The 115,343-nt window shown below is 47.4% G+C and carries 111 protein-coding genes, 1 tRNA gene, 3 pseudogenes and 1 riboswitch (2 of these 116 only partly in view); of the genes and pseudogenes, 61 read left to right on the top strand and 54 right to left on the bottom strand.

All coding sequences use genetic code 11. From position 1 onward, the window contains the following. Nucleotides 1-14, top strand: the 3' portion of a protein-coding gene (locus O3660_RS04360; RefSeq protein WP_049350968.1) for a MetQ/NlpA family ABC transporter substrate-binding protein. 898 nt of this gene lie to the left of the window's left edge; only the last 14 of its 912 coding nucleotides appear in the window; its start codon lies off the left edge, out of view; the stop codon is at nt 12-14. Nucleotides 15-607: 593 nt separating this feature from the next. Here O3660_RS04360 and O3660_RS04355 read toward each other — a convergent pair. The 10 genes from O3660_RS04355 to O3660_RS04310 all read right to left on the bottom strand — a co-directional run bounded on the left by O3660_RS04355 (nt 608) and on the right by O3660_RS04310 (nt 14,850). Next, on the bottom strand, nt 608-1,633 hold the full coding sequence (locus tag O3660_RS04355; protein ID WP_049329550.1) for an FAD:protein FMN transferase: 1,026 nt from the start codon (nt 1,631-1,633) through the stop codon (nt 608-610). Nucleotides 1,634-1,751: 118 nt separating this feature from the next. After that, a complete protein-coding gene (locus O3660_RS04350) occupies nt 1,752-2,246 on the bottom strand; it encodes a nitrous oxide reductase accessory protein NosL (protein WP_003684336.1) in 495 nt (164 codons plus the stop codon). Continuing rightward, on the bottom strand, nt 2,243-3,073 hold the full coding sequence (locus tag O3660_RS04345) for an ABC transporter permease (RefSeq protein WP_003684339.1): 831 nt from the start codon (nt 3,071-3,073) through the stop codon (nt 2,243-2,245). The genes O3660_RS04350 and O3660_RS04345 overlap by 4 nt, the downstream gene beginning before the upstream one ends. Continuing rightward, the gene (locus tag O3660_RS04340; protein ID WP_049329549.1) at nt 3,070-3,963 is read right to left on the bottom strand and encodes an ABC transporter ATP-binding protein; all 894 of its coding nucleotides are present in this window, start codon (nt 3,961-3,963) and stop codon (nt 3,070-3,072) included. The genes O3660_RS04345 and O3660_RS04340 overlap by 4 nt, the downstream gene beginning before the upstream one ends. Before the next feature lie 59 nt (nt 3,964-4,022). Beyond that, nucleotides 4,023-5,384: a nitrous oxide reductase family maturation protein NosD gene (locus O3660_RS04335; RefSeq protein WP_371464595.1), complete on the bottom strand. Its 1,362-nt coding sequence runs from the start codon at nt 5,382-5,384 to the stop codon at nt 4,023-4,025. Between the two features lie 198 nt (nt 5,385-5,582). Further along, the gene (gene nosZ, locus O3660_RS04330) at nt 5,583-7,550 is read right to left on the bottom strand and encodes a TAT-dependent nitrous-oxide reductase (protein ID WP_049350970.1); all 1,968 of its coding nucleotides are present in this window, start codon (nt 7,548-7,550) and stop codon (nt 5,583-5,585) included. Between the two features lie 106 nt (nt 7,551-7,656). Continuing rightward, a complete protein-coding gene (locus tag O3660_RS04325; RefSeq protein ID WP_318250456.1) occupies nt 7,657-10,005 on the bottom strand; it encodes a 4Fe-4S binding protein in 2,349 nt (782 codons plus the stop codon). Between the two features lie 415 nt (nt 10,006-10,420). Continuing rightward, a complete protein-coding gene (porB, locus tag O3660_RS04320) occupies nt 10,421-11,482 on the bottom strand; it encodes a trimeric porin PorB (RefSeq protein WP_049329546.1) in 1,062 nt (353 codons plus the stop codon). Nucleotides 11,483-11,793: 311 nt separating this feature from the next. Then, a complete protein-coding gene (truA, locus tag O3660_RS04315) occupies nt 11,794-12,639 on the bottom strand; it encodes a tRNA pseudouridine(38-40) synthase TruA (protein ID WP_049329545.1) in 846 nt (281 codons plus the stop codon). Between the two features lie 225 nt (nt 12,640-12,864). Continuing rightward, on the bottom strand, nt 12,865-14,850 hold the full coding sequence (locus tag O3660_RS04310; RefSeq protein ID WP_049350971.1) for a FimV/HubP family polar landmark protein: 1,986 nt from the start codon (nt 14,848-14,850) through the stop codon (nt 12,865-12,867). Nucleotides 14,851-15,203: 353 nt separating this feature from the next. Here O3660_RS04310 and O3660_RS04305 point away from each other — a divergent pair, with 353 nt between their 5' ends. The 6 genes from O3660_RS04305 (at nt 15,204) to dtd (ending at nt 18,587) form a co-directional block, all read left to right on the top strand. Further along, nucleotides 15,204-15,737: a septation protein A gene (locus O3660_RS04305; protein WP_049350972.1), complete on the top strand. Its 534-nt coding sequence runs from the start codon at nt 15,204-15,206 to the stop codon at nt 15,735-15,737. After that, nucleotides 15,737-16,027 carry a YciI family protein gene (locus O3660_RS04300; protein ID WP_004519663.1) on the top strand — a complete coding sequence of 97 codons (291 nt, stop codon included), beginning with the start codon at nt 15,737-15,739 and terminating at the stop codon, nt 16,025-16,027. The genes O3660_RS04305 and O3660_RS04300 overlap by 1 nt, the downstream gene beginning before the upstream one ends. After that, nucleotides 16,024-16,296 carry a BolA family transcriptional regulator gene (locus tag O3660_RS04295; protein ID WP_049329542.1) on the top strand — a complete coding sequence of 91 codons (273 nt, stop codon included), beginning with the start codon at nt 16,024-16,026 and terminating at the stop codon, nt 16,294-16,296. The genes O3660_RS04300 and O3660_RS04295 overlap by 4 nt, the downstream gene beginning before the upstream one ends. A gap of 51 nt (nt 16,297-16,347) precedes the next feature. Further along, a complete protein-coding gene (locus tag O3660_RS04290) occupies nt 16,348-17,220 on the top strand; it encodes a peptidyl-prolyl cis-trans isomerase (RefSeq protein ID WP_049350973.1) in 873 nt (290 codons plus the stop codon). A gap of 44 nt (nt 17,221-17,264) precedes the next feature. Further along, complete coding sequence (locus tag O3660_RS04285) at nt 17,265-18,029, top strand: peptidyl-prolyl cis-trans isomerase (RefSeq protein WP_049350974.1); 765 nt, start codon at nt 17,265-17,267, stop codon at nt 18,027-18,029. A 96-nt stretch (nt 18,030-18,125) separates the two neighbouring features. Continuing rightward, the gene (gene dtd / locus O3660_RS04280; RefSeq protein WP_049329571.1) at nt 18,126-18,587 is read left to right on the top strand and encodes a D-aminoacyl-tRNA deacylase; all 462 of its coding nucleotides are present in this window, start codon (nt 18,126-18,128) and stop codon (nt 18,585-18,587) included. 59 nt (nt 18,588-18,646) lie between these two features. On the opposite strand, the pseudogene O3660_RS04275 reads toward dtd, so the two are convergent. The 13 genes and pseudogenes from O3660_RS04275 to hisC all read right to left on the bottom strand — a co-directional run. Continuing rightward, a pseudogene (locus tag O3660_RS04275) lies at nt 18,647-18,994 on the bottom strand (gluconokinase, GntK/IdnK-type); the annotation flags it as partial. A gap of 145 nt (nt 18,995-19,139) precedes the next feature. Next, the gene (gene tatC, locus O3660_RS04270) at nt 19,140-19,916 is read right to left on the bottom strand and encodes a twin-arginine translocase subunit TatC (protein WP_049350975.1); all 777 of its coding nucleotides are present in this window, start codon (nt 19,914-19,916) and stop codon (nt 19,140-19,142) included. 15 nt (nt 19,917-19,931) lie between these two features. Beyond that, nucleotides 19,932-20,594: a Sec-independent protein translocase protein TatB gene (gene tatB / locus O3660_RS04265; protein WP_049350976.1), complete on the bottom strand. Its 663-nt coding sequence runs from the start codon at nt 20,592-20,594 to the stop codon at nt 19,932-19,934. 3 nt (nt 20,595-20,597) lie between these two features. Next, nucleotides 20,598-20,801: a Sec-independent protein translocase subunit TatA gene (gene tatA, locus O3660_RS04260; protein WP_049329537.1), complete on the bottom strand. Its 204-nt coding sequence runs from the start codon at nt 20,799-20,801 to the stop codon at nt 20,598-20,600. Between the two features lie 35 nt (nt 20,802-20,836). Beyond that, complete coding sequence (locus O3660_RS04255; RefSeq protein WP_049329536.1) at nt 20,837-21,160, bottom strand: histidine triad nucleotide-binding protein; 324 nt, start codon at nt 21,158-21,160, stop codon at nt 20,837-20,839. Between the two features lie 118 nt (nt 21,161-21,278). Next, nucleotides 21,279-21,602: a phosphoribosyl-ATP diphosphatase gene (locus O3660_RS04250; protein ID WP_003679440.1), complete on the bottom strand. Its 324-nt coding sequence runs from the start codon at nt 21,600-21,602 to the stop codon at nt 21,279-21,281. Nucleotides 21,603-21,634: 32 nt separating this feature from the next. Beyond that, entirely contained in the window at nt 21,635-22,042 is a 408-nt protein-coding gene (gene hisI / locus O3660_RS04245; protein ID WP_049350977.1) for a phosphoribosyl-AMP cyclohydrolase, read from the bottom strand. Between the two features lie 43 nt (nt 22,043-22,085). Continuing rightward, nucleotides 22,086-22,853 (bottom strand): imidazole glycerol phosphate synthase subunit HisF, encoded by a 768-nt coding sequence (gene hisF / locus O3660_RS04240; protein WP_049329534.1) that lies wholly within the window; start codon nt 22,851-22,853, stop codon nt 22,086-22,088. Between the two features lie 40 nt (nt 22,854-22,893). Beyond that, complete coding sequence (locus tag O3660_RS04235) at nt 22,894-23,211, bottom strand: hypothetical protein (protein ID WP_003684447.1); 318 nt, start codon at nt 23,209-23,211, stop codon at nt 22,894-22,896. Nucleotides 23,212-23,388: 177 nt separating this feature from the next. Then, nucleotides 23,389-24,126: a 1-(5-phosphoribosyl)-5-[(5-phosphoribosylamino)methylideneamino]imidazole-4-carboxamide isomerase gene (gene hisA, locus O3660_RS04230; RefSeq protein ID WP_049350978.1), complete on the bottom strand. Its 738-nt coding sequence runs from the start codon at nt 24,124-24,126 to the stop codon at nt 23,389-23,391. Between the two features lie 72 nt (nt 24,127-24,198). Beyond that, nucleotides 24,199-24,843 (bottom strand): imidazole glycerol phosphate synthase subunit HisH, encoded by a 645-nt coding sequence (gene hisH, locus O3660_RS04225; protein WP_049350979.1) that lies wholly within the window; start codon nt 24,841-24,843, stop codon nt 24,199-24,201. 169 nt (nt 24,844-25,012) lie between these two features. Further along, on the bottom strand, nt 25,013-25,969 hold the full coding sequence (hisB, locus tag O3660_RS04220) for an imidazoleglycerol-phosphate dehydratase HisB (RefSeq protein ID WP_049329531.1): 957 nt from the start codon (nt 25,967-25,969) through the stop codon (nt 25,013-25,015). Nucleotides 25,970-25,988: 19 nt separating this feature from the next. Further along, a complete protein-coding gene (gene hisC, locus O3660_RS04215) occupies nt 25,989-27,074 on the bottom strand; it encodes a histidinol-phosphate transaminase (RefSeq protein WP_049329530.1) in 1,086 nt (361 codons plus the stop codon). A gap of 218 nt (nt 27,075-27,292) precedes the next feature. On the opposite strand from hisC, the gene O3660_RS04210 reads away from it, so the two are divergent. The 9 genes from O3660_RS04210 to rplS all read left to right on the top strand — a co-directional run bounded on the left by O3660_RS04210 (nt 27,293) and on the right by rplS (nt 36,200). Continuing rightward, the gene (locus O3660_RS04210; RefSeq protein ID WP_049329529.1) at nt 27,293-27,649 is read left to right on the top strand and encodes a DUF2069 domain-containing protein; all 357 of its coding nucleotides are present in this window, start codon (nt 27,293-27,295) and stop codon (nt 27,647-27,649) included. Next, nucleotides 27,646-29,478 carry a PglL family O-oligosaccharyltransferase gene (locus tag O3660_RS04205; RefSeq protein ID WP_049329528.1) on the top strand — a complete coding sequence of 611 codons (1,833 nt, stop codon included), beginning with the start codon at nt 27,646-27,648 and terminating at the stop codon, nt 29,476-29,478. The genes O3660_RS04210 and O3660_RS04205 overlap by 4 nt, the downstream gene beginning before the upstream one ends. Nucleotides 29,479-29,685: 207 nt before the next feature. Further along, nucleotides 29,686-30,363: a two-component system response regulator MisR gene (gene misR / locus O3660_RS04200; protein WP_049329527.1), complete on the top strand. Its 678-nt coding sequence runs from the start codon at nt 29,686-29,688 to the stop codon at nt 30,361-30,363. A gap of 15 nt (nt 30,364-30,378) precedes the next feature. Next, a complete protein-coding gene (locus O3660_RS04195) occupies nt 30,379-31,776 on the top strand; it encodes a HAMP domain-containing histidine kinase (RefSeq protein ID WP_049329526.1) in 1,398 nt (465 codons plus the stop codon). A gap of 55 nt (nt 31,777-31,831) precedes the next feature. Beyond that, complete coding sequence (locus O3660_RS04190) at nt 31,832-34,222, top strand: bifunctional acetate--CoA ligase family protein/GNAT family N-acetyltransferase (protein WP_049329525.1); 2,391 nt, start codon at nt 31,832-31,834, stop codon at nt 34,220-34,222. Nucleotides 34,223-34,297: 75 nt separating this feature from the next. After that, entirely contained in the window at nt 34,298-34,546 is a 249-nt protein-coding gene (gene rpsP, locus O3660_RS04185) for a 30S ribosomal protein S16 (protein WP_003679465.1), read from the top strand. Nucleotides 34,547-34,561: 15 nt separating this feature from the next. Continuing rightward, nucleotides 34,562-35,071: a ribosome maturation factor RimM gene (gene rimM / locus O3660_RS04180; protein ID WP_049329569.1), complete on the top strand. Its 510-nt coding sequence runs from the start codon at nt 34,562-34,564 to the stop codon at nt 35,069-35,071. Further along, nucleotides 35,071-35,820 (top strand): tRNA (guanosine(37)-N1)-methyltransferase TrmD, encoded by a 750-nt coding sequence (gene trmD / locus O3660_RS04175; protein WP_049350980.1) that lies wholly within the window; start codon nt 35,071-35,073, stop codon nt 35,818-35,820. The genes rimM and trmD overlap by 1 nt, the downstream gene beginning before the upstream one ends. 14 nt (nt 35,821-35,834) lie before the next feature. After that, a complete protein-coding gene (gene rplS / locus O3660_RS04170) occupies nt 35,835-36,200 on the top strand; it encodes a 50S ribosomal protein L19 (protein WP_003679470.1) in 366 nt (121 codons plus the stop codon). 211 nt (nt 36,201-36,411) lie between these two features. Here the strand turns inward: rplS and O3660_RS04165 are convergent, their stop codons facing one another. Next, nucleotides 36,412-37,821 carry a PepSY domain-containing protein gene (locus O3660_RS04165; protein WP_070632549.1) on the bottom strand — a complete coding sequence of 470 codons (1,410 nt, stop codon included), beginning with the start codon at nt 37,819-37,821 and terminating at the stop codon, nt 36,412-36,414. Between the two features lie 343 nt (nt 37,822-38,164). Between O3660_RS04165 and greA the strand changes: the two genes are divergently transcribed. After that, nucleotides 38,165-38,641 (top strand): transcription elongation factor GreA, encoded by a 477-nt coding sequence (gene greA / locus O3660_RS04160; protein WP_003684304.1) that lies wholly within the window; start codon nt 38,165-38,167, stop codon nt 38,639-38,641. Between the two features lie 97 nt (nt 38,642-38,738). Beyond that, nucleotides 38,739-39,167: a DUF4149 domain-containing protein gene (locus tag O3660_RS04155; RefSeq protein ID WP_049350982.1), complete on the top strand. Its 429-nt coding sequence runs from the start codon at nt 38,739-38,741 to the stop codon at nt 39,165-39,167. Between the two features lie 135 nt (nt 39,168-39,302). On the opposite strand, the gene O3660_RS04150 is transcribed toward O3660_RS04155, so the two are convergent. Then, a complete protein-coding gene (locus O3660_RS04150) occupies nt 39,303-40,064 on the bottom strand; it encodes an OmpA family protein (RefSeq protein WP_049350983.1) in 762 nt (253 codons plus the stop codon). Nucleotides 40,065-40,507: 443 nt separating this feature from the next. Between O3660_RS04150 and O3660_RS04145 the strand changes: the two genes are divergently transcribed. Next, nucleotides 40,508-41,458 (top strand): CysB family HTH-type transcriptional regulator, encoded by a 951-nt coding sequence (locus O3660_RS04145; RefSeq protein ID WP_049350984.1) that lies wholly within the window; start codon nt 40,508-40,510, stop codon nt 41,456-41,458. 86 nt (nt 41,459-41,544) lie between these two features. On the opposite strand, the gene fnr is transcribed toward O3660_RS04145, so the two are convergent. Further along, nucleotides 41,545-42,279 (bottom strand): fumarate/nitrate reduction transcriptional regulator Fnr, encoded by a 735-nt coding sequence (fnr, locus tag O3660_RS04140; protein ID WP_039862092.1) that lies wholly within the window; start codon nt 42,277-42,279, stop codon nt 41,545-41,547. Between the two features lie 161 nt (nt 42,280-42,440). On the opposite strand from fnr, the gene hemN reads away from it, so the two are divergent. The 4 genes from hemN (at nt 42,441) to O3660_RS04120 (ending at nt 45,895) form a co-directional block, all read left to right on the top strand. After that, nucleotides 42,441-43,862 (top strand): oxygen-independent coproporphyrinogen III oxidase, encoded by a 1,422-nt coding sequence (gene hemN / locus O3660_RS04135; RefSeq protein ID WP_049350985.1) that lies wholly within the window; start codon nt 42,441-42,443, stop codon nt 43,860-43,862. Nucleotides 43,863-43,993: 131 nt separating this feature from the next. Then, a complete protein-coding gene (locus O3660_RS04130) occupies nt 43,994-44,326 on the top strand; it encodes a hypothetical protein (RefSeq protein ID WP_049329518.1) in 333 nt (110 codons plus the stop codon). Nucleotides 44,327-44,627: 301 nt separating this feature from the next. After that, nucleotides 44,628-44,873 (top strand): DUF1289 domain-containing protein, encoded by a 246-nt coding sequence (locus tag O3660_RS04125; RefSeq protein WP_049329517.1) that lies wholly within the window; start codon nt 44,628-44,630, stop codon nt 44,871-44,873. A 38-nt stretch (nt 44,874-44,911) separates the two neighbouring features. Next, on the top strand, nt 44,912-45,895 hold the full coding sequence (locus tag O3660_RS04120; RefSeq protein ID WP_049350986.1) for a TraB/GumN family protein: 984 nt from the start codon (nt 44,912-44,914) through the stop codon (nt 45,893-45,895). Nucleotides 45,896-45,997: 102 nt separating this feature from the next. Here the strand turns inward: O3660_RS04120 and argF are convergent, their stop codons facing one another. From argF to O3660_RS04085, 7 genes are all read right to left on the bottom strand, one after another. Beyond that, nucleotides 45,998-46,993: an ornithine carbamoyltransferase gene (argF, locus tag O3660_RS04115; RefSeq protein WP_049350987.1), complete on the bottom strand. Its 996-nt coding sequence runs from the start codon at nt 46,991-46,993 to the stop codon at nt 45,998-46,000. A gap of 143 nt (nt 46,994-47,136) precedes the next feature. After that, nucleotides 47,137-47,892, bottom strand: a complete 756-nt coding sequence (locus tag O3660_RS04110; RefSeq protein ID WP_049350988.1) for a methylated-DNA--[protein]-cysteine S-methyltransferase — start codon at nt 47,890-47,892, stop codon at nt 47,137-47,139. Nucleotides 47,893-47,983: 91 nt separating this feature from the next. Then, complete coding sequence (gene dapE / locus O3660_RS04105; protein WP_049350989.1) at nt 47,984-49,117, bottom strand: succinyl-diaminopimelate desuccinylase; 1,134 nt, start codon at nt 49,115-49,117, stop codon at nt 47,984-47,986. A 112-nt stretch (nt 49,118-49,229) separates the two neighbouring features. Beyond that, a complete protein-coding gene (locus O3660_RS04100) occupies nt 49,230-49,850 on the bottom strand; it encodes a glucose-6-phosphate 1-dehydrogenase family protein (protein ID WP_049350990.1) in 621 nt (206 codons plus the stop codon). A 34-nt stretch (nt 49,851-49,884) separates the two neighbouring features. Continuing rightward, the gene (locus O3660_RS04095) at nt 49,885-50,394 is read right to left on the bottom strand and encodes a hemerythrin domain-containing protein (RefSeq protein WP_049350991.1); all 510 of its coding nucleotides are present in this window, start codon (nt 50,392-50,394) and stop codon (nt 49,885-49,887) included. Between the two features lie 85 nt (nt 50,395-50,479). Beyond that, complete coding sequence (gene azu, locus O3660_RS04090) at nt 50,480-51,058, bottom strand: azurin (protein WP_003684449.1); 579 nt, start codon at nt 51,056-51,058, stop codon at nt 50,480-50,482. A gap of 291 nt (nt 51,059-51,349) precedes the next feature. Next, nucleotides 51,350-51,772: a DciA family protein gene (locus tag O3660_RS04085; RefSeq protein WP_049329568.1), complete on the bottom strand. Its 423-nt coding sequence runs from the start codon at nt 51,770-51,772 to the stop codon at nt 51,350-51,352. Nucleotides 51,773-51,926: 154 nt separating this feature from the next. On the opposite strand from O3660_RS04085, the gene secA reads away from it, so the two are divergent. The 3 genes from secA to O3660_RS04070 all read left to right on the top strand — a co-directional run bounded on the left by secA (nt 51,927) and on the right by O3660_RS04070 (nt 56,467). Continuing rightward, the gene (secA, locus tag O3660_RS04080) at nt 51,927-54,680 is read left to right on the top strand and encodes a preprotein translocase subunit SecA (protein ID WP_049350992.1); all 2,754 of its coding nucleotides are present in this window, start codon (nt 51,927-51,929) and stop codon (nt 54,678-54,680) included. 132 nt (nt 54,681-54,812) lie between these two features. Next, a complete protein-coding gene (aroC, locus tag O3660_RS04075) occupies nt 54,813-55,946 on the top strand; it encodes a chorismate synthase (RefSeq protein WP_049350993.1) in 1,134 nt (377 codons plus the stop codon). A gap of 83 nt (nt 55,947-56,029) precedes the next feature. After that, on the top strand, nt 56,030-56,467 hold the full coding sequence (locus O3660_RS04070; RefSeq protein ID WP_003679322.1) for a ProQ/FINO family protein: 438 nt from the start codon (nt 56,030-56,032) through the stop codon (nt 56,465-56,467). A 222-nt stretch (nt 56,468-56,689) separates the two neighbouring features. On the opposite strand, the gene O3660_RS04065 is transcribed toward O3660_RS04070, so the two are convergent. After that, the gene (locus O3660_RS04065; protein WP_049350994.1) at nt 56,690-58,264 is read right to left on the bottom strand and encodes an inorganic phosphate transporter; all 1,575 of its coding nucleotides are present in this window, start codon (nt 58,262-58,264) and stop codon (nt 56,690-56,692) included. Between the two features lie 153 nt (nt 58,265-58,417). Here O3660_RS04065 and O3660_RS04060 point away from each other — a divergent pair, with 153 nt between their 5' ends. The 3 genes from O3660_RS04060 (at nt 58,418) to O3660_RS04050 (ending at nt 60,764) form a co-directional block, all read left to right on the top strand. Next, nucleotides 58,418-59,521, top strand: coding sequence for an anhydro-N-acetylmuramic acid kinase (locus tag O3660_RS04060; RefSeq protein ID WP_049350995.1), 1,104 nt, complete (start codon nt 58,418-58,420; stop codon nt 59,519-59,521). A 92-nt stretch (nt 59,522-59,613) separates the two neighbouring features. Further along, on the top strand, nt 59,614-59,964 hold the full coding sequence (locus O3660_RS04055) for a helix-turn-helix domain-containing protein (protein ID WP_371464591.1): 351 nt from the start codon (nt 59,614-59,616) through the stop codon (nt 59,962-59,964). Then, nucleotides 59,868-60,764 (top strand): IS3 family transposase, encoded by an 897-nt coding sequence (locus O3660_RS04050; protein WP_371464590.1) that lies wholly within the window; start codon nt 59,868-59,870, stop codon nt 60,762-60,764. Before O3660_RS04055 ends, O3660_RS04050 begins: the two co-directional genes overlap by 97 nt. A 59-nt stretch (nt 60,765-60,823) precedes the next feature. On the opposite strand, the gene O3660_RS04045 is transcribed toward O3660_RS04050, so the two are convergent. The 10 genes and pseudogenes from O3660_RS04045 to rlmD all read right to left on the bottom strand — a co-directional run bounded on the left by O3660_RS04045 (nt 60,824) and on the right by rlmD (nt 70,176). Further along, nucleotides 60,824-62,383 (bottom strand): TerC family protein, encoded by a 1,560-nt coding sequence (locus O3660_RS04045; RefSeq protein ID WP_049350842.1) that lies wholly within the window; start codon nt 62,381-62,383, stop codon nt 60,824-60,826. Nucleotides 62,384-62,642: 259 nt separating this feature from the next. Beyond that, on the bottom strand, nt 62,643-63,434 hold the full coding sequence (locus tag O3660_RS04040; protein WP_049350843.1) for a hypothetical protein: 792 nt from the start codon (nt 63,432-63,434) through the stop codon (nt 62,643-62,645). A 197-nt stretch (nt 63,435-63,631) separates the two neighbouring features. Then, nucleotides 63,632-63,707 (bottom strand) — tRNA-Asn (locus O3660_RS04035). A gap of 50 nt (nt 63,708-63,757) precedes the next feature. Next, nucleotides 63,758-64,451: pseudogene (locus O3660_RS04030) on the bottom strand (IS1595 family transposase). 83 nt (nt 64,452-64,534) lie between these two features. Then, nucleotides 64,535-64,894, bottom strand: coding sequence for a roadblock/LC7 domain-containing protein (locus O3660_RS04025; protein ID WP_003684442.1), 360 nt, complete (start codon nt 64,892-64,894; stop codon nt 64,535-64,537). 39 nt (nt 64,895-64,933) lie between these two features. After that, entirely contained in the window at nt 64,934-65,575 is a 642-nt protein-coding gene (locus O3660_RS04020) for a hypothetical protein (protein WP_003679679.1), read from the bottom strand. Between the two features lies 1 nt (nt 65,576). After that, nucleotides 65,577-66,113, bottom strand: a complete 537-nt coding sequence (locus O3660_RS04015) for an ATP/GTP-binding protein (protein ID WP_049328997.1) — start codon at nt 66,111-66,113, stop codon at nt 65,577-65,579. Between the two features lie 10 nt (nt 66,114-66,123). Next, complete coding sequence (locus tag O3660_RS04010) at nt 66,124-67,227, bottom strand: response regulator transcription factor (RefSeq protein WP_003684312.1); 1,104 nt, start codon at nt 67,225-67,227, stop codon at nt 66,124-66,126. A 23-nt stretch (nt 67,228-67,250) separates the two neighbouring features. Next, nucleotides 67,251-68,726: a hypothetical protein gene (locus tag O3660_RS04005; protein WP_049352575.1), complete on the bottom strand. Its 1,476-nt coding sequence runs from the start codon at nt 68,724-68,726 to the stop codon at nt 67,251-67,253. A gap of 124 nt (nt 68,727-68,850) precedes the next feature. Further along, nucleotides 68,851-70,176: a 23S rRNA (uracil(1939)-C(5))-methyltransferase RlmD gene (gene rlmD, locus O3660_RS04000; protein WP_049352573.1), complete on the bottom strand. Its 1,326-nt coding sequence runs from the start codon at nt 70,174-70,176 to the stop codon at nt 68,851-68,853. A 139-nt stretch (nt 70,177-70,315) separates the two neighbouring features. Between rlmD and O3660_RS03995 the strand changes: the two genes are divergently transcribed. Then, nucleotides 70,316-71,419: a L,D-transpeptidase family protein gene (locus tag O3660_RS03995; protein ID WP_371464589.1), complete on the top strand. Its 1,104-nt coding sequence runs from the start codon at nt 70,316-70,318 to the stop codon at nt 71,417-71,419. Nucleotides 71,420-71,514: 95 nt separating this feature from the next. Here the strand turns inward: O3660_RS03995 and queC are convergent, their stop codons facing one another. Next, nucleotides 71,515-72,174 (bottom strand): 7-cyano-7-deazaguanine synthase QueC, encoded by a 660-nt coding sequence (gene queC / locus O3660_RS03990; protein ID WP_049352569.1) that lies wholly within the window; start codon nt 72,172-72,174, stop codon nt 71,515-71,517. A 3-nt stretch (nt 72,175-72,177) separates the two neighbouring features. Continuing rightward, a riboswitch (PreQ1 riboswitch) is annotated at nt 72,178-72,223 on the bottom strand. A gap of 71 nt (nt 72,224-72,294) precedes the next feature. On the opposite strand from queC, the gene O3660_RS03985 reads away from it, so the two are divergent. Beyond that, a complete protein-coding gene (locus O3660_RS03985) occupies nt 72,295-72,894 on the top strand; it encodes a CDP-alcohol phosphatidyltransferase family protein (protein ID WP_049352567.1) in 600 nt (199 codons plus the stop codon). 140 nt (nt 72,895-73,034) lie between these two features. Here O3660_RS03985 and O3660_RS03980 read toward each other — a convergent pair whose 3' ends face one another. Together O3660_RS03980 and O3660_RS03975 are read right to left on the bottom strand one after the other, a co-directional pair. Next, nucleotides 73,035-74,681, bottom strand: coding sequence for a Pycsar system effector family protein (locus tag O3660_RS03980; RefSeq protein ID WP_371464594.1), 1,647 nt, complete (start codon nt 74,679-74,681; stop codon nt 73,035-73,037). A 381-nt stretch (nt 74,682-75,062) separates the two neighbouring features. After that, nucleotides 75,063-75,347 (bottom strand): PepSY domain-containing protein, encoded by a 285-nt coding sequence (locus tag O3660_RS03975; RefSeq protein ID WP_049352562.1) that lies wholly within the window; start codon nt 75,345-75,347, stop codon nt 75,063-75,065. 231 nt (nt 75,348-75,578) lie between these two features. Between O3660_RS03975 and O3660_RS03970 the strand changes: the two genes are divergently transcribed. The 8 genes from O3660_RS03970 to O3660_RS03935 all read left to right on the top strand — a co-directional run bounded on the left by O3660_RS03970 (nt 75,579) and on the right by O3660_RS03935 (nt 83,661). After that, nucleotides 75,579-76,379, top strand: coding sequence for a protein phosphatase 2C domain-containing protein (locus O3660_RS03970; protein WP_049352560.1), 801 nt, complete (start codon nt 75,579-75,581; stop codon nt 76,377-76,379). Between the two features lie 98 nt (nt 76,380-76,477). Further along, on the top strand, nt 76,478-78,220 hold the full coding sequence (locus O3660_RS03965; protein WP_049352558.1) for a bifunctional alpha/beta hydrolase/class I SAM-dependent methyltransferase: 1,743 nt from the start codon (nt 76,478-76,480) through the stop codon (nt 78,218-78,220). 129 nt (nt 78,221-78,349) lie between these two features. Further along, on the top strand, nt 78,350-79,471 hold the full coding sequence (locus O3660_RS03960) for a PIN domain-containing protein (protein ID WP_049329005.1): 1,122 nt from the start codon (nt 78,350-78,352) through the stop codon (nt 79,469-79,471). A gap of 41 nt (nt 79,472-79,512) precedes the next feature. After that, nucleotides 79,513-80,799, top strand: a complete 1,287-nt coding sequence (locus tag O3660_RS03955) for a phosphatase PAP2/dual specificity phosphatase family protein (RefSeq protein ID WP_371464587.1) — start codon at nt 79,513-79,515, stop codon at nt 80,797-80,799. Nucleotides 80,800-80,801: 2 nt separating this feature from the next. Beyond that, nucleotides 80,802-81,176 (top strand): hypothetical protein, encoded by a 375-nt coding sequence (locus O3660_RS03950; protein ID WP_049352555.1) that lies wholly within the window; start codon nt 80,802-80,804, stop codon nt 81,174-81,176. Nucleotides 81,177-81,239: 63 nt separating this feature from the next. Next, nucleotides 81,240-81,947: a 1-acyl-sn-glycerol-3-phosphate acyltransferase gene (locus O3660_RS03945; RefSeq protein ID WP_049352553.1), complete on the top strand. Its 708-nt coding sequence runs from the start codon at nt 81,240-81,242 to the stop codon at nt 81,945-81,947. Further along, nucleotides 81,944-82,933, top strand: coding sequence for a phosphatidate cytidylyltransferase (locus O3660_RS03940; protein WP_049352551.1), 990 nt, complete (start codon nt 81,944-81,946; stop codon nt 82,931-82,933). Before O3660_RS03945 ends, O3660_RS03940 begins: the two co-directional genes overlap by 4 nt. Before the next feature lie 107 nt (nt 82,934-83,040). Further along, nucleotides 83,041-83,661, top strand: coding sequence for a DUF2238 domain-containing protein (locus O3660_RS03935; RefSeq protein ID WP_049352548.1), 621 nt, complete (start codon nt 83,041-83,043; stop codon nt 83,659-83,661). Between the two features lie 531 nt (nt 83,662-84,192). On the opposite strand, the gene ccoP is transcribed toward O3660_RS03935, so the two are convergent. From ccoP to ccoN, 4 genes are read right to left on the bottom strand one after another with little or no spacing between them, the layout of a single operon-like run. Further along, nucleotides 84,193-85,524, bottom strand: coding sequence for a cytochrome-c oxidase, cbb3-type subunit III (ccoP, locus tag O3660_RS03930; RefSeq protein WP_080974681.1), 1,332 nt, complete (start codon nt 85,522-85,524; stop codon nt 84,193-84,195). Nucleotides 85,525-85,554: 30 nt separating this feature from the next. Further along, the gene (locus tag O3660_RS03925) at nt 85,555-85,722 is read right to left on the bottom strand and encodes a CcoQ/FixQ family Cbb3-type cytochrome c oxidase assembly chaperone (protein WP_003684417.1); all 168 of its coding nucleotides are present in this window, start codon (nt 85,720-85,722) and stop codon (nt 85,555-85,557) included. 4 nt (nt 85,723-85,726) lie between these two features. Continuing rightward, nucleotides 85,727-86,338, bottom strand: coding sequence for a cytochrome-c oxidase, cbb3-type subunit II (ccoO, locus tag O3660_RS03920; protein WP_003680866.1), 612 nt, complete (start codon nt 86,336-86,338; stop codon nt 85,727-85,729). A gap of 23 nt (nt 86,339-86,361) precedes the next feature. Then, nucleotides 86,362-87,795, bottom strand: coding sequence for a cytochrome-c oxidase, cbb3-type subunit I (ccoN, locus tag O3660_RS03915; RefSeq protein ID WP_308887186.1), 1,434 nt, complete (start codon nt 87,793-87,795; stop codon nt 86,362-86,364). Nucleotides 87,796-88,127: 332 nt separating this feature from the next. On the opposite strand from ccoN, the gene O3660_RS03910 reads away from it, so the two are divergent. From O3660_RS03910 to nqrM, 22 genes and pseudogenes are all read left to right on the top strand, one after another. Next, complete coding sequence (locus tag O3660_RS03910) at nt 88,128-89,879, top strand: M61 family metallopeptidase (RefSeq protein WP_371464584.1); 1,752 nt, start codon at nt 88,128-88,130, stop codon at nt 89,877-89,879. Between the two features lie 78 nt (nt 89,880-89,957). Next, nucleotides 89,958-90,398 (top strand): TIGR01244 family sulfur transferase, encoded by a 441-nt coding sequence (locus O3660_RS03905; RefSeq protein ID WP_070460058.1) that lies wholly within the window; start codon nt 89,958-89,960, stop codon nt 90,396-90,398. Between the two features lie 432 nt (nt 90,399-90,830). Then, nucleotides 90,831-91,364: pseudogene (locus O3660_RS03900) on the top strand (glutamate racemase); the annotation flags it as partial. A 137-nt stretch (nt 91,365-91,501) separates the two neighbouring features. Beyond that, a complete protein-coding gene (locus tag O3660_RS03895) occupies nt 91,502-93,280 on the top strand; it encodes a transferrin-binding protein-like solute binding protein (protein WP_070460055.1) in 1,779 nt (592 codons plus the stop codon). An 86-nt stretch (nt 93,281-93,366) separates the two neighbouring features. Then, nucleotides 93,367-96,096: a lactoferrin/transferrin family TonB-dependent receptor gene (locus O3660_RS03890; protein WP_070460052.1), complete on the top strand. Its 2,730-nt coding sequence runs from the start codon at nt 93,367-93,369 to the stop codon at nt 96,094-96,096. Nucleotides 96,097-96,187: 91 nt separating this feature from the next. Further along, nucleotides 96,188-97,195, top strand: coding sequence for an IS5 family transposase (locus tag O3660_RS03885; RefSeq protein ID WP_107810936.1), 1,008 nt, complete (start codon nt 96,188-96,190; stop codon nt 97,193-97,195). A gap of 239 nt (nt 97,196-97,434) precedes the next feature. Then, nucleotides 97,435-97,731 carry a helix-turn-helix domain-containing protein gene (locus O3660_RS03880; protein WP_003680870.1) on the top strand — a complete coding sequence of 99 codons (297 nt, stop codon included), beginning with the start codon at nt 97,435-97,437 and terminating at the stop codon, nt 97,729-97,731. 19 nt (nt 97,732-97,750) lie between these two features. Beyond that, nucleotides 97,751-100,309: a [protein-PII] uridylyltransferase gene (glnD, locus tag O3660_RS03875; RefSeq protein WP_070713479.1), complete on the top strand. Its 2,559-nt coding sequence runs from the start codon at nt 97,751-97,753 to the stop codon at nt 100,307-100,309. A 790-nt stretch (nt 100,310-101,099) separates the two neighbouring features. Next, a complete protein-coding gene (locus tag O3660_RS03870; protein WP_371464583.1) occupies nt 101,100-101,573 on the top strand; it encodes a pilin in 474 nt (157 codons plus the stop codon). Between the two features lie 124 nt (nt 101,574-101,697). Continuing rightward, entirely contained in the window at nt 101,698-102,171 is a 474-nt protein-coding gene (locus tag O3660_RS03865) for a pilin (protein WP_371464582.1), read from the top strand. Between the two features lie 404 nt (nt 102,172-102,575). Beyond that, nucleotides 102,576-103,058 (top strand): Lrp/AsnC family transcriptional regulator, encoded by a 483-nt coding sequence (locus O3660_RS03860; protein WP_003684427.1) that lies wholly within the window; start codon nt 102,576-102,578, stop codon nt 103,056-103,058. 117 nt (nt 103,059-103,175) lie between these two features. Then, complete coding sequence (locus O3660_RS03855; RefSeq protein ID WP_049348269.1) at nt 103,176-103,772, top strand: DUF1415 domain-containing protein; 597 nt, start codon at nt 103,176-103,178, stop codon at nt 103,770-103,772. 14 nt (nt 103,773-103,786) lie between these two features. Continuing rightward, on the top strand, nt 103,787-104,146 hold the full coding sequence (locus O3660_RS03850; protein WP_003684291.1) for a YbaN family protein: 360 nt from the start codon (nt 103,787-103,789) through the stop codon (nt 104,144-104,146). A gap of 445 nt (nt 104,147-104,591) precedes the next feature. Then, on the top strand, nt 104,592-106,010 hold the full coding sequence (locus O3660_RS03845; protein WP_371464581.1) for a sodium:proton antiporter: 1,419 nt from the start codon (nt 104,592-104,594) through the stop codon (nt 106,008-106,010). 336 nt (nt 106,011-106,346) lie between these two features. Then, nucleotides 106,347-107,690, top strand: coding sequence for a Na(+)-translocating NADH-quinone reductase subunit A (locus O3660_RS03840; RefSeq protein WP_049352536.1), 1,344 nt, complete (start codon nt 106,347-106,349; stop codon nt 107,688-107,690). A gap of 2 nt (nt 107,691-107,692) precedes the next feature. Beyond that, a complete protein-coding gene (locus O3660_RS03835; protein WP_049329020.1) occupies nt 107,693-108,925 on the top strand; it encodes an NADH:ubiquinone reductase (Na(+)-transporting) subunit B in 1,233 nt (410 codons plus the stop codon). Next, nucleotides 108,918-109,694 carry a Na(+)-translocating NADH-quinone reductase subunit C gene (locus tag O3660_RS03830; RefSeq protein WP_049329021.1) on the top strand — a complete coding sequence of 259 codons (777 nt, stop codon included), beginning with the start codon at nt 108,918-108,920 and terminating at the stop codon, nt 109,692-109,694. The genes O3660_RS03835 and O3660_RS03830 overlap by 8 nt, the downstream gene beginning before the upstream one ends. Further along, a complete protein-coding gene (locus O3660_RS03825) occupies nt 109,694-110,320 on the top strand; it encodes an NADH:ubiquinone reductase (Na(+)-transporting) subunit D (protein ID WP_049352534.1) in 627 nt (208 codons plus the stop codon). The genes O3660_RS03830 and O3660_RS03825 overlap by 1 nt, the downstream gene beginning before the upstream one ends. A 3-nt stretch (nt 110,321-110,323) precedes the next feature. Then, on the top strand, nt 110,324-110,917 hold the full coding sequence (gene nqrE, locus O3660_RS03820; RefSeq protein WP_003684365.1) for an NADH:ubiquinone reductase (Na(+)-transporting) subunit E: 594 nt from the start codon (nt 110,324-110,326) through the stop codon (nt 110,915-110,917). A 13-nt stretch (nt 110,918-110,930) separates the two neighbouring features. Then, complete coding sequence (gene nqrF, locus O3660_RS03815) at nt 110,931-112,148, top strand: NADH:ubiquinone reductase (Na(+)-transporting) subunit F (protein ID WP_049352532.1); 1,218 nt, start codon at nt 110,931-110,933, stop codon at nt 112,146-112,148. Nucleotides 112,149-112,280: 132 nt separating this feature from the next. After that, the gene (locus O3660_RS03810) at nt 112,281-113,348 is read left to right on the top strand and encodes an FAD:protein FMN transferase (protein ID WP_080974680.1); all 1,068 of its coding nucleotides are present in this window, start codon (nt 112,281-112,283) and stop codon (nt 113,346-113,348) included. A 17-nt stretch (nt 113,349-113,365) separates the two neighbouring features. Next, entirely contained in the window at nt 113,366-113,587 is a 222-nt protein-coding gene (gene nqrM / locus O3660_RS03805) for a (Na+)-NQR maturation NqrM (RefSeq protein WP_003680888.1), read from the top strand. Between the two features lie 224 nt (nt 113,588-113,811). On the opposite strand, the gene rpmG is transcribed toward nqrM, so the two are convergent. The 3 genes from rpmG to brnQ all read right to left on the bottom strand — a co-directional run. Further along, complete coding sequence (rpmG, locus tag O3660_RS03800; protein WP_003684373.1) at nt 113,812-113,967, bottom strand: 50S ribosomal protein L33; 156 nt, start codon at nt 113,965-113,967, stop codon at nt 113,812-113,814. A 30-nt stretch (nt 113,968-113,997) separates the two neighbouring features. Continuing rightward, nucleotides 113,998-114,231: a 50S ribosomal protein L28 gene (gene rpmB, locus O3660_RS03795; RefSeq protein WP_002216391.1), complete on the bottom strand. Its 234-nt coding sequence runs from the start codon at nt 114,229-114,231 to the stop codon at nt 113,998-114,000. A 250-nt stretch (nt 114,232-114,481) separates the two neighbouring features. Continuing rightward, on the bottom strand, nt 114,482-115,343 hold the 3' portion of the coding sequence (gene brnQ, locus O3660_RS03790; protein WP_049352530.1) for a branched-chain amino acid transport system II carrier protein. 467 nt of this gene lie beyond the right edge of the window; the window shows 862 of its 1,329 coding nt (coding positions 468-1,329); the start codon falls outside the window, past its right edge; the stop codon is at nt 114,482-114,484.

Raw genomic sequence — 115,343 nt, 5'->3', positions numbered from 1 at the left:
CTGCAACCAAATAAGTAACTTTTTGAAAAAGGCCGTCTGAACATTCAGACGGCCTTTTTCTATTGATTATCTATTCCCAAAGCTTGAAACAAGTTTTTTGATTAACGCCAAATACTTACACAATTCCCTTTTTAAACCAAATCAATATGTTTTAAAAAAGTTCAATAAGGAATCATGTTTTTATTCAATATAATCAATCACTAAATGAATTATTCTACTTTTTTATAATATTCACTAGTAATGTTCCGCTTATCCTGATATTATACCGTTCATCTAAAGACATCCGGTTATCTGCATTACAGACCGTTCATCTGAATTGCTTCAAACCACTTTGTCGGATTTTCCTATAGTATGTTGTGTTTCTCCGTATCGAAGGGGTTTGAGCGGTCGAAATACCGTATTGCTTAGATATTAAAGCTTCGTGCTTTGAAATGAGTGAATTTTTGTTTTAAGTGTCGTAATCTCTTGCTAATTACTCCCAGCTGCAAGAGTTTCAGGGTTGCCCCCCCTTGGGCAGCCCTTCTTTTTTATCTTCCATTTTTTCAGCAATCAAGCCTTCCCTGCCCTATACACATAGTCAAAATCGCAGGCAAGGCCGCCCTTCTCCTCAACTTCCAATCTTCTTCAATTCATTATTCGGCATTACCAGCCAAACCTGTGCCTTTTTAACTTGAGCCGCAGTACGGATGGCCGCTTCATCCATAATGGAGAATGCGGTAGAAAAAGCATCGGCAACCGCCGCACTCTCCGCCATGACGCTCATGCTTTTATAACGCGGTTGGCTTCCGCCTGTACGCGGATCAAAAAGATGGGTAAATTTGCCAGCTTCGTCCATTACCGTGCCATAGCCGCCCGATGTGGCAAAGGCTTGGTTTTTCATGGCAATGGTGGTCAGAATTTGGTCTTCTTGGTCGGGATTGCGAATGCTGACATTCCACTCGCGCTGGTTGGCATTATCAAAGCCGTAAATCTCCCCCATATCAATCAATGCTTGGGTAACGCCTTGCTGCTTTAATAATTCGACTACTTTATCAGTGATATAACCCTGCGCAATGCCGTTGAGCGACAAGCCCATGCCTTTTTGGGCAAAACGGATTTCTTTGGTATCAAAATCGACTTTGTTGAAATCCACTAATTTGAGCGTGTCTTTGATACTGCGTTCGGATGGCGGCGTTTCGGTTTTGGGGTTTCGCCTGAAGTGGTCGGCATACAGATTCCACAATGGCTGAATGCTGGGATCAAATGCACCCTGTGTCAGCTGATGGATATCTCGGCTGATGCTGAGCAGCTGCAAAAAATTGGATGGCGGATTTTTCAGACGGCCTTCTCGATTTAAACGGCTGATCAGGCTGTCGTCCCGATATAGACTGAAGATTTTTTCCAATCGTGAAACTTCCGCCAATACTTTGTTGACCAGTATTTCCGCCTGCTTGCGCTCAACGCCGAACAACCGCAATTCCGCACCCGAACCCAATGCAATGCCTCTCCAAATAACTGGCTGCTCTTCTTGATTCTGGCTGGCCGAATGAGTCTGCTGATTGGTTTTGCGGCTGATGGCAAAGGGAATGCCGACACCGGCGGCAAGTGTGGCGGCTATGGCAAGGAAACGGCGGCGCGTTAAAGGGGTGGACATAAAGTATTCCTTGGATTTTTTATCTTTACATTGAAAGCTGCATTCATTAAATCATCAATCGGCAGCTTCCAACACAAAGGCCGTCTGAAACTGTTTCAGACGGCCTTTATTGGTTGTTTTATTTAAAAATGTATTCGTCGGGCATCTCTGCAAAACCGACTACTCTGCCGCCTTTTTCTTTGGCGAATTTCTCAGCCTGAGCCTTGTCGGCAAACGGAAGTGCGTCTTCCGCACCCATGCCGCCAATAAAGCTGCTTTCGATGACATAATAGGCTTTTTTCGCATCTATCCATTCGGCATCGGCATTGGGTTTTTCCCAATCTTTGACTTTGCCCATATCGGTAACATAGATGGCATTAATGCCTTTAGGCTCTTCAGGCAGCTTGGTGTAGCCGAACATCTGCTTGATGGTGGAAAACCAAACCGGTTTGTCAGGTTTGCCGTTCAAGAAGATTTGCGCTTTAGGGCCGTTGTGTTCGGTCAAATTCATGCTGCAATAATGACCGACTGCGCTGTCGCTGATTTGTTGGGGCGTAGGCGGAGGAGTATTTTCCTCTTTGCTACAAGCAGATAAAGCAAGGATGGTGAATGCTGTAAATAATATTTTTCTCATATTTGTCTCTTTCCGAAAATCCAGGCGGCTAAGACCAAAGGAATGATAACCCATAATACCTGCGCCGTCAGCAAAACCGGCATAGTCAGGCTGATTTGATCGCTCAAACCGGCCATACCTGCGTACATGGCGGTGTTTTCATAGCCGGTCAGGTTGAGCAGACGGTAAATGTCGGAAGGATTGAACAAGAGAATGGTTTCTACAACAGGCGCGGTAATGACTTGTTCGGTATCGGCAACCAAAATACCCAAAAGCGCCATATCGAAAATCACCACAAAAAACAGCCATACGCCGATGGCGATACCGGCGGCGGTACCGCGTTCTTTGACTTTTGCGCTGATCAAATAACCCATAGACAAAAAGGCTGCACCAAGAATCACGCTGGCAACAATCAGGAGGGCAAAAGGTTTCCATGCGGCAAGGTCAAAGCCGCCGTTGGCAAGCTGGAGGGTAATGCCTGCCAATCCGTAGCCTGCCGTGGTGGCAAGAGCAAGGATGATGAGATGGCCGATAAATTTACCGGCAAGGATTTGGTTGCGCGAAATCGGATAGCTCAACAACAGCGCCATCGTGCCGCGTTCGATTTCGCCAATCAGCGCATCATAAGAGAGCAACATCGCAATCAACGGAATCAGGAAAATCGACAGACTGGAGAGGCTGACAACGGTAACGGTCAACGGATCGACTTTGACTGTGCCGGTAGGCGAGCTGCCCAGGAAACCCAATGACAGGGCAAGCGCGGCAAGCAGGAGCGCGGCGGCGAGAACCCAACGGTTGCGCAGGCTGTCGCGGACTTCTTTGCCGGTAATAATCCAAACGGGGTTCATACGTCTTCCCTTTTTAAGAATTGTGCGTACATATCGTCAAGTGTCGGGGTATGGATATCGATATAGGCAAGGTTGCCCAAATCACCCAATTCGCTCAAAAGTCCCATGCGCTCTTCGGCTTTACATTGCGCTTTATACGACAGGCCGTCTGAAAGCGGCTGCCAACGCTCGCTCAACGGGCGCGCTTCTTTCAATCGGACATTGACGGTCAACGGCAAACCACTTTGGACATGCAGCTCATCCATGCTGCCATCGGCAACTTTCACACCGTTTTTCATGACGATAATTCGGTCGGCGTGGCCATCAAGTTCGGCAAGCGCGTGCGTACTGAGCAATACGGTTGCACCGCGTCCATTCAGTTCGCGCACGACTTCGTAAAACATTTGGCGTGAAGCCGGGTCAAGGCCCGTGGTCGGTTCGTCAAACAATAAGACTTTAGGCTCGCCCAATAAGGCTTGTGCCAAAGCGAGACGTTGGCGCATACCTTTGGAGTAAGTGCTGACACGGCGGCGTGCCGCTTGAGAAATGCCGACGCGTTCCAACAACTCACGGTTTTTACTCAAGGGCTGTTTTTTCAGCTTGGCATAGAAATCCATGGTTTCAATGCCGGTCAATGAAGGATGAAGCGCGACGGTTTCAGGCAGGTAGCCGATTTGACTGCGAAGCAGTGCGCCTGCCTTGCTGCCGGTACGCTCGCCCAGTAACATGACTTCACCTTCGGTCGGCGTAATCAGACCGAGTATCAGCTTCATGATGGTGGATTTGCCTGCACCGTTATGCCCTGCCATGCCGACGCTTTCGCCTGCTTTGAGGACTAAATCGACTTGGTTGACGGCTTTTTGACTGCCGAATTGTTTAGTCACGTTTCTTAATTCGACGTGGTTGGTCATGAATAATTCCTTTGTGCCGTTTCAGACGGCCTCATTCAAAAGGCCGTCTGAAAACATGTTTAATTCAAAGATCCGTTTTCGGCATTACTCCAATTGGATTGGCGCGTATTGGCTTCGTGCAACAGCTCATCCTTCATGGCTTCGTATTTGGTACTTGTTTTGTTGCTGATCGGTTTCATCAATGGCTTACTGTCGATGACGCCGCCCGGCAAAATAGCGGGGAACTGTGATTGCGCCCATTTGACAATACTGACGGCAGGACTGTTCATCAGCAAACGGGACACGGGAGCGCGCCAAATGATTTGATCGATGATGCCGTTCGGTCGATAGGCATTGTCGCCAAAACCATCGCCATCAAGATCGAATGCGCTGTTGTCGCTCCAATAATTGCCTCGTCCGCCCTCTCCCCAATCAAGGAAACGGGTGCTGACGTATTTGACTTGGCTTTCGTTGTTGATAAACGAATTATTGAACAGGCTTGTGCCTTCAATGGCCGCGGTAAAGTGAATACCGATTTGACAGTTTTCAAAATGGTTGTCAAAAATTTTATTGAAGTTGGCGTTATAGGCGAATACGCATTTACCGGCTTTGTTGATAATATTGTCGTTAATATCGGAATAGTTGACGTAATTGAGCATGATACCTTGGTCACGGCTGCCCACGGCGATATTGCCATACACTTTAAGACGCTCTGAGAACATCAACACATAGCCCATATTGTTGCCAACGGAGATGTTGTTGCTAACCTCGCTGTCGTTGGTGTACATATAATGTACTGCAAAACGCAAATCGCTGAAACGATTGCCTTTATAGGTATTGTTTGTACTGGTATTGGAGAAAATACCGTCACGGCCTTTGGAAATATCGTTGTCGACTACTTGCGCACCCGGCGCATTCCAAACCGTTACGCCATTACCGCGCTCATTCACGCGCAATGTAGCTTCCCCGACAATCTTATTTTCGCGCACCATCGATTCTGCCGCTCCATGGATGTACACGCCGACAGAGTTGTCCAAGACATTATTGTGTTCAATCAATGCGCGCGGAGCCGTCTCCTCAAGATAAATCCCTGCATCCATGGCCGGCAGGCTCAAGCCTGAATTGGAAACAGTTAGATTGCGCAGGGTCACGTCAGGTGCATGAACGGCAATGGTGCGCCCACTCCTATCACCGACGATCTTGGCGGAGCGGTCGGCCGGACCTTCAATGGTAATCGGTTTGTCGATATAAAGTTTGGTCTTGTATGTACCGGAGGCAAGCTTGAGCGTATCGCCGGCTTGGGCGCGCGCTAAAGCATCATTGAGATTGTCTTGTGCGGATACGTTGATGACTGCGGCAAAGGCCGTCTGAACCATACTGCCCAACAGCAATACGAATGCGGCACGTTGCCATTTGGAACGATGGGATGGTGTATGCGTCATAATCATATCTCAATTTCAGACGGCCTGTTTTCTACATGATAAACATATGCAGAAACAGGTATTTTGATGTTATAGCAAAGCTGTCTGATGATGGTTTATATTTCATTGACATATTGACTGACAAACAGCTTTGCTATAAAGGCCGTCTGAAAGAATGTCTTTTCAGACGGCCTAAAGGATTAAATCATCAAACCAAAATTATTTTGGTTTAACAATCATTTGGCCTGACATTTCCATGTGCAATGCGTGGCAGAACCATTGGCAGTAGTACCAGTGTACGCCTGGACGGACTGCTTTGAAGGTTACAGAAGATGTCGCTTGCGGGCTAATCTCCATAGCGATACCGTAGCCTTCCAAAGTGAAGCCGTGAGTCAAGTCCTCAATAGTCTCAACGTTGGTCACGTATACGGTCACTTCGTCGCCTTGGTTCACTTCAAATTGAGGGATACTGAATGCAGGCGCAACGGCTGTCATGTACACGCGTACTTTGTTACCTTCGCGTACGACTTTAGCGGCTTTTTCCAGCTCAACGCCGTCTTTTTGCGCTTGTTCCAAAGCATCTTTCCAGAACCATGGGTCTTTACGGTCCCAAGTTTTGCTTGGGTTCACTTTGGAAGCGGAAACCAGACAGAAGTCATGTGGTTCTGCAAAAGTCGGGTTGTCGTGAACCAGACGCATTTCATCGCCGGAGATGTCGATCAATTGGTCACACTCAGGTTTCAGAGGACCTGCGTTCAGGAAGCGGTCTTTGGAGAATTTGTTCAAAGACACCAACCATTTACCGTCGGCTTCTTTGGTTTCGCCCATGGTAGTGTGGTTGTGGCCAGGTTGATAGTGAACGTCCAGTTTTTGTTTGATCGGATCGATTTTCTCGCCTTTGTAGGCTTTAATCGCATCATCGATGTTCCATTTCACCATTTGGCTGTCGATAAACAATGTTGTATAAGCATTGCCGCGACCGTCAAATGCAGTGTGTAAAGGGCCAAGACCCAGTTGAGGCTCAGCTACGACAACATCGCGCTCTTTGATTTTGCCTGCAAACAAATCGTCCAGTTTGCTAACATCCAATACGGTAACGGTTGGAGACAGTTTACCGTTGAGCATGATGTATTTGCCGTCAGGGCTTGCGTTACAGCCGTGAGGAGAGTTAGGCACAGGGATGTAGCGGGTGTATGGAGAGTTGGCTTCTGCACGGCCGTCCAACATTTTCACGCCGTTAACTTCTTTGAAGTCGCCTTTTTTGATGCCTTCTTCGATAGCAGCCAGGTTAAATACTACACACCAGTCTTGCTCGTTAGAAGAAGCACCTTGTACAGTCAGAGCGCGCTCAGAGTTATAGCAGGTAGAGAAAGAGTATTTACCTTGGTAGTCGGCATCGCCGTTGTCCAAGTTACCGTCTACCAAAACTTGCCATGCGATCTCCATGGTTTCGCCGTCAATTGCGGTATAAACGGCATTCCAAGTTTTAGGATCATCCCATTTGCCTACGCCGTCAACAGGAACGATATGCTCGCCGTTGGCAAAAACGTAACCGGTTTTCGGATAACGTTGCGGACGCAGGCCGTGGATACCTGAAGCATTAGGAATATCAATGATTTTATCGGTTTTCATCACATCCAAGCGGATACGGCAAACACGGGTGTTTGCTTTATCGTTGGCGTAAGCATAACGGCCATCGTAAGTTTGGTCGGTGAAAGACAAGTGTGGGTGGTGCAAGTCGCCGTTAGGGTAGCAACGCAAACCGCTGTCTTGCAAGAATTTACGGGTTTCTTCGGTAATATTTCCGTTGAGGACTTTCAAGCTCTCATTGGTACGACCCCAACCGGTAGCGCTGTCCATATTGAATACAGGGATACGCATCAGTTCGCGCATAGACGGCAAACCGATCAAGCGCATTTCGCCTGATTGACCGCCTGAGAGGAAACCGTAGTATTGGTCAAGTTCACCTGGACCCACTTCGGAAGTCATTTTGCCCGGCTCGGCAGAATGAGCAGCTGCTTTTTCAGCAGGAGCTGCGCCAGAAGCGGCAGCTTTGTCACCCTCACCGTTAGAGCAACCGGCCAAGCCCAACAAACCGGCACCGGCAATACCTGCACCGGAAGCAGCGGCAGTACCTAAGAATGAACGACGGCTTAAGCCGTTTTGTTCTAATTTTTCGTCTGACATACGACACTCCTTGGATAAAATCCGGCGGCCGATTTTTTTCAGACGGCCTACCGATGAAAAAATTTCTAAGTCGGGCTGCCGATACAGCCCTCTTTTTTATAAATAACTACTTATCAACACTAATTGCCGATTCTTTTTTAACAAACTGAACAACTTGTTCTTGAGCCTTTTGCGTTGCTGCCGCATCATGCTGCTCAGATTTTGCCGCCGCTTGCTTTTGTTTTTTCTTATTCGTTGCCACTACTTGAGGACAACGCGTATCGTGGTGATACATTACCTGGCAATGCAGGCACTGGATACATTCGTTCGGATGAATATCGCCTTCTGGTGCAATGGCCTGAACCGGACATTCATGTGTACAAATCTGACAAGGGTTGCCACACATTTTGTAGCGGCGCAGCCAGTCAAACACACGGAAGCGACCCGGCAATGCGATACCCGCACCCAAAGGACACAGATAACGACAGAAGAAACGTTCGATAAACAAACCGGCAATCAGCAAAGCTGCAGCAAACAATACAAACCACCATTCGCGCATAAACTTCAGAATAATTGCGGTTTTGAAAGGTTCAACTTCTGCAAATTTTTCAGCAGTGCCCAAATCGTATAGGGAAATAGCCAGCAAACCGAAGAAGATAACATATTTAATGGCTGTCAGGCGCGTATGCAACAGATATGGCACAGTAATTTGTTTTACGCCCAGTTTTTTAGCAACGCGATTGGTCAACTCCTGCAATGAACCGAAAGGACACAGCCAGCCGCAGAACGTACCCCTATTCCACAACAGCATGGTCGCTGCTGTAAAGAGCCACAGGATGAACACCAGCGGATCCATCAGGAAGAATTCCCAGTGGAATTCAGTCAAAACTGCGGAGAACAAGGTCAATGTATTGACAACCGACAATTGCGCTTGCGCATACCAACCAATATAAACCAGGGTAAATGTCAGGAAGCAGAGGCGGAAACGGTCATACCATTTTTCGTAACGTACAATCCAGTCTTGGAACAGGAATACTAACAAGAGAATTGTCAAAGCAATACCGACAACAATAATTTGACCTTGTTTAGCTTTCCAAACCTGTTTCCAAAGTTGGTTGGAAACACCATCATCACCGGCAGTCGCATCTTCGGCAATACCCGTACTTTCAGGAGCTGAAGCTACAGCCGCAACTTGCTCAACCGGCGCGCTGATTTCAACAGGTGGTGCTTTTGGATCATCGACATAGTAGCCTTTTGGCAATTCGTAATCCAAATCTGCAGTTACGAAAGCTTTATCGTTAACACTCAACACACGTTGAATCATCAGTTGTAAACGCCATGGCTCGGCAGCATCAAATTCCACACCTTCAGGGATAGTAAACCAAGAAACCTCTTTAAATGCAGGCGCACCTTCCGCTGCCAAAGCAACCACACGCTCATGTTGTGCATCGGTAAAACGGAAGCTGGTATCGCCCTGAATCATTTCGATACGGTCAAAGATACCGCCACGCACATAGCCTGAGCCCTTCCAAGAGTATCGGCCTTCACCGGCAACCATAATTGCCTGTTGACCTGGTTGCAAACGTTTTTGCAGATTATTCCAACCTGCCTCACCTAAAAGGCTTTTACCGATAGAAGGTTGGCTGACCAAAGCGACATATAAATCAACGAATGTATCGTTACCATCACCCTGCTCTGCATGATCTGCAACACCGGCTTTACCGCCTTTTTCAAATAATTTGTTGATATCATCAACAGAAATATGCAGATGACCAACAGCTTTTTGTTCTAACAACGCATTCCAAGACTGAATGTCTTGTTTATCAGGATTCACAGCACGACGGGGACGGGTTTGAACCGCAGGCTCATTTGCAGCCTGCTCACCAGAAGCGGCAGCAGCACCGGCTTGAGTCGCTTTATCAGTACCCAAATGATATTGATGAATAACCGATTTGACAGAACGCTGAATACTGTCGTTAATCACCATCAACGTTACAGTCGCACCGCTGATGATATCCGCGGGAGCCACGCCAGGCTGCGGAGGATTTTTAATAAAATTTAAGCCAATATATTTATCAATGAATTTATCGACTCGGGATTGCGGAATACCGATCAGCATAATTGGTTCATGGTGCTCAACCAATTTTGCTCCCGCAATAGTGCCATCATTGGCCAATGCGATCATCGTATCAATCGGCTTACTCGAATAACCACGCGTATTGACCACATCAGTCGTGATATAAACCAGACCAAGCTGCTCTTCGCCTTTATATACACGAGCAACCAAAGGCTTACCTTCAGGTTTGCCGTAGCGATCAGCACCAGGAAAAATTTCAGAAGGCTGAATTTTTGCCAAGAAATCAGGCAAGCGCTCCGCGTAAGCAGGCAGGCTTACTATCATCATAGAAAACACAGCAAAAAGCACAAGGATTCGTTTCCAAATGCCACTTAAGCACTTCATTTCAAGACAGGACATGGCTATTCCCGATATATCGATACTCTAAACACTAATATTATATGAATCATCTATCGGCAATAATTTGATTAAAATCAAATTTACAAATCTTAAAACCAAATTCTACATGCTAATAATACTTTAGAACTATAAAAATAAATCTTTTATTAGTAGACATGAAATATAGGAAAATCAACTTAATCCAATGACCATCTTTATATCGTTAACTTATTTATAATAATACTCAAAACAATTCCTGAAATTTCATTTAGCATATATTGAATAAAATATAACCTGACTTGAATTTTCATAGGCCGTCTGAAAACGAATATCGAAGATACTTTAATCTGACCCTGCAATGACAAAATACATTTCTTGCAAAAACAAAAAGAGCCTGTATAAAACAGGCTCTTTTTCAGACTAATCTTAAGTCAGATTAGAATTTGTGACGCAGGCCAACAGTACCAGCAGTTTTCTCGTATTTATTGTCGCCTTTACCTTCTTTCAACCAACCGGCAGACAGCAAGGCAGAAGTGCGTTTAGAGAAGTCGTAGTCGGCACCAACGATAACTTGGTTGTAAACGCTGTTCTCTTGTTTCACGCCTTCTTCTTTAGCTTTGAAACCGTGAGCGTAAGAAACACGAGGAGTTACGTTACCGAAGCGGTAAGCCGCAGTTGCACCAACTTCAACACGTTCGTTTTTCTTAGCATTTGCGACATCTTTTTTGAAGCCTTCGTATTGACCTACAACAGCAACCATCAGGTTGTCAGCATCGTAACCAGCAGTCAGACGGTGTGCTTGGTGATCTTTGTAAGTACCAGCAGTCAAGGTAGTGTTGCCGTTGAATGTATCCAAGTAGCCAGCATCCAAGACAGCATGTTTAGCGAAAGAACCAGCGTAGCGACCGAAGAAGCCAGAGTTTTCGTAGTTCAGACCCAAATCGTAAGATTCACGGCTTTTCACAGCGTGATCGTATTTATCGCTAGGATTAGCATTGTCGCGAGGTTGGTATTGTACGCTTGCGCTGAAACCACCAAACACAGGAGTATCGTAACGTACAGATACTTTGCGACCATCTACACGTTTGATTTTACCCAGTTGCAGAGTGTCTGCGTTAGCATCACTAGACTCCCAAGGGTCGAAGCTGTCGCTGCTTTCGTTCAGAGCAGTATCCAAGTTACCGACACGAACTTTACCGAAACCACCTTCCAAACCCAAGAAAGATTCACGGTTTGCGAAACCAGAGTCACCACCGGCGATAGAAGTTCTTTGTTCAACTTGCCAGATAGCATTCAGGTTGCTACCCAAGTGTTCGTGGCCTTTGAAACCGATACGAGAGCCGAAGTCAGCAATCTCAGTAGCAGTTTTAGAAGAAGTCTTACCCTCTTTTACTTTAGAAACTTCCACGCCAGCTTTGATTTGACCGTACAGAGTTACATCAGCCATAGCTGCAACAGGCAAAGCCGCCAGAGTCAGGGCAATCAGGGATTTTTTCATTGCTGTATTCCTTTTCTATTGTGAAGAAATAACTTAAGCAGACCGGATAATCCGCTTAGGCTTACTTTATCGCTGGAATCAGCGATTCCATGACTGTCACTATAATTGTTCCTCTCTAAAAAAACAAACTTTATTCAACTCCCCCCACTACCGCAGAAACCAAATAAAGGTAGAGACAACCCCAAAAGTAGAAATTTATTATTTAAAATCAATGATCAATTTATTCAAAACCAACTGTGCATTTTTACAACACTTTATTAATTTACACATCAATCACGCTATTTTGTTGCTTTTATACCAACAATCCGCAGTTAGGCCGTCTGAAAATCATTACCTAGAACGCTCATCCACTCGGGCAAAGATAGCTGCGTCACTCCAAACTCATCAGGATAGTCAACACCTGTTAAATACAGACCATCAGACATAAAAGTTGGCGGAGCCTTCAATCTACTTTTGGCATGAAAGACCGACTCAAACTCATCCACACTGATTCTGCCACTACCCACATATACCAATGCACCCATAATATTGCGTACCATATGATGCAAGAATGCATTCCCATGCAAATCAAGGCACAGATAGCGAGAAGTTCCACTAATCTTTGTACTATATAGTGTCTTTATAGGAGACTTCGCCTGACATTCAGCCGCTCGAAAGCTAGAAAAGTCATGTTCTCCCTCCAATAAGGCAGCAGCCTGCCTCATCAGATTCAAATCTAATTTCAAATGTGTCCACCCTACTCTGCCAACCAATAATGGAGAACGAACCGGTGAAGACTCCAATAAATAACGATAATGGCGGCCATAAGCATCAAATCGGGCATGAAAATGAGATGCAACTTTTTGCGCAAGTAACACAGCAACACCATCAGGCAAATGCGCATTGACACCCCGCACCCATGCTTGCTCAGGACGACTTACTGATGTATCAAAATGCACTACCTGGGCAGTTGCATGCACACCTGTATCCGTCCTTCCCGCAACAATAGTATTAATTTGCTCCCCTGCTATTGAAGACAAGGCCTGCTCTAAGGCCGTCTGAACAGTTGGCAAATCTCCAGCCTGTTTTTGCCAACCATAAAAACGGCTACCGTCATAAGAGAGGGTCAAAGCCCAACGCTGCATCAGATGCCCTGTTGTATTTGCTTGTTCAGTCATTTCTTATACTTCTTGTAAATTGATATTGTTGCCTACACTCAGGTAACCAATATTAAAAAGGCGTGATCAACACACGCCTCTCATGTATTTCAGACGGCCTTTATCTTCAACCATCATATAAAGCTGAAATCTTACCCAACCAATCATAGACTCAGACAAAATCTTGCTTTTTAATTTACCATAAAAAAGATGCCGTCTGAAACGGCATCTTCATTTGACTGGCACTTATGCGCCAAGTTCTTTCATCAATTTTTGGGCTTTATGCAGAATATCGCCTTCAGCCTCTTCAATCAGCCCTTGCAATGTTTCTCGAGCCGCTTCAGGATCACCGATTTCGATATACATCTTAGCCAAATCATATTTGGCTTCAAGCGGTGCAGTCATGCCGACTGATTCTGAAACAAAGCCTCTTTCACTATTGCTTTTATCGGCAGCCACTGAAACATCTTCAGCTCCCCATTCCAATGCACCTTCTTCAATCACAAACTCAGAAGCAGTTTCTTCTTTCTCTACTTCTTCTTTGGTTTCTTGAATTTGCAAGTCTTGATCTTGCTTGACATCAAATGGCAGCACATGGCCGTCTGAAGCTTCAGGGGTTTCTACCGTAAACTCGAGTGGCTCTTCATTTCTTGCCTCGGAGACTTTTTTCTCTGCCGCCAAATCAAACTCAGCAAATGTATTTACCTGCTCTTCTTTACGTTCCGGCATAACAACCGATACTGGCTGATACGGATTTTCTGGTTCAGGCTCGTACACGCTTTCTGTTGATTCGATACTATCCCAATCAGCATGGCGGCGTTGCTCTGTCTCAACATCATGCGTTACTGCACCTGAAAGAATACCTGCCTGACTATTGTCAATCTTACCCAAATCAAGTTTGACATCATCGATATTGGAAGATTCTTCTACTTCATTGATAACCACATCATCTTCGAAATCATCTTCGATAAACAGACCGTCTTGAGTTTTTTCAGACGGCGTTACTTTAGTTGCAGCAACCGCAGCAGCTGAAGCAGCAACATTTTTCTGTACAACCTTCTCTTCATCCTTACGGCTTACAGGTGCTTCTTCCAGCTCGTCATTACGTTTACCGGCAGCTTTCAACAACAACCAAGCAGCAATAAGGGCTGCACCGCCTGCCAATAACCATTTCCATAAATTGCCGTCTGATTCGCTTTCTGTTTGCTCCGCGACAGAATCCGTGGTTGCAACAGGCTCAGAAGCCACTACATTCTCTTGAGCATCAGAAGCCATAGCTTCTTGACCATCAGATGCAGGAACAGTCGATGCGGTGTTTTCATTGACCGCTGCAGATGCTGCTTGTTCTGCTTGTTCAGCTGAAGCTTGTTTCACTTCTTCCTGTTGCTGTGTATTTACACCAGCATCTTTAACCTGGGCTTCAGTTTGAGCCTCAGGCTGAACAACAGGTTTTTCTGTTTTAGCTTCTATTGCATTGACGGCTTCATTGCCTTTCTCTGCCGCTGTATTGGTTTTAACAGGAGCAGAAGCAGCCAAACGTTGCAATTCGCTACGGTTTGGAATATTCAGCACTTTACCTGCCAACATACGGTTGGCATTGTTATCGATAAACACATCCGGGTTGGCATTTACCAAAGCCTGAATGGTTTGATCCAGGGTCATACCTTGCGGACGGATGCTGGACGCGATGGCAATCAGGGTTTCACCCGTACGCACCAAATGCTGTCTGCCTGAACGTGCAGCCGTGTCGTTTTTAGCAGAGGCCGTCTGAACTTGTTTTTTCTCAGCCTTACGCTGTACATCCTTACGCGCTCGAGCTGTCTGATTACCTGCTGCTTTATTGTTTTTAGTTGCAGGCTGTCGGGCATTGCGTGTCGGCTCGGAAGATTGAGATTCAGTGGCCAGACGGATACGAACAGATGCAGCATCTTTAGAATCATATCCGGCCGGATCGATAATAGCGGTGTACTCACGCGATTGCGCGCCAACACCTACTTGGAAAACCAAAACAGGATCTTTGATGGCTTTAGAAGAGCGGATGGTAACGACTGCCTTATCGCCTGATTTGCGTACCGCTGCGCGCAAATTGCCATTTGAAATAGTGGCCTTACCGCCATTAAGCAGAGCCTGAGCTTCCTCGCCAGTTACAGTGATACTGCCTGTAAAAGGCTCACCCAAATGAGATTGAACATTCAAGCCGCCCAAACCTGCAGAGGCACTGAGCGATGTCATTAAAGCAATAGAAGCTGTAATTAATTTAATATTGTGATGTTTTTTCAAAACTGATCCCCTGTTCGGAAATTATGGTACTAACCAATGTGCACGCATTTAACCATATATTTACTAGATATTACGTCATGATATATTTTTAACCCATTCCTGCCAAGCAATAGAGGCTATTCAGCCTAAAATTCCTTAGCAAATCTATTACTTTTGCATGCTTGTGTTTCTTTTTTACAAATTTCGCCAACCCAAAACAAATATTTCATATAAATATGTGCGATATTAAAGTCATGGTGAAACGTGCAAAAAAACACATCTCCCTGTATGATTAGCATTTACTCAATTAGTTTCATCATTAATATATGAAGATTTTGAGCGACTTATTCGCCGTATTCTTATTTTTCATCACATACATCATCACCAAAGACATGATTGCCGCAACAACTGTTGCGGTTATCGTCGGTATTGCCCAAGCTGCGCTGACCTTTTGGAAACACCGCAAGCTGGACACCATGCAATGGGTCAGCCTGATTTTGATTGTCTTTTTTGGCGGTGCAACGATTCTGCTGAAAGACAACCGCTTTATCATGTGGAAACCAACCGTTCTGTTTTGGATCGGCGCGATCGTCATGCTGTTCAGCCACCTGGCCGGTAAAAACGGGCTTAAAGCCGTCATGGGCAAAGAAATGCAGCTCCCTGATTTTGTATGGACACGCCTGACTTATGCATGGATTGGCTTCCTAATTTTTATGGGTGCGGCCAACCTCTTTGTCTTTACGTATTTTCCAGACCAATGGGTCAATTACAAACTGTTCGGCACATTGGGCTTCACAATCATTTTTTCCATCGCACAGGGTATGTATCTGATGCGTTTCCAGCCTAAGGAGGATCAATAATGGAATATTTCATGCTTTTGGCCACTGATGCCGAAGATGTCCACGAAGCACGCATGGCGGCCCGCCCTGCTCATTTGGCACGCTTAGAAGAATTGAAAGCGCAAGGCCGTCTGCTGACTGCCGGCCCCAATCCTCTACCAGATAATCCGGAACGTGTTTCCGGCAGCCTGATTGTGGCTCAATTTGAATCTTTGGACGCTGCACAAGAATGGGCAGAACAAGACCCTTACGTTGATGCCGGCGTATACGCAGAAGTATTGATTAAACCCTTTAAAGCCGTGTTCAAATGAGCAATATTCGTCAAATTATCGAGGAACGCCTGCGAACGCTTGAGCCTGAGTTCTTCGATTTTGAAGATGAAAGCCATCTGCATGCCGGCCATGCCGGTAATAAAGGCGGCGGGCATTACGCCATAGTGGTGGTCAGCAACGCATTTGAAAACATTGGCCGCCTCCAGCGGCAACGTATGATTAAGCAGCTTTTACAGGACTTGTTTTCAGACGGCCTGATTCATGCACTCAGTATCAAAGCGGCCACGCCGGACGAATACTTCCATTAAGATTACTGCCCAAACTTTGATTTCCAATCATTAATTTAAATGAGAAATACGATGAAAAAAACCTACTTTGCTTCAGCCTTGATGTTTGCCCTGACTTCCGGCACCCTGTTTGCCCAAACTTTGGTGACCGTCAACGGTCAAGCCATCGACAGCAGCGTTATCGATGACCAAGTTGCTTCCGTACGTGCCAGTAACCCGAACGTTCAAGACACTCCTGAATTGCGTCAAATGCTGACTGAACGCCAAATTATCAGCACTGTTGTTACCCAAGAAGCCAAAAAATTAAAACTGGATCAAAGCGCTGAATTCAAAACAGCATTGGAGCAAGCGCGTGCCGATGCCGCCAAGCAAGGTGCAGATAAAAAAGCCACCTTCAAAACCGAATGGGCAGCTTTCGAAAATGATTTGTTAGGCCAAGCTTTCGCGGCGCATATCGTCCGTCAATATCCTGTTCAAGAAAAAGATGTCAAAGCCGCTTACAACGACTTCAGCAACTTCTATAAAGGTACTCAGGAAGTCCAACTGGGCGAAATCGTGACCGACAGCAGCAGCAATGCCCAAAAAGCCATTGCCGATTTGGATGCGAAAAAAAGCTTTGTTTCGGTATTGAACCAATACTCAATTGACGAAGCGGCCAAAAAAGCCGGCGGCATCCCTAAAGCTTATGTTCCGCTTAAAGATTTACAAGAATCAGCGCCTCCGCTTTACGCTGCTGTCAAAGACCTGAAAAAAGGTGCACACACTAAAACGCCACTGCAAAACGGTAATTTGTACGCCGTTTTCTATGTCAATGATCGTCGTAACGTTACCGTACCTTCTTATGAAGCATCGAAAAACGAGATTGGCAGCGACTTACAGGCAGCCCGTGTTGATGCGGCCATTCAATCATTGCTGAAAAAAGCCAGTATCAAAGTCAACAAATAATATAACGTGCCCGCCGTGATAACGGCGGGCAATAAGGAACTCACATGAACATCAAGCCCAAAACTGCCGTTTTGGCTATCCTCACCCTATCGACCGTCGGCTTGGCAACCGCCAAAGCACCTGAAATCGATCCTGCACGTATCGACAGCATGGTCGCCGAAGTATTAAGACAAGCCGATCAACATCCCAACCAGACTGCCAAACCCGATGGTCAGGCAATCCGCAAAGATGTGGTTACACGTTTGCAGACTTTGGAAGTTTTGAAAAATGAAGCCATCAAGGCTGGTTTGGATAAAGATGCAGAAGTACAGAATCAGTTTAAAAATGTGGAAGCTGAGTTTTATGCCAACCAATACGCTGCTTATCTAGAACGTCAAACCGCGGTTGACGATGCCGAATTGCGCCGTTTCTACGACCAGCAAACACGCATCATCAAGCTGCAACAAGTCAGCTTTGCTTCAGCCGAAGAAGTCCGCGCAGCGCAAGAACTGCTGCTCAAAGGCTTGTCATTTGAAGAGCTGATGAAACGCTATCCCAACCCCGAACAAGAGTTCGACGGCTTCATCTCTCCGCAGCAGCTTTCGCCTCAACTGGCTACCTCTTTTGCCGACATGAACCGAGGTGATGTAACGCATGAGCCGATTCAGATGGGAAACCGTTTTTATCTGTTTAAACTCAGCGCCGTAGAGCGTAATCCTAATGCCGAACCTTTCGAACTGGTACGCAATCAGATTGCCCAAGCTGTCAAACGACAAAAAGTCGAGAATCAGATCGAACGTATCTTGAAAGAAAACGGCATTAATCCGTAAATTAATTCAATGGTTTCAGGCCGTCTGAAACTATATTTGAACTCAGAGGGCGTATCTTACGCCCTTTTTTACAACTCCTTTTATTCACACAAGATTATGCGCGCTGTTATCCAAAAAGTTACCCAAGCCAAAGTTGACGTTTTGTCCGAAAACTCCTGTGAAACCTGCGGCGAAATCAACAACGGATTTATGATATTGCTCGGCGTTACCCACACCGATACAGAAGCGGACGCCAAATACATTGCGGATAAAACCGCCAACCTACGTATCTTTGAAGACGAAAACGGAAAATTAAATTTATCGCTCAAAGATGTCGGCGGCTCGATATTACTGGTTTCCCAGTTTACCCTTTACGCCGATGCGCGCAGCGGCCGCCGCCCATCTTTCTCCAATGCCGCGCCCGCAGAACTAGCGGATAAACTTTATCAATACACCGCACAACTTCTACGCGAACATGGATTGACTGTCGAAACCGGCAGATTCCAAACCCATATGCAGGTTTCCCTTTGCAATGATGGGCCGGTTACCTTATTGCTTGATTCGCAAAAAACATTCTAAATCCCATCGAAAAAGGCCGTCTGAAATATTTCAGACGGCCTTTCCATTTCTGATCATTACTAAATCAAGCCTTGCGCTTTCACCCAGTTCATAATATCTGCCTCAACGGCTTCAGGCGAACCCGGATTGTCGATTTTGACACCGTACTCATCAGCACCCAGCTCTTCCAAAATCTCCAGCTGCGAATCCAGCATTCCGGCTTTCATATAATGCCCCTGACGCGACAGCATACGCTCGAGATTGATTGCTTGAGGTGGAGTCAGATGGATAAAAGCCACCTTCCCTTCTGCGCCACGCAGAATATCGCGGTATTGGCGTTTGAGTGCGGAACAAGTAACAATGGAATATTTTTCCCCATTTTTTGCCTGCTCCGTCATCCAGTCACGCAAATTGCCCAGCCATGGGTAAGGTCGAAATTTTTAGTCACATCAAAAGAATTTGGGGCTGTAGCGTTTTTGTACGATTCCCCAAACATCCATCATACTTTTTCTTAAAAACTGAAGTGCCATGATACAAAGGCCGTCTGAAAAATTCTTCAGACGGCCTTAATTCTTAAACTTCTGCCGGTGGTTGCGGTGTATCTTCATCTTCCTGCTGCGTTTTCACTTTGGCAAAGCGGCTGAACCAAATGCCTGCTTCGTAGAGCAGAATCAGCGGAACAGCAAGCAGGGTTTGAGAAATTACATCAGGTGGCGTGATGATTGCGGCCACGACAAACGCACCGACAATCACATACGGACGCGCATTCTTAAGCTGTGCAGTCGAAACAATGCCCATTTTTGCAAGCAACACCACAACGACGGGAACTTCAAACGTCGTTCCGAATGCGACAAACATGCCCAAAATAAAGGACAGATATTTGTCGATATCGGTCGCCATATTGACGCCGACAGGGGTTACACCGGCCAAGAATTTGAAAATAACGGGAAACACCAAAAAATAGGCAAACGCCATACCGACGAAGAAAAGCGTCACGCTGGACAACACCAGCGGCGTAATCAAACGTTTTTCGTTTTGGTATAAGGCAGGGGCAACAAACGCCCAAACTTGATACAGCGTGTGCGGCAACGATAGCAGAAACGCCGCCATCAAAGTAACCTTGACCGGCACAAAAAACGGCGCGATCACATCGGTTGCAATCATGCTGGTATCTTTAGGCAGATTGGCCATTAATGGTTCGGCAACAAAGGTATAGAGCTGCTGGGCAAACGGCATCATACCCAAAAAGCAGACGACGATACCGATGACGATCCACATCATGCGGCGGCGCAGCTCGAGAAGATGCTCGATAAGCGGTTGGACGGGTTGTTCGTGTTGAGGTTCGGACACCGGTTGACTCACTTTTTACTTACGGACGCGCAGTTTGGGCTTGGCGTGGAATTTCGGGCGCATATCGCGTTTGCGGCTCATCGCCTGCTTACGCAAAGAAGTCGTATGCGGCGGAGGAACATCGGCAACAGGAGATTCGATATAGCTGACTTCTACCGCAGGAGCAGGTGAAACCGAAGCCGTCAAATACTCACGCCAAGCACGGTCTTGCTCGGACTCGGCATTTTCAGCCTCGACAAGCTCTTGGGTCTGTACTGCCCCACTCTGCTCAGAAGCCTGGATTGCACTTTCGTTCTCAGTGCTGTTTGAAGCCAGATCAGGCAAAGGATTGCCCAACTCGTCCACTCCAAAATCGGCAGGCGTTTTTTGTTCGGGCAGGCGTTCCCACGGCTTGAGGCCGTCTGAAATATCGCTCAGATTTTTTTGTGCATCGTTGCCCAAGTCTTTGATACCGTCGCGAAACTCAGATGCAGCGGTTTCAAATTCCTGCTTCACCTTGCGCAATTCGTCCAACTCAGCCTGAGTGTTGAGTTCCTGCTTGACGTTATTGACGAATCCTTGCAATTTGCCGACCAAACGCCCGGCCGTGCGCGCGGCTTGCGGCAGACGTTCGGGGCCAAGCACTATCAGGGCGACAACGCCGACCAGCAGCAATTCGCCCAAACCGAAATCAAACATGGATTATGCTTTGTCTTCGTCTTTTTTGTGTTCGATGACTTCATCTTTTTTGGCATCTTTGTCGTCTGTACCTTCGTTCAGGCCTTGTTTGAAGTCATGTACCGCACCGCCAAGGTCTTTGCCGACGTTGCGCAATTTTTTTGTACCGAATACCAAAACGACGATAATCAGTACGATAATCCAGTGCCAGAGAGAGAAGCTACCCATGATAAATCCTTGAATTTGTTAAAAATAGATAATAGTTATGCAGGCGTACCCATAATATGGATATGCAGGTGGAAGACTTCTTGTCCGCCGCCTTTGCCTGTGTTGATCAGGGTTTTGAAACCGTCGGTCAAACCTGCCTCATGGGCGATTTGAGGAACTTTCAACATCATTTTACCCAACAGGGTTTGATGTTCGGCAGTTGCGTGTGCCAGTGAATCGAAGTGCACTTTCGGAATCAGCAGCAGATGCACCGGCGCGGCAGGACGAATGTCTTTGAAACAAAGCATCTCGTCGTCTTCGTAAACGGTTTGTGCCGGAATATCTTTGGTTGCGATTTTGCAGAAAATACAATTATCCATAATGGCTCCAATGGCTGTCTAAAAACGGGCATAACGGGGTTCAACCAAAAAAGGGAAATCGTTTTTGCCCCAAGAGACGGATTCCGAAACAGGTCAAATACGGGATTGTAATATAAATTCAAGATTCTTTGCGAGAAGCTTTTTCCACTAATCCCGACAAACCTTGACGGCGCGCAAGCTCGTTGACCACATCTTCGGCGCGCAAGCCGTGATGCGCCAATAAAACCATGGTGTGAAACCACAAATCCGCCACTTCGTAAACCAAATGTTCGCCACCGCCATCTTTAGAGGCCATCAAAGTTTCACCTGCTTCCTCGATGACTTTTTTCAGAATCTTGTCTTCGCCTTTATGCAGCAGTTGGGCAACGTAAGAAGCATCAGGATCGCCGCCTTTGCGCGAATCGATGACGTTTTGAATTTGGGTAAGGATAGTATCGGTCATGGTCGGTTTCTCTTATTTTCTTTCAGACGGCCTTAAGGATGTTTATGTCCGTAGATTGCTTCTTCATCTTTCAACACGGCATCGACTGTCTGCCATGCGCCCTCTTGCCAAACTTTGTAAAAACAGCTTTCTCGCCCAGTATGACAGGCAATGCCGCCATTTTGTTCAATCAGCATGACCACCGCGTCGCCATCGCAATCCAGGCGCAATTCATGTACTTTTTGCGTATGTCCGGACTCTTCGCCCTTCATCCATTGTTTTTGGCGGGAACGGCTGTAATAGTGGGCAAAACCGGTTTCTATAGTTTTTTGCAGGGCTTCGGCGTTCATCCAGGCAACCATCAGCACACGGCGTGTCTGCCAATCTTGGGCAATCGCGCAAACCAAACCTTTTTCATCAAATTTTACAGCATTCAGCAGCGTTTCGTTTATGTTCGACATTCGCATCTTTCTCTCATATTTTCAGACGGCCTCTGGATAGCAATCACAAACGCACTTCAATTCCTGCTTCGCGCATAGTCAGTTTCGCTTCGCGGATACTCGCTTCGCCAAAGTGGAAAATACTGGCGGCCAATACCGCATCTGCCTTTCCTTCTTTAATGCCGTCCACCAAGTGTTGAACCGAACCGACGCCGCCGGAAGCAATGACCGGAATATCGACCGCTTCGCTGACCGCGCGTGTCAAAGGCAGGTTGAAACCTTGTTTGGTACCGTCCCGATCCATACTGGTCAGCAAAATCTCGCCCGCACCGCGCCGCTGCATTTCGACAGCCCATTCCACCGCGTCCAAACCGGTCGGATTACGTCCGCCGTGGGTAAAGATTTCCCAACGGGTGTTTTCAGGGTTGACCGCTTTGGCATCCACGGCAACAACAATCGCTTGCGAACCAAAAAAACCGGCCGCTTCGTTTACCAAATCAGGATTGGTTACAGCGGCCGTATTGATGCTGGCCTTATCGGCACCGGCATTAAGCAGACGACGGATATCGGCAACTGTGCGCACACCGCCGCCGACCGTCAATGGAATAAAAACTTGTGAAGCGACTGCCTCAATAACGTGCAAAATAGTGTCGCGATTGTCGCTGGAAGCAGTAATATCCAAAAAGGTCAACTCATCCGCGCCTTCATCGTTGTAGCGTTTGGCAACGTCAACCGGATTACCTGCATCGCGCAAACCCAAAAAGTTGACACCTTTTACCACGCGACCGTCTTTTACATCCAGACAAGGAATTATTCGTTTTGACAATGCCATACTCAATACCTCTTATCCGTTATCAGGCCGTCTGAAACCGTCAGGCCAAAAATTTGCTCAACCAATCCGGCAAATGTTGCAACAGCTGAAAATAACCAATCCCCGCTATCATTGCCAAAATGCAGGAGATGATGAAATTGCTGTCGATGCGGCCGACAATGGAAAAAATCAAACCGGCAAATGCCCACACTATCCCATTGAAAATCATCCAATAGGTATCAATAATCGGCAAATCAAACGCCGTCAGCTGTCGCAGTATCACTGCAATCAGTGTAAACCACAAACTTTCGCTTAGCGGATACACTTCGCGATCGGATGACCAGATAATCCAAAAACCCAAAACAAACGCTTCAAGCATACCAATCCCTTAATAAAATAAGATATTGAGTGAGTTGTTTTTTATAATTATTTCAGACAGATTTTAAGTCTAAGGACTTTGCAAAATGCCGCTTTTGAAGGTATTTTCAGCTATGCGCCAACTCCTGCGCTGTTACCCCTTGCAAAGCTCTAATCTGCATAATTAAACGCACTGAGGTCAAGCCAAAGAATCGGCCAGTTTTTGTGCCTGTGCGAAATCAATACTTCCCTCATAAATTGCGCGGCCGGTAATCGCACTGCTCACACCCTCTTTTTCAACGGCACACAATGCGCGGATATCGTCCAAATTCGTCAAGCCGCCGGAAGCGATAATCGGGATATTCACTGATTGAGCCAATTTGACGGTAGCCTCGATATTCACACCGCTCATCATGCCGTCGCGGCCGATATCGGTATAAATAATGCTGTTGACGCCATCGTCTTCAAAACGCTTGGCCAAATCGACGACATGGTGTTCCGTTACCGTTGCCCAACCGTCTATCGCCACCATCCCATCTTTAGCATCCAAGCCGACGATAATCTGACCCGGAAATGCCTTACATGCTTCGCGCACAAATTCAGGATTTTTTACCGCGGCCGTACCGATAATCACATCGGTCAGACCCAAATCCAAATACTTTTCAATGGTGCCCAAATCACGGATACCGCCGCCAAGCTGTACCGGAATATCTTTAGCCACGGCGGCCAAAATTTCTTTAATCGCCGGAAAATTTTGAGGAACACCTGCAAATGCGCCGTTCAAATCAACCAAATGCAAACGGCGTGCGCCTTGATTGCGCCAATGCAAAGCCATCTCTGCCGGCGAATCGGAAAACACCGTCGCCTGCTCCATCAAGCCTTGTTTTAAGCGAACACAGCATCCTTCTTTCAAATCAATGGCAGGTATCAACAGCATTTTCTTCTCCTCTACTCAATTTCAGTATATTTTACACAAATTAGCGATTTTTAGTAGATTTATGTTAAAGCCTCAAATCTGCCAATTTAAAAAATTACGCAGCAGCAGCAATCCTGCCTGATGGCTTTTTTCCGTGTGGAACTGTGTGGCAAACACATTGTCCTTACCGACAATGCAGGCAAATTCATTCGGATATTCGCTGACGCCTAAAACAATCTCTTCATTTTTCGGCGCAAAATAATAGCTGTGAACAAAATAAAAATACTCGTTCTGCCCAATGTCTTGAAATAAAGGGTGCGGACGGGTTTGGCGCACTGTATTCCAACCCATATGCGGTACTTTCAGACGGCCTCCCTGTGTATCAGTTTGATTGGGCAAAAACCGTTTTACTTGCCCTTCAAACCAACCCAAACCATCTGTATCGCCTTCTTCGCTGTGTTCAAACAATAATTGCGCACCTACGCAAATTCCAAAAAACGGCTTATTTTTCAGGCCGTCTGAAACAGCCTCACCCAAACCGCTTGCCTTCAGCGCCGACATGCAATCCGGCATGGCACCCTGCCCCGGAAAGATTACCTTATCCGCCGCCATCACTTCTTCAGGCCGCGAAGTCAGATAAACCTCGGCATTTTGATTAGACAAAACCTGCGCCGCCTGAACAGATTTCAATACTGAATGCAGGTTTCCCATTCCATAATCGACAATCGCTACTTTCATTGCTTCTCCTCAGGCCGTCTGAAAACATTTAATGATTAATATAATAATAAGAATGATTGTAGCAAAAGATGGTTTAAAACAAAATATTGGCAATATACAAGACAAATAATAAAAGGCCGTCTGAAATCCCAATCGGTTTCAGACGGCCTTTATTCATTCACACGATGCCTTATTCTTCAGATGCGGCTTCTGCTTCTTCTTGAACAGACTCTTCGCTCAGCGTGCCTTTGGTAGAAGGCGTTTGACCCATCATGCGCGGATCGTATTCGACCGCCACGCGCAATGCGCGGCCGAAGGCTTTGAAAACAGTCTCGGCTTGATGATGTGCATTACGGCCGCTCAAGTTATCGATGTGCAAAGTCATCATGCTGTGGTTCACAAGCCCATGGAAAAATTCTTCAAACAAATCAACATCAAAACGGCCGATCAGGGCGCGGGTAAAGTCGATGTTGTACACCAAGCCAGGGCGGCCGGAAAGGTCGATGACTACACGGCTCAACGCTTCATCCAACGGAACATAGGCATGACCATAACGGGTAATGCCGGCTTTATTGCCAAGTGCTTGTTTCAAGGCCTGACCCAATACGATACCGATGTCTTCAACCGTGTGATGGTCGTCAATGTGCAAATCGCCTTTGCAGGTAATATCCAAGTCAATCAAACCATGACGCGCCACTTGGGCAAGCATGTGTTCAAGGAAAGGAACGCCGGTATCCAAGCGGTATTTGCCGGTACCGTCAAGATTGAGGCTGACGGTGATTTGGGTTTCGCAGGTATTGCGGGTAACGGTAACAAAACGGCCTTCGGTTGAAACGCCAGCTTCGGCTGCTTCAACAGTTTGTTTTTCCAAACGCGCCGCTTCAACCGCTGCTGCTTTTTCTTGATCTTTGCTGTGATCACGGTTCAGCCAGCCTTTGCGTTTGCGCATACCGGATTCCAACTTCGCAGCCAGGCTCGGACGAATGCCGCGTGCAGACTCATCGCCTGCTTGTTGTTCCAAACGGCGTTTGAGCTGAGACAAAGAGGCGGAGTTTTCATAACCGCATGCGCGTGCAAGCTTGGTCAATGAGCCGGCTTCTTCAACCAGTAACAGAAAATTGGTCAAATGCAGTTGAGCTTTGTTCATAATGGTAGTTTCCTTGGAATCAAAGATTAGGGTAAAGGTTTTTAATAACGGCCAAAACGGCATCATTTTGCGCTGCCGAGCCTATGGTTATGCGGACACACTGTTTCAAAAGCGGATGACTGCCATGCAGTTTTTTAATCAGTATGCGGTTTTGCTTCAATGTTTCAAACAGCTCGTTCTCATCAGGGACACGAACGGTAATAAAGTTGGCTTCGCTCGGAAAAACTTGCAAACGGTTTAATTTCAGCAATTCATTCATCACGCGCGAACGCTCATTTTTTAATGTATCAATATTTTGCTGAATGATTTGATGATGTTTCAATGAGAATTTTGCCGCCGCCAAGCTTAATTGATTCATATTATAAGGAGGAAGAATTTTAGCCAGTTCACCCATAATGCTTGGACTTGCCGCCGCATATCCCATCCGCAAGCCTGCAAAGCCGATTTTACTGATGGTGCGCATTACGACCAGATTTTCGACTTCGCCCGCCCACGGAAGGAAACTGTCATGATGAAACGCACCATATGCCTCATCGACAACCACAATGCCGGTAGCCGCGCGAATGATTGCCTCTACTTCTTCCCGCTTAAAGCACACACCAGTAGGGTTATTGGGATAGGCAATAAAAATTAATGATGGCTGATGTTGCTCGATAGCGGTCAAAACGGCAGGGAGATTTAAAGAAAAATCTGGATTTAAGGGAACGCCGACATATTCCATGCCATAAAGCGCGGCATTATGACGATACATAACGAAACTTGGCTCAATACCCAATACACGCGCATTTGGTTTGGCAACCAGCATAGTCAAAAATTGGATAAGCTCGTCGGAGCCGTTGCCTAACGCGATTTCCGCCTTATCGGGAATACTGAAAACCTCCCTCAATTCTTCATAAATACCGCTCTTGGCAGCATGGGGATACAAATGAATCGGTGCCTGCTTTGCCAAATCCGCCCATTCTGACAATAAAGATTCATACCCGGCGAAAGGATGATGCGGACACTCCATGGCGTCCAACTTAATAAAACCTTCCGGCAAATCGGCAACCTGATAGGCTGTCATTACTTTAATGTCATCACGGATAACATCAGCAACGCGATTCATGGTTTTCTATCCTCCTGAGATAAAGTGTTTATAATAGTAGCACAATCTTTACTAGATATATATATTGATAAGACTATAAAACAAGATAAAGTTTCATTCGTTTGAAGAAAAAACAATAAATCCTTTCTTCAGCATCTTTAAGCAATATTCTTGGCTTACCCTGCCTTTTTAGCGGTATAATTTTAAGTTTTCCAGTACGGCTTTACGCCCTCAATATTGTGAACAATACACGCTCCCCATTACCTTATCTTGCAACTTCCATAAGCCTTATCCTGCTGATTCTGCTTTCCTTGTCATGGGAATTGTGGATCGCACCATTGCGCGAAGGCGGCTCATGGCTGGCACTGAAAGCCCTGCCGCTGTGCCTGCCGTTGACCGGTATTTTGAAAAAACGCATCTACACTTATCAATACAGCTCCATGCTGATTCTGATTTACTTTGCCGAAGCCTGTATGCGCCTGGCTGACACAGCCGTCGCCAGCCGGATTTGTGCCGCCGTTTCCGTATTATTGTGTATTGCCTTTTTCCTCGGCTGCCTTGCATTTATCAATCAACAAAAACACACATCAAAATGACCTACCACACACTTTCAGACGGCCTGACTGAATCTTCAATGAAAACCTTTTGGCCTTTATGGCTCAGTTTTCTTTGGATTTGCGCCGTCCCTTTTCTTTCACTCTACCGAGTCGGCCCACTGCCCAGCTTTTATTTGGAAGCCATCTCACTGAGCGGCTCATTGGTACTGACATTGATTAGCGCACACAAAGGCCTGCTGAATATCCGCCTTCCTGCACTCAGTATCGGCTTGTTTGCCATGGCTGCATTTTGGTCACTCCAAGCGCGCCTCATGCATTCCACCTACCCCGGCATGAGCGACATCACTGCCTGGACATTTGTCATTTTGGCACTGGGCGCATGGTCGGTGCGTGGCTGGATAGCAGCTTACGGACAGGAACGCATCGTCAGCATTTTTGCTTGGTCTTTATTGATAGGTGCAACCATACAGGCTGCTATCGTTTGGCTGCAATTTAAAGGCTGGTCCAACGTAGAGTGGTTGAACGGCATCATTGCCCGAAGCAGCGGTACCGTAAACGGCCAACTCGGCCAGCGCAATCATTTGGGACATTATTTGATGTGGGGCATTTTGGCAGCATCCTATTTATGGATGGCGCGCAAAATGTCCAATGCAGCAGGTTTTCTGTTCGTATTGGCATTGACTGCGACCCTCGGCCTTGTCAACTCGCGCACCATCTTGGGCTACATTGCCGCCCTATTCCTGATTACGCCGTTATGGTTTTGGCGTACCCGTTTCCAACACAAACGCGCACTGTGCATTTTCCTTCTGACCGCCATCCTGGCCGCTGCTTTCCAATTCGGCATGGGCAGCCTGTTGGATTTGTTTGGCAACATCAAATACGAAACCGCTGTCGAACGCGCAGGTACCAGCGGTTTTGAAGGCTCCATGCGCCAAATCGAATGGAGCAAGGCATGGATTGCCTTTCAATCCGCACCTTGGTTCGGACATGGCTGGAACAGCTTTGCCCAGCAAACCTTCCTGATCAATGCCCAACAACAATACTTCCCCAACAATATTCTCGGCGTACTGTTTACCCATTCGCACAATATCGTCATGCAGTTATTGTCTGAAATGGGCATTGCCGGCACCTTGCTTGCAACCTTAACCCTGCTTGCAGCCGTATGGCGACTGTCGGGCCGCAACCAAACGCCGGCTTCCCTGTTTTTGCTGACCGCCGCCGCCGTCAGCCTCTGCCACAGCATGCTCGAATATCCGCTTTGGTATATTTATTTTCTCACCGTATTCAGCCTGATTCTGTCGCTGACACCTTCTTATCCGAAAGATGTTTCAGACGGCCCTTTATCTACCCGAATCAGACAGTGGGCAGGCGGTATAGCCGCTTTATCGATTTTAATCGGCATGGCAAACCTCAGCTGGGAATATCAAAATCTGACCCAATATAGCCGTGTAGGGGAAACCGACAATCCGCAAACAGTTCAAAATAAAATCGACGGTTTGCAGCAGCTCTCCAAAGAAAGTCCCATGCTTGCCTATTACGCCGATTTAAGTTTAAGCAAACGTGCAGACCCGACCGATGCCTACATCCGCCCGTGGGCAGAAGAAGCCGCACTCAAAGCCCTGACCTACCGCCCCTACTCCAGCGCCTATCAAGTCGGCCTCTACCTCTACCGACAAGGCAAGAAAGAAGAAGGTGCGCAATGGATGCAGGCAGTGCAATATTATTACCCCTATATGATGTATTTCTACGCCGACAAAATACGCAGCCATCCGGCATTCGCCCCCCTGCTGCCCAAACTTTTGTCCGATTGCAAAGATTTCATCAATGCACCGAAACACCAAACTGCCAAATCATGCGACAAACCCTAAACAAAATACACTCAATTGTCAGTTTGTCCTTACAGGCCGTCTGAAAATGTAAAGAGCGACAAGTTTCTATGCAAAAAAGCGCAAAAGCACAGAAAATTACGCTATCAACAAAAGCAGATTGCATGTTAAGATTGAATACAACTCTATTTTAATCGCCGCACCGCCTATTTAGTGCCACGGCGCATACAATCACGAAAAGGAAATTCCATGAGTCGCGTATTACTCGTAGATGACGATGCCCTCTTGACCGAATTACTGACCGAATACCTGACTGCCGAAGGCCTCAACGTCCACAGCGTTTCTGACGGCGAAGCCGGCGTTCAAGAAATTCTGACCGGACAATACGATGTCGTCGTATTAGACTCCATGATGCCTAAAATGAACGGTTTGGACGTTTTGAAAAACGTACGCACCCAAAGCACTGTGCCCATCATCATGCTGACCGCAAAAGGTGACGACATCGACCGCATTATCGGTTTAGAAATGGGTGCGGACGATTATGTACCGAAACCATGCACACCGCGCGAACTCTTGGCGCGTATCAACGCCATCTTGCGCCGTGCACAACACAGCAACGAACAAAACAACGCGCCGAACAGCATTTCTGTCAGCGACGTTGTCCTCTACCCCGCCAAACGCCAAGCCAGCATCAAAGACACTCCGCTTGAATTGACCAGCACCGAGTTTAATCTGCTTGAAGTTTTGATGCGCCACGCCGGACAAGTTGTCAGCAAAGAGACCCTGTCTATCGAGGCACTCGACCGCAAACTGGCTAAATTTGACCGCAGCATCGACGTACACATCTCCAGCATCCGCCACAAATTGGGCGATGCTTCTCTGATTCAAACTGTACGCGGCTTAGGTTACCTGTTTGTTAAAAACTAAAGATTAAACAGATCAATGAAACTGTTTCAACGCATCTTCGCCACATTTTGCGCAGTCATCGTCTGCGCAATCTTTGTGGCGAGTTTTTCATTTTGGCTGGTACAAAACACCCTTGCCGAAAACCAATTCAACCAACGCCGTACCATTGAAACCACATTGATGAGCAGCATCATTTCCGCATTCAACTCACGCGGAGACAGCGGTGCGCGCGAAATTCTTTCCGAATGGAAAAACAATCCGGTTTCCAATGCCGTTTATGTCATTACCGGCGATGATAAAAAAGATATTTTAGGCCGAAACATCGACAGTCTCTCCATTGAGCGCGCCCGTATCTTTGCCATCAACAACCCCGAATCTGATTTGGCACACATCGAATACGACCGTTTCGGCGAAGAATACCTCTTCTTCATTAAAGGCTGGGACAATCATCAAGCCCAACGCCTACCTAGCCCGCTCTTCATTCCCGGCCTGCCGCTTTCACCTATTTGGCACGAATTTATCATTCTGTCTTTCATCATCATCGTCGGCCTGCTGATGGCATACATCCTTGCTAACAATATTACCAAGCCTATTAAAATTCTTGGTGGCGGCATGGACAGAGTAGCCAACGGCGAACTCGAAACCCGCATTTCCCAACAAGTTGACGACCGTGACGACGAATTGTCCCATCTTGCCGTACAGTTCGACAAAATGGCCGAGAAACTTGAAAAACTTGTTGCCAAAGAGCGCCACCTGCTCCACCATGTTTCTCATGAAATGCGCTCGCCGCTGGCGCGTATGCAGGCGATTGTCGGCCTGATTCAATCTCAGCCGCAAAAACAAGAGCAATACCTCAAGCGACTTGAAGGCGAACTGGTGCGCATGGATACTTTGGTCGGCGAATTGTTGACCCTCTCCCGCTTGGAAACTTCCAATATTCCTTTGGAAAAAGAAAACCTCAAACTCGTTCCGTTCTTAACCAACTTGATTGAGGACAACCAAAGCATTGCCCACCAAAACAACCAAAGCGTTACCCTGAGCATTGACCCAAAAATCCCTGAAAATGCCGTAGTCAGCGCCAACGAAGGCTATCTATACCGCGCCTTTGACAACGTGATCCGCAATGCCATCAATTACAGTCCGGAAGGCAGCACCATTCAAACCCATATCGGACAAGACGGCAAAAACTGGATTATCGATGTTACCGACAACGGGCCTGGCGTAGATGAAATGCAGCTTCCGCATATTTTCACTGCCTTTTATCGCGCCGACTCCAGCGCACACAAGCCCGGTACAGGTTTAGGGCTTGCCTTGACGCAGCATATTATGAAACAGCACTGCGGTAAAATCATTGCTGAAAATGTCAAACCCAACGGCCTGAGGATGCGTTTTATCCTTCCCAAAAAGAAAGCCGGAGACAAAAAAGAAGTCTAAAAATAAGGCCGTCTGAAACTTTTCAGACGGCCAAAAACACAAATAAGGACCCATCATGAGTGCAACTGCCCAAACCGGCTACTTCTTCATGCCTGAACACATCATCCTCGTCGGCGCCAGCGAACGTCCGCACAGCCTTGGCGAGCGCATTTTCAGCCACCTGCTCGGTTCCTCATATCAAGGCAAAATAACCCCTGTCAATCTTCGACACAGCAGTGTTGCAGGCATTCCCTCCTACTCCAGCCTCAGCAAAATCCCGGGCCAAGCCGATTTGGTTGTTGCCGTTATCCCGCCCGACCATTACGACTCGCTGTTCAAAGCCTGCCGTAAAAAAGACCTGCGCCACATTATCCTGATTCAAGATTGGGAAAACCTACCGCCCGAATCCTGCAAAAACGCCCGTTCCATCATTCAAAAACATCACGGCGACGAATTGAACATCACCGTATGCAACAGCGCAGGCATCCAACTTCCCTCGCTCAACCTCAACATCGGCACCCAAACCGACTATCCGGCCGGCCATATTGCCTTACTGACCGGCCACAGCACTGTCAGCCGCAACATCAACCACCTGCTGAACACGCTGCACCAAGGCGTATCACGCCACATCAGCCTCAACTATAACCTAAGCCCTACTACATCCGCCGACTGGCTCAACCGCTTCGGCCACAACCGCCATACCAAAGTTGCCGTGATCCACTACAATCCGGCCGAAAACCAACGCGAGCTGTTCAGTGCCATCCGCCACTTTACACGCCACACTCCGCTTATCCTATTGTCCACACACTACACCAACGACACAGACAAAGCCATCCTGCGCAGCCTCAGCCGCCATTGCAATTTCCAACCGGTATTCAATACCGCCGAACTGGAAGCAGCCCTAAAAGCCCACCTTTCCGGCATTCCCGTCATTACTAATCCCACTATTCTGTCCGACACGCCGATAGAATGGCTGCGCACTACCGCCGATGCCCGTGAATTGACCCTCGACCTCCCAACCGATGTACCATCCATCCGACAAGGCTGCATCGGCAGCAACCCAACGCCTGCACGCATCCACCGTCTGGCACTCGAACAATTACAAAATCCGCATACTCAAGCCCTGCTTGGCATTATTTCGCCAGATACGCCGGATGCGTACAGCATTCATCAAACTCTGGATAATTTGGCACAAAAAACCAGCAAGCCCATTCTCGTCAGCTATCGTTTTTCAGACGGCCTGACTCGGTTCAACACGCCGGAAGAAGCCTTACTGACACTTTATTTCCGCAATCAAACAACCTATTTGCAACAAATACAAAATACCCCTGCCCCAGCCAAAACAGGCCGTCTGAAAACACCTAAAAGCAAAAGTATCGATAAAGCCATTGCATCCGGCCAAACCGAACTGATGGCAGAAGCCCTATACCTGCCTCCGTGCCAAACCCAAAAACACCATGCCGTCCAGTTCCGGTTCAGCCGCCATGCCATTTACGGCAATACCCTTACCGCCCATTACAATGGCAAAACCGAAGCCGCATTGCCTCCCTTTACCACGCTCGATATCCAGCGTTTAAGCCAATTTGCAGAACTCGACAACACGTCCGTTCTCAATCAATTCCTGCATTCCCTAAACACGCTTATCCACAACAACCAGCATATCGGCGACATTATCCTCAACTATAACGGCAGCCAATACAACAGCACCATCATTCCCGAAATCGTAGAAAAACCTGTTGCGCCAACAACCAAAATCCCAAAAAAAGCCGTCCAAACCTTAGAACAGGCTGCCGCCAAAATGCAAAGTGCCGCCGCCTACCTCCAACAAAAAAATCCGGCCGCAGCCGAATTCCTACGCAATACCGGCGAAGCCGCTTCCGAACTGCTTCACCCTAAAACCGAAACGCCCAAGATACAAAATGTACTCGCACCCTATCCGAGCCAAACCGATACCTTTACCCTGCCCGACGGCAACACACTGCACATCCGCGCACTGGAGCCCGAAGATGCCGAAGCCAAACAAAAATTTGTCCGCCAATTACCCGCGGCCGACCGCTATACGCGCTTCATGACCCATACCAACGAGTTGCCGCTGCCCACACTCGCACGACTGACCCGTCCCGATTTCCATACCGAATGCGCATGGGCAGCCTTCACTTCAGACGGCCGTATTGTCGCAGTCAGCCGCTACAGCCGCATCAATCGCAATGAGTGCGAGTTCGGCATTACTTTAGCGCCTGAAGCACGCAAAACCGGCTTGGCCGGCAAAATGATGAGCCTCATTATCCAAACTGCCACACAGCAAGGTTACCAAACCATGAATGCGGAAATCCTCAAAGAAAACACACCGATGCTCAAACTCGCTGAAAAATCAGGATTTACCGTCACCCCATCGGAAACCGACCGCGGCCTGTATCAAGCCAGCCTCGATTTGAACGAATGGCAAAACAGCAACAAAAACAAATAAAAACTTGCATAACCCGTGTGAAATATCCTAAAATTAGCGGTTTCTATATATCCGCATTTTTCAAAAGGACTCAAAATGGTAGTTATCCGTTTGGCTCGCGGCGGCTCAAAACACCGCCCTTTCTACAACGTAGTCGTAACTGACTCTCGCAACCGTCGTGACGGCCGCTTCATCGAGCGCGTAGGTTTCTACAACCCCGTTGCCAACGAAAAACAAGAACGCGTACGTTTCGACGCAGACCGCATCAACCACTGGGTTGCTCAAGGCGCGAAAGTTAGCGACGCAGTTGCCAAACTGATTAAAGAGCAAAAAATCGCTGCTTAATCAGCCAAAATGACCATGACAGACACTCAAAAACGGGTAGCCATGGGCTACATCAAAGGCGTATTCGGCATTAAAGGCTGGCTTAAAATTGCCGCCAATACCGAATATACCGACAGCCTGCTGGACTACCCCGAGTGGCAGTTGTGCAAGGATGGCAAAACCCTGAATGTTGTGCTTGAGGCAGGTAAAATTGTCAATGGCGAACTTCAGGTCAAATTTGAAGGTATAGACGATCGCGACCAAGCATTTGCCTTGCGCGGCTATACCATCGAAATCCCCAGAGAGTCATTCGCCCCTACTGAGGAAGACGAATACTACTGGGCAGATTTAGTCGGCATGACCGTTATCAACAAAGAAAACATCGTCCTTGGCAAAGTCAGCAACCTGATGGAAACCGGTGCAAATGATGTTTTGATGATTAAAGGCGAACACGGACAAATCCTAATTCCCTTTGTCTCCAACTATATCGAATCTGTCGATACCGACAGCAAAACCATTATCGCCGACTGGGGTTTGGATTACTGATGCTGATTCAAGCCATCACCATTTTCCCGGAGATGTTCGACAGCATTGTCGAATATGGCGTTACAGGCAGAGCAAGAAAACAAAATCTTTGGCAGTTTCAAGCCATCAATCCCCGAAAATTTGCCGACAACAAATTTGGCTATATCGATGATCGCCCCTTCGGAGGTGGTCCGGGAATGATTATGATGGCGCCGCCGCTTCAAGCGGCAATTGAAGAAGCCAAAGCAAACTCGCAAAAACCTGCCAAAGTAATTTATCTCAGTCCGCAAGGTCAGCCGCTGACACATAAAAAAGCTGCAGAACTTGCCGAACTGCCCCATCTTGTTCTTCTATGCGGACGCTATGAAGGCATAGATGAAAGACTGCTGCAAAGCAGTGTGGACGAAGAAATCAGCATTGGCGACTTTGTCGTCTCGGGCGGTGAATTACCCGCCATGATGTTGATGGATGCCGTCTTAAGATTGGTTCCGGGTGTATTGGGCGATATACAGTCAGCCGAACAAGACTCGTTTTCAGACGGCCTTTTAGACTGTCCTCATTACACCAAACCCGTAGAATTCCAAGGCATGATAGTTCCCGAAGTCTTACGCTCAGGAAATCATGGCTTGATTGCCGAGTGGCGATTGAAACAATCGCTGCGACGCACTTTAGAGCGCCGACCTGATTTATTGGAAAAGCGCAGTTTAATCCCAAAGGAATCCAGCCTCTTAAAAGAAATCTTGCAAGAGCAACAGGAAATCCAATCATAACTTAGGAAAAACAAATGAACTTGATTCAACAATTAGAGCAAGAAGAAATCGCTCGCCTGAACAAAGAAATCCCTGAATTCGCTCCAGGCGACACCGTTGTCGTATCTGTACGCGTAGTTGAGGGTTCTCGCAGCCGTCTGCAAGCATACGAAGGTGTTGTTATCGCTCGCCGCAACCGTGGCCTGAACAGCAACTTCATCGTTCGCAAAATCTCTAGCGGCGAAGGTGTAGAACGTACTTTCCAACTGTACTCTCCTACCGTAGAAAAAATCGAAGTTAAACGCCGTGGTGACGTACGTCGCGCCAAACTGTACTACTTGCGCGGCCTGACCGGTAAAGCAGCTCGCATTAAAGAAAAATTGCCTGCTCGCAAAGGTTAATAGCTTTCATCAAAAACCCACTTCAATGAAGTGGGTTTTTTGTTTTTTATACAAAAACTCCTTGTCTTTCTTACACAATCCTGCAAGCTAATCACAATAAACACCTCACGCATAAACTGAAATAGAATCATAATCCCCTAATTCTTTTGACCTTTATAACAAAGGCCGTCTGAAACAAAAGATTCAGACGGCCTTTAATCACATCGGACGGTTATTTAAACCATCTTGCCAATGCCGGGATACGCGACAACAACAGTGTATCCAAAATCCAAATAACAGCGATTGCAGCAATGGCTGTTGGGAAAATCACAGCCAAAATCAGAAGTGGCACAGCCATTGCCCACCATACCGGCAATTTGATTTTCTGTGCAGGAGGAACCAAACCACGTGCTTCCGAAGGACGGCGTTTCCACCACATTACACAGCCGCTGACACAGATAAAGATAATCGCCAGACAGAACAAGACATTTGCCAATACGCTCCACCAGCCCAATGTACCCATATGCAAAGCAATGCTTGCCGCCATGAATTTACCAAACCAGTTGTAATCGTCGAAATGAATATCAGCCAGAATTTTACCGCTGTATTGATCGATGTGTACCGTGCGGTCAGCGGTCGGACTAATCATATCGTAACTCATTGAGTCTTGCGACAACGTCCATACACCGGTCTCACCTTTGGGTAAATTGAGCTGATAACGGCCTTTAAAGCCAATTTCACGTGCAAAGCGGTCAACCGTCTCCAAAGTCATCGGCTCGCTTGGATTAATGCCGTTTTCACCCATTGTCGTACCGGAAACCGGCATAGGCGTCAACTCCAAAATCCATGGCACTTCTTTAGATTTACCGTCGTTCAGCACATCACCATGGGTTGGAACGGAAGATACCGGATTAGGCTCGACGCCCCATTTACCCGCAGGAAATTGGCTCCACGCCTGAACCGCTTTACCCCCCCAAATACCTGCCCAAGCAATACCTGACAGACAGAACAGCAACAAAATCAAAGAAACCCAAGAGCCAAATGCGCCGTGCATGCTACGCCACCATGTGCGTCCTTTGCCTGCTTTCGGCACAAGCATGGATTTCAGGCTGCGCTGTTTCGCCCACCACAAATAAATCCCCGTGATTATCATCAGGATGGTCAGCGACGCGGCAGTTTCCAGCAGATAGTCGCCCACCGGGCCGATCATCATATCGCCGTGGATTTCGTCCATCGTGTGATACCAGCCTTGACCGCGCGGCATCGTATTCACAACTTTTGCCGTATAGGGATCAACGGCAACCATAGTGGCTTTATCATCATTGTTCACGCGGAATACGGCAACCATATCATCTGCGCGCGGCGCAATATATTGCACTACAGAAGCAGTTTCCGGATTCACAAACTGTCTGGCGGCCTCAGCCTGAGCCGACAAAGGCTGCACCACTGCCTGCGGCGTAATATGTATGCGTTCGCCTTCTTTACCGGTAATATTGGCGAATAGCAGCATTCCCAACCCTGTAACAGCCAGCAGGGTTAAAAACGGCGCAACCAAAAGTCCGGCATAAAAATGCCATCGCCAAACAGTCAAATAACGGCGGTTAGCCTGTTGTTCATTTTGGGAAGTTGGTTTTGTTTCCATATTTTCTCTTTATATAGTTAAAGCAGACTAATCACTACGAATTAGCAACAGGTATTTTAATCAAAAACATTCATTTAAGAAACCGTTTTTCCAATGCAGCGTTGAAATACTTCAATATTTAGTTTTTAGGCCGTCTGAAAAACAAAATAGACAGAAAACAACACTTTACTGAAAATCCGTTTTAATCATTGCGGTTTCGGCAGAATTTGGTAGAATACAGACATTACTTATTTATTCATCAAGCCGCCAAGCTTTGGCGGCTTGTATTTTTATTTCCAATCCGGCTACCGCGCGTGGCCGGATAAAATTTTAAAAGCATCATCATGCTTTCATGGAGAATTCAATGCAAAAAATCCCTTTGACCGTCCGTGGTGCAGAATTGTTGAAACAAGAACTTCAACACCTCAAAAGCGTAGCACGCCCAGAAGTCATCGAAGCCATCGCCGAAGCACGTTCGCACGGCGACTTGTCTGAAAACGCAGAATACGAAGCCGCCAAAGAGCGTCAAGGCTTTATCGAAGGCCGAATCGCCGAGTTGGAACACAAACTCTCTATGGCACACATCATCAACCCTGCCGAAATCCATGCAGAAGGTAAAATCGTGTTCGGCACAACTGTAACACTGGAAGATTTGGAAACCGAAGAACAAGTCACCTACCAAATCGTTGGTGAAGATGAAGCAGACATCAAAGAACGCAAAATCTACGTTGGCTCCCCCATTGCCCGCGCCCTAATCGGCAAAGAAGAAGGCGATGTTGCAGAAGTTCAAGCACCCGGCGGCGTACGTGAATATGACATCATTGCCGTACAATATATCTAAATAAACAAAAGGCCGTCTGAAAACATTTTCAGACGGCCTTTTGTTGTACCTAAAAACACCATAATAGAAAAAGTGAAATCTTCCCAAGAGAAATATAATGAATCTACTGTACAAAATTATCCAAACCGCCGCCGCCATGTGGCTCGGTATGCAACTGACCGCAGGCTATGTTACCGCCCCAATCCTGTTCCGCCTTCTGCCTAAAATGCAGGCGGGAGAAATTGCCGGCATTTTGTTTGCTATTACAGCGATATGTGGCTTAGTTATTTTTGGCGCAGCCTATGCCTTTTTCAGACGGCAACTGGCCTCACTTTCTTGGTGGATATTGGTCCTTTGGTTACTCTTAGCCTGCAACCATCTTTTGGTTACACCGGTTATCGAGGCACACAAGTATGGTCTGGATAACTGGCTGCTGTCCCTAGTAGGCGGAACATTCGGCGTTTGGCACGGCTTATCCAATATCATCTTTTTGATTTGTACGATACTGGCAGCCATCTGCGTATGGAAATGGCCCAAGCCAAACTAATCCGTCTTAATAAAAGGCCGTCTGAAAATAAATTTTTCAGACGGCCTTTTATTTTGAATCATAAATTCCCCGACTCTTCAAATATAAACTATAAAAAAATGCCCTGCATATTGCAGGGCATTTTTCACAAACCGATTAAGGTTTAGCGTAACCGTGAACGCCATTGTAAGGAGCTGGGATCCAACCTTCATCAGTAGCAGGCAATTCGCCTTGACCTTCGATAGTTTGGCCTGGAGCAACTTGACGAGTAACAACGCTGCGAATTTTAACATCAACGCGACGGTCAGGTTCGATACAAGCGATAAGAGCAGCACGTTTCTTAGCTTTAGAAACTTTTTTGCCCAGTTTAGCAACTTCAGCTTCACAAGTAGCAGTCATTTGAGCTTGAGACTCGCCCAGACCTACTGCAGAGATTTTGCTAGAAGCAACGCCACGGCCTACCAAGTAGTTAGCAACTACGTTAGCACGACGCTCAGACAGAGCTTGGTTGTATTCTTCAGAACCCATGAAGTCAGTGTGACCTTCAACACGTACAGTTTGTACGCTTTCGTTGCTCAGGCGTTGAGCCAAAGCGTCCAGTTTTTCTTGAGCTTCAGGACGCAGGTTGTCTTTGTCGAAGCCGAACAGAGTTTTAGTAGACAGGGAAACAGTTTCATCAACATACTCAGGATCTTGTTGTACGGGAGCAACTGCTTCACGATCACCACATTCAACACGGCCTTGGGTAGCTTTGTCGAAGTAGCTGTTTTTCCAGCATTCGCCGTAGTTGTTACGGACGATTTCTTGAGATTGGCTGCTTACGACGTAGCCGTGTTTGGTGTGCGCTTCACTTGCCATTGCAGTGCCTGAAGCAACCAATGCAACGAACAATGCGCTTAATTTCAGCTGTTTGGTCATTTTATTCCCTCATCAAAATTGTTATGCGGCGGATACAGGAAGCAGCCGCAGCAAATTACCAATATACAGGCCGCAGTATCAAAACAGCGGCAAATCGGATATATCAGGTTGCACTATAAAGAAGCGCAAGGCAAACTGTCAATACTCGATGCCTTCAAACAATCATGAAGTGCCTGCTTCCTAGTAGTTAATCATGCCGAAAAATCAATCTTGTGTCATTAATTTAGGGCAAAATCAGACAATTCATCCACCTTAAGTTGTACAAAAACAACAAAACCCCTTTCCCTCTTCTTTCCTGAATTTCCCGTTTTCATATCGTTAAAAGATATTTTCATTAAAAACAACCATTTTCAAAACTCGGGGCAAAACTGGGCAAAATATGTTAAATTACATGCCGTTTGTCGCACAAAATCCACATTAACAACGTATTCGGTACTGCTACCATGAAACTGCAACAATTACGTTATGCCCTTGAGGTTTACCGACACAATCTGAATGTCTCCGAAGCCGCCGATGCGCTTTTCACATCCCAGCCCGGCATTTCCAAACAAATCCGCCTGCTTGAAGAAGAATTGGGTATTCAAATTTTTATCCGCAGCGGCAAACGTGTGGTTTCCGTTTCGCAACCGGGCAAAGCCGTATTAGAGATTTCGGAACGGATTTTGCGTGATGTGCAAAACATTAAAAATATCGGCAGCGAGTTTACCGATCATGACAGCGGCTCGCTGACCATCGCGACAACGCATACCCAGGCGCGTTATGCTTTGCCCAAAATCGTTGCGGAATTTGTCAAAAACTACCCTAAAGTCAATTTGACCATCAAACAAGGCAGCCCTTCTGCCATTGCGCAAATGGTCAGCAGCGGCGAAGCTGATTTGGCAATTATTACTGAACGCATTGACGATCATCCTGAGTTGGGAAAACTGCCCTGCTATGAATGGAACCATGCCGTCATTGTTCCGCACGACCACCCTCTTTTGGACTGCCGCAATCCTTTAAGCCTTGAAGATTTGGCTTCTTTTCCGCTGGTTACTTACGAATTTGCTTTTAATTCCGGCAGCAGTATCGCGCGTACATTTAATAAAGCGCATATTGAGCAACCTGATGTTGCCTTATCGGCTGCCGATACGGATGTACTGAAGACGTATGTCCGCTTAGGCTTGGGTGTTGGTTTGATGGCCAAAATGGCGTACGATCCTGTTATCGATCAAGATTTACAGCTGATTGATGCGGCACACTTATTTGAACCGTCGCCCACTTGGATAGCCTTACGCACTGATACCTACCTGCGTGGTTACGCGTATGACTTTATCCAGATGTTTGCACCGAAACTGACCAGAGAAGTGGTCGACCGCATTCTGTACACGCCGGTTGTTGAAGATTTTTCAATTTGATATCTGACTATCACTTTCGTAACTTAACAATTATTCTTTAATTCTTGTTAAAAAGGCCGTCTGAAATATTTCAGACGGCCTAAGATTCAGATAGCGTGCGAACAACCGGAAACCATTTTCTTCAAGGTTGTCGCATCTAAGATTTTGATGTGCTTGTGTTCAACCGAAATCAAGCCTTCATGATGGAATTTAGACAAGGTGCGGCTGACTGTTTCCAGTTTCAGCCCCAAATAGCTGCCGATTTCCTCACGCGACATCCGCAAGATAAAATCATTGGCGGCAAAGCCTCGTGAATAGAGACGCTGAGACAGGTTGAGCAAGAATGCCGCCAATCGCTCTTCAGCGCGCATATTGCCCAAAAGCAGCATAACGCCCTGATCTCGGACAATTTCGCGGCTCATCAAGCGGAAAAAGTGGGAGCGGAGGCTGGGAATATCCTGACCGAGTTCCTCAATATGAGTAAACGGAAGCTCGCATACCTCGCTGTCTTCCAAAGCCACAGCATCACAGCTGTGAATATGGGAACAAATCCCATCCATACCGATCAGCTCGCCCGACATAAAAAAGCCGGTTACCTGATCTCGTCCATCTTGGCTGGCGACTGTTGTCTTAAAGAAGCCCGCACGGATGGCAAACAAAGAGGTAAACGGCTCGCCGGCACGGAACAGGTATTCACCTTTTTTCAGACGGCGGCTTTGACGAATAACCGCGTCCAATTGTGAAAATTCGTTAGGCATCAGTCCGACAGGCAAACACAGCTCGCGTAAAGAACATGTGGAACACAAGGTTTTCATTTGATGTGTTGCATTGTGTGTGGCCATAACGCACCCTTAATCTGCATAGTTCTATAAATCCCTGATGAAGCCGAATAACTATTGACCCAAGTCAAAGTCGGCATATCATTATCAGGCATTCTACCAAACTATCGAAATTTTGACTAAAATTTTCCCTAATTTCCCTACTTTATACTACAAGCCCGACCATGAAAATCATCCCCATCTCAAATAACACCAACACAAACAACGAATTACCGGAATTTGACCGTGAATTGATTGCCAGTTTGCCATCAAGCGGTCCCCGTTATACATCCTATCCGACTGCCGACCGCTTCCATGAAGGCTTTAAAGAAGCCGAATATATCCAAGCTTTAAGCCTGCGTAACATGGGTGCGCTCAATAAACCCCTTTCGCTCTACATCCATATCCCCTTCTGCAATACCATCTGCTACTACTGCGGCTGTAACAAAATCATTACCAAAGACAAAAGCCGTGCCGATGCCTATATCCAGTATCTGGAAAAAGAAATGGAATTGCTGGCACCGCATTTGGGCGGAAGACACCAGCTTGCGCAGCTCCACTTTGGCGGCGGTACGCCCACATTCCTGAGCGACGACCAACTCGAACGCGTCTTCGACATGATTCGTAAATACTTCCAACTGATTCCCAACGGCGAATACTCCATCGAAATCGACCCGCGCAAAGTCAGCCGCGAAACCGTCCTCAAACTGGGCAAACTCGGTTTCAACCGCATGAGTGTCGGTATTCAAGACTTTGACCCTAAAGTGCAGGAAGCCGTCAATCGCATTCAAAGCTACGAAGAAACCAAAGAAGTGATTAATGCCGCGCGTGAAGCCGGGTTTAAATCGGTCAGCGTCGATTTGATTTACGGCCTGCCGCACCAAAACACCGAAAGCATCAAAACCACCATCGATACGGTCTTATCCCTCGATCCCGACCGCCTTGCCCTCTACCACTACGCCCACCTGCCACATATCTTCAAACCGCAACGCCGTATCGACACCAATGTTGTCCCCGGCAGCGAAGAAAAACTCGATATGCTGCAATATTGCGTCCAAACCCTGACCGAACGCGGCTACGTTTTCATCGGCATGGACCACTTTGCCAAACCTGACGACGAGCTCTCCATCGCCCTCAAAGAAGGTTTCCTGCAACGAAATTTCCAAGGCTACTCGACCTATGCCGACTGCGACTTGGTGGCGATCGGCGTGTCCTCTATCGGCAAAATCGGCAGCACCTACTCCCAAAACGAGCGCGACATCGATGCCTATTACGCCGCACTCGATGCCGGACATCTGCCGATTATGCGCGGCTACCAGCTCAATCAAGACGACATCCTGCGCCGCAACATCATTCAGGATTTGATGTGCCGTTTCTCGCTTGATTATCAAATTTATGAAAGCGTGTTCGGCATTCCGTTTAGCCGCTATTTTGCAGCCGAACTGGAAGATATGAAGCAACTGGAAACCCTCGGCCTGGTCCGTCTCAAGCCGCACAGCCTGACCGTGACGCCGAAGGGTCGTTTCCTGATCCGCAACATCGCCATGGTATTCGACTACCATTTGCGCCATAAAGAAACCAAAGCCAAATACTCGCAAACTGTGTAAACAGGAATGGACAAGGTCGTCTGAAAATTTTCAGACGACCTTTGTTTTTATTTTCAATACTTTCGGGTAACATAAAACCATATTTTCCGCTTTATCAGGATTCAAAGTTAATTTGTATAGGCGCGTATCCTATGATTACCGAACAGCAAAACGATATCCTCAGCATCAATCAAGTGCAGCTTCTCCTTGCTGAAAAACGCACGGCACTTGCTATCATGCGTACGGGCATTGCCGTTTTCGCACTCCCTTTGTCTATTTTCAGTGCGCTGATTGCGACATCGAAATGGTACGAAGCCGTTGATGTTTGGCCCTTGCTCGCACTAGTCAGTCTGATGAACATCAGTTTGATTATTTTCTCGGTCTATCTGATTACCCGCTCGCTCCGTAGAATGCACCAATACGACCGAATGATTGCCGATATCAAATACAACAATCAGTCTTTGCGTAAACTGATTAAGTCATAAAATGCAGATCGTTGGGGCTGAAATAGGTCGTCTGAAAATCAAAATATAGAGGAACTCCAGATTTGTATTAAAACATGATTCTGCCAAACATACCTTAATTGATCTTGGAGACCTTACTGTACACTTTGCTCCCCCTATTTGAATCGATACGATACCATTGCAGTAATTGGGATATAAAATGAACAACTCAATTGGATACTTGGTAGGAATCCTACCGGATAGACCTGTCGTGTTTAGACGAAAGCGAAAGCAGTCTGAAATTTTGGTTTGGCCGGTCTCTTATCTCAAACGCTTTTAAAATATGGAACAACCCGATTTTTTCCCCATCCCCAGTCCCTGTATAGGTGTCTGCGAAGCCAATGCCAAAGGTTATTGCAAAGGCTGCCTGCGCAGCCGGGAAGAGCGCTTGTACTGGCTCCAGATGACCGACAGCCAAAAACATCAAGTCATGCACCTTCTATCCCTCAGGAAGGCCAAAATCCGCAACCGCAAAATGGAAAAACCCGAAACGGGCGAACATCCGGTTCAAAACCTGCTCGATTTCTAAATCGCCCTTGCCTACCGCACACCACAATAAGGAAAAACATGAAAAAACTGCTTGCCTGCCTGCTTGTGCCATTGACCGCCCTTGTCTTGGGTGCCTGCCAACCTAATGCAACTTCAACCGACAACAAACCTGCCGAACTTAACTGGCAGCAGCCTAAACTGACCAGCAATGTTTGGAAAATCAGCAAAGAAGGCCAACCCGATTCCTATCTGCTCGGCACCATCCACATGGGGCAAACCAATCAAACCTTGTCTTCCGATGCAGTCAAACTATTGCAATCCACCGACCAATTGACCACAGAAGTTGACCCACTGCCGGACAGCAGTCCGGAAACGAAAAAAATGTATCAAAAATACTTCAAGGAAGTCATGAGTACCGAACCGCTCAGCCTCAAGCTTGGCAAAGCAGATTTCCGTCTTTTACAAGAAATCTATTCACAAAATGAAGAAAGCCGACCCATCGCCCAAATTGCCGACAAACTCCATCCATGGGCGGCATTCATTTTTGCCGGCAGTACATTTCCCAAAGGGTATAGCTCAGAAACCGGTGCAGATATGTTGCTGATCAACGCGGCCGCCGACATCAATAAGCCGCGTGGTTCATTAGAAAGCTTGGACGATGTTACCGCGATCTTCAAAGCCCAGCCTGAAGAAACCATGCTCAACTTTCTGAAAGCCAGTATTAAAACCAATAAAGAAGAAACCGAAGATATCAAAAAACTCCATCAAGCCTATTCAGACGGCCGCTTTGAAGAACTCATCCCACTTTTGGAAGAAACCGAACAGCGCACCCTCAAACTTGTTGATACCAAATACGCCAAAGCCATGTCCAATTGGCTGAAAAACGACCTCCTGATCCGCCGCAACTTGGCATGGCTGCCTGAAATCCGCAAGCAATCCGCCAAACAAAGCACCCTCTTTGCCGTCGGTATTGCCCATTTACCCAGCAAAAAAGGCTTAATCGAACTATTGCGTCAAGAAGGCTATCAAGTAACGCCCGAACCCAAAGTCCTGATTTGGTAATAAACCCCAATCAAACGACAAGGCCGTCTGAAAGTCTTTCTTTCAGACGGCCTTTATTTAATCTCTATTAAATGAAGCAGTAAGCAATGTTGAGCGTAACAATCAATCGCCTAATGCCGCTACCATCACCGCTTTAATCGTATGCATCCGGTTTTCTGCCTGATCAAACACAATGCTGGCTTCGCTTTCAAAGACTTCTTCCGTTACTTCCACACCATTCAGGCCGAATGTCTCATAAATCCATTCGCCGACCTTGGTTTCGCGATTATGGAAAGCAGGCAGGCAATGCATAAACTTGACTTGCGGATTTTCCGCCACCGCCATCAATTCGGGGGTAACGCGGTAATCTTTCAGCAAATCGATACGCTCTTGCCAAGCCTCTTTAGGCTCGCCCATGCTGACCCACACATCGGTATGGATAAAATCCACGCCTTTCACGGCTTTCTGCGCATTCTCCGTCAACAGAATCCGTCCGCCGGTCTCTTTGGCAACAGCCTGCACCGTTTCGATAATGTTTTCAGACGGCCACAAACTTTTCGGTGCACCGATACGCACGTCCATGCCTAGTTTCGCAGCCAACACCAGCAACGAATTGGCCATGTTGTAACGCGCATCGCCTACATAGGCAAACGCAATTTGGTTCAAAGGCTTGTCGCTATGTTCGCGCATCGTTAGCGCATCGGCGAGCATTTGGGTCGGGTGGAACTCGTTGGTCAAACCATTGAACACAGGCACGCCTGCATACTTGGCCAGCTCTTCCACCACATCCTGCCCAAAACCGCGATACTCGATACCGTCAAACATCCGTCCTAAAACACGCGCGGTATCCTTAATGCTTTCCTTATGTCCGATTTGACTGGCAGAAGGCTCCAGATAAGTTACCCCTGCACCTTGGTCGCGTGCAGCCACCTCAAACGCGCAACGGGTGCGGGTCGATGTTTTCTCGAAAATCAGGGCGATGTTTTTTCCTTTCATCTGCTGCACCTCGCGCCCTGCTTTTTTAGCGGCCTTCAATTCGGCGGCAAGGTCGAGATATGAAGTAATTTCTTCCGGCGTAAAATCCAAAAGTTTTAAAAAATGGCGGTTTTTCAGGCTCATGTCTTATTTCTCTTTTTCTAGCGTGGGCGTTACCCAACATTTTTCTCCATGCAGATTTTTCCGGGCTTCCCTGACCTTCTGCTACTCAATTTTTTAACGCGCGAAGCCTGCCCGAAGCGCGGCCCCTTATCCTCTATCAAAACTCAGAACAAGGCCGTCTGAACTTCGCCTCGCTCCAAGGCAAGCAACGACTGTTTGCGGTTCAAGCCGCCTGCGTAGCCGGTCAGTTTACCGTCGCTGCCAATAACGCGGTGGCAGGGAATCAGGATAGACACCTTATTCTGTCCGTTTGCAGCGGCAACAGCACGAATGGCTTTGGGATTACCCAACTGCTGCGCCTGCTCCTTGTAGCTGCGCGTTTCACCGTAAGGAATGGTCAGCAGCGCGTTCCACACCTGCTGCTGAAAAGCTGTACCTATCGTTTCCAAAGGCGTCGCAAAAACTTTCAGACGGCCTTGAAAGTATAAATCCAATTCTTGGCGCAAAAGTTGCGTTTGCTCATTTTCTTGGAAAATAAACTGCCCATGTAAAGCTTTTTGGACAGCCATGATTTCCTGTTCCATATGTTTCTGCCCGACAAATTCCAGCAGACACAAACCCTTGCTACCAAACACCGCCAACATCTCGCCCAAGGACGTAGCAACCGCGGCAACAGTCAGTTCGTTTGGACTATCTGGATAACGTGTTTCCAACAGCCGGATAGCTCGGCGGATACGGACATATTCCTCAGGCGTACAACCGATACAGTCAATAAAATCCTGCTCAAACTGTTTGGCTTCGTGTTCCGTAAACCGCTCATGCAGCAGGGCTTCGAGGTCGGCGGGAAAGTAGGTTTCCAACTGCTCTCGGATTTCATTCCACTTTGATGGAAGCGCATCTAAAGAAGGCAGAGTAATCATATTTTGCCTTGTCCAATTATCGATAACTTAAGAGAAAACAAAAAGAGCAAAAGAATCGGCTCTATCGTTTTTCAAAGCCTATGGGCTTTTTTCACTTCAACAATCGCGTCAACATACCTTCATACACTGCCGACAGCTTCGGAATATCGTCCAAGCGCACGTTTTCGTTGATTTGGTGGATGGTCGCGTTGGACGGGCCTAATTCGATAAGTTCTTTCGCAATGGCTTTGATGAAGCGTCCGTCCGAAGTACCGCCGGTGGTGGACAATTCGGCCTCAATGCCACAAATCTCGGCAATGGCTTCGCGTGCCACATCGGTCAGTTTTCCGGCCTGAGTCAAGAAAGGTTGGCCTGAGCAAGACCACTGCAAATCATATTGCACGCCGTGTTTGTCCAAAATGGAGTGGACGCGTTGTTTCAGCCCTTCTTCGGTGGACTCGGTAGAGAAACGGAAATTGAATTTGACGTTCAGCTCGCCCGGAATCACGTTGGTCGCGCCTGTGCCGCCGTTGATATTGGAAATTTGGAAACTGGTCGGGGGGAAGTATTCGTTGCCCTCATCCCAGACTTCTTGTGTCAGCTCCAACAAGGCCGGGGCAAAAGTATGCATGGGATTGATTGCCAAATGCGGATAGGCAATATGGCCTTGCTTGCCTTTGACGGTCAGGTTACCCGACAGTGAGCCGCGGCGGCCGTTTTTCAACATATCGCCCAATTTATCCACGGCAGTCGGTTCTCCGACGATACAGTAATCAATCAACTCGCCGCGCGCTTTCAACACATCGACGACTTTGGTCGTGCCGTCCAGCGCATCGCCCTCTTCGTCCGAAGTAATCAGGAGCGCAATGCTGCCTTGATGATCGGGATTTTCGGCAACGAAGCGTTCGCAGGCGGTAACGAAACAGGCAATGCTGGTTTTCATATCCGCCGCGCCGCGGCCATACAGACGGCCTTCACGCTCGGTCGGTTCAAACGGTGGCGAATCCCATTTTTCAACAGGGCCTGTCGGCACGACGTCGGTATGTCCGGCAAAGCAGAACACCGGAGCCTGAGTACCGCGTCGCAACCAAACATTTTTGGTGTCGCCAAAATGAAGCTCTTCTACGGCAAAACCGATTTTTTGCAGACGTTCGGCCAGTAGTTGTTGGCAGTTTTGGTCATCCGGCGTAACGGACGGGCGGGAAATCAGCTCTTTGGCAAGCTCTAAGGATTGGGTTTCGGTCATATTTGTTCACTTTGAGAAACAGGCCGTCTGAAACGTTCTGAATGTGATTTTCAGACGGCCTTGAGTTTATTTGAAGATACTGAATAGGCAGTCTGCCTTTCGGTATTCTGAGTTATTTTCCATGACAAGCTTCGTAAAGCGGCAGTAAGTCTTCCACTGTTTCCGCTATCCATTTCACGACATCCTGCTTGCCCAAATCATCACGTTCGATGTGTTTCCCGATACAGAAGAAATCTTTGTCGTCTCGAAGCTTTCTATCGCCGTCGCTTTGTTGGGCGACGATACGATAATCGTCATATTCGCTTTCCGCACCGTGCCACATATCGAATGAAGCGTATTTTTCAGTATCAAAATTATCCAGCCAGCGGTTGTAATCAGGCAACGCAATGGGGGAAACATCGGCTTTATAGCAATGCCAATCCAAGCTGACACTCAAACGGCGGCGATTCAGCAAAATCGATAAAATCGCTGCGGAATTTTTATATTGTTCGTATTTGAAATAAGCAAAGAAATGAGCGCGTACCTGCCAGCCGTTACACCAGCGTTCGATATGCGGCGGCGCAAACGGCGCACCCAATTCGGCGGCAACCTGCTGGATCAGCTGCTGCCATACCTGCCAGTTTTCTTTATAGTCTGCCTTGATTTGCGGAATGCTTTCAGGCTGGTATTTTTTTAGCTGGGAAAACTGGAAAAAAGGGATATTGAACAAATCGCAACTTTTTGGGGTCAGCATAGTGTATTCCTTGAGACGATTGTTTCAGACGGCCTTATTTGCGGCGGCGTGCGGCCATAATTTCGCCGATTTCGGTCAATTTTTCTTTGGGGATAAAGGTTTTGCCCATATCAAACAGTGGCTCTTCAATTGCCAGATGAACATCATATCCTGCGACAAAACGTTTGAATGCTTCGGCATTAGGGATATAGGCATTGTCCGCTTCAAGCTTGGCAAATTCAGCCGCTACGCCGTCCCAGTTGCTATGCAGGCTAATATGTTGGCGCAACAGCTCGTCAACGCTTTCTTGAGCTTGCGGCGCATATTGCAACAAAAGCGGAAAGAAGTTTTCTTCTTCATCTTCATGGTGCAACGGCGCGGCAACGTTGAAATACTGGGCAATTTGGCGGATGGTTTGCAAAACAACCTGATTGCAGCCGTTTTCGGCGATATAGTCCGACAACATGGCAACCTGATTGCAGAAACGGCGCACTTTGCCGTGGCAGGCGTACAGCATTTCAATAGGTTCGGCAAAAGTAACGCTTTTGGTTTCAAACGGATTCATAGGATTTATTCTTAAATTAATGTTTCCAGATTATAACAAAACAGCCTGCGCAAGGCAGGCTGTCTGTTTTCGAGCTTTAGGCGGATTAGTCAACCAAAGTAACTTTACCGTTCATCAAAGCGCCGTGACCTGGGAAGGTGCAAGCGAATTTGTATTCGCCGTCAGCCAGTTTGGCTGGATCCAGAGTCAAAGAAGATTCTTCGCCGCCACCGATCAGTTTGGTGTGGGCAACAACGCGTGCATCATCAGGTTTAACGTAGTCAGTGTCAGCTGCGCCAACGCCATCTTTGAAAATACCGTCCATGTCTTCAGCTTTACCGATGACAATGTTGTGACCCATGCTGGTTTTAGGTTGGGTACCGGTGTGTTTCAGGGTGATGGTGAATTCTTTACAAGCTTTGCTTACTTGGATTTCTTTAGTGTTGAACTGCATAGCGTCGTTGGCTTCAACAGTAGTCGCGCAGTTGCCGGCAGCAGGAGCAGCGGCAGCGTCGGCCGGAGCGGCTTCAGAAGCAGGAGCTGCATCAGCAGGTGCAGTAGTTTCTGCGGGGGCAGCTTCGGAAGCGGCAGAAGCAGCAGGGGCTTCTGCAGGTTTTGCAGCTTCTTGAGAGCATGCAGCTAAGCCGATAACGGCAGCGGAAATTAGAGCCAGATAAGCTTTCATTGATGTATCTCCTAATGATGAGAGTTTTGTTAAGTTCTATTAACAGCACTACACGAATATATTAATAAAAGGCAAACGCCAAACTAAAATTTATCCGCATAGCGTGATGTGAAATTCAGGCGTTATTTTGCTACAAACTTCACACGAAATCAAAGTTTCAAGCCAAGTTTACATCAGTTTACCTAAAAGAAAACAGATACTTTCTAGGTCGTATTTCTTTAGTATTAGATGCTATCAGCCGAACGATATAAGTTTTAACATTTATTAACTGTAATCTCATCTAACATAATTTTAACGGCTATGCTTGCGTACCAATTCTGCCAATGCCGCCGCCAATTCGGGATGCTTGCCTTCCAATTTAGCTGCCGCCTCATCGAAACTGTCTAAAGCTGCCTCGCTCAATCGCAAACTATTGGTTTTCGGTTGAGTCGGAGGCTTGGGAACTACCCTGACCACCACTTCCCTGACGCCTGCATGCAATGTTTGCAATTTGGGCAACATGGCAGGCAGGATCATTTTCAAACGCGAAGCAGCCATATTATTGGCGGCAAGCAAGACCAATCTTCCGTCTTCTACGCAGGCTGTCTGAAAATGCGGATGCAGGTTGGCCGGCAAAACCGTTTTGATTTTTGCATCCAATTTCCGCCATTGTTGCGATTGTTGCAACAAGCCTGCCAATAAATGATCGCGCTTGCCTAATTGTGCTAAATCCATATGTTTCAGACGGCCTCTCAGTAAATTAACCAAACAATTACAATTGAAATACAGCAAAACCGCCTTTATTTCAAACAGCATTACCGCGTTATACAAGCGCTTGTGTTAAAATCCCAATTTCGCCCACTATTATATCAAGGCGCAGGAATTATTCATGCTGACAAACATTGCTAAGAAAATCTTCGGCAGCCGCAACGACCGCCTGCTGAAACAATATCGTAAATCCGTTGCCAAAATCAACGCGCTTGAGAAACAAATGCAGGCCTTGAGCGATGCAGAACTGCAAGCTAAAACAGCCGAATTCAAACAACGTCTCGCCGACGGACAAAGCTTGGACGACATTTTGGTCGAAGCCTTTGCCGTCTGCCGCGAAGCATCGAGCCGTGTATTGGGCATGCGCCACTTCGATGTACAGCTGATCGGCGGTATGGTCCTGCACAACGGCAAAATTGCCGAAATGCGTACCGGTGAAGGTAAAACTCTAGTGGCCACCCTTGCCGTTTACCTGAATGCATTGTCAGGAAAAGGCGTCCACGTCGTTACCGTCAACGACTACCTCGCCTCCCGTGACGCGAGCATTATGGAGCCATTGTACAATTTCTTAGGCTTGAGCGTCGGCGTGATCGTCGCCGATTTGCAACCTTTTGAACGCCAAACTGCTTACGGTGCCGACATTACTTACGGTACAAACAACGAATTCGGCTTCGACTACCTGCGCGACAATATGGTGACCGACCAATACGACAAAGTTCAACGCGAATTGAACTTTGCCGTTGTCGACGAAGTGGACTCCATTCTGATTGACGAAGCACGTACGCCGCTGATTATTTCCGGCCAGGCAGATGACAACATCCAGCTCTACCGCGTGATGAACGCCGTTCCTGCCCACCTTATCCGCCAAGAAACCGAAGAAGGCGAAGGCGATTACTGGGTAGATGAAAAAGCACACCAAGTCATCCTGAGCGAAGCCGGTCACGAACACGCCGAGCAAATCCTGACTCAAATGGGCTTATTGCAGGAAAACGATTCGCTCTACTCTGCCGCTAATATTTCCCTGATGCACCACCTCATGGCTGCATTGCGCGCGCACACCCTGTTCCACAAAGACCAACATTACGTTATCCAAGACGGCGAAATCGTGATTGTGGATGAATTCACAGGCCGTCTGATGGCCGGCCGCCGCTGGTCCGAAGGCTTGCACCAAGCCGTTGAAGCCAAAGAAGGTGTAGAAATCAAGCGCGAAAACCAAACACTTGCCTCTATTACCTTCCAAAACTACTTCCGCCTGTACAACAAACTGTCCGGTATGACCGGTACGGCCGACACCGAAGCCTTCGAGTTCCAAAGCATTTACAACCTCGAAACCGTCATCATCCCTACCAACCGCCCTGTACAACGTAAAGACTTCAACGACCAAATCTTCCGTTCAGCCGAAGAAAAATTTGAAGCCGTCGTCAAAGACATCGCCGAATGCCACAAAAACGGCCAACCGGTTTTGGTTGGTACAACCAGCATCGAAAACTCCGAACTGGTTTCCCGCTTGTTACACGAAGCAGGTCTGCCGCATAACGTTCTGAACGCCAAAGAACACGAGCGCGAGGCATTGATTGTGGCCCAAGCCGGTAAAGTCGGCGCAATTACCGTTGCCACCAACATGGCCGGCCGCGGTACCGATATTGTCTTGGGCGGCAACCTCAAACATCAAATCGAAGCCATCCATGCCGATGAAACCTTGAGCGAACAGCAAAAACAAGCGCAAATTTCCGCCCTTGAAAGCGGTTGGCAAGCCGAACATGACCAAGTTGTGGCCGCAGGCGGTTTGCACATTATCGGTACAGAACGCCACGAAAGCCGCCGTATCGACAACCAGTTACGCGGTCGCGCGGGCCGTCAGGGCGACCCCGGCTCCAGCCGTTTCTATCTGTCGTTTGAAGACCCATTATTGCGTCTCTTTGCACTCGACCGTGCCGCCGCCATCCTCAACCGCCTGGCACCTGAGCGCGGCGTTGCCATCGAACACGGCCTGCTGACCCGTCAAATCGAAGGCGCACAACGTAAAGTCGAAGGCCGCAACTTCGATATGCGTAAACAAGTTTTGGAATACGATGACGTTGCCAACGACCAACGTAAAGTGATTTACCATCAACGTAACGAAATCCTGACCAGCAAAGACGTCAGCGATTTGACCCGCGAAATCCGCGCCGACGTTATCAGCGACTTGGTTGATTACCACATCCCGCCTGACAGCATGGAGGAGCAATGGGACATTCCGGCACTGGAGCACCAACTTGCCGCCGATTTCCGCCTGCATGTCGATATTAAAGGCTGGCTGAAAGAAGACAGTACTTTGGACAACCAAGACATTAAAGAACGCCTCATCAAGCGCATCGAAGACGAATATGCCGAAAAAGTCGAATTGGTCGGCAAACAGGCTATGTCAGACTTCGAACGCAATGTTATGCTGCAAGTTATCGACAACCAATGGCGCGAACACCTCGCCGCTATGGACTACTTGCGCCAAGGTATCCATCTGCGCAGCTATGCTCAGAAAAATCCGAAACAGGAATACAAACGCGAGGCTTTCGCCATGTTTGAAAACCTGTGGCGCGGCATCAAACAAAACATTGCCGCTTTGCTGACCGCCGTTCAAATCGAGCGCAACAGCGAATACGACCACACTGCCGCACAAAGCGTCAGCGATGTTCAAACCGTCCACTCCGATGCGCCTGATATGGAAGAATTGCTCGGCCAATCGCAAACTGATTTGGTTACCGAAGCGTTCGACCCTGACGGCACAGACTTCAGCCCTGAAGCGCTTGCACAAAACGGCCTGATTGTTCACCGCAACGATCCTTGCCCTTGCGGCAGCGGCCTGAAATACAAACAGTGCCACGGTAAATTGAACTAAACAGTCATCTCAAAAGGCCGTCTGAACGGTGAAACGAGAATCTTTGATTTCGTTCTCGCATCTGTTCAGACGGCCTGAGAATTATCCAAACAAGTAAAAAATTTCCAAACCCAACTTCAAAAGAGTATCCCTATGGCAGGCAATACCTTCGGACAAATCTTTACCGTTACCACTTTCGGCGAAAGCCACGGCGCAGGCTTAGGCTGCATCATTGACGGCTGCCCGCCCGGACTAGAATTGAGCGAAGCGGATATCCAATTTGACCTTGACCGCCGCAAACCCGGCACCAGCCGCCACGTTACCCAACGCCGCGAAGCCGACCAAGTCGAAATCCTCTCCGGCGTATTCGAAGGCAAAACCACCGGCACACCCATCGCCCTCCTGATCCGCAATACCGACCAACGCAGCAAAGATTATGGCAATATCGCCACCAGTTTCCGCCCCGGACATGCCGATTACACCTACTGGCACAAATACGGTACACGCGACTATCGCGGCGGCGGTAGAAGTTCCGCTCGCGAAACCGCTGCCCGCGTTGCAGCCGGAGCAGTTGCAAAAAAATGGCTGAAAGAAAAATTCGGTACTGAAATTACCGCCTACGTTACCCAAGTCGGTGAAAAAGAAATCCAGTTTGAAGGCTACGAATATATTTCCCAAAATCCTTTTTTTGCCGCCAACCAAAGCCAAATTGAGGACTTGGAAAACTATATGGACAGCGTGCGCAAATCATTGGATTCTGTCGGCGCAAAACTTCATATCGAAGCAGCCAACGTCCCTGTTGGCTTGGGCGAACCGGTTTTTGACCGCCTCGATGCAGAAATTGCCTATGCCATGATGGGCATTAATGCCGTCAAAGGCGTGGAAATCGGTGCAGGTTTTGATAGCGTAATGCAACGCGGCAGCGAGCATGGCGACGAGCTCACGCCTCAAGGCTTTCTATCCAACCACTCAGGCGGCATCTTGGGCGGCATCAGCACCGGACAAGACATTCATGTGAATATTGCCATCAAGCCGACCAGTTCCATCGCCACACCGCGCCGCAGCATTGATATAGAGGGCAACCCTGTCGAACTTGCCACACACGGCCGCCACGATCCCTGCGTCGGATTACGCGCCGCTCCGATTGCAGAAGCCATGCTGGCCTTGGTATTGATTGACCACGTCTTACGCCATCGTGCGCAAAATGCCAACGTTCAGGTAAATACACCGGACATTGCCAAATTGGAAAATAACCATTTATTTCTGAATATTCTCAGAAAAATTTAGCCAAATCACAGTCTTTATACTACAATAGCACCTTATTGCCGTATGACAAAAATACGGATTTATATTAGAGGAATACAACCGCAATGGCACAAGAAACCGCTTTGGGCGCTGCGCTGAAATCTGCCGTCCAAACCATGAGCAAGAAAAAACAGACAGACATGATTGCCGACCACATTTACGGCAAATATGATGTATTCAAACGATTTAAACCGTTGGCCGTTGGTATCGACCAAGACTTGGTTGCCGCCCTGCCCCAATACGACCCTGCACTGATTGCACGCGTACTGGCCAACCACTGCCGCCGTCCACGCTATCTGAAAGCCCTGGCTCGCGGCGGCAAACGTTTTGACTTGAACAACCGCTTCAAAGGCGAAGTCAGCGCAGAAGAACAAACCATCGCCCAACAGCACCCAGCCGTTCAACAGGCATTGGCTGCACAAGCCGAACGCCAAGCCGCTAAGGCTACCACTGAAGCAGAAGCGGCTCCTGCACAAGCCGAGACCAACGAAGCTGCTGAATAATGTTCAGACGGCCTGATAAGGCTCATACTAAATAGAAAAAACCCCAGTTCAATACGACACTTAAACGTCGATGAATTGGGGCTTTTTATTGCCTTAACCTTATCGTGGGCTGATTAAAAATAGCTTTGTTTGTTCATAGCAAACTAAAATCTCCTTTTAATGAACATAAATAAAGGCCGTCTGAAACATCTTTCAGACGGCCTTTTGAAATCAAATAATCAGTTAAAACACGGCTTGCAGAACCAAATAGCTGACAACAGACAAAACGGCAGCGGCTGGCAAGGTAATCACCCAAGCAAGGCCGATCGGTTTCATCAATTTCCAGTTGGCATTGCGGTTAACCAAGCCGATACCCAAAACTGCACCCACCAAGATATGGGTACTGGAAACAGGTAAGCCCATGAATGAGGCTGCCATTACAACGGCTGCTGCCGAAAGTTCGGCTGAGAAGCCGGAGGCAGGGTGCATTTCTGCCAAGCTGGTGCCTACGGTTTTAATCACTTCTTTGCCGACAAACCACAAACCGACGATCAAAGCGATACCGAAAGTCAACATGGCAATCGGCGGCACAGCGTTTTGAGCAGTAATGCTGTTGGTACGCAACACATCCATAATCGCGGCAAACGGACCAATCGCATTGGCAATATCGTTCGCACCATGGCTGAATGCAAAACCGCAAGCGGTAAATACCTGCATCCATGAGAACATTTGGAAAGTCGATTTATCCAAATCTTTGCGTTTCAAACTTTTGGCAAATACAAACGTACCCATCCAAATAGCCGCGCCAATCATGAAAATGGTCAGGAAGCTGTTGACGTTGCTCATACCCAAATGCAGATTTTTCAGACCTTTGAAAATCAACATTGCCGCAATCATCATGCCGCCGACAGAAGCAATAAACGGCACCCAAGAATGCAGGGCTCTATAAGAATCTACTTCACCCTTACGGCTGTCAAAGCGGTGCAGACCGCGATAATACTCAGACTGCAATTCTTCAGGATCAAAGTCCGGCTCATCATAGATTTGGGCATCGTGCGCCATTTTGGTGGCGTATTCGACTTTTTCAGATTCACTTAAGGCTTCAAAAAACAGGCGATGCTCTTCTTTATAAGCTTTCTTCTCCAGCTTGATGCCTTTGAGCGTATTATCAGCCCAAGAGTTGTAGTCTAAAACATTTTTCTTAATTCGTGAAAACAACAGATAGGAAACGATGCCGCCCAAAACCGGAGACAATATCCAAGATAAGGCAATTTCGCCCAACTTGTCCCATTGAATCAACGCAACAGAATCCACACCGTTCAATGCCGCCATACACAGAGCACTACCGACGATACCGCCGATAATGGCATGTGTAGTGGAAACCGGCAGACCTTTGTGCGATGCGAAAAGCAGCCACAATGCCGCAGCCAAAAGCGCAGACATCATAATGAAGACAAACTGCATCGGATCCAGATGCATGCCATTCAAATCGACAATACCCTTACGGATAGTATCTGTTACCTCGCCGCCAGCAATCACTGCGCCGCTGACTTCAAATACTGCCGCAATCAGCAAGGCTTGCGGAATGGTCAAAGTGCCGGAGCCGACACTTGTACCGAAAGAGTTGGCAATATCGTTACCACCCACATTAAACGCCATGAAGACGCCGAAAAAGGTAGCAAGGATAAACAGGCCGGAGTGGTTGTAGTGGGTATAACCCAAGCCCCAATAAATAAAATAGCCGACCATGCCCACAAGCATAGCGGCAAAAACCGTATTAATCAGCTTCAAGTTCGCACTCGACTGAGTTTGAGCCATGGAAAGTTTCCTTTTGGAAAACATGTTGAGTCGCGTTATTTTAACCTTTTTGTAATCTTTCTTGCACCAACTATTTACATTAAATGCCGAAATTCCCGTAAAAACGTCAAAAGGCGTTAAAATGTCATTTTACCTTCTCTTTCTGTAACCGAAATGCAACCCCAATACTATATCGGCATCATGTCCGGAACCAGCATGGACGGTGCCGATGCCGTACTGATTCAAATGCAGGGCAAGCAATGGCAACGCGCCGTTGCTCATAGCTTTCTACCCTATTCAGACGGCCTGCGCCAAGAATTATTGGCACTGCAAGACATAGGCGAAAATGAATTGCACAGAAGCAATATCCTGGCGCAAACACTCAGCCGCCTATACGCCCAAACCGTCCAACAACTATTGGCAGAACAAAACCTGTCGGCCAAAGACATTGCCGCGATCGGCTGCCACGGACAAACCATCCGCCATGCGCCTGAACACGGTTACAGCATTCAACTGGTCAACCTCCCACTATTGGCCGAACTGACCGGCATTTTCACGGTCGGCGACTTCCGCAGCCGCGACCTTGCCTGCAACGGTCAAGGTGCGCCCCTCGTCCCAGCTTTTCACGAAACACTGTTTCAAGATGCGAATGAAACCCGTGCCGTACTCAACATTGGCGGCATTTCCAATATCAGCATCCTCCCGCCCGACACCCCTTCTTTCGGCTTCGATACCGGCCCCGGCAATATGTTGATGGACGCATGGATGCAACATATTTGGCAGCAGCCTTACGACAAAAACGGGGAAAAAGCCGTACAAGGCGAAGTCCTCCCTGACCTGCTCGCTTCCCTGCTCGACCATCCTTACTTCAGCCGCCCTTATCCGAAAAGTACAGGCCGAGAGTTGTTTTCCCTAAGCTGGCTTCAAGGCCGTCTGAAAGGTAATGAAAAGCCGGAAGATGTGATACGTACATTGGTCTTTTATACTGCACAAACCATTTTTGATGCGACCAAACAAGCTGCTCCGGCGATTCATAATCTTTATATCTGCGGCGGCGGCATCCGCAATCCGATTTTGATGCAAGACTTGGAAACCCTGTTTTCTCCCGACACCAAATTGCACAGCACAGCCAAGCTCCATCTTGACCCGCAATGGGTCGAAGCAGCCGCTTTTGCCTGGCTTGCAGCCTGTTGGTGCAATCAAGTTCCGAGCAATCCCCACCATGCAACCGGCGCACATTCACACCGAATTTTAGGATCAGGACATTACGGCAACTAAAGTTGAATCAATAAAAAGGCCGTCTGAAACGTTTGAACTGCACCCCAAAAGTTGGACATCCCCCCTCCAACTCACAAGGTGCAGTTTTTTTTATGAGCAAATATACATTACACTTCAAATACCAAGCCGTACTCCACTACCTGCACATACGCAGCCAACAGCGTACCGCAGACCACTACGGCATCTCCCGAACCCACCTGCGACGATGGATACGCGCCTATCAAGAAGGCGGCATCGGCGCACTCGAACATCCCCAATCCAAAACCATGCCCCAACACCGCAAAAACCCCTTTATCGCCGACAAACCCGACCAAGAAAAAACACAGGCAGAGCTTATCGAAGAGTTGTGCTATATGCGCGCAAAGGTTGCCTACCTAAAGGAGTTAAAAGCCCTCAGCCAAAAGCGGACCGAAAAGGACAAAGCCAAACCGTCCAAACACTGAGGGCGCAACACCCGCCCAAATACCTGCTGCACATCGCAAACCTGCCCAAAAGCAGCTTTTACTACCACCACCAAGACCGACCCGACCCCGATGAAGCCGACAAAGCCCTTATCGCCGAAATCTACGAACGGCATAAAGGACGCTACGGGCAAAGGCGCATTGCCGCAGCATTGGATTGGAACCGCAAAAAAGCAGCTCGGTTGATGAAGCAGCTAGGACTGAAAGCCCTCATACGGGCGAAAAAAGCCTACCGCCATCCCGCCATGGGCGAAATATCGGAACACCTCCTCAAACGCCTATTCACAGCCGAAAAGCCCAACGAAAAATGGCTGACCGACGTGACCGAACTCAAAGGAAAGGACGGCAAACTGTACCTCTCGCCGATCTTGGACCTGTTCAACCGCGAAATCGTCGCCTATGCCATGAGCCGCAATGCTAACAGCGAAATGGTGAAGGAAATGCTCGAAAAAGCCGCCCCCCGGCTGACCGGCGAAGGAACGATGCTTCATTCCGACCAGGGTGTGCAGTACCGTACGGCGGGGTATAGGGAATTGCTTGCGGAGCATTCCATGATTCAAAGCATGTCGCGTAAGGCGAACTGCTGGGACAATGCGCCGATGGAGAGTTTCTTTGCGGTGTTGAAGACGGAGTGTTTCTATAACGCAGGTGAATTGACGGTGGACGAATTGATGAAGCAGATAGATGACTATATGGATTACTACAACCGCGAGCGTTGCAGTTTGAAATTGAAAAAGCTGAGTCCTGTCGCATACAGAACCCAGCTTACACAGAGCGCCTGAATAGGCTTTTATGAGTGTCCAAGATTTGGGGGCCAGTTCAGGGTTCAGACGGCCTTTACTTATTCTTCTTCCGGCAAACGGTTGATTTTCACACGGGCAATACGTTGCCCATCCTTCTCAACCACTTCAAAACGCCAGCCATGATAATCAATGAAGTCGCCCACATCAGGAATACTTTGTAACTCCTCCATAATCAAGCCGGCAACGGTATGGAAGTCCGCATCTTCCTCTTGAGCAGGCAGATTTAATTGAGAAGCCAATTCCACATACTCCAATGCACCATCCACAGACAGCGTTTCATCCTGACTGGCCGGAACAGCTTCTTCTTCCTCACGCTCAAACTCTTCGGGGAATTCACCGGCAATGGTTTCCAACAAATCTTTCATGGTCACCATACCCAACACTGCGCCAAATTCATCCACCACCAACGCATAATCCGCGCTGCTTTGACGGAACAATTCAATCGCATTCAACGCCGTCGTACTGTCCGGCAAAATCAACGGTTGGCGCAAGGCCGTCTGAATATTGATTTCACCCGATTCAAGCAGCTGGTTCAGCAAATCTTTTTTACTGATATAGCCCAAAGGCTCATCTACACCCGCCTTACCGACAACCAACAAACGGCTATACGGCGTATTTTTCAACTGCGTATTTTGTTCTTCCCGACTTTGGGAAATATCCAATTTCTCGATCTCCCGACGCGGAATCATCACGCCCATAATCGGACGCTCCGCCAAAGTCAGCACACTGCGAATCATGGATTTTTCGTTTTCTTCAAAATGCTCGTCATCGCCGCCATTATCGCCTGCTTTTGCCAAAATGCTTTCGCGGATACCCATCATACCCAACACATTTTCAGCGGTGCGCTTACGCCAAGAAGTGCTGATGTAGTCATTTTTACGGGCATTCTTTTGCGAAACCTGATTAAACAGTTCGATCAAAATCGAGAAGCCGATCGCCGCATACAAATAGCCTTTCGGAATATGGAAATGGAAGGCTTCCGCAATCAGACTGAAACCAATCATCAACAAGAAACCCAAACACAACATCACGACGGTCGGATGCTTGTCGACAAAAGCAGTCAACGGTTTGCTGGCGGAAATCATCACCGTCATTGCCACAACAACCGCACCCATTGCCACCACAATATGATCCACCATCGCCACTGCCGTAATGACAGAATCGATAGAGAAAACCGCATCCAAAATCAAGATTTGCACCACAACGCCCCAAAAAGCAGAATGCTTCTTCTGCCCTTCAGCAACAGCAAATTGATTGTGGCCTTCAAGGCGTTCGTGCAACTCAGTAGTCGCTTTATAAAGCAGGAAAATACCGCCGGCAAACATAATCATATCTTTACCGGAAATCTCCAAGCCTCCCAGCTCAAACAAAGGACGCGTCAGCGTCATGATGTGCGCCATAAAGCCCAGCATGAAAATCCGAATAACAACGGCCAAACCCAAGCCCGTTATCCGCGCCCTATCACGTTGCGATGGTTTAACCTTGTTTGCCAAAATCGCTACGAAAACAAGGTTATCAATACCTAAAACAACTTCCAAAACCAGAAGCGTGGCAAAGCCTATCCAAGTATGCGGCTCTGCCAACCAACTGAAATCCATAATGATTGTGTTCCTTTAAAATACAAAAAGGCAGCCGTTCCGCTTAAAACGGACAGACTGCCAAAGTTCGGACATAAATAAAGGGAAAGAAGCGGTATAACAACTACTCTGCTCTGCGTCTTTCATGAAAAATTTATGCCTCGGTCAAAAATAATGGCAAACAGTTTATCAGTTTGACGAAAGAAAGGCAAAGTCTGACAGCATATCTTCTTTTAAAAACAGCCTATACCATCACTTGCCAGCTTTCAGACGGCCTTTTCTACTTGATAAAACCATCAATCGGCGCATAACCCAAGAAATCTGCCTGATCATTCAATATCACAACCCATTCTTTACTTCGCGCACTGGTAAATGGCAAGAAATACAATTCTTTCCCATCGTTTTCCAGCGAAGCCTGTTTAAAAATTGACTCCTCACTCATGCCACGGGCTTTTGCCAAGACAGACAACGGTTTCATTGCCTTACGAATTTTCTCACGTTCCTGCTGCGAATCTGGCAACCACCAAGAAGGCCTCATACTCGGTTCAACACCTTTCAAAGACAAATCAAGACTTTGGTTAGCTTCATCCGGACCCGTTGCTTCACGCAACCCAACACGACGCGCGCCAAACCAAGATAAATCCTGCAAATCCTTCGGGGCATGGCTCAAATCATTTACATCAATTTCTGCAGCAGTTACCACATTTATCCTATCGGTTTCAAATGCAGCAACCACTGGACGTGCCAAAGATACACTATATAAACCATAAATCAAAGCAGCCAGCTGAATCATGCCGATTAAGGAAAAATCAACAATCCTCTCTTTAAGTTTCTTGCTCGGACTGGCAAGAATCAAAGTCAGCAACGGACCACAAACAATATCTACTGAAATGACCAGTTTATATAAAGCCAATCCACCTGTCAGCTCGGCATACGGATAAGGATACCAAACTCCAAATACCAACAAAGCGGCCAATCCTGCCAAAATCAGACTAATCAACAAGTGCCATGCCGCATTTTTTAATGCGAACCGAAAGCGTGATGAAGAATGTAATGTATGTGAGTTTTCCATAGATAACAATAAGATATTATTTTTCTATAAATATTATGTATAGCTTAAAAAATAAATGAGATATTTAAATATGCTGGTAGGCCGTCTGAAAATTGAAGCATTAAGTACAACCATCTCACCACGCATTATCAATATGTTAAAAATACTAATAAATAGATAAAATAAAAACCACCATGCAACATGGTGGTTTTAAAATTTGGCTCCCCGACCTGGGCTCGAACCAGGGACCTGCGGATTAACAGTCCGTCGCTCTACCGACTGAGCTATCGGGGAATTAAAGATGGAATTATATAGAAAATATCAGAAATCTGTCAAGCAACAATCTATATAAAAACAAAAATATTTTTAGGGGCTGTACTAGATAACCAGAATAAATTCTGCTTTACTAATTGTTTTAAAATAGAAATTTGAACTTTTATTTCACCGTGGTTAAAACGCCATTCACATTCCTTCAAATACAGTTCAAAATGCTCTTTGGGAATGCCGTTAAACTTACGTAAGTGGCGTTTTGCCTGATTCCAAAAGTTCTCAATTCCGTTGATGTGATTTTGTCGATCAGCAAAATGTGTGCTGTGATTAATGCGAAAGTGGCTAAACTCACTCACATCAAGTACGTCATAGCTTTTGTAACAATCAGTATAAACAATACTGTCAGGCTTTACTTGCTCACGTATTATCGGCAATAAAGTGGCAGTTTGTGTATTGGGCACAGCAACGGTGTAAACCTTGCCGTTGCGCTTCAGAAGCCCGAATACAACCACTTTGCTGGCTGCACCGCGACCGCGTTTGCCTTTGCGCTGCCCGCCAAAATAGCTTTCATCAACTTCTACTTCGCCATCAAACATTTCCAGATGCGGGCTGTTATGAAAAATCAGTACACGTAAACGATGAAAGTAATAGGCTGCTGTGTTTTTATTAACACTGGCTAATTGCGCTGCTGTGCGTGCGGTAACACCTGCAATAAAACAGCTCAATCAGTTTGTTTTGTTTGTACTGACTTAAACGGCTTCTTCTCATAGGGATTATTCTAACCTGAAATTAGATTTCCCTAGTTATCTAGTACAGCCCCTATTTTTATATCTTTTTAATTTATAAAACTTTTATAAGATTTCAGCAATTTGTTTGGCTGCACGTTTCGCATCTAACAAAATCAAGCCCAATTTACCGCTTTCTTTTGCCATCAATGCCAACACTGCTTTTTCACCTGCTTGACTCAACAGAATATAGCCGTTTTTACCTTTAACCATTACCTGATCCAACTCACCGCAAGCCAACTCACGCACGGAACGATTGCCCAATGCCAAAAGCGTTGCCGACATCGCGCCTACACGGTCTGCATTCAGGTGCGAAGGCAGCATGGTTGCGATCGGCAGGCCGTCTGTAGAAATAACTGCAGAAGCAGTGATATCAGCAGAGGTATTGTTCAAATCGCTTAATACAGAGATTAATAGTTGTTGCATAGTCGCTCCATTCTAAAATAAATATCGGTCAGGCAAAAATCAACGGCTGCCGTATCGGTGGTACAACACTTTAACCAAAGTAACAAAAGCCTCTTTATTTAAGTCAGGCATTCCGCCAATTACCAAAATCAGCTTGGTCATGCCAATATACAGAGGGAAAAAGGTCAATTCACTTTGGCCTGATGGATCACAAATACCCCATGCGCTATTATTGATATGCAGGTTATTGCGAATCAAAAGACGGTGATTGTCTTCCATTTTGGCCACTTCGCTCGCCAAAAGGCCCAACTCTTCCGCAGCCTCGTGATGGAAATTGGCATTGGCAAAATACAAACCGTTTTCATCAGCCAATAAAGCTTTGCCAGAATTAGACAACTGTTCCAACAATGTAGGCAATTGCTCGTCAGTCAAATGGATATCGTCTGTGCTGATTTCCTCATCACCATACAAGAATTCCAAGCGTTGGAGACGGTACAGCAGATTCAAAGCGGTATTGATGTCGCTGGTATCCGCCCACGCCAAGATTTTTTCGCTGCTGATGGTTTCAGACGGCTCTGCACGCAACAGACCATACAATAAAGTTCTGCTGGCACTGGGCGTATCACTTGAAACAGCATAATACGCACCCGCCGGTGTAATCTTAGGATATAAATTTGCTTGTAAAGAGAGTGTCGCTTCCATCTTATACCTCTAATCCGGGGTCAATTGAGAACAACATGGCAGTAACCAATTGTCTTACATCGTCTTTTCGACGCGCATCAATCTCAAAAACCGGTACATTAAAATTATTCTGTGCTAAATATTTTTGATAAACATCCACGCTTGGTAAGGATCGGATATCCATCTTCGTTACCCCTACAACCAGAGGCGCTTTTTTCAGCAACTCCCGGAATGCATCCAAGAAGAATTGCAAGTCTTTCAATGGATTGCTTCTTGTATTATCCAAAAGAAGCACCAAGCCCATACTGCCTTGGCTCAGAATTTCCCACATGAAATTAAAACGCTCCTGACCAGGCGTACCATACAGGTGAACCTTAGTTTCCTTATCCAAATGAATGACACCGTAGTCCATCGCCACAGTCGTGTACCCCTTACGGACAAGTGTAATATCGGATGCGGATGCATCGGTTTGAACCGGAGGTTCATCAGATAAAGCTGAAATTGCAGTGGTTTTACCTACGCCAACAGGACCGGTAAAGATAATTTTATTTTCTTTCATGACGTGTCCTTTACGATTTACCCAGCAACTTACGCATCAGGCGTTGTAACAGGCCGCGAGGTTGTTCTTTCGACGGACCGGCAATTTTTTGAGCCTCTTTGCTCATTGCTGTTTCAGGTACGTCTTTGCTATTCACATCAATCTGTTCGTTCAATGAAGGCGTATTGTTCGCATCAGTTGCAAACTCTGTATCTGTCGCCAAAAAGCCTGTCATATATGTTGCCGATAAATAGTTCAAAATATCAGGCATTTCTAAAGGCATGACTTTATAGAGGATGTTCAGATTAACAGACGTTTTCGTCAGAAATGCCGACAAACGCATAGATTCTGGAACATGTGCCAAACGGGTTAAGTTTGGCCACCGCTTGAGTGTAAAGACAGTTTGCGGCGTCATCGGATAAATCAGACGGCCTGATGCAGTCCAAATAGCCATTTGCCACAAGCATGACATAATGGTAACTTTGGCTTTTTCTTTCCATTGAGGATTATCAGGAACAGCCTTACACACGACAGCCAAGTTATCGTTCTTACACAATTTCTCCAACTCGTTGGCACTGACTGTCAACAGTACTCGCTGGATGCTAGGAAACACGATTAATATCGGCTTGCCTTCATGCAAGACAGCAATATCTTGGTGTCCTTGACTGGCAAATTTTAGCGCGCCCAACAAGCCTTTATTTGGATTAAATCGGCGAATGGTTGCTTTTCTTGTGCCATCTGAATTTGATTGTCTTTTATTCTCTTCAGCCGCTTGTTGTTCAGACGGCTCAAAAACATTGCCGCCTTGAGCCAGGCTGCGCAAAACAGGAAACAAGGTATCGAATTTGACCGGCTTAGCCAAATAAGGAGTCGTTACTGTCGGCAACTCGGAAGAAAACATAGCCACAGGTACTTCCGGATAAGTTTTCTTCGACTCTTTCCAAGCTTCTAAACCTGCCGGAGTATCGGTATCAACCAATACCAAATCCGGTTTTTCATCAGAGTCAGGGGAAACGATGACGTAATTCGTCGTATTGTGCATTTTAAATGCCATACGGAATACCGCCTGCTGTTGCTCGCCCATCTCCTGTAACATAACCCGTATGGTTTTAATTTTTGGTAAATGATTATTCATCACTCGTACTTTCTACGATTATCTTATTTTTTTGAATATTGGTTCATTCGTTGCAAGAGACGGCTCATTGCCAAGACAACCTCTTCAGGCAGGCTGACAACACGCTCACGCAACAAGCGCAGAAATTGTTCTAAACGTCCCCAATCTTCAACGCGTTCGTACAAATCAAACAAGATAATGTACAACTGCGATTCTTGAGGATACTGCAAAACAGCCTGTTCCAAAGTACCGATGGCCAAATCCAATTGACCATAAGCCAACAAAGATTCCACTTCTTTCAGAGCCTCATCAGCTGGTGAAGAGCTGGCGCTGATAACTGAAGAGTCTTTTTGAACCAACTCACGATATTTGGCTTTCATCTGCAAAGAACTTGGCTGAATGTAACCGCGTTTCAAGCCAATCTCTTTAATTTGCTGTTCAGACGGCCCTTTTTCCAAATCATCAAAAATTTCGTGATAACCAAGGTTATAACCCCAACCAAGCATACGTTCTTTTACTTGACGGCCATATTGACCCAAAGAGTGGTAAAGCTTCCACAGATGCTTGGCAAACTGCCCTACTTCTTCATTCTGATAATCCAGACGCAAGGCATCGATAATGAGACCAGCGGGCTTCGCAGAAGTTTGGATTGCTTTGTTGTATTGATGCAAAGCAGTCTCGTAGCTAATCTTGTCTTTCAAGATTTTTGCACTACGCTCCGGTTTGGCAAAACCAATAACCGCGCCCATCTCTTCAGGGCTGATTTCGCCAAAATCTTTCTTGCCTAATACGATAGGCGCACGTTTGCCCATGCCTGGAACGACAATGCGCTCAACCGAGTCGTTCTCAAAGGCAATATGCTCGTCGGAAGCAACTTCCAAACCGCTTTGTTCGCCAATTTGACGGTCCACTTCCTGCATATTCCAACCAAGATGATGCTCGGCAAAAACACGCAGGCGCAGGTTAGTAGAATCCAAAGCCAGACCGGCTTTCAGGTATTCGGCTACGCCGTCTTCAGAAAGGGAGGCACTATGACGCTCAAGCGTATCCGCCAGCATGTCGATATTGCCGACACGCAGATTCAAACCGATTAATTCATGAACCAGCTTTTCCGGAGCACCGTCTTCCAAAGTATTGAGATAACCGGCCAAAGACTCCGCTGCTTTGCTCTCATAGCCGAACTGTTTATAAACCTGATATTCGGTCAACGGATCGACTTCTTGTGCGGAAACAGAAGCTGTTGCATCGTTTGAGCCGCTTCCACCCCATTCCCAGTCTTGATTATCCGCATTGGAAACTGTCTGGTTGACTTTCTCAATCCAGTCGTTTCCATCCTCAGAGGAGGCTGTATGAGCAGCAGACGTACGGCCGCTTTTTGATGCATGTGCGCTTTGTTTGTCTGAATTGTTACTTTGTTTATGACGAACAAAAACCAACACCAGCAAAAAAAGCACCAGCAAAAAAATAGTTAAAAGTTGATAGTTCAAGAACACCTCCCGGTCTTGTGCTGCAAACTGCATTTATTAACATCTGTTGCTTTACACGCAACTTCAACGTTATTAATTCCCCAAACGAATGATGATAACATGAATGCACTCATTTTTACATTAAAAACCCTACTCACATAAAGGACTTGATACCAATTTACAACTCAAACACACCGATGGATTCAACATGCGAGGTTTGCGCAAACATATTCATGATTCCTGCCGCCTTAAACTTATAGCCCTTATCAACCAAGACACCGGCATCTCGTGCAAATGTTGATGGATTACACGAAACATACACTATCTTCTGAGGCAAAAACGGCTTGTGTAGCGATCTGACAACAGCATAAGCCCCGTTTCTCGGCGGATCCAGCAACATCTTGTCAAATCGTCCCCACGACTCAACAGTCTTTTCATCGGTATCGAATAAGTCTGCAACAGAAAACGTCATATTCTCGGCACAACGATTCAGACGAGTATTTTCCCTTGCCCTATCTACCAGATAATCGGCACCTTCAATACCGACAACCGATGCGCCACTTTTTGCCAGTGGCAAACTGAAATTGCCCAAACCGCAAAACAGATCGGCAATCCGCTCCCCTTTTTGAGGGTTTAAAAGTCTGACAGCCCTTGCCACCATCACTTCGTTTAGCTGCGCATTAATCTGCGTAAAATCACCAGGCTTATAAGGCATTTCCACATCAAATTGAGCAAAAGTATAGTTCAGGGGAGGCGCGTTCTCAGGGTAAAACGGCAAGGACTCGGCATGATCCTGCAACCATATTTGCCATGCCTTTTCAGCACCCGACAATATCTTATCAAACCAATTACACAATTCGCTTAATATTTGTTCAAACGGTTGATTTACGAAACGAATGTTGAGTACCGTCACATTTTTCCCGCAATAAAACTCAACAAATTTCACTTTTACACCGTCATCATGCAGCTTTTGCAGCAAATTGCGGACATCAGGCAATCTATCGGACACATGCTTAGGCAAAATATGGCAATGGCGGATATTGACGACATCATGGCTTTTTTTTGCCTGAAAACCGAGTTTCAGACGGCCTTGCTTATCCACCGAAACACTTAAACGCGCCCTATCGCGATAATACCAGGAGTAACCATATAAAGGGGGTAAAATTATCTCCGGCTTGACCTTACCTATCCGTTCCAACTGTTCTTCCAAAATCCGTTGCTTTAATGCAACTTGCGCTCCGAAAGAAACATGTTGAAGCGAACAGCCGCCACATGTATCAAAATAGCAACATGCGGGCTCGACACGTTCGGAAGAAGCCTTCAAAACCTTTTCAACTTGAGCCTCGGCAAACTGCTTTTTCTCTTTATGTCTGACAAACGTTACACGCTCCCCAGGCAGCGCACCGCCGATAAATACGGTCTTCCCATCGACTCTGGCAACACCCCTGCCCTCATAATCCAAAGAAAAAACTTCCGTTTCTTGATACTGTTCTTTCACACCCATACCGTTTCCGCCACGCAGCCGCTACCCGACCGTTTGACTGTCTTCCAATACCGAAAGCGCATATTTTCTCACAAAAACACAGAGTTTCAGGTATCATGCGCCAAAAACTTTCATTTCAAACCCTACAAAAAAAGACGACATGAAAAAAATACTGTTCGGCCTGACCGCCGCCCTTTTAACTTCAGCCGCTGCTGCAAACACGCTTATTCCAGACGTCTCCCCCGCCTCTTCCGGACAACACGTCGTTATCAATATTACGCAACAGCGTTTGTTCCTCTACAACAACGGCAAACTGAGCAAAATTTATCCTGTTGCCGTCGGCAAAGCCATGACCCAAACCAACCTGGGCGAACATAAAATCGGTGCAAAAGCCTACAACCCGGTTTGGCATATCCCTAAATCGATCCAAAAAGAACGCAATGACGGCGTAAAAAGCGTACCGGCCGGCCCAAATAACCCGCTGGGTCCCGTATTTGTCCGTCTTGGCGACCCTAAATTAAGCCTTGGTATCCACGGCACCAATGCCCCTGCCAGCGTACCCGGCGTCCGCAGCCATGGTTGCGTGCGCATGAAATCGCCTGATGCATTGGAATTCGCCAAAACCATCGCAACAGGTTCTCCTGCCTCCGTTATCTACCAAATGGCAAGCCTGAACGAAGATGCCAACCAAAACTTGTGGCTGGCTGCCTATCGTGACCCTTATGACAAGAAAAAACTTGATACGGCTGCCCTGAAAAAAAGCATTGCCGCCTGGGCAAAAGCGCACGGTAAAACCATTCCTGCCGCGCGTGTGGATGCAATCCTGAAAGGGCGCACCGGCGCAGCAAACTGTCTGACCTGCGCCAAAGGCGTGAAACTCAAATCGCCTTTGAAATCTTTGGCATGGACCAGCGGCACGGATGCTTACAGTAAACCTAAAGTCATGCCGAAACCGGCTCCTGCTAAAGATGTGGTATTGCCTCAAGGCACTGAAATCGAAGTTGATGCTACCGACGATACAAACAAGGCAGCATCCGAACCGAAACAAATCGTTCGTCCGACTCCGGTGAAACCGGCAAAACCTGCGGCCAAACCGGTAACCACTCCGGCGGATGCTCCTACCTCCGCACCTAAAGCCGCTTCCGAACCAGCTACTGCCCCATCCCCTGCACCTAAAGCCGCTTCTGAACCAGCTACTGCCCCTGCTTCTTCTCCTGTGAAAGATGCTCCGACAAGCAGCGAACCGGCAGATGTGCTGTTCTAAGCAGAACAAAATACATAGCCAAAGGCCGTCTGAAATGAATTTTTCAGACGGCCTTTTCGCACAACTGGATATTGGAAATAGATGTACCTCTTAATTCAGACGGCCTTTTTACTTTCCAAATATTCCGACAAACCGCGCTCGCGCAAAATACAGCTTGGGCATTCATGGCAACCACCGACCACGCCGTTATAACAGGTATGTGTGTGCTCGCGAATATAATCCAACACACCCATTTCATCCGCCAGCGCCCATGTTTGCGCTTTGGTTAAATACATCAAGGGCGTGTGAATTTGAAAAGCGTAATCCATGGCCAGATTCAGCGTGACATTCATCGACTTGACGAACACATCGCGACAGTCGGGATAACCCGAAAAATCGGTTTCGCACACGCCGGCAATGATATGGCGTATTCCCTGCCCTTTGGCGTAAATAGCGGCGTAAAGCAAAAACAAAGCATTGCGTCCATCTACAAATGTATTGGGCAGGCCGTCTGAAGCTGTTTCAATGTATGCCTTATCATCCATCAAGGCGTTATGCGTAATCTGTTGCATCAGGCTCAAATCGAGTATGGTCTGCTTCACACCCAAATCTTGGGCAATCCAACGCGCTCGCTCCAATTCGATAGCGTGGCGTTGTCCATATTGAAAAGTGATGACCTGCACATTTTCACGGCCATATGTTTGAATTGCCTGAATCAAGCAGGTTGTTGAATCCTGCCCGCCCGAAAAAATAACGAGTACCTGCTGTTTTTCCATAGTAAATTCCTAGTTTTGTTAACGCGGGAGGTTTGCGAACCGCGTGATTCGAAGATTGACGGATTATAACGGATTTCGTCTATAATCACGGCACTTCATTTTCTTTTATATAGCATAATTATGAGCATCTACGCCCTGAAACCAAAATTTCAAAACCTGTTGCTCCCCATGGTTAAGCGGCTGTATCAAAAAGGTATTACTGCCAATCAGGTCACCCTGTTTGCCTGCGCCGTTTCCATTTTGATCGGTTTGCTTTTAGCACTGTTTGCAGGTGTATCCACATTATTCTGGCTTTTGCCGATCTGGTTGTTTGTCCGCATGGCGCTGAATGCAATGGACGGCATGCTGGCACGGGAGTTCGGCCAGCAATCGGCATTAGGCGGTTATTTGAATGAAATCACCGATATTGCCGCCGATGCTGCTTTGTATCTGCCTTTTGCCTTTATCGTTCCCTTCGGCGGCGTGCAAATCGCCCTGTTTATTTGGCTGGCGGCAATGACTGAGTTTTGCGGCGTTTTGGGACAAGTCCATGGCAACGGCCGTCGTTATGACGGGCCATTCGGCAAAAGTGACCGCGCATTCTTTATCGGCGCATTGGCCGTATGGTATGCAATCGACGGTAGCTTCCATTCGACTTTCTATATCCTTATGTGGCTGGCCTGCGCGGCATTGGTTTATACCTGTTACAAACGTGTCATCAATGGCTTGAAGGCCGTCTGAAACCTGTCCGCGTTCTTGGGTTAATCACCGTTGATTAGAGTATTTAAACCCATCTCCTCGTTTTAATGAAAACAAAAAGGCCGTCTGAAACCATAAAGTTTATGGTTTCAGACGGCCTTTTATCCAGTAGCCAAGATAACTTACTGTTTACCCAGTTGACTGTAATCTACCAACATATACTTGGCAGTAATTTTCTGCGAAGCATTGCCTTCATCGCCCATCAGAATCATCTGCGGCTTGCCGTTAACGGTAATCGAATCGACGGCCTCAACGTTGGTGATGTGTTGCAGATTAGGCAGAGAGATTTTTTGCGGTTCATCGGTCGGATTACCGCTCCAAGTCCACAGTTGTGAGAATTTCTGTCCATTCTCATCCTTCACTTCATTGGCAATCACGTAGGTTTTCAACACAGGATCATAGTTGAGGGAACGGATACCGCCGCCATCAATATCAATCACGGCCACTTCATCAAACTCAGGCTTGGCATTGCGCTCAAACACATCTTTCGGATTGCTGATAAACGCAACTAAAGCCATGTTGTTGAACTCAGGATCACGGAATCCCAAAACAAGACGTTTTTTCACCGGATCAAACGCCATGCCCTCAATATTGATTTCTTCAAAAGAAACTTCTGCCTTGGTTCGCTCGCGAATCAAATCATGCAGCTTGTGATCGGTTTCCAAAACCTGCGTCAGATTGTCGTAGCTGGTCAGCCCCAACACGTTGCCGTCTTGGATTTTAAAACGCATCAGGTGTTCGCGGTCAGGCGAACGGTTGCCTTTACGGGTGCGCGAGTGTGAAGTCAGCGCGTAGATAAAGCCTTCATCGTCGCGAGCCAAAGCCTCCAAATCGCTGAGCCGACGTTTGAAACCGGTAATCACGCGTGTATCCAATGCCTCGTCTTCCACAAACCTGCCGGTTTTATCAATGCTGATGATACTGAACGCATGGTTGGGTTCGTCTTCCGCGATCAGCAACTTACCATCCGGGAGCTGTTGTACAGCAGAAGGCTCAAATACGCCGTTAAACATATTGATACCCAGCGAACGCAGCTCTGCCGCATTGTTGGCCGGAGGCATCAGCAATGACGGCAGTGTTTTCACACCGATAAATGCCGCCAGCGAAGCCAGCAAACCCCAGCGGAATACCGCATAAGATAAATTAATGTATTTGAACTGCTTATCCGCCAACAAACCGAGCCAGTAAAGATGGTCGCTCATCTTTTCATAGATTTGTTTACGGTCGCCCATAATTTCCTGCATCATCTCCCAATATTGATCTTTTTGCAGTTTCACACGGTCTTCATAAATCAAAATATTGGGTTGGCTGCCGCCAAAAAAGCGTGTTTCGGTACTGCTGAGGCGGGTTTTCAAATCCCGCAGTTTCGAACGGCCGCGGATAAAATCCTTAAACCATGTACGCGCTGCCTGCATTTTGCCGATACGTTCCGGCGAAGCAGAAAGCAATGCAAACACGATAGACGCGGCGGCAGTAATCATAAACGTACTGGCCGGAATCAAAAATTCGGGCGACGATGAAAAAATAAACGCGCCCGAAATCATCAGCGCAGAAACAATAAAACCATTCAGCGAAATCATAATGTTCGCTTTAGTTGCCGCTAGCGCCAACAATTCCATCTCCGAGCGTACGGCGTTGCGGAACATGGTTTCCACGCCCTTATTCGTACCCAACAGATCAGACGCATTTAAATCCTCGGCTTTATCTTTTTTCTTCTTCGCCTTGTCTTTTTTACGTTTGGCCTTCTTCTCGTTTTTTTCAGACGGCATCTCAGGATGTTCAACTACTTCCTGACCTTCTACCGTTTCCTGAATTTCTACCGCATCAGCCACAACCTCAACTTCGTTTTCAACCACACTGTTTTGACTGTGATCCCAAAAATCAACATCCTGTTGGGATTCGGCAGCTGCGCCGTCGTTTAAAGGTTTTTCTTGGTCGCCTATCTGCTTCGGCTGACCATCTTCCTTCCAATCATTCAAACTCATATTATGACTCCCAACATCAAACACTTTGAACTACATGGAAAATAAAAAACATATTTAGTTCATTTATTTCAGGTAATTTACATGCTGTTTACATTCTTTAAATGCCTAAATAGCAAACTGTCGCAGGACCAAAAGCCCTGCGACAATCTACTTTATATCGAAATATTAATAATCGATGCGCTCTTTGATAATTTGCAAATCAGGGTAAGACAAAACAATGTCGTACTCACGGCCATTTTTAAAAGCCTCAACCTCCAACACAGGCTGACCTCGACGGCTATCGGCATCAACATCGTGAACTTGATAGCCGCGTTGTTCCAACATTCTTACGGCTTTAGCACGGTTTTGCTCGAAGTTTTTGTCGCTGTAAATTTTGTGTTCGATGTAATCGCTGGCACCGGCAGTAGTGGCAGACAAAGCAACGATGGCAGTCAATAAGAATTTTTTCATGTTTGATTTCCTTTTAAAATGTGTATTCGGGTTTCGATGGATGTATTAAAACATGACAAAATTAGCAGTTAATTAGTGCTTGGTTAAACACAGTAAAGGCCGTCTGAAAACTGTTCAGACGGCCTTGATTCTTAATCATCAAATTTCAAACGTATTGCACAAATGTAAATCCGGAGGGTTAGAAACGATGAAAAGCCTGCAGCGAATATTCACCCAACAAATGGACAAATCATGAACAAATTTTGCGAAATTACTTTTTGCCAACAAATCGGCAGCAACAAACAACACAACCAAGATGCCCTTTTTAACGGCGAACAAGTGTTTCAATATAAACTCAAAACCGCTGAAACACGCCTTGAAACCCGTCCACGCTTTATCATCGGGATAGCCGACGGTATTTCTAATAGCAACCGTCCCAAAAAAGCCAGCAAATCAGCCATGCACCTATTAAGCCGTACAGCCAAACTCAGCCGTCAAACCATCAATCATGTACAAACCGTTTTATCCGCAGAATTGGCAGAGGATTATTTTGGTTCATCAACCACTTTTGTTGCCGCAGAAATCGACCAAACCACCGGCAAAACCAAAATCATCAGCGTAGGCGACAGCCGCGCCTATTTGATTGATACACAAGGAAAATGGAAGCAACTGACCCAAGATCACTCGATACTCTCCGAATTGCTGGATGGTTTGTCGGATAAAAAAGAAGAAGAGTTCGCCACCATATATGGCGGCGTTTCTTCTTATCTAGCAGCAGATTATTCCGAATTCCAAGACAAAATGTGCCATATCGAACTTACGCTTAAAGCAGGAGAAAGCCTGCTGCTTTGTTCAGACGGCCTAAGTGATGCTCTTTCAGAAGAAATAAGAGAAAAAATTTGGCAACAATATGATAACGATAAGTCCCGTCTGACTGTGTTTCGTAAATTAATTGCGAAACAAAGAGTTTATGATGATATGTCGGTAGTAGTTTGTAAGATTATCCAAACACCCTCTATCCAACCTTTTAACAATCACTATCATCCGTTTTAAGTGAAATTTGAAACCATCTTTTACCATTTCTCTCCATCATTGCATTCGTCCGATATGTCATGATACTGTTCAAAAAACATGACTATTAGGAGTTTCTCATGTCCGAACAGCAAAAATACTTTTCTACCCAAGACGGTACTTCGCTTTTCTACCGCTATCGCCCTGCTGCCGATGGTTCTTCCGACAAAGCCATTGTGCTGTTCCATCGCGGACATGAGCATTCCGGCCGGATGATGTTTGTTGCCGATGAGCTGGGTTTTGATGATTTTGCCTATTTTGCTTGGGATGCGCGTGGTCATGGTTACAGCCCTGGTGAACGCGGCGATAGTCCGAGCATCGGCACTTCGGTTTCAGACGTAGATGATTTTATCCGACACATCCAAAACGAATACGGCATCAAACCTGAAAACATTTGCGTGATTGCGCAAAGTGTCGGAGCGGTATTGGTTTCTACTTGGTTGCACGATTACGCGCCGAAAATCCGTTGCGCCGTATTGGCTTCGCCTGCGTTCAAAGTCAAGCTCTATGTTCCGTTTGCCCGTACCGGTTTGAAAATGATGCAAAAATGGCGTGGCAATTTCTTTGTCAACAGCTATGTCAAAGCCCACTATCTGACCCACAATGTCGAACGTCAAAAAAGCTACGACAATGATCCGCTGATTGCCCGCGCTATTTCTGTGCGCATCCTGCTGGGTTTATATGAAGCGGCTGAACGTGTGGTTGCCGATGCGCAAGCCATTACTACGCCTGTACAACTGTTGATTTCAGGCAGCGATTGGGTTGTTCATCATAAACCGCAACACGATTTCTACAACCGTTTGGGCAGCCATATTAAAGAACGCCATATCCTGCCCGGTTTCTACCACGACACCTTAGGCGAGCAAAACCGTGAAATCGCGTTTATCGAAATGCGCCGTTTTATCCGCGAGCGTTTCAATCAGCCTTTGCAACAAGTCGATCTGACTCAAGCACACTTATTTGGAGACAGTCGTCGAGAAGCTGACGAACTGGCGACGCCTTTGCCTATTTGTACGCCTCGCGGCGCATTTTGGGCGACATATCGCGCCTCGCTCAAACTGGGTTCGCGCTGGAGTGAAGGCTTGAGAATCGGTCAAGAAACAGGTTTTGATTCAGGCAGCACGCTGGATTACGTCTACCGCAATCAACCGCAAGGCAGCAATGCTTTCGGTGTATGGGTGGACAAATACTATCTCAATGCCATTGGCTGGCGCGGCATTCGCCAACGCAAAGTCAATATCGGCAAAGCCATTCAGACGGCCTCAGCCAAACTGCGCGAAGCAGGCAAACCGGTACACGTTTTGGATATTGCGTCCGGTCATGGCCGCTATGTATTGGATGCCCTGACTGCCGACACATTGCCTGATTCCGTACGCTTGCGCGATTACAGTCCGATTAATGTCGAAGCCGGACGCAAGCTGATTGCCGATCGTGGCTTACAAAACACGGTAACCTTCAATGAGGTCAATGCCTACGACTGCGCCAATTATCACGATTTACAGCCGCGTCCAACGCTGGGCATCGTCTCCGGCCTGCACGAATTGTTTGCCGACAACGATTTGATTTTGAACTCACTCTACGGTTTCGGCGAAGCCATTGAAACCGGCGGCTACCTGATCTACACCGGCCAGCCGTGGCATCCGCAACTGGAAATGATTGCCCGCGCCCTGACCAGCCACAAAGCAGGCTGCCCAAACTGGGTAATGCGCCGCCGCAGTCAGCAGGAAATGGATCAGCTGGTTGAAAAAGCCGGTTTTGAAAAAATCCATCAGTGGATAGACGAAGACGGTATTTTCACCGTGAGCTTGGCAGTGAAGAAATAAAAATAAAGGCCGTCTGAACAATTTTTTAACTTTCAGACGGCCTGGTATATAAGTTGGGCATTAATAACTCAACAAAAATAATATTAAAAGGGATTTTGGGTATAAACGTCAGCCCAATTAAATAATACTATGAAACACTTACTTATCGACTTTGAAAATATCCAACCGCAAAATCTAGATAAATTACCAACTGAAGATACTCATATTTGGTTATTTTTAGGCACACAACATAAATCATTACCCATTAGTTTAGTGGCATCATTGCTTCCATTTGGCGAACGTGTCCATCTTATTCACTTACAGAAATCAGGCAAAAACGCATTAGATTTTTATCTTTCTTATTATCTTGGAAAAATTATCGCTACAGATACAGATGCTCAAATTGGTATACTTTCTCGTGATGGTGGTTACGATATCTTAGTAGAACATATCTTAGAAAAGCAGGAGGCAAAAGGTGTTGTACGCTTAGCAAATATAGATGAAGTGCAGCACACAAAAATTAATACTACACCTCCAACAAAACTGCTAGAACCCCACCCTCAACCTGAAAATTCCCTCACACCACCTCAGTCATTAGCACCTTATTTTCAAGCAGCCTTAACTGCTTTGCGTCAGCCCAACGCTTTTCTTCCATCTCGCTTACATAATTTGCAACAAAATCTGTGTAAATATATTTTACGTGAACAATTTCAAGGTAAAACAGACGAAGAATGCGAAACAACAACTGCTCATATTATTAATAAACTTAAAACACAAAACTTAATTAGTGTTGATGAGCAAGGTATAGTGATTTACCACATCAGTGACAATGATCTATTACAGAAAATCCAACGTTATATTTTGAATATCAAACCCAAAACTTATACTGATTTTCAAGATGCTGTACAGAAACGTGCAAATGCTCTCTCACTCACTATAAGTCAAGGTGATATTCAAACTTTTGCACGCTATATGCGTGAACAAAACCTTATTCGTCAAAACAATGGAAAAATTGAATATGCTCCATTTGCCCTTACTAATCCCATACCTCAAAAGAAAATAGCCCATTTACCTGATGAGACCATGTGGAAAAAAGTAATTGCCGCACTATCAGTTGAACCATCCAAACGCCCAGGTAAAGTCAGTACATTACGAAACACTATTAAAGCACATGCAAAATCCAATAATTATGAAACTGAAAAACTATTACAGCATCTACTGGATAAAAAAGTTCTTAGCATTAATGGTACGAATATCACTTATCTCAAATAGGTTTACGGAATCAAAATATTCAATTATTAACTAACGTACCCATGAAATCCTCCCTCAAAACCTCCCTACTCAAGCTGATTTTAGTCGGTATCCTGTTTTATACCAGCTACGGCCTGTCCAACCATTATGCGGCATCGCTGGACTATGTGCCTGAAATCGCTTTTGCATGGGAGAGCAATATTCCGTTTTGGGCATGGACGATTGTGCCTTATTGGTCGCTAAACCTGATGTATGCCGCGGCATTTTTTCTTTGTCGTGATACTCATGAGCAAAACCGATATGTAGTGCACCTTGTAGCCGCTCAACTGATTGCGACTGCTTGCTTTGTGCTGTTTCCGCTGCGTTTCGGGTGGGCTAAACCGCCTGCTGATGGGCTGTCAGGCTGGCTGTTTGATTCATTGGCTGCATTTGATTTGCCATACAACCAAGCGCCATCTTTGCATATTGCGTTGGCGATTATCGTGGGTGCATTTTATTGGACGCGCTTTCCCCAAATCCGCCTGCCGCTTTTCGTATGGCAAAGCCTGATTGCCTTGTCGGTACTGACGACTTATCAACATCATTTTATTGACGTGCCGACCGGAGCATTGCTTGGCTGGCTGGTGTTGTGGGCTTTCCCGCGTCAGATGACTTCGCCGTTAAGACTGGACTCAAGTGATGTACGCTCAAGAAAGATTGCGCTGCTGTATTTGCTTGGCGCGTGTTTAATGGCTTTACCTGCGTTGCTGGGTGGCGCGTGGCTGTGGTTGATATGGATTAGCGTGTCTTTGCTGATGGTGGCCTTTGCCTATTTGACTGGAAATGCAAACGTATTCCAAAAACAGGCTAACGGTAAATTATCGACGGCAGCGACGGTTTTGCTGTTGCCTTATCTGGTGGGCGCACGGCTAAACATGGCGTATTGGTTACGCGGTAAAGCGAAAACGGCACAAGTCCGCAATGATGTATGGATTGGCAGCGTTTTGGGGATTTCAAACCATCTGCCTGCCGTATTGGATGTATGCGCCGGATATCCCTGCCGTAGCTATCAAGGAGAATATCGCTCCCTGCCTTTACTGGATATGGTAACGCCGTCTAAAAACGATTTGGTTCAGACGGCCTTGATATTGGAAACCTTGCGCCAAAAACACGGCAAAGTGCTGGTATGTTGCGCTTTGGGTTATGGAAGAAGTGCCGCAGTGGTGCTGACGTGGCTGCTGGTCTATGGTGGCTGCAAAGACTTGGCGCAAGCGAAGGCCGAACTCCAACAGGTTCGGCCGCAAATGGTATTATCGCCGGCCACTGCCAAAGCAGTCGAAGCTGCTGCCAACCGTTTAAAACAAGGATAATGATGAACAACGCAACCGACAGCCGTATTACTGCCCACCTGCTCTCTACCACACATTATGTTGCCGCCTGCAACGCCTTGCTGCTCGCCTTGTCGGCAAAATATGGCGGCGCATGGTTTGCGGTGCAACTTGTCTTGGCAGCGGTTTTGCTGTACTGCCATATCCGCATTCACTTCGACCACCGCGTGTTCCAAGACTTTGCCGACAACCGCTACTCTCCTGAAGACTTCGACCAATCCTTACAACAAAACGGTTTACATCAAATTTCAAGCAGCCGTACGTTGACCCAACGGATAAACGGCGCACTTTCCTTATGGCGCAAAAGCTTATACCTGACCGCCGCACAATTTTTAATTTTGCTTATCCAAAGCATTTGATTATTTTTGCTGATTTACCCAAACCAGATCTAGAACGGTATCTCACTCCCAAAGGCAGAAACAATGAAAAACTTCCTCAAAAAACAACTTGCCTGGCTGACCGACCAAGCCTTGTGTCTGGCGGTCTCTTTTCTTACGGGCGTACGCCCCAAAAGCCCGCGCGAGCTGACATTCAATCAGCACCAAAAAGTCTATTACGCCAATCACGGCAGCCATGGCGATTTTGTGCTGGTGTGGATTTCCCTGCCCAGCCGCTGGCGCTTGTCCACGCGCCCTGTCGCCGGTTCGGATTACTGGCTGACAAGCAAACTCAAACGCTTCATCATTCAAAACGTTTTCAACGCCTTGCTGATTCCGCGCCATAGCGATAATCCGCAAGCAATTACCGAACAGATGAAAGACGCGCTAAACGCAGGAGATTCCTTGATTATTTTCCCTGAAGGCACGCGTAACACTGACGACAACACCATCCTGCTGCCGTTCAAGTCCGGCATTTATCATCTGGCAAAAAGCAAACCCGATACCGAATTTGTGCCGATTTGGATAGACAACATCAGCCGCGTACTGCCCAAAGGCAAAATCCTGCCTATCCCGCTTTTGTGTGAAGTCCATATCGGACAGCCGCTTACCTTGCAGGAAAACGAAGACAAAGACAGCTTTTTGACACGCAGCCGTGAAGCGCTGCTGGCACTCAGGCCGTCTGAAAACGACCGCAGCGAGCCTCGCCAAAATGAATCTGAAGTTCAGCAAAACAAAGGAGGACAAGCATGAGCCTTTCTACGACTTCCCAACAAATCATTGTCGAACAAGCCGCCGCTCATCTGACTCCGCAAGCCAGCTATATTTTTGTCAGCGTGTTTGCCGTATTGTGTTTTGCCAGCATCATCGGACAATGGCTCAAGCGCAAAAACGGCGCAGATAATGCCACCATCGCTAACCTCAACGCCCGCATTTACGCATGGTGGCTGATGACGCTGGTGTTGCTGGGCGCGTTTTGGTTCGGAAAAATCGGGACAGTTGTACTGTTTTTCCTGATTTCATTTGCCGCACTACGCGAATTTATGACCCTCGTCTATCGCCGCCGCAGCGACTATTACAGCATGGTTGTCTGCTTTTACCTGCTGCTGCCGGTGCAATACTATTTCGTCTATGACGGCTGGTACGGCATGTTCAGCATTTTTATTCCGGTTTACGGCTTTTTGATACTGCCGATTATTGCCAGCCTCAGCGGCCAAACCGCGCACTTTTTGGAACGCGCCGCCAAAACGCAATGGATGGCGATGATTTGTATCTTCTGTCTGTCCCATGTTCCGGCGCTGATGTTTCTAGATTTGGACGGCTTCGATAACAGCAATAATATCCTGTTGCTGATCTTCCTGATTGGCGTGGTGCAAGTATCAGATGTGTTGCAATACGTTTGGGGCAAACTGATTGGCGGTGCAAAAATCATGCCTTCACTTTCCCCGTCTAAAACCATTTCCGGCACAGTCGGCGGCATTTTGTCGGCTACAGCCATTGCCGCGCTGATGGCGCCGATTACGCCGTTCTCCCACGACCAAGCGGCCATTATCGGCTTTATCGTCTGCCTAATGGGCTTCTTTGGCGGCCTGGTTATGTCTGCCATCAAACGCGATTACGGTGTCAAAGACTGGGGTAATATGATACGTGGCCACGGCGGCATGCTTGACCGCGTGGATTCGATTTGTTTTGCCGCACCCGTGTTTTTCCACATCACCCGTTATTTCTGGAACGGCTAAACTTCAGGCCGTCTGAAAGCTGTTTTCAGACGGCCTTGAATATATGAAACTGCCAGCCCTACCAATTCGTTATACAATACGCGACATTGTTATTACATACACACAACATGAACAAACCCTCTCCAATCTTTCCCATTTTTCTTGCGACGATTATCTTCGCCCTCATTGTTTGGTCAGGCATCAATCCCCATGACCGCGCAGTCTGGTACGCCGAAATCATTCCCGTAGCATCCGTATTCTTCCTTTTGGTTGCCACCTACCGCATTTTCCGCTTCAGCAACCTGGCCTACTTATTCATGAGTTTTTGGCTGATCATGCATTCCATCGGTGCATACTACACTTTTGCCGATGTACCGTTTGAATCCATCAACCGCTTTGTCGAGCCAATTTTGGGCGAAAACCGCAATCATTACGACCGTATTGCCCATTACATCATCGGCTTTTATGCCTACCCGATGGCTGAATGGCTGCTGCGCCGCAAGCTGTGCAATTTGCCGTTGGCCTTATTTTTCTCCCTGTTCTTCATTATGAGTGTGGCCGCCGCCTATGAAATCATCGAATGGCAATATGCCGTCATCGATGGTGGAGAGGCCGGACTGGAGTTCTTGGGCTCTCAAGGCGATATTTGGGACGCGCAAAAAGACATGCTTGCCGATACTTTGGGCGCGTTAACTTCTCTGTTTATTTTTGTATTTACCCGACCCGATAAACGCTTTGGTTTCTCTTAAATCTACCCCTTTACAGCAAAAGGCCGTCTGAAACCAGATTTTCAGACGGCCTTTTTCATTTTTCTACTGGTATGTTGGAACATTGGTAGACAATAATTGGAGCAGGTTGTCGGTCACCCATTTGAATATAATGGTTTAGATACCAATATCAAAGTGCGGCTACTGCCAATATAGAAAGCTTCATTAGAAACAATTTTGTCGGCAAGCCTGATCTAAGATTTGCCGCCAACGGTATAGACTCTATGCGTATGATGATGCGCATAGAAGATCATGACACCTTACTTTAACCGCAAATTGAAAGTAATACGAAATTGGGAACAATCACCCAAAACTACTCGACAGCGTCGAATAATCTTTCAGTGAGTAGTTCCTGAACCGTAGTACATCTACTTTAAATTGAATAATCTAGGTTTAAAACAAAAGGCCGTCTGAATGTTTCAGACGGCCTTTTGTATGTTTTTTCCATACGGTTTTATCAAATATAAAAAAGCGTACCTTTCTAGGTACGCTTTTTTTCAATCTGACTCAAAATTAGAATTTCGCGCCAGACTCGTTTGCCATAAAGTCTACAGCTGCTTTAACTTCATCATCACTCAGGCTGCCATTACCGCCTTTAGCCGGCATAGAATTAAAGCCTTCGATGGCATGTTTGTGCAGAGTGTCTTTACCTTGTTTGATACGAGGAGCCCAGTCTTCTTTTTTACCTACGACAGGAGCGCCTGGAATCAAACCGCCATGACATGTTTTACAGTTGGCTTCAAAAACAGCTTTACCATCAACTTTGGCAGAAGCCTCTTCAGGTTTAGCTTCAGCTGCTGGAGCTGCTTTGGCATCTGATGCAGGAGCGGCAGATGCTGCGCTGTCAGCTGCAGGGGCTGATGCTTCGGCTGCTGGAGCAGCTTGAGCAGGCTCAGCTTTTTTAGCAGGAGCTTTTTTACCGTCTTTGTTAGACATACCCCAAACGTAAGCAGTCATGATGTGCAGCTTGTCTTTGTCGAGGAAGTGACCCCAAGCAGGCATTTGGCTGCTGCGGCCGTTGGTAATGGTTTCGGTAATCGCTTTTTGAGTACCGCCCCACAACCATACATCGTCAGTCAGGTTCGGACCAAGACCTTGGATACCTTGACCTTTGTCGCCGTGACAAGTGAAACAGTTGGCAGGTGGGCCGCTAAACAGGGCTTTACCGCGTTCTGCACGTTCTTCGTCGTATTGACCTTTAGGTTTAGAAAGAGACATAACATACTGTGTTACGTTTTTCACGCCTTCTTCACCCAAAGCAGGACCCCATGCAGGCATGGCGGCAGTACGGCCTTTTTCAATAGTTTCCTGAATTTTTTCAGGTTCGCCGCCCCACAGCCAGTCGTCGTCAGTCAGATTTGGGAAGCCTTTAGAGCCTTTGGCATCTGAACCATGACATTGGATACAGTAGGTATTGAAAAGGTTTTGACCGATAGCTTGTGCTTCAGGATTTTTAGCCACTTGATCAATCGGCATTTTGGCAAACTTAGCATACATTTGGCTGTATTTCTGTTCGGCTTTGGCAACCTCTTCTTCATACTGACCGTGGCTAGTCCAGCCCCAGATACCTTTAAAGTCACCGACACCCGGATACATGACCAGATAGCCGATACCGAAGGTCCAAGTGCAGACATACAGCCAAAACCACCAACGCGGCAGCGGGTTGTTGTATTCTTCAATACCGTCCCATTCATGACCTGTCGTTTTGACTTCTTCGCCCTTTTTAGGACGCTTCACAACGTTTTGGGAAAGCAGCAGCCATGCCAAGCCGATAAAGCTGAGCACGACAATAACTGCAATGTATATATTCCAGAAATTGCTGGTAAATTGGGATGTTGTGTTCATTCTTTTGCTCCGTGATCACGGACTAAACTGTTATCGCCCGTCTTTTTCAGACGACCCTTTATCATCATTGTCAAAAATACTGTTGGCAGCATCATCGTAGTTCTTTTTATTACGTCGATTAAAAACAATATAAAGCACTAAGATGAAACTGATAAAAACCCAAACAGTAAAGAGCGAGCGAGCCCAGTTCACGTCCATGATGTTACCTTACGTTTTTCAATGCCAAGCCTAAGCCTTGCAGGTATGCAATCACCGCATCCAGCTCTGATTTGTTTGCCAAAGCTTCAGGAGCTTTTTCAATTTCTTCATCGCTGTAAGGCGTACCGACTTTACGCAGGGCTTTCATATGTGCCACTGTTGCTTCGGCATCGACTTTGTTGCGGGCAAGCCATGGGAAAGCAGGCATATTGGACTCTGGCACAACGTCGCGCGGATTCAGCAAGTGGATGCGGTGCCATTCGTCGGAATAGCGGCCGCCTACACGAGCCAAGTCCGGACCGGTACGTTTGGAACCCCATTGGAACGGATGGTCATAAACAGACTCACCGGCAACGGAGTAGTGGCCGTAACGTTCGGTTTCTGCACGGAACGGACGAATCATTTGAGAGTGGCAGTTATAGCAGCCTTCGCGTACGTAAATATCACGACCAGCCACTTGCAAAGCGTTATAAGGTTTCACACCTTCAATAGGTTGGGTTACAGCCTTGGAGAAGAACAGCGGCACGGCTTCAATCAACAGACCTACGCTGACTACAAGCAGGGTAAATACAATCAGGACGCCGACTTTTTCTTCAGCTAATTGTTGTAATTTCATTTTGGTAGCCTTTTCTTATGTTTTTAGTGGTGCTGGGTTTGAGACACCGCGGGAATCTCGGCATCAACCGCTTTGCCACTGATGGCTGTACGGTAAACGTTGTATGCCATGATACACATACCGCTCAGGTACAGCAGGCCGCCGGTGAAACGAATCATGTAGTAAGGCATGGTACGTTTAACTGACTCTACAAACGAATAAGTCAAAGTACCGTCAGCATTCAGAGAACCCCACATCAGGCCTTGCATCACACCGGCAATCCACATCGCGGCGATATACAGAACCACACCGATGGTTGCAATCCAGAAATGCGCTTCAACCAATTTGGTGCTGTACATTTCGTTTTTACCGAAGAGGCGTGGGATCATATAGTAAACGGAACCGATGGTTACGAAGCCTACCCAACCCAATGCACCGGCGTGAACGTGTGCAACAGTCCAGTCAGTGTAGTGGCTCAGAGCGTTAACAGTTTTGATAGACATCATCGGACCTTCGAAGGTAGACATACCGTAGAAGGACAGAGATACGATCAAGAATTTCAAAATCGGGTCAGTACGCAGTTTGTCCCATGCACCAGACAGAGTCATAATACCGTTGATCATACCGCCCCAAGAAGGTGCGAACAGGATCAAAGACAATACCATACCCAAAGATTGAGTCCAGTCAGGCAATGCGGTGTAGTGCAAGTGGTGAGAACCTGCCCACATATAAGTGAAAATCAAAGCCCAAAAGTGAACAACGGACAAGCGGTAAGAGTAAATAGGACGACCTGCTTGTTTTGGTACGAAGTAGTACATCATACCCAAGAAACCGGCTGTCAGGAAAAAGCCCACCGCATTGTGGCCGTACCACCATTGAACCATCGCATCAATCGCACCAGAGTAAACTGGGTAAGATTTCATCAAACCGGCAGGGATGCTGATATTATTGACGATGTGCAACAGCGCAACAGCCAAGATAAAGCCGCCGTAGAACCAGTTGGCAACGTAAATATGTTTGATTTTACGTTTGGCAATCGTACCGAAGAATACGATGGCGTAGGCAACCCACACCAGCGTAATCAAAATGTCGATAGGCCATTCCAACTCGGCGTATTCTTTACCTTGGGTGTAACCCATAGGCAAGCTGATGGCCGCAGCCACGATAACGGCCTGCCAACCCCAGAAGGTAAATGCAGGCAGCCAACCGCCAAACAGACGGGTATTACATGTACGTTGAACAACGTAGTATGATGTACCGATCAAACCGCAACCGCCGAATGCAAAAATAACCGCATTGGTGTGCAGAGGACGCAGGCGGCCGAAGTGGAACCAAGGTCCGATATTGGATAAATCGAGGGCCGGAGCAAAAAGCTGGGCAGCGACGATAACGCCGACCAACATGCCCACAATACCCCAAACTACAGTCATGATGGCGAACTGGCGCACCACTTTGTAGTTATAAGTTTGTGTGTCCATGGAAGTCTCCATAAATTATGGGTATAAAAAATTTTTATCTCACCCCAACCCCTGCATTTACGAAAAGCGCAATACGGCCAAGGCTCAAATTTTTCTAAATTTAACATAGACACCACAACATGCCAAGCAAAATTACATTCCACATTGCATAAAATATTTAGCAAGACATAAATTCATTTCTTTTATAATCAATAAATTATTAAAACATACGCATTAAATCGGATAGGGTATTTTTTCAAGCCCCCTTTTTCATACAGTTTTATTGATATAGATTAAGCTCCCCCCTTAAAACCCCTTCTTCTTAATAAACTTTAGCAAATTAACCAATAGCTATGATTAATTACAAAATTACTCCCAACTTTCTGTCTCATGAATGGCACATCACCTTATCATTCACTCAAACCAATGATTCAGAAACAGAAATCAGCTTACCCAACTGGGTTCCCGGCAGCTACCTCATCCGTGACTTTGCCCGCCACATCACACACATCAGCGCGCGCTGCAACGGCAAAGCCCAGCCACTGACACAAACCAGCAAAAACCATTGGCAAACCCCTGCCCTCAGTGGAGCGTGGGAAATTTACTACACTGTTTACGCATTCGACTTATCCGTTCGCGGCTCGTTCCTCAGCACCGAGCGCGGCTTTTTCGACGGCGCGTGTCTATTCTTAAAAGTCCACGGACAAGAGGAACAACCACACCAAGTCGAATTTCCTACCCTGCCACACACATGGCAAATAGCCACAACCCTGCCCCAAATTTCGGCGACCACTTTTCAGACGGCCTCATACGCCGAGCTTATCGACCACCCGGTTGAAACAGGCATCATCGAATTTCTCGAATTTGAAGCACAAGGCATTCCCCACTGTATTGCATTAAGCGGCATCTATCCCGATTTTGACCGCGCCCGTTTCCTCGCCGATATTCAAAAAATCTGCGAAACCGAGTTGGCGATGTTCCCCTCCCCTGCCCCGTTTACCGAATACCTTTTCTTACTACATCTGGGCGACAACCTCTACGGCGGGCTGGAACACATCAGCAGCACCGCCCTACTCGCCGACCGCCACAGTCTGCCACCCTATAATATGGACGAGGCCGACAAAGCCTATACCGAATTGCTCGGCCTTTTCTCCCACGAGTACTTCCACGCATGGAACGTCAAATCCATCAAACCGGCCGTATTCGCACCTTACAACCTCGACCAAGAAAACTACACCGAGCAACTTTGGGCATTTGAAGGCATTACCTCCTACTACGACGACCTCTTTCTAGCCCGAAGCCAAACCATCAGCCCCGAAGCCTACCTTACCCTGCTTGCACAAGGCATCACACGCGTACAGCAGACACAAGGCCGTCTGAAACAATCACTTGCCCAATCCAGTTTCAGCGCGTGGGACAAGTTCTACAAACAAGACGAAAACAGCCCCAACGCCATCGTCAGCTATTATCAAAAAGGCGCACTGGCCGCACTTTGCCTCGACCTTATCATCCGTGAAAAAAGCCAAGGCAAATACACCCTCGACAGCGTGATGCAGCAACACTATCGCGACTGGTGTAATACCCATCAAGGCATACCTGAAAAACACTGGCAAACCCGTTGCCAAGAAATAACCGGTTTAGATTTAGAAACCTTCTTTCAGACGGCCTTATACAGCACCGATAATCTTCCGCTCGCAGAATGCCTGCAAAGCGTAGGTGTCAAACTCGACTTTATCCCCCTACCCCGCCAACACGGAGGAGCATTTGCAAGCGAACCCCAATCGGTTGCCCCAGCCAACGATTTGGGCGCACGTTTCAAACAAAACAGCGATCATGCCGTCCTGACTCATGTATTTAATGGCGGTAGCGCAGAAAATGCCGGACTCTGCCCGCAAGATAAAATCATCGCCTTAGGCGGCTATGCCTGCAACGACCTTGCAGCGCAGTGGGGCAAACTGCCTATCGGCACGCGCACCACCATCCATTTCTTCCGCCAAGGCCTATTGCGTGAAACCAGCATCACAGTTCAAGCAGCAGAAGCCAATACTGCCCTGCTGCACATTACCGATCGCCAAAAACTCGAAAACTGGTTGTACAATCATTAAATAAAACTTCAAACGGCCTGCCACTTCCTAGGCCGTCTGAAATCAACATATCCATTTAATATAAAGAAAGGAAAAACTATGCCTATCCGTAAACTGACCGACACCCTCTATATCGCCCCTCAGCTGACCGAAGCCGACGTCCAAGAAGCCGTACGTCTCGACATCAAAACCATCATCTGCAATCGCCCGGACGGCGAAGAAGAAAACCAACCGGCTTTTGCCGAAGTACAAAACTGGTTTAAAGAGGCTGGCATCAACCAATTTTCCCACCAGCCCGTCGTTGCGCCTCAAATCACCGTAGCCGATGTTGCAGCCTTCCAAAATCTGTTGCAACAATCTCCGGCTCCCATTCTTGCCTTCTGCCGCACCGGCACTCGCTGCTCCCTGCTTTGGGGTTATCATCAAGTGCAACACGGCGCATCTGTAGCCGAAGTAGTTGCCGCAGCCGAACAGGCAGGCGTCAACCTCAGTAACTTTGAAGCCCGCCTGCAAGAAGCCAAAGATAAAGGTTTGGCTTAATACTTTATTTATATACTAAGTAGCAGCCTTCAAACCAATCAGGCCGTCTGAAACCCATTTTTCAGACGGCCTAATGACTTTTATTCACAATCAAACCTTATTTTTAATTTATTTCCACTATCCTAAAAATATATTTTCTAAATCAAGCCCGAATTGACCTGTATCAATACCCTAACCCTATTTTCATTTATAATGCCTTTCAATGCTTCAGGGTCAAGCCCGAATCATCCAGTTTTCCTCTATAAGAGCCAGCTCTCTTATTAAATGATTTTTCTTTCCTCTTGATGTGTGTGTGTTTGGGTGTGGCCGAAAGCCACCCCCTTTTTTTTATACCTACCCTCTTTAAGGCCGAGACCTTTGCAAAATTCCCCAAAATCCCCTAAATGTCTTGGTTGGAATTTAGGGAATTTTGGGGAATTTTGCAAAGGTCTCAATATGCCTGTGTTGGACGTGATTTCCGCCGGCGCGAAAGCCGCGCTGACAACGACGCGCAACAATAAAATCGGCATTATCGCCACCAATACGACAGTCAACAGCAATGCTTATGCGCGCGCCATCCATAGGAACAACCCTGATACGCTCGTCCGCACGCAGGCTGCGCCGCTGCTCGTCCCTTTGGTGGAGGAAGGTTGGTTGGAACATGAAGTTACCCGCCTGACCGTATGCGAATACCTCAAACCATTGCTTGCAGACGGCATCGATACGCTGGTGTTGGGCTGCACGCACTTTCCCTTGCTCAAGCCCTTAATCGGTAGGGAGGCGGGTAATGTCGCGTTGGTTGATTCTGCAATTACGACGGCTGAAGAAACAGCACGCGTCCTTGCGCAGGAGGGATTTCTCAATACTGACAACAATAATCCCGACTATCGTTTTTATGTCAGCGATATTCCTTTGAAATTCAGAATGATAGGCGAACGTTTTCTAAGTAGAACGATGGAGCAGATTGAAATGGTGTCTTTGGGTTAGTCAAGGTTTGCTCAAACACCCGCATATCCGGAGTAAGGATGTGCGGGTGTTTTTTGTGAAGGTACGTCAGAAAATGTTTGCAAATTACATTTTAAGTTAATAAAATATAAACTATTATCATTTTTAAAAAAGTTGATATGAAAAATTCACTTATTGCCCAAGCAGCCGGTATCCTGCCTGTGCTGCTGCTTTCTGCCTGCGCGGGTGGCGGCAGTTTCGATTTGGACAGCGTGGAAACGAAACAGCACAACCCGCAGTCCGAAGCACCGAAATACCAAGACGAACAGACTGAAAAACCGGCAAAACCCGATGAAGCGCAGGCGGCGGAAAACGACCGTCCGGTTTACGGTTTTGCAGCCAAAATACCGCGTCGGAACTGGCACCCGAAAAATAAAGAAGATCATAAGGCATTATCAGAAGCGGATTGGGAGAAATTAGGTGCGGGTGAGCCGGGTGAGTTTCCCCAAAAGAATGAGATTTTTGCGATGGATAAGGGTACGCTGAACGAATCCATCACAACGGGCGATGGCAAAAGCCGTGTGGAAGGATACACGGATTTCCAATATGTCCGCTCGGGCTATATCTACCGCAACGGTGCCAATAAAATCGATTTCAAAAACAATATCGCCCTTTCCGGCGCGGACGGCTACCTTTTCTACAAAGGCAGCAATCCTTCCCAAGCTCTGCCGATGGGCAAGTCGATTTACAAAGGCACTTGGGATTATGTAACCGATGCCAAGGAAAAACAGAAGTTTTCCCAGTTGGGTAATTCGCAAGCGGGCGATAGGTACGGGGCTTTGTCTGCCGAGGAAGCGGATGTGTTGCGCAATAAAAGCGAGGCACCGGAAGGTCAGACCGATTTTGGGCTGACCAGCGAGTTTGAGGTGGACTTCGCCGCCAAGACCATGACCGGCGCGCTCTACCGCAATAACCGGATTACCCATAACGAAACCGAAAATAAAGCCAAACAAATTAAACGTTACGACATTCAGGCTAACCTGCACGGTAACCGTTTCAAAGGTAAGGCGTTGGCTGCAGATAAAGATACTGGGAACGGTCATCCCTTTGTTTCTGATTCTGATAGTCTGGAAGGTGGTTTCTACGGGCCTCAGGGCGATGAGTTGGGCGGCAAGTTTTTGGCAAACGATAAGAAAGTGCTTGCCGTATTCAGCGCGAAACAGAAAGACGGTGCAGAAAAACCATTGGCTGAAACCTTTATGGACGCTTACCGCATCGGTGCGGATTTTGTGAAAAAACAGATAGACAGCTTTGGCAACGTGGCCAAACTGCTGATTGACGGCGTAGAGCTTGCGCTTGTGCCGTCCGAAGGCACTCAGACGGCATTCCAGCATGTATTTGAGAAAGACGGTGTGAAGGTGTCGGTATGCTGCTCCAATTTGGATTACCTGCATTTCGGGGTGTTGGAACACGGCGGTTCGCACGATATGTTCCTGCAGGGCAGCCGTACGCCGGTTTCCGATATGCCTGTAACGGCGGGAGAGGCGGTATATCGCGGTACATGGTCGGGTACTATTGTTAATGGTACGAGCTGGAGTGCCGAACCTTCCAATAAGGAAGGCGGTAACCGGGCGGAGTTTAAAGTTAATTTTGCCGAGAAAACCCTCAACGGTATGCTGACGGCGAAAGACCGCATTGCCCCCGTATTCACCATCACTGCCACGATTCAGGGCAACGGTTTTTCAGGTGTGGCGAAAACCGGTGAAAACGGCTTTGCATTAGATCCGAAAAATACCATCGATCCGAAACGGACGAATATCCGTGCAGATGTGTCCGGCGGCTTCTACGGCAAAACCGCCATTGAGATGGGCGGATCGTTCTCCGGAAATACATTGGAGGGAGAAAGCGGCAAGGCGGCAGTGGTATTCGGTACGAAACGCCAACAGCTTGTCCGGTAAACTGGGCTGCCGGTTGACAGAGGAAAGTTCTTCAGACGGCATATCGGTTTTAAATGCCGTCTGAAGGCAGTAAGTAGAGAAATGATATGAAACAGCAACATTTGTTCCGATTAAATATTTTATGCCTGTCGCTGATGACTGCGCTGCCTGCTTATGCGGATGTTTTACCGTCTGGACAAGTGTGGGAAAAGCAGCTCGATACCGTGCAGGTCAATGCGAAAAAACAGAAAACCCGCCGTGATAACGAAGTAACCGGGCTGGGCAAGCTGGTCAAATCTTCCGAGACGCTAAGTAAAGAACAGGTTTTGAATATCCGAGACCTGACCCGTTACGATCCGGGTATTGCCGTGGTCGAACAGGGTCGGGGCGCAAGTTCCGGCTATTCAATACGCGGCATGGATAAAAACCGCGTTTCCTTAACGGTAGACGGCGTTTCGCAAATACAGTCCTACACCGCGCAGGCGGCATTGGGTGGGACGAGGACGGCGGGCAGCAGCGGCGCAATCAATGAAATTGAGTATGAAAACGTTAAGGCCGTTGAAATCAGCAAGGGTTCGAATTCATCAGAATACGGAAACGGCGCATTGGCAGGTTCGGTCGCATTTCAAACCAAAACCGCAGCCGACATTATCGGAGAGGGAAAACAGTGGGGCATTCAGAGTAAAACTGCCTATTCTGGAAAAGACCATGCCCTGACACAGTCCCTTGCGCTTGCAGGACGCAGCGGCGGCGCGGAAGCCCTCCTTATTTATACTAAACGGCGGGGGCAGGAAATCCATGCGCATAAAGATGCTGGTAAAGGTGTGCAGAGTTTCAACCGGCTGATGCCGGTCGAGGATACCCATCCGTACGCAAATTTCATTGTCGAAGAGGAATGTTCCAATGGATATGCGGCCTGTAAAGACAATGCGAAAAAAGATGCTTTGGCCAAAGATGAGCGCAAAACCGTCAGCACGCAGGATTATACCGGCCCCAGCCGCTTCCTTGCGGACCCGCTTGAGTATGGCAGCCAATCATGGCTGTTCCGACCGGGTTGGCATTTGGACAACCGCCATTATGTCGGAGCCGTTCTTGAACGTACGCAGCAGACCTTTGATACACGGGATATGACTGTTCCTGCCTATTTTACCGAGGCCGATCTGAATGAAAGTGTCCGGAGAAACGGTACGCCGAGCGGCTTTGGCAAATATTCGGGCAATAATAAGGCCGAAAGGCTGTTTGTTCAGGGAGAGGGCGGTACATTGCAGGGTATCGGTTACGGTACCGGCGTGTTTTATGATGAACGCCATACTAAAAACCGGTACGGGGTCGAATATGTTTACCATAATGCTGACAAGGATACCTGGGCCGATTACGCCCGACTTTCTTATGACCGGCAAGGTATAGATTTGGACAACCGTTTGCAGCAGACGCATTGCTCTCACGACGGTTCGGATAAAAATTGCCGTCCCGACGGCAATAAACCGTATTCCTTCTATAAATCCGACCGGATGATTTATGAAGAAAGCCGAAACCTGTTCCAAGCAGTATTTAAAAAGGCATTTGATACGGCCAAAATCCGTCACAATTTGAGTATCAATCTAGGGTACGACCGCTTTAAGTCGCAATTGTCCCACAGCGATTATTATCTTCAAAACGCAGTTCAGGCATATGGATCGAAAATCCCGGAAGGGGCGCAGTCACCCAACGGAAGCCAAGGCAAACCGTATTGGGTGTCTATCGGCAAGACCACGGTCAATACATCGCCGATATGCCGTTTCGGCAATAACACCTATACAGACTGCACACCGAGGAATATCGGCGGCAACGGTTATTATGCAGCCGTTCAAGACAATGTTCGTTTGGGCAGGTGGGCGGATGTCGGAGCAGGCATACGTTACGATTATCGCAGTACGCATTCGGAAGATAAGAGTGTCTCTACCGGCACTCACCGCAACCTTTCTTGGAACGCAGGCGTAGTCCTCAAGCCTTTCACCTGGATGGATTTGACTTATCGCGCTTCTACGGGCTTCCGTCTACCGTCGTTTGCCGAAATGTACGGCTGGAGAGCCGGGGAGTCTTTGAAAACGTTGGATCTGAAACCGGAAAAATCCTTTAATAGAGAGACAGGTATTGTATTTAAAGGGGACTTCGGCAATTTGGAAGCCAGCTATTTCAACAATGCTTATCGCGACCTGATTGCATTCGGTTATGAAACCCGAACTCAAAACGGGCAAACTTCGGCTTCTGGCGACCCCGGATATCGAAATGCTCAAAATGCACGGATAGCCGGTATCAATATTTTGGGTAAAATCGATTGGCACGGTGTATGGGGCGGGTTGCCGGACGGGTTGTATTCCACGCTTGCCTATAACCGCATCAAGGTCAAAGATGCCGATATACGCGCCGACAGGACGTTTGTAACTTCATATCTCTTTGATGCCGTCCAACCTTCACGATATGTATTGGGTTTGGGTTACGACCATCCTGACGGAATATGGGGTATCAATACGATGTTTACTTATTCCAAGGCAAAATCTGTTGACGAACTGCTAGGCAGCCAGGCGCTGTTGAACGGTAATGCCAATGCTAAAAAAGCAGCATCACGGCGGACGCGGCCTTGGCATGTTACGGATGTTTCCGGATATTACAATATCAAGAAACACCTGACCCTGCGCGCAGGCGTGTATAACCTCTTCAACTACCGGTATACCACTTGGGAGTCTGTAAGGCAGACTGCCGAAGGAGCGGTCAATAGGCACAATAATGTCGGCAGGTATAACCGCTACGCCGCACCGGGACGAAATTACACCCTGACTTTGGAGATGAAGTTTTAACCTAAGCAACCGTGCATCAAGGCAATAGGAGACCTTTGCAAAATTCCCCAAAATCCCCTAAATTCCTACCCAGACATTTAGGGGATTTTTCATGAGTACCTTCTTCCAGCAAACCACACAAGCCATGATTGCCAAACACATCGACCGTTTCCCACTATTGAAGTTGGATCAAGTAATTGATTGGCAACCGATCGAACAATACCTGAATCGTCAAAAAACCCGTTACCTCCGAGACCACCGCGGCCGTCCCGCCTATCCCCTGTTGTCCATGTTCAAAGCCGTCCTGCTCGGACAATGGCACAGCCTCTCCGATCCCGAACTCGAACACAGCCTCATCACCCGCATCGATTTCAACCTGTTTTGCCGTTTTGACGAACTGAGCATCCCCGATTACAGCACCTTATGCCGCTACCGCAACTGGCTGGCGCAAGACGACACCCTGTCCGAATTGCTAAAACTGATTAACTGCCAACTGACCGAAAAAGGTTTAAAAGTAGAGAAAGCATCCGCCGCCGTCATTGACGCCACCATTATTCAGACCGCCGGCAGCAAACAGCGTCAGGCTATAGAAGTCGATGAGGAAGGACAAGTCAGCGGCCAAACCACACCGAGTAAAGACAGCGATGCCCGTTGGATAAAGAAAAACGGCCTCTACAGACTCGGTTACAAACAACATACCCGCACCGATGAGGAAGGCTATATCGAGAAACTGCACATCACCCCCGCCAATACCCATGAGTGCAACCATCTGTTGCCTTTGCTGGAAGGTATAGCCAAAGATACGACCGTCTATGCCGACAAAGGCTATGACAGTGAGGAAAACCGGCAACATCTGAAAGAGCATCGGCTGCAGGACGGTATTATGCGCAAAGCCCACCGCAAACATCCGCTGTCGGAAGCGCAAACCAAACGCAACCGATATTTATCAAAAACCCGTTATGTGGTCGAACAGAGCTTCGGTACGCTGCACCGTAAATTCCGCTACGCCCGGGCAGTCTATTTTGGTCTGCTCAAAGTAAGTGCACAAAGCCATCTGAAGGCGATGTGTTTGAACCTATTGAAAGCCGCTAACAGGCTAAGTGCGCCTGCTGCCGCCTAAAAGGCGGCCGGATGCCTGATTATCGGGTGTCCGGGGAGGATTAAGGGGATATTTGGGTAAAATCAGGAGTAATTAGGAGCGGAAATAAACGAAAACCTGTGTTTGGATTTCGGCTGTCGGGGGAAAAGGAATTTTGCAAAGGTCTCAGGCCGTCTGAAAACTTTCAGACGGCCTTTCCTTTCCCCTCACAAAAATAGTATAAAATCTCCTTATCGTTCAAACCACAAACTCAAAATACCATGGTCAACAAACTCACTCCCCCTCCAAGCCTGCCCGATCCGCAAGACCTCCGTGCCGTTATCGCTTACAACATGCGCCTCTACCGCGTTAATCACGGCTGGTCGCAAGAAGAACTGGCGCGCCAATGCGGACTTGACCGCACCTACGTCTCCGCCGTCGAGCGCAAACGCTGGAACATCGCCCTTTCCAACATCGAAAAAATCGCATCCGCACTCAAAATCGCCCCTTACAAACTCCTTCTTCCGCCGCAAGAGATGCTCCGCCAAATGACCGAGCCTGCCGACACCCAAGCCTAGTTCACAGCCAGATATCATTATGACCGCCGCCCAACAAGCCATCCAAACCTACCAGCAGCAAAAAGCAGCAGCAGAAACCGCCTACCGCCAAAACAACCGCCCTACCGTTTACTTCCGCGACCATATCGCCGCTGCCGAAACCCTGCTGCAAACCCTCTGGCAAATCCACTTTCCCGACAGCGACGACATCAGTCTCATTGCCATCGGCGGCTTCGGGCGTTGCGAACTCTACCCCCATTCTGACTGGGACTTAGCGATTATTTCCTCGGCCCCATTTTCAGACGGCCTGCAACAACAAACCGCCCAATTTATCCAAACCCTTTGGGACGCACGCCTCAATCCCGCCATCAAAAGCGGCAGCATAGAAGAAATACTCCAAAGTACCCAAAACGACATTACCGGCGAAACCGCCTTTCTTGAAGCACGCCACCTACAAGGCAATGCCGACCTTACCGCCCAACTTCTAAACAAACTCAACACACGTCGCGACACAGCCGCCTTTATCGAAGCCAAACTCCTCGAAATGGAGCAACGCCATACCAAATCCCAAGGCACAGGCGCACAACTCGAACCCAACATCAAAACCTGCCCCGGCGGCCTGCGCGACATCCATACCCTTATCTGGACAGCCAAAGCACAAGGCATAGACAGCAACCCCACTGCCCTCGTTACCGCAGGCGTCCTCACACGCACTGAAGCCGGCATGCTGGCTCATGGCTACCGCCGTCTCGCCAACATCCGCATTCATCTCCACCTTACCGCCGACCGCCCCGAAGACAGACTGCTTTTCGACTACCAGTCCCAAGTCGCCGAAAGCTTAGGCTATCCCCAACCCGACATCCGCGGCAGAAGCGAAGCCCTGATGCACACCTTCTACCGAGCCACCAAAGCCATCAAACAACTCAACGGCATCCTTATTCCGGTTCTCAAAAACCATCAAACCTCCAGCCATCCCCAACATATCCACCCCATCGACAGCCACTACAAACGCATCGGCCACCAAATTGCCACCAACGACCTTGCCCTGTTCGAACAAAATCCCGAACACATCTTCACCATTATTCAAACCATGCAGGAGCAAAACATCACCACCATCGAGCCGCAAACCCTGCGCGCATGGTGGGCGGCCACACGAAAAATCAACACCCGTTTTACCCAAAATCCAGAAAACCGCCGCCGCTTTATCCAATTCTTCAAACACGGCACCGGCCTTACCCAAACCCTCCGTTTTCTCAACCTCTACGGCGTACTTGGCCGCTATCTCCCCGCATGGGAAAAAATCACCGGCCTGCTCCAACACGACCTCTTCCATATTTACCCCGTAGACGACCACATCCTGACCGTCGTCCGCAATATGCGCCGTCTCGCCATCGAAACCCATAGCCACGAAATGCCCGAGGCCAGCGCCATCATGCAGGCCTACCCACGACCACATGTCCTCTACACCGCCGCCCTGTTGCACGACATCGCCAAAGGCCGTGGCGGCGATCACGCCAAAGAAGGCATCAAAGACGCACAACAATTCGCCGCCAACCACTACTACACCGAAGAAGAAAGCCACCTCCTCGCATGGCTGGTTGAAAACCACCTGCTCATGTCCACCGTTGCCCAAAAAGAAGACATCCAAGATCCCCATGTCCTCCAAGCCTTCTGCCGCCGTATTCCTACACGCGAATACCTCGACGCACTCTACCTGCTTACCATTGCCGACATCCGCGGCACCAACCCCAAACTTTGGAACACATGGCGCGCCAGCCTGCTCCAAACCCTCTACCACAGCACCGCCGCCGTTTTAAACAGCAAACACCACGATCCCGAACGCCTCCCCAACCGACGCGAACAAGCCTCGACCGATCAGCTCACGCATGCGGCCGTTCCCCTCAAAAACCAACAAAAACTCCGCCGCATCCTCGGCAGCGCATACTACGTCCGCCATCAAACGCGGGAAATCCTCTGGCACACCGCAAACCTCGCCTACGACACCCAAAGTCCGGCCGTCCGCAGCCGCATCCTTCCCCAAAGCAACAGCCTTCAAGTCATGGTGTTCATGCCCAATGGCGACCGCCTCTTCGCACGCCTCTGCCGCATTTTCAGCAGCCACCGCTTCGACATCCAAGCCGCCCGTGCCTTTATTACCGAGCACGACTACATCCTTGACACCTTTATTCTCCAACTTCCCGACAATCTCCCGCCCGAAGAATATCCCGACCGCCAAAGCGCACTCGAAGCCGAACTCAACAGCTTCATCCACGGCAATACCACCGTCCAAAAACAAAGCGGCCGCCCGCACATCAGCCGCCGCATCCGCCACATCCCCATTCCACCTACCGTAATCATCACCCCCGAAGAAGATTATCCCGGCTGGCACACCATAGACATCACCGCCGTCAACCGCCCCCACCTCCTCGCCGACATCGCCGAGACCTTCTTCGCACACAACATCAGCCTGCGCTACGCCAAAATCACCACCTTGGATCAGCGTATTGAGGATAGCTTCATCACCTACAGCCCATCCCTACAAGACCCGCAAATCCAAAACACCCTAAAGCAGGCATTGGTCGAAGTCTTAACCCCATAAAGGCCGTCTGAACATCTTAAAAACATAGGGTGAGCATTTTTTGCTCACCCTAATCACACCCAAAAATATAAACATCCTGAATATACTCTTTTAAAACACTCAAGAAATCCAAAACTTTAAAATTCAAAACAGACCATTGCTCTGACATAAAACTACATTCTAAAATCATAATCCAAATGAATATAATTCTAATAACAAATTTTCATTCACCTATTATACCAAACCCTCGTTAAAAATCCTTCCTTCCAAATCTTTTCCTCATCCATATTCAAACAAAATACGTATACAAAATAAAACCTATAAAAAACAAAAAAATAAAATCACAAAATATTAAACCTACCGATTAATCCAAAAAATCACCGCCCATCTAAACCAATTAACATATTATTGAACAAGCTTAATTTCTGACAAAAAACGTCACACACCCAAACTTGCCTCCTTTCCCTGTCACAAAAAACACAAAACTGACAAAAAACGTCAACCACCCAAATTCCCTAAAATCCTGAAACTTTCAAACAAAACCTCATAAAACTTAAAAATTAAAAAATAAACCAAATAAAAACAATGAATAAAAAATAAAAAATAAAATTTTTAATCAATTTTGCGCACTTGGCACACAGACTGCTTGTAACAACACATCCGATAAGGCCCAAGCCTCAAAGCAGCAAGCCCGACGGAAGCTGTATATTCCTTCTTACTTATGGTTTACTCATAATACATAGTGCCAAGCACATTACGGATTTTTTACTTAAACACAATTATTCACACTTTAAAACTGGAATTTTAAACAATGAAAGCAATCCAAAAAGGTTTCACCCTGATCGAATTGATGATCGTTATCGCCATCTTGGGCATCTTGGCCGTAATCGCTCTGCCTGCATACCAAGACTACACCGTCCGCGCTAAAGTAGCTGAAGGCTTAGGCCTCGCAGCTCCTGCAAAATTGGCCGTATATGAAACTTCCGCAGCACTTGGTGGATTGAGCAAAGTTACTGCTGAAAATAGTGGTTATAAATTTGTAAAAACCAAGTACGTTAAAAGTATTGAAATTAAAAAGAACGGTGTAATTAAAGTTGTAACTAAAGATACTGGAGCAAAAAACGATCCTGAATTTACTCTGACCCCAAGCCAAGATTCAAATAATATTGAAGCACCAATCGAGTGGGCATGTACTAAAGATAAAGGTGAAGAGAAACATTTGCCTGCTAACTGCCGAGCTGATACTCCTACTGCTGCTGCTCCTACTCCTCCTGCTGCTCCCTAATAATCCATAATTTTCACATAAACAGCACATTTTCAGATAAGCTTTTCAGATAAAAGCAAATCCCATAAGATTATTATGGGATTTGCTTTATAAAAATAAAAAAACTTGAAAACGATACACTCAAATGAATACCCCATTTCAAACCCAAAAAGGTTTTACCCTGATTGAGCTGATGATAGTTATCGCCATCCTCGGTATTCTGGTTGTTATCGCCGTGCCTACCTACCAAAACTATATCGGCAGGGCGCAAGCCTCCGAAGCAATATACCTTACCGACGACCTGAAAACCGAAATCAGCATTGCCTCAGCGGTAAATAACCGCCTGCCCAATGCAGAGGATGTCAGCAAACAAGGCGCAATCGGCGTTATCGCTCAAAGCATCGGCGGCACATACATCCAAAACGGTGGCGTAACTGTAGAAGCAGATACAGGCAAAATCAGCATTCCTTTCGATAAAGGACAAAACAAAGGCAAAGTCCTGACCCTGACCCCTTATCGAAATAATAACGATTCGACTTGGTTGCTCAACTGGCGATGCGGCGGAACACTGGATCCGATGATGGTTCCCGCCATGTGCCGCGATAACTCAAACGGATAACAACCAAGCATATACCCTAAGAAAAACACAAAAATACATTGCGAAGAAAACACCCCAAACAAAGCCAAATACAAACGCGGAAAACGAATCAAAGCAAAAGAACAAAACTCTCCAAAACACGGTCATTAAGAGCCTGAATGATCACATTACGAAAATAAATGCCGTCTGAAATTCATTTTCAGACGGCCTCTTTATATCCAATCCTAATATGACATAAAACTTTGATCTTGATTAGTTTCAGACGGCCTTCATCTTTTCACCACTACATAAAACAAATTCGCAACACTCCTTATAAGACAATTTGTCGCCTATCTGAACTCAATATATAATTTAACCATACAAGTCTTTATTTTTAAGCATTTTTCATTTTTAAAACATACATTACCTACATTGGGAGAACCATCATGCCTCATCTAAACTTGGATAAAACGGATTTAAAGATTCTGCAGGTTTTGCAGGAAAATGGGCGGTTGAGCAATGTTGAACTTTCTGAAAAGGTGGCGCTCTCCCCTTCTCCCTGCCTGCGCCGTCTCAAACAGCTTGAAGATGCGGGCATTATTCAAAAATACGCGGCCCAGCTTTCTCCCGTTTCTTTGGGCTTGGGCTTGCAGGCTTTTATCCGTGTATCGATTAGCAAGGCAAAAGATGCGCGCGAGGATTTTTCCGAATCTGTCCGCGCCTGGCCGGAAGTATTAAGCTGCTTTGCTTTAACAGGCGAAACCGACTATCTGCTCCATGCGTTTTTTACCGATATGAACGCGTTTTCCCATTTTGTTTTGGACACGCTGCTTTCGCACCACGGCGTGCAAGATGCGCAATCGAGTTTTGTGTTGAAAGAAATTAAAAACACGACCGCTCTGCCTTTGGTTCATTTGGTTCAGGATTAATGATTTGAAACTGATAAAGGCCGTCTGTTATTCAGACGGCCTTTTAAATTCCAATGGTTTGCTTTAACATCCATACACTTGTATACTTTTTAAGAATAATTCACATAAGCTTTTGCTATGACTGACACTGCCCATCTCGATATCGATACTGTTTCAGAACATACCAAACAATGGCTGGAAAAAGCCGTTATCGGGCTGAATCTCTGCCCGTTTGCCAAAGCGCCGCACGTTAAAAACCTGGTTCGCATCGTTGTCAGCGAAGCCCGTCATTTGGACGGTTTCCTTGAGGACTTGGATCGTGAATTGCAGCTTCTGGGCAATACACCCGCTTCGGAATTGGAAACCACTTTACTGGTTCATCCGACGCTATTCCCTGATTTTGAAACCTTCAACCAAATGCTGGAAATTGCCGACGATGCGGTTGTAGAAAACGAATTGGAAGGCATTGTCCAAATTGCGCCGTTCCATCCTGATTTTCAATTTGAAGGCACTGAAGCCGACGACATCAGCAACTACACCAACCGCTCGCCCTACCCGACCTTGCATTTGATTCGTGAAGACAGTATTGCCAAAGCGGCTGAAGCATTTCCTGATGCCTCGGCAATTTTCGACCGCAATATCGCGCTGCTGGAAAAAATGGGGCATGAGGGCTGGGATAAATTAGACATTCCGCGTTGTCCATTTCCACATCACAAGCCGTCTGAAAACAAATAATTGGTGATGGGAATATGGTTCGCTATTTGTTGATTTTTTGCGGCGCATTGTCGCTCATCTTGGGCATTATTGGCATTTTCCTGCCATTACTGCCGACTACGCCTTTCATTTTATTGACCGCCGCCTGCTGGGCAAAGGCTTCGCCGCGCTTTCACAATTGGCTGTATCATCACCGCCATTTCGGCCCGATCATACAAAACTGGGAAAATAATGGCGCCGTACCGCGCAAGGCAAAGTTCTTCGCTATCGGCATGATGGCCCTTTCTTGCCTGTTTATGTTTTGGCAATTTCCAGAACGCTGGTGGATTGGTGCAGTATCATCAGTCTTCTGTAGCTGCGTGGCTGTGTGGATGTGGTTACGGCCGGAAGCATAAATTAAAACAGGTGGGCATTTTTGCTTACCTGTTTTTTTTTGTTTTCATACCCAATTTATCCATTAAAACAATCAGTAAGAACTAAAACACACTATTCAACCCTCATTTTTCAGACGGCCTCCATTTATTCAATTAAATGTAAATTTTAGCTAAAATTAATTCAAAACATTTTTTCGATAGTATTATTTTCAAGGTTTCAAGCTCCTGTTTCAAAACCATTTTTTTACTACTTCCAACTACTCCCATCGCTTTTATTTCTTTATTTGTATCAGCATTTCTTTTGATTCCAACACTCTAAACCGTCCCTTAACACTTGCTTTGCGTTATACTTTCCCCTGACACAACCGCGCAGTTCGTCTGGATATTTTCAGACGGCCTGAATATTTCACCGCCGTGCTTTCTCAACGAAATTCCTAACGGCGCAACAGAATAAAAAGGAAATACCATGCGCTATCTCTCATTTTCACTGCTTCTTGCCGCCCTTCCTGCTGCGGCATCCGATTTTAACGGCTCATCCGCAAGCCTGCTTTGGGGTCTGCCGTTTGCACTGATTCTCTTGTCTATTGCACTCGGGCCTCTGTTTTTCTCCCATATTTGGCACCATCACTTCGGCAAAATTACAGCGTTTTGGACGCTGCTGTTTTTAACGCCGTTTATCGTAACCTTTGGTTTCGGAGCCGGCGTACATACCGTTGCCCACGCGTTGGTTGAAGAATATATCCCCTTTATCCTGTTGCTTTTGGCACTCTATACCATTTCAGGCGGTATTTTTGTCAGCGGCGACTTGCACGGCTCGCCCAAATTGAACACAACCCTGTTGGCAGTCGGCACGGCTTTGTCGTCCATCATGGGGACGACAGGCGCGGCGATGCTGATGATTCGTCCGCTTTTGAAAGCCAACCATAAACGCCACTACCGCGTTCACATCGTGATTTTCTTCATTTTCTTGGTGGCGAATATCGGCGGCGGTCTGACTCCTTTAGGCGATCCTCCTTTGTTCTTAGGATTCCTGAAAGGCGTAGATTTCATGTGGACGGTCAAACACATGCTGATGCCTGTATTGATCAGTTCTGTGATTTTGCTGGCCGTTTTCTACATCATCGACAGCCGACACTTCAACCGTGAACAAAGCGAGCACCTTGCTCCCGCTCCTTCCGATGAAGAAGAAAAAGTCAAAATTTACGGCAAATGGAATTTTCTGTTACTGGCCGGCGTAGTCGGCGCGGTTTTGCTGTCCGGTTTGTGGAAACCAAATCATCCGGGCTTTGAAATCTTGGGCAGCCATTACGCCTTGCAAAACCTGATGCGCGATGGCATTTTGCTGGCTTTGACCGCCGTATCTTGGATTATTACGCCCAAACAGGTACGCGCAGGCAATGAGTTCAACTTCGAGCCGATTGCCGAAGTGGGCAAACTGTTTTTGGGTATTTTCATTACCATTTCACCTGTTTTGGCGATTTTGAAAGCCGGTGAAACAGGCGCATTGGCTTCCGTTGTTTCTTTGGTTCACGACGCGGCAGGCAATCCGATTAATGTAATGTATTTCTGGATGAGCGGCATTTTGTCGGCATTCTTGGATAACGCGCCGACTTATTTGGTGTTCTTCAATATGGCCGGTGGCGATGCCCAAGCCTTGATGACAGGCCACCTGTTCCATTCGCTGCTGGCAGTATCCATGGGTTCCGTATTTATGGGCGCACTCACTTATATCGGTAATGCGCCGAACTTCATGGTAAAAGCCATTGCCGAACAACGCGGCGTGCCGATGCCTTCCTTCTTCGGCTACATGGCATGGTCGGTAATTGTATTGGTACCGCTGTTTGCCCTGCATACGATGGTTTTCTTCGTTTGGCAGCTCTTTTAAACTTAGAGGCCGTATGAAATTCAGACGGCCTTTTATTTTTAGCTATATCATCAAATATAGCGTTTAAATATCAATCAGTTAAAAATTATTTCCCTTAACACTCGATTACACATTCCTACTTTTTCCCACTTTTCCCGTAAAAATAAGCGTAAAACTGACATAAAGCAGCCTATACCTGATAAAATCTAAAGCTTTGTTGTTTGCGTTTATTCGTTGTTTTTATAGCAAACCTCTGCTTTTTCAGACGGCCCATCCGTTGTTTCAAAACATTACATGCCGTCTGAAAAAAACAATCCGACATCCGAATCTCAACCCACCAAAAAGTAACGCATCCTTATGATTAAGATAAAAAAAGGCTTAGACCTGCCTATCGCAGGCAGACCGGAGCAAGTCATTTATGACGGCCCGGCCATTACCGAAGTCGCGTTGCTTGGCGAAGAATATGTCGGCATGCGCCCCTCGATGAAAATCAAGGAAGGCGAAGCCGTCAAAAAAGGCCAAGTGCTGTTTGAAGACAAAAAGAATCCGGGCGTAGTATTTACTGCTCCGGCTTCAGGCAAAATCGCCGCTATTCACCGTGGCGAAAAGCGCGTACTTCAGTCAGTCGTGATTGCCGTTGAAGGCAACGACGAAATCGAGTTCGAACGCTACGCACCTGAAGCGCTGGCAAAATTGAACAGCGAAGAAGTGCGTCGCAACCTGATTCAATCCGGTTTGTGGACTGCGCTGCGCACCCGTCCGTTCAGCAAAATCCCTGCCGTCGATGCCGAGCCGTTCGCCATCTTCGTCAATGCGATGGACACCAATCCACTGGCTGCCGATCCTACGGTCATCATCAAAGAAGCCGCCGAAGACTTCAAACGCGGCCTGCTGGTATTGAGCCGCCTGACCGAACGTAAAATCCATGTGTGTACAGCAGCCGGCGCAGACGTGCCGTCTGAAAACGCTGCCAACATCGAAACACATGAATTTGGCGGTCCTCATCCTGCCGGTTTGAGTGGCACGCACATTCATTTCATCGAGCCAGTCGGTGCGAACAAAACCGTTTGGACCATCAATTATCAAGATGTGATTGCCATTGGCCGTTTGTTTGCAACAGGCCGTCTGAACATCGAGCGCGTAATTGCCTTGGGTGGCTCTCAAGTCAACAAACCACGCCTCTTGCGTACCGTTTTGGGCGCGAAGGTGTCGCAAATTACCGCCGGCGAATTGGTTGACGCAGACAACCGCTTGATTTCCGGTTCGGTATTGAACGGCGCGATTGCACAAGGCGCGCATGATTATTTGGGACGCTACCACAATCAGATTTCCGTTATCGAAGAAGGCCGCAGCAAAGAGCTGTTCGGCTGGGTTGCGCCGCAACCGGACAAATACTCGATTACGCGTACAACCCTCGGTCATTTCCTGAAAAACAAACTCTTCAAGTTCACGACAGCCGTCAACGGCGGCGACCGCGCCATGGTTCCCATCGGTACTTACGAGCGCGTAATGCCGCTGGACATCCTGCCTACCTTGCTTCTGCGCGATTTAATCGTCGGCGATACCGACAGCGCGCAGGCTTTGGGTTGCTTGGAATTGGACGAAGAAGACCTCGCTTTGTGCAGCTTTGTCTGCCCGGGTAAATACGAATACGGCCCGCTGTTGCGCAAGGTGCTGGAAACCATTGAGAAGGAAGGCTGATTATGGGCTTGAAACATTTTCTTGAAAAAATCGAACCGCACTTCCTGCCGGGCGGCAAACATGAAAAATGGTATGCCCTCTATGAAGCTGCGGCGACGATTTTCTATACATCCGGCGCGGTAACGCGCAAAGCGGCCCACGTCCGCGATGCGCTCGACTCCAAGCGCATGATGATTTTGGTGTGGCTGGCTTTGTTCCCTGCCATGTTCTACGGTATGTACAACGTCGGCGTACAGGCATTCGGTGCGTTAACGCCTGATTTGCTGCAACAAAATATCGCCAACGACTGGCATTACGCCCTTGCCAACGCTTTGGGCATCAATATGTCGTCTGAAGCGGGCGTGTTGGGCAAAATGCTCTTCGGCGCGATTTTCTTCCTGCCGATTTACGCGACTGTATTTGTTGTGGGCGGCTTCTGGGAAGTTTTGTTCGCATCCGTGCGCAAACACGAAATCAACGAAGGTTTCTTCGTGACTTCGATTCTGTTTGCTTTAATCGTTCCTCCTACCCTGCCTTTATGGCAAGCGGCTTTGGGTATTTCTTTCGGCGTTGTGGTTGCGAAAGAAGTATTCGGCGGTACAGGTAAAAACTTTATGAACCCCGCGCTGGCAGGCCGTGCTTTCTTGTTCTTCGCTTATCCCGCCAATATTACCGGCGACACTGTTTGGACGGCGGTTGACGGTTATTCCGGCGCAACTGCGTTGGCTCAATGGGCAGCACACGGTTCGGAAGGTCTGAAAAATGCCGTTACCAATCAACCGATCACTTGGATGGATGCGTTTATCGGCAACTTGCCCGGTTCTATCGGCGAAGTATCCACTTTGGCGCTCTTAATCGGCGGCGCGTTTATCGTATTCACCCGCATTGCCTCTTGGCGCATTATTGCCGGCGTGATGATCGGTATGATTGCCATGTCTTCACTATTTAACTTCATCGGTTCGGACACCAACGCTATGTTCTCCATGCCTTGGTACTGGCACTTGGTGGTCGGCGGCTTCGCCATCGGTATGCTGTTTATGGCGACCGACCCTGTTTCCGCTTCCTTTACCAATGTCGGCAAATGGTGGTACGGCGCACTTATCGGCGTAATGTGCGTGTTAATCCGCGTGGTCAACCCTGCTTACCCCGAAGGCATGATGTTGGCGATTTTGTTTGCCAACCTGTTTGCCCCGATTTTCGACTATTTCGTCGCACAAGCGAACATCAAACGCAGAAAGGCGCGCAGCAATGGCTAAGAAATTCGATAAAGACAGCTTCAGCGGCACGCTGATTGTGGTATTGGTTGTCAGCCTGATTTGTTCCATCATTGTTGCTGGTGCGGTCGTCGGCTTGAAACCAATCCAAGAGAAACAAAAACTCCAAGACAAACAAGGCTATATCTTGAGCGTAGCTGGTTTGATGGATAAAAACACCGACATCAGCAAAACCTTTGCCGAGCGTATCGAGCAACGTGTCGTGGACTTGGCAACCGGCGAATACGTCGCCGATGCGCCTAAAGACTTCAGCGCACGCGTTGCCGGCAAAGACCCTGCCCAAAGCATCCAAATCAAACCTGAAGACGATTTGGCAGGCATCAAAAGCCGTGCCAAATACACTGAGGTTTACTTGGTAAAAGGCGAAGACGGTAAAGTCAGCCAAATCATCCTGCCTATGCACGGCAACGGTTTGTGGTCTGTCATGTACGGTTTTGTCGCCATTCAACCTGACGGCAACACCATCAACGGCATTACCTACTACGACCAAGGCGAAACTCCGGGTTTGGGCGGCGAAATCGGCAACCCTCTGTGGCAACAAAAATTCGTCGGCAAAAAACTGTTTAACGAACAAGGCAAATTTGCCCTGCACGTCGGCAAAGGCGCAAGCTCAGACAAAGAACACGGCGTAGATGCCCTCTCCGGCGCGTCGCTGACGTCTAAAGGTGTGCAAGGTTCGTTCGACTACTGGTTCGGCGAAAACGGCTATATCCCCTACCTGAACAAATTGAAATCAGCAGGAGCACAATAATGGCTGACATGAAACGCTTGAAACATTTGATGTTTTCACCCTTTATCGACAACAACCCGATTGCCTTGCAAGTTTTGGGTATTTGTTCGGCTTTGGCGGTTACCACCAAACTTCAGACGGCCATCGTAATGGGTATTTCCGTCAGTTTAGTAACCGGTTTTTCCAGCTTCTTCATTTCTTTGGTACGCAACTACATCCCCAACAGCATCCGTATTATTGTGCAAATGGCGATTGTTGCTTCCTTGGTAACGCTGGTTGACCAACTGCTCCAAGCTTTTGCTTATGAGCTGTCCAAACAGCTGTCCGTATTCGTCGGCCTGATTATTACCAACTGTATCGTGATGGGCCGCGCCGAAGCATTCGCCATGAAAGAGCCTCCTTTGGAGAGCTTGGTTGACGGTATCGGTAACGGCGCAGGTTACGGCATGATGCTGATCATCATCGCAACCATCCGCGAACTGATCGGCTCAGGCAAGCTCTTTGGCTACACCATTTTCCAAACCGTACAAGATGGCGGCTGGTATCAAACCAACGGCTTGTTCCTGCTCGCCCCTAGCGCGTTCTTCATCATCGGCTTCTTGGTATGGGGTCTACGCACTTGGAAACCTGAACAGGCGGAGAAATAACACATGGAACATTACTTAAGCCTCTTTGTAAAATCCGTCTTTCTGGAAAACATGGCACTTTCCTTCTTCTTGGGGATGTGTACATTTTTGGCGGTATCTAAAAAAGTATCGACTGCATTCGGTTTGGGCGTTGCCGTAACTTTCGTACTCGGCCTGTCCGTCCCAGCCAACCAACTTGTTTACTCGCTGTTGAAAGACGGCGCGCTGGTTGAAGGCGTGGACCTGACCTTCCTGAAATTCATTACCTTTATCGGCGTGATTGCCGCTTTGGTACAGATTTTGGAAATGTTCTTGGACAAATTCGTCCCTGCCCTCTACAACGCATTGGGTATCTACCTGCCTCTGATTACCGTAAACTGCGCGATTTTCGGTGCCGTATCGTTTATGGCGCAACGCGAATACAACTTCGGCGAGTCCGTTGTATACGGTTTCGGTGCAGGTTTGGGCTGGCTTTTGGCCATTGTCGCTTTGGCGGGCATTACCGAAAAAATGAAATATTCGGATGTCCCTAAAGGCCTCAAAGGCTTGGGCATTACCTTTATCGCCGCTGGCCTGATGGCAATGGCGTTTATGTCGTTCTCCGGCATCCAGTTATAAGAAAGGAATCGGCATGGAGATTATTTTAGGTATCGTGATGTTTACCGTCATCGTCTTGGTTTTGGCACTGATGATTCTGTTTGCCAAATCCAAGTTGGTGAGCGAAGGCGACATCACCATCAAAGTCAATAACGAAAAAGAGCTGACGATGCCTGCCGGCGGCAAATTGCTGGGTGCGCTTGCCAGCCAAGGCATCTTCGTTCCTTCCGCCTGCGGTGGCGGCGGCTCATGTGGTCAGTGCCGTGTTGTCGTGAAAAGCGGCGGCGGCGACATTCTGCCAACCGAGTTGTCCCACATCAGCAAACGCGAAGCGCGCGAAGGCTGCCGTCTGTCTTGTCAGGTCAACGTTAAAACCGACATGGACATCGAAGTACCGGAAGAAGTGTTCGGCGTGAAAAAATGGGAATGCACCGTCATCTCAAATGACAACAAAGCAACGTTCATTAAAGAACTCAAGCTTGCCATTCCAGAAGGCGAAGAAGTGCCTTTCCGCGCCGGCGGCTACATTCAAATTGAAGCCCCTCCTCACACTGTTGCCTACAAAGACTTCGACATTCCTAAGGAATACCACGAAGACTGGGACAAATACAATCTGTGGCAATACGTTTCCAAAGTAGACGAGCCGATTTTGCGCGCCTACTCCATGGCTTCGTATCCAGAAGAAAAAGGCATCATTATGCTGAACGTGCGTATCGCCACGCCGCCTCCGCGCGTACCCGATGCGCCTCCGGGACAAATGTCATCCTACATTTGGTCGCTCAAACCCGGTGATAAAGTAACGATTTCCGGTCCGTTTGGTGAGTTCTTTGCCAAAGATACCGATGCCGAAATGGTATTTATCGGCGGTGGTGCGGGTATGGCTCCGATGCGTTCCCACATTTTCGACCAGCTGAAACGTTTGAATTCCAAACGTAAGATTACCTTCTGGTATGGTGCCCGTTCTAAACGCGAGATGTTCTATGTCGAAGACTTCGACCAACTCGCGGCAGAATTCCCGAACTTCACATGGCATGTCGCCCTATCCGACCCATTGCCTGAAGACAACTGGGACGGTTACACAGGCTTCATTCACAACGTGGTTTACGAAAACCACCTGAAAAACCATGAAGCACCGGAAGACTGCGAATTCTATATGTGCGGCCCTCCAATCATGAACCAGTCCGTGATCAAAATGCTCAAAGACTTGGGCGTGGAAGACGAAAACATCCTCTTGGACGATTTCGGCGGCTAACAAACAAAAAGGAAGAAACTTCGGTTTCTTCCTTTTTTATTTCCAGGCCGTCTGAAAACCATACTTTCAGACGGCCTGAACCTTTCTTTTACGATACAATAAAGGTTTCAAAAAATAATCCGCAAATCCCTTATGCCGTTTCTTTCCAATTCGTTTTACCGTCCGATAATCGGTTGTACCGTTGCCATCGTTTCCGCACTCACACTCTCTGCCTGCCAACCTGAAAAACAACAAACCATTACCCTGCGAGGCGAGACCATGGGCACGACCTATACCGTCAAATATCTTTCAGACGGCCAAGACAAACTCCCCTCCCCTGCCGAAATCCAAAAACGCATTGATGACGCACTTCAAGAAGTCAATCGACAAATGTCTACCTACCAGACTGATTCCGAAATCAGCCAATTCAACCAGCTACGCACCGTCAATCAGGCCATGCCCATTTCCCAAGACTTTGCCTATGTAACCGGCGAAGCCTTGCGTTTAAACAAACTGACGCACGGCGCACTGGACGTAACCGTCGGTCCTTTGGTCAACCTATGGGGATTCGGCCCGCAAAAAGAAATCACACACGAACCAACTGTACAAGAAATCCAACATGCTTCAGAAATGGTCGGTACGGACAAACTCAAACTTTCCCAAGATGGGCAGCAGCCTACACTGGCGAAAACCCATCCCGAAGTCTATTTAGATCTATCCTCCATCGCCAAAGGCTTTGGCGTGGATAAAACCGCCGCCGAACTTGAAAAACTCAATATCGGCAATTATTTGGTAGAAATCGGAGGCGAGTTGCATGGCAAAGGCCGCAATGCGCAAGGCAACCCTTGGCGTATCGGCATCGAGCAGCCCAATATTGTTCAAGGCGGTGCCACCCAAATCACTATTCCATTGGACAATAAATCACTGGCCACGTCCGGCGACTACCGCATTTTCCATGTCGATAAGTCAGGCCGCCGTCTTTCCCATATCATCAACCCTAAAACCAAACAACCCATCAGCCACAACCTTGCTTCCATCAGCGTAGTTGCTGAAAACGCCACAATTGCAGACGGCCTTTCAACCGGCTTGTTCGTCCTCGGAGAAACCGAAGCACTTAAACTTGCCGAGCAAGAAAATCTCGCCGTTTTCCTCATCATCCGAAACCCTCAAGGCGGCTACCATACTAAAATGTCCAGCGCATTCAAGAAATTATTGAACTAACCTCTAGGAATACACACATGAAAACCCTCCTTCTGACTTTCGGTATTTTTATCATTGTCATCCTCGGCATGGCAGTCGGCTATATTTTCTCCAAACGCACCATCAAAGGCAGCTGCGGCGGCATTTCTTCTCTCGGCATGAAGAAAATGTGCGATTGCGACACGCCATGCGATACCTTGCAAAAAGAGCTGGATAAAAAACAACATTCTGACAACCAAGGCATCAAGGTAGATCATTAAGTCGTTGTTGAATGTTTACTCATAATTTAAGGCTGCTTATCCCCTATCAGGCCGTCTGAAAAATAAAAGAGCGCAATCCCAATGGATACACGCTCTTTTATTTTGCCTCTTATAAAGCAATTCAAAAATATCTTGCATACACATTTGAAATAAGCCCCAAACCAATCGGGAAACAAAAAGAAAAGCTCCTGCAAAACAGGAGCTTTTTCTTGGAAGAAACCGGATTATTTCAATTTAGTTTCTTTGTAAATAACGTGTTTACGGGCTACTGGGTCAAATTTTTTGATTTCCAGTTTGCCAGGCATAGTACGTTTGTTTTTAGTAGTTGTGTAGAAGTGACCAGTACCAGCGCTGGACTCCAGTTTGATTTTATCGCGCATTGCAGTAATCCTTAATTAATGGTGTTTAAATTAAGCTTCGCCGCGAGCACGCAAATCAGCCAATACGACATCAATGCCTACTTTATCGATGGTGCGCAATGCAGCGTTAGAAACGCGCAGGCGAACCCAGCGGTTTTCACTTTCTACCCAGAAACGACGTGATTGCAAGTTAGGCAAAAAACGACGTTTGGTTTTGTTGTTGGCGTGTGATACGTTATTGCCAGACATCGGGCGCTTACCGGTCACTTTGCAAACTCGTGCCATGGTTAGTCTCCAAACTTCTAAAATAGTAAAACGCGATTTATACCACGAAATCCGCCTTCAGTTCAAGTCGTTTGCTGAAAAAACGGGATTTGTGGAAATAAATCTTCTCAATATGTTGCATCTGCGAAACGGTATTTCGCAAAGCCTTAACTTTTCAATTATAACGGATTTCTTTAAAAAAATCATCTGTCGTTTGCGTAGTTGGCGAAATAAACAGGCCGTCTGAACATTTCAGACGGCCTGTTTGTCATCATGCTTTTTTCTTCAACGCCGCATTCAAAATGCAGCCGAGTATAAAGCAGGCTAAAGAGGGAACAACCCACCCTAAACCGATATTGTAAAACGGCAATGCGCGCTCGATGGCAGCAGTGGTGTCAGCATTAAATCCAAACGCGGCCTTATAGGCGTCGAATAAACCGACCACAAGGGCCGCCATCATGGTGCAGAAATAGACAATACGGCCGCCGCCAAACAATTTATCCGTCAAAACCAGCAGAATGATGACGATGGTCAGCGGATACAACAGCATCAACATAGGGATGGAAAACTGCAAAATCGCTGACAGACCTTTGTTGGCCAACAGGATAGACACCACCGTATTCAGTATCACAAAGGTTTTATAAGAAATGCCCGGGCAGAGACGATTGAAATATTCGGCGCATGAAGTAATCAAGCCAACCGCCGTACTCAGACAGGCAAGCAGCACCATGACACCAAGCAACACAATACCGGCCGTACCGAAATAGTGCTGTGCAGTTTTAGACAAAACCGACGCGCCGTTTTCCTGCAAGCCGATACCGGCCACACCTGTCGCGCCCATATAACCGATAAACAGGTAAACCACTGCCAAACAAGAAGCCGCCAACACACCGGAAATCGTCGTGGTCTTCAGCAAGTCCGCGCGGTTGTCCACGCCCATGGCGCGAACGGCATCGATGACGATAATGGCAAACACCAGCGAAGCCAGCGCATCCATGGTGCCGTAGCCTTCCAAAATGCCTTTAATCAACGGATGAGTGGCAAAATCACCTTGCGCCGCCTGCGGCACGCCCATCGGATTAATGGCGGCATAGCCGACCAATATCGCAATTGACAGCAACAAAACAGGCGTG

Origin of the sequence: Neisseria sp. 27098_8_139 (assembly GCF_041433195.1) — a bacterium.
GTDB classification, from domain to species: domain Bacteria; phylum Pseudomonadota; class Gammaproteobacteria; order Burkholderiales; family Neisseriaceae; genus Neisseria; species Neisseria subflava.
This window is presented reverse-complemented; position numbering and strand designations above follow the sequence as displayed.

Bases quoted from the DNA above. Each gene is read 5' to 3' on its own strand.
- O3660_RS04285 (WP_049350974.1), top strand. From the start codon at position 17,265: ATGAACATCAAGCCCAAAACTGCCGTTTTGGCTATCCTCACCCTATCG.
- O3660_RS03855 (WP_049348269.1), top strand. From the start codon at position 103,176: ATGACTGACACTGCCCATCTCGATATCGATACTGTTTCAGAACATACC.
- O3660_RS04190 (WP_049329525.1), top strand. From the start codon at position 31,832: ATGAGTGCAACTGCCCAAACCGGCTACTTCTTCATGCCTGAACACATC.
- O3660_RS03840 (WP_049352536.1), top strand. From the start codon at position 106,347: ATGATTAAGATAAAAAAAGGCTTAGACCTGCCTATCGCAGGCAGACCG.
- O3660_RS04235 (WP_003684447.1), bottom strand. From the start codon at position 23,211: ATGCTTGAAGCGTTTGTTTTGGGTTTTTGGATTATCTGGTCATCCGAT.
- O3660_RS04015 (WP_049328997.1), bottom strand. From the start codon at position 66,113: ATGAAAGAAAATAAAATTATCTTTACCGGTCCTGTTGGCGTAGGTAAA.
- O3660_RS04165 (WP_070632549.1), bottom strand. From the start codon at position 37,821: ATGGAAACAAAACCAACTTCCCAAAATGAACAACAGGCTAACCGCCGT.
- O3660_RS03860 (WP_003684427.1), top strand. From the start codon at position 102,576: ATGCCTCATCTAAACTTGGATAAAACGGATTTAAAGATTCTGCAGGTT.
- O3660_RS04155 (WP_049350982.1), top strand. From the start codon at position 38,739: ATGAATCTACTGTACAAAATTATCCAAACCGCCGCCGCCATGTGGCTC.
- O3660_RS04110 (WP_049350988.1), bottom strand. From the start codon at position 47,892: ATGATTACTCTGCCTTCTTTAGATGCGCTTCCATCAAAGTGGAATGAA.
- truA (WP_049329545.1), bottom strand. From the start codon at position 12,639: ATGACTGAACAAGCAAATACAACAGGGCATCTGATGCAGCGTTGGGCT.
- O3660_RS04125 (WP_049329517.1), top strand. From the start codon at position 44,628: ATGGAACAACCCGATTTTTTCCCCATCCCCAGTCCCTGTATAGGTGTC.
- ccoP (WP_080974681.1), bottom strand. From the start codon at position 85,524: ATGAACACAACATCCCAATTTACCAGCAATTTCTGGAATATATACATT.
- O3660_RS04065 (WP_049350994.1), bottom strand. From the start codon at position 58,264: ATGGCTCAAACTCAGTCGAGTGCGAACTTGAAGCTGATTAATACGGTT.
- O3660_RS04120 (WP_049350986.1), top strand. From the start codon at position 44,912: ATGAAAAAACTGCTTGCCTGCCTGCTTGTGCCATTGACCGCCCTTGTC.
- O3660_RS03950 (WP_049352555.1), top strand. From the start codon at position 80,802: ATGAACAACGCAACCGACAGCCGTATTACTGCCCACCTGCTCTCTACC.
- O3660_RS04355 (WP_049329550.1), bottom strand. From the start codon at position 1,633: ATGTCCACCCCTTTAACGCGCCGCCGTTTCCTTGCCATAGCCGCCACA.
- O3660_RS04325 (WP_318250456.1), bottom strand. From the start codon at position 10,005: ATGTCCTGTCTTGAAATGAAGTGCTTAAGTGGCATTTGGAAACGAATC.
- O3660_RS03925 (WP_003684417.1), bottom strand. From the start codon at position 85,722: ATGGACGTGAACTGGGCTCGCTCGCTCTTTACTGTTTGGGTTTTTATC.
- rimM (WP_049329569.1), top strand. From the start codon at position 34,562: ATGACAGACACTCAAAAACGGGTAGCCATGGGCTACATCAAAGGCGTA.
- O3660_RS04290 (WP_049350973.1), top strand. From the start codon at position 16,348: ATGAAAAAAACCTACTTTGCTTCAGCCTTGATGTTTGCCCTGACTTCC.
- O3660_RS04045 (WP_049350842.1), bottom strand. From the start codon at position 62,383: ATGGATTTCAGTTGGTTGGCAGAGCCGCATACTTGGATAGGCTTTGCC.
- fnr (WP_039862092.1), bottom strand. From the start codon at position 42,279: ATGGCCACACACAATGCAACACATCAAATGAAAACCTTGTGTTCCACA.
- O3660_RS03880 (WP_003680870.1), top strand. From the start codon at position 97,435: ATGGTCAACAAACTCACTCCCCCTCCAAGCCTGCCCGATCCGCAAGAC.
- hisA (WP_049350978.1), bottom strand. From the start codon at position 24,126: ATGCTGTTGATACCTGCCATTGATTTGAAAGAAGGATGCTGTGTTCGC.
- tatA (WP_049329537.1), bottom strand. From the start codon at position 20,801: ATGGGTAGCTTCTCTCTCTGGCACTGGATTATCGTACTGATTATCGTC.
- O3660_RS03885 (WP_107810936.1), top strand. From the start codon at position 96,188: ATGAGTACCTTCTTCCAGCAAACCACACAAGCCATGATTGCCAAACAC.
- O3660_RS04060 (WP_049350995.1), top strand. From the start codon at position 58,418: ATGCAACCCCAATACTATATCGGCATCATGTCCGGAACCAGCATGGAC.
- O3660_RS03935 (WP_049352548.1), top strand. From the start codon at position 83,041: ATGAACAAACCCTCTCCAATCTTTCCCATTTTTCTTGCGACGATTATC.
- O3660_RS03940 (WP_049352551.1), top strand. From the start codon at position 81,944: ATGAGCCTTTCTACGACTTCCCAACAAATCATTGTCGAACAAGCCGCC.
- queC (WP_049352569.1), bottom strand. From the start codon at position 72,174: ATGGAAAAACAGCAGGTACTCGTTATTTTTTCGGGCGGGCAGGATTCA.
- tatB (WP_049350976.1), bottom strand. From the start codon at position 20,594: ATGTTTGATTTCGGTTTGGGCGAATTGCTGCTGGTCGGCGTTGTCGCC.
- O3660_RS03890 (WP_070460052.1), top strand. From the start codon at position 93,367: ATGAAACAGCAACATTTGTTCCGATTAAATATTTTATGCCTGTCGCTG.
- rlmD (WP_049352573.1), bottom strand. From the start codon at position 70,176: ATGGGTGTGAAAGAACAGTATCAAGAAACGGAAGTTTTTTCTTTGGAT.
- O3660_RS04255 (WP_049329536.1), bottom strand. From the start codon at position 21,160: ATGGATAATTGTATTTTCTGCAAAATCGCAACCAAAGATATTCCGGCA.
- greA (WP_003684304.1), top strand. From the start codon at position 38,165: ATGCAAAAAATCCCTTTGACCGTCCGTGGTGCAGAATTGTTGAAACAA.
- O3660_RS03845 (WP_371464581.1), top strand. From the start codon at position 104,592: ATGCGCTATCTCTCATTTTCACTGCTTCTTGCCGCCCTTCCTGCTGCG.
- O3660_RS04195 (WP_049329526.1), top strand. From the start codon at position 30,379: ATGAAACTGTTTCAACGCATCTTCGCCACATTTTGCGCAGTCATCGTC.
- O3660_RS03905 (WP_070460058.1), top strand. From the start codon at position 89,958: ATGCCTATCCGTAAACTGACCGACACCCTCTATATCGCCCCTCAGCTG.
- nqrM (WP_003680888.1), top strand. From the start codon at position 113,366: ATGAAAACCCTCCTTCTGACTTTCGGTATTTTTATCATTGTCATCCTC.
- O3660_RS04335 (WP_371464595.1), bottom strand. From the start codon at position 5,384: ATGACGCATACACCATCCCATCGTTCCAAATGGCAACGTGCCGCATTC.
- O3660_RS04350 (WP_003684336.1), bottom strand. From the start codon at position 2,246: ATGAGAAAAATATTATTTACAGCATTCACCATCCTTGCTTTATCTGCT.
- secA (WP_049350992.1), top strand. From the start codon at position 51,927: ATGCTGACAAACATTGCTAAGAAAATCTTCGGCAGCCGCAACGACCGC.
- ccoO (WP_003680866.1), bottom strand. From the start codon at position 86,338: ATGAAATTACAACAATTAGCTGAAGAAAAAGTCGGCGTCCTGATTGTA.
- hisC (WP_049329530.1), bottom strand. From the start codon at position 27,074: ATGAATCGCGTTGCTGATGTTATCCGTGATGACATTAAAGTAATGACA.
- O3660_RS04040 (WP_049350843.1), bottom strand. From the start codon at position 63,434: ATGGAAAACTCACATACATTACATTCTTCATCACGCTTTCGGTTCGCA.
- O3660_RS03970 (WP_049352560.1), top strand. From the start codon at position 75,579: ATGAACAAATTTTGCGAAATTACTTTTTGCCAACAAATCGGCAGCAAC.
- O3660_RS04345 (WP_003684339.1), bottom strand. From the start codon at position 3,073: ATGAACCCCGTTTGGATTATTACCGGCAAAGAAGTCCGCGACAGCCTG.
- O3660_RS03910 (WP_371464584.1), top strand. From the start codon at position 88,128: ATGATTAATTACAAAATTACTCCCAACTTTCTGTCTCATGAATGGCAC.
- O3660_RS03965 (WP_049352558.1), top strand. From the start codon at position 76,478: ATGTCCGAACAGCAAAAATACTTTTCTACCCAAGACGGTACTTCGCTT.
- O3660_RS04010 (WP_003684312.1), bottom strand. From the start codon at position 67,227: ATGAATAATCATTTACCAAAAATTAAAACCATACGGGTTATGTTACAG.
- aroC (WP_049350993.1), top strand. From the start codon at position 54,813: ATGGCAGGCAATACCTTCGGACAAATCTTTACCGTTACCACTTTCGGC.
- O3660_RS04250 (WP_003679440.1), bottom strand. From the start codon at position 21,602: ATGACCGATACTATCCTTACCCAAATTCAAAACGTCATCGATTCGCGC.
- O3660_RS04005 (WP_049352575.1), bottom strand. From the start codon at position 68,726: ATGCAGTTTGCAGCACAAGACCGGGAGGTGTTCTTGAACTATCAACTT.
- O3660_RS03955 (WP_371464587.1), top strand. From the start codon at position 79,513: ATGAAATCCTCCCTCAAAACCTCCCTACTCAAGCTGATTTTAGTCGGT.
- rplS (WP_003679470.1), top strand. From the start codon at position 35,835: ATGAACTTGATTCAACAATTAGAGCAAGAAGAAATCGCTCGCCTGAAC.
- O3660_RS03870 (WP_371464583.1), top strand. From the start codon at position 101,100: ATGAAAGCAATCCAAAAAGGTTTCACCCTGATCGAATTGATGATCGTT.
- O3660_RS04055 (WP_371464591.1), top strand. From the start codon at position 59,614: ATGAGCAAATATACATTACACTTCAAATACCAAGCCGTACTCCACTAC.
- glnD (WP_070713479.1), top strand. From the start codon at position 97,751: ATGACCGCCGCCCAACAAGCCATCCAAACCTACCAGCAGCAAAAAGCA.
- O3660_RS04095 (WP_049350991.1), bottom strand. From the start codon at position 50,394: ATGAATCCGTTTGAAACCAAAAGCGTTACTTTTGCCGAACCTATTGAA.
- hisI (WP_049350977.1), bottom strand. From the start codon at position 22,042: ATGTCGAACATAAACGAAACGCTGCTGAATGCTGTAAAATTTGATGAA.
- rpmB (WP_002216391.1), bottom strand. From the start codon at position 114,231: ATGGCACGAGTTTGCAAAGTGACCGGTAAGCGCCCGATGTCTGGCAAT.
- O3660_RS04295 (WP_049329542.1), top strand. From the start codon at position 16,024: ATGAGCAATATTCGTCAAATTATCGAGGAACGCCTGCGAACGCTTGAG.
- O3660_RS03850 (WP_003684291.1), top strand. From the start codon at position 103,787: ATGGTTCGCTATTTGTTGATTTTTTGCGGCGCATTGTCGCTCATCTTG.
- O3660_RS03865 (WP_371464582.1), top strand. From the start codon at position 101,698: ATGAATACCCCATTTCAAACCCAAAAAGGTTTTACCCTGATTGAGCTG.
- O3660_RS03960 (WP_049329005.1), top strand. From the start codon at position 78,350: ATGAAACACTTACTTATCGACTTTGAAAATATCCAACCGCAAAATCTA.
- O3660_RS03830 (WP_049329021.1), top strand. From the start codon at position 108,918: ATGGCTAAGAAATTCGATAAAGACAGCTTCAGCGGCACGCTGATTGTG.
- O3660_RS04020 (WP_003679679.1), bottom strand. From the start codon at position 65,575: ATGGAAGCGACACTCTCTTTACAAGCAAATTTATATCCTAAGATTACA.
- O3660_RS03985 (WP_049352567.1), top strand. From the start codon at position 72,295: ATGAGCATCTACGCCCTGAAACCAAAATTTCAAAACCTGTTGCTCCCC.
- O3660_RS04305 (WP_049350972.1), top strand. From the start codon at position 15,204: ATGAAGATTTTGAGCGACTTATTCGCCGTATTCTTATTTTTCATCACA.
- O3660_RS03995 (WP_371464589.1), top strand. From the start codon at position 70,316: ATGAAAAAAATACTGTTCGGCCTGACCGCCGCCCTTTTAACTTCAGCC.
- O3660_RS04070 (WP_003679322.1), top strand. From the start codon at position 56,030: ATGGCACAAGAAACCGCTTTGGGCGCTGCGCTGAAATCTGCCGTCCAA.
- ccoN (WP_308887186.1), bottom strand. From the start codon at position 87,795: ATGGACACACAAACTTATAACTACAAAGTGGTGCGCCAGTTCGCCATC.
- hisH (WP_049350979.1), bottom strand. From the start codon at position 24,843: ATGAAAGTAGCGATTGTCGATTATGGAATGGGAAACCTGCATTCAGTA.
- O3660_RS03945 (WP_049352553.1), top strand. From the start codon at position 81,240: ATGAAAAACTTCCTCAAAAAACAACTTGCCTGGCTGACCGACCAAGCC.
- argF (WP_049350987.1), bottom strand. From the start codon at position 46,993: ATGAGCCTGAAAAACCGCCATTTTTTAAAACTTTTGGATTTTACGCCG.
- misR (WP_049329527.1), top strand. From the start codon at position 29,686: ATGAGTCGCGTATTACTCGTAGATGACGATGCCCTCTTGACCGAATTA.
- rpmG (WP_003684373.1), bottom strand. From the start codon at position 113,967: ATGCGCGATAAAATCAAACTGGAGTCCAGCGCTGGTACTGGTCACTTC.
- O3660_RS04310 (WP_049350971.1), bottom strand. From the start codon at position 14,850: ATGACATCGCTCAGTGCCTCTGCAGGTTTGGGCGGCTTGAATGTTCAA.
- hisB (WP_049329531.1), bottom strand. From the start codon at position 25,969: ATGAACAAAGCTCAACTGCATTTGACCAATTTTCTGTTACTGGTTGAA.
- O3660_RS04130 (WP_049329518.1), top strand. From the start codon at position 43,994: ATGATTACCGAACAGCAAAACGATATCCTCAGCATCAATCAAGTGCAG.
- azu (WP_003684449.1), bottom strand. From the start codon at position 51,058: ATGAAAGCTTATCTGGCTCTAATTTCCGCTGCCGTTATCGGCTTAGCT.
- dtd (WP_049329571.1), top strand. From the start codon at position 18,126: ATGCGCGCTGTTATCCAAAAAGTTACCCAAGCCAAAGTTGACGTTTTG.
- trmD (WP_049350980.1), top strand. From the start codon at position 35,071: ATGCTGATTCAAGCCATCACCATTTTCCCGGAGATGTTCGACAGCATT.
- nosZ (WP_049350970.1), bottom strand. From the start codon at position 7,550: ATGTCAGACGAAAAATTAGAACAAAACGGCTTAAGCCGTCGTTCATTC.
- O3660_RS04205 (WP_049329528.1), top strand. From the start codon at position 27,646: ATGACCTACCACACACTTTCAGACGGCCTGACTGAATCTTCAATGAAA.
- O3660_RS04085 (WP_049329568.1), bottom strand. From the start codon at position 51,772: ATGGATTTAGCACAATTAGGCAAGCGCGATCATTTATTGGCAGGCTTG.
- O3660_RS04025 (WP_003684442.1), bottom strand. From the start codon at position 64,894: ATGCAACAACTATTAATCTCTGTATTAAGCGATTTGAACAATACCTCT.
- O3660_RS04340 (WP_049329549.1), bottom strand. From the start codon at position 3,963: ATGACCAACCACGTCGAATTAAGAAACGTGACTAAACAATTCGGCAGT.
- O3660_RS04150 (WP_049350983.1), bottom strand. From the start codon at position 40,064: ATGACCAAACAGCTGAAATTAAGCGCATTGTTCGTTGCATTGGTTGCT.
- O3660_RS03980 (WP_371464594.1), bottom strand. From the start codon at position 74,681: ATGCCGTCTGAAAAAAACGAGAAGAAGGCCAAACGTAAAAAAGACAAG.
- O3660_RS04100 (WP_049350990.1), bottom strand. From the start codon at position 49,850: ATGCTGACCCCAAAAAGTTGCGATTTGTTCAATATCCCTTTTTTCCAG.
- porB (WP_049329546.1), bottom strand. From the start codon at position 11,482: ATGAAAAAATCCCTGATTGCCCTGACTCTGGCGGCTTTGCCTGTTGCA.
- O3660_RS04145 (WP_049350984.1), top strand. From the start codon at position 40,508: ATGAAACTGCAACAATTACGTTATGCCCTTGAGGTTTACCGACACAAT.
- rpsP (WP_003679465.1), top strand. From the start codon at position 34,298: ATGGTAGTTATCCGTTTGGCTCGCGGCGGCTCAAAACACCGCCCTTTC.
- O3660_RS04300 (WP_004519663.1), top strand. From the start codon at position 15,737: ATGGAATATTTCATGCTTTTGGCCACTGATGCCGAAGATGTCCACGAA.
- O3660_RS03835 (WP_049329020.1), top strand. From the start codon at position 107,693: ATGGGCTTGAAACATTTTCTTGAAAAAATCGAACCGCACTTCCTGCCG.
- hemN (WP_049350985.1), top strand. From the start codon at position 42,441: ATGAAAATCATCCCCATCTCAAATAACACCAACACAAACAACGAATTA.
- O3660_RS03810 (WP_080974680.1), top strand. From the start codon at position 112,281: ATGCCGTTTCTTTCCAATTCGTTTTACCGTCCGATAATCGGTTGTACC.
- dapE (WP_049350989.1), bottom strand. From the start codon at position 49,117: ATGACCGAAACCCAATCCTTAGAGCTTGCCAAAGAGCTGATTTCCCGC.
- O3660_RS03975 (WP_049352562.1), bottom strand. From the start codon at position 75,347: ATGAAAAAATTCTTATTGACTGCCATCGTTGCTTTGTCTGCCACTACT.
- nqrF (WP_049352532.1), top strand. From the start codon at position 110,931: ATGGAGATTATTTTAGGTATCGTGATGTTTACCGTCATCGTCTTGGTT.
- O3660_RS03895 (WP_070460055.1), top strand. From the start codon at position 91,502: ATGAAAAATTCACTTATTGCCCAAGCAGCCGGTATCCTGCCTGTGCTG.
- O3660_RS03825 (WP_049352534.1), top strand. From the start codon at position 109,694: ATGGCTGACATGAAACGCTTGAAACATTTGATGTTTTCACCCTTTATC.
- nqrE (WP_003684365.1), top strand. From the start codon at position 110,324: ATGGAACATTACTTAAGCCTCTTTGTAAAATCCGTCTTTCTGGAAAAC.
- hisF (WP_049329534.1), bottom strand. From the start codon at position 22,853: ATGGCATTGTCAAAACGAATAATTCCTTGTCTGGATGTAAAAGACGGT.